Raw genomic sequence first — 115,343 nt, 5'->3', positions numbered from 1 at the left:
AGTGTCACCTTTTGCCAGTGAATTGTATGCGCTCAGCTTCTACAATGAGCGCATAACTTCTGGTAACAAGGTGACATCATGACTTACGCAAACACAGCCCTGATCACAGGCGCATCTTCTGGTATTGGTTTAGAACTGGCGCGCTTACACGCGCAGCAGGGCGGCGATCTTGTTCTGGTTGCCCGCTCCGAAAACAAGCTCAATGCCCTGAAAAAAGAGCTGGAACAATCCCATGGTGTCAACGCCTGTGTGATCACCGCCGATCTCACCGATCCTGCATCGGCGCAGACCATCTACAACGAAACAAAACGCCAGGGCATTGAGATTGATATCCTGATCAATAACGCCGGATTTGGGGGTCATGGCTTTTTTCATGAACGTGAATTGCAGGCCGATCTGGAGATGATACAAGTCAATATCAGCAGTCTTACTGCGCTCACGCACCTCTTCGTACAGGATATGACAACCCGTAAACATGGTAAAATCCTCAATGTCTCGTCCACCGTCTCCTTGCTACCGGGTCCATTGCAGGCAACTTACTACGCGACTAAAGCATTTGTGACTTCTTTTTCTCAGGCACTGGCCGAAGAGCTGCGCGATCACGGGATCAGTGTCACGGCGCTATGTCCGGGCCCGGTTGCCACCGAGTTTGCCAAAACCGGTAACCTGGAAGAACTCGCGGTCTTTAAACAAGGAAAAAGCCCTGAATCCGTCGCCCGATGTGGTTATCAGGCTATGCAAAAAGGTAAACTACTGGCCTTTAACGACCCTATGCTAAACTTTATGCTCAACTGGATAGTGCCTTTGCTACCACGTCGGCTGGTACTTGCACTGTCACGCCGTACGATGGAAAAATAATGAAGCGAACAGCAAAATTTACCTTGTCACCACATTGCCTGATCTTATTTAAAGATCTCGACCTGGATCAGGCGTTGCTGTTAAAACAGGCAAAGCTACCCGCTGATCTGTGGCATAGCCTGCCCACCTCAGTCACGGCGGCCCAGTATTTTGACCTGTGGCATGCAATGGAAGCGCAGCTTGGTGAGACATTACCGCTGAAATTGGCACAACATCTTAATATCGAGGCCTTCGATCCAGCCATTTTTGCCTGCTTGTGCAGCGCCAACCTGAGTGCCGCTATGCGCCGCCTTAGCAGCTACAAACCATTGATCGGTCCGCTGACCCTGGACGTAAGCGAAGATAAGCACGGCCTGTTACTCAGCCTCGACTGCTACGGCTACGATAAACCCCTGCCGAAATCGCTGGGTCTGTGCGAGCTGGCTTTTTTTACTCAGCTTGCTCGCCTGGCAACCCGTGCACAGGTGATACCCAAAACCCTGTATGTGACGCAACTTCCGGACAATATGGCTGATTTTGAAAACTATTTTGGCACCAGTCTGACACTCAGCAATCAGGTGGCGATACGTTTTCATCAAGCAGACACAAAGCGACCCTTTATGACTGAAAACGCCGCCATGTGGTCTTTTTTTGAAAATGACCTGGCCCAGCGTCTGGCTGAACTGGATGCCAGCGCCAGCATGACGCAAAAAGTCAAAGCGCTGCTAATGGAATTACTGCCCTCAGGACAAGTGAGCGCAGAACAAGTAGCGGCCAAGCTGGCGATCAGTAAGCGTACATTACAGCGTAAACTTGATGGGGAATCAGCAAACTTTCAGTCACTGCTGAGCGCGCTGCGATCCGACCTTGCCCGACAGTACCTGCGTCGCTCCAGTATGTCTTTGCAGGAAATCGCCTTTTTGCTCGGCTTTAGTGATGCCAATACTTTTATTCGTGCGTTTAATCAGTGGAATGGCGTCCCTCCGGGCCACTTCCGGAACCAGAATGAGCACGGTGCAAGCAAGGATTATTCAATTTAATAGAAAAGTTGGATAGGCGTTTATTCTCATTGCACATAAAATTTAGTGTCATACTTTTGGACGCTAATTTTGAAAAATTTACTCGCCTTAACCTTTGCAGCCCAACTCTGTGTGCTTTGGCCTTCGCTCTCACACAGCGCAGATTTCGCTACCTATGAGCAACAATTCCCACTGAAAGGGAAAAAATCATTCCGCGCTGCACTGGAAGAAGGGGAGACGTTACTCACGCAATCAACACTTACAGCGCAACAGCGAACCTTTGTGCTGCATCGTACGGCTTTGCATCTGGTACGACTGGGAGAGTATGATCGCGCACAACACAGGCTGGATGCACTCGCGACGCATTTGAGCGCGCACCCTGACGATTCTATGCAAGGCAAATATCACTGGGTAAACGGTGATCTGGCCTTTCGTCTGGGCCACAACCAAAGTGCCCAAAGCCACTTTCTCAAAGCCAGCGAGTTTTTCTCCCGCACTCAGGACTGGCGCATGCTCAGCCATGCCTACCGTATGGCCGCCAATGCCGTCGCAAAAGGCAGCCCGGATCTCAACGCTATTGAGCACATTGCTTTAGCAAAGCACTATGCGGACCTGGACAATAACATCCCATTGCACAACGCGGCCTTTGATACTGAAGCCAGAATATACAAACTCTTTGGCCAGTTAGACAGGGCACTGGAAAGCCGTCAAGCCCAGCTTAACTGGCTTCAACAGCAAAATGTGCCGGACGAGGCCATGTTATCCGCAACTTATTATGGTCTGGCAGACATCTTTGTCGATTTTGGTGACCATCAGGCCGCGCTCGACGCCTTCATGCAATCCTATCGCTATGACGAACAGGTTAATGATCGCCTCTATATGGCCCAAAACCAGATCAGGATCGCCGAGCAACATCTTCAACTCGGAGATTTAGTTGCTGCAGATAAGGCATATGGACAGGCAAAAACCCTCAGTGAATCAATCGACCATAAGCGTAATCTGGGTTGGGCCATTGCCGGGCTGGGCCGTGTTGAGTTGACTAAAGGTAACTACCCTCAGGCCGCGAATCTCATCGGCCAGGGTCTGACTTTAATCAACCCAATCCATAATAAGCTACTCCACAGCCAACACCTTGTCTGGTATGCCAGAGCATTGAGTCACAACAGCCCGAAACTGGCCATCGAACAGTTAATGCCTTTTTTCAAAGCCGAGCCAACCGATACTATGGTGGAAGCCGCCAAAGTGCTCGCATTTGCCTATCAGCAACAACAAGACTTTGCATCAGCACTGCGCTTTCAGACGCAGGCCACTGAATTACTCGAGCAGCAGACAGAGCAGTCGCGACTGACCCGCCTGGAAGCCAAAAAACGTGACGCTGAACTCCATTTAGAAACGCTCAAGGTGAATCAGTTGCAAAGCGGACTGGATGAGCAAAAACGCCAGAACAAACTACAAAGTGTTATCCTGGCAGCTGCGATTATCGTGCTGCTGAACTTTTTCCTGATGTTTTACCTGTACCATCTGAAAAAACGCAAAGTAATGGAAAAAGAGACTGCGGTACTAAACCAGGCGTTAACACTCAAACAGCAGTTATTGGCAGATGTATCCCATGAACTGAGAACGCCTCTGACCGTACTCAAACTGAATATCGAAGCACTGCAGCACAACCTGATCACTGATCCGGATGCCACTTACACGCTGATGCAAAGCCGTTTATCTATGCTGAATACGCTTATTGCTGATATTTATGAGCTGGCGCAGGCAGACACACATAGTCTGCAACTGGACTTACAAACCCGACCAGCCAAAGCACTGTTTGATGAGTTACTCAGTGCAATCCAGCCATTAGTCGCGCAAAACGACCTGACACTCAGTGCACAAAACACACTGTCAAACACGCCGGAGGTTACCTGCGATATTAACCGGATGCATCAGATCTTCAACAACCTGGCACGCAACAGCTGCCATTACAGCAATAAACCCGGTCAGATCAGTATCACCATTACTCAACAAGATGAACAGCTGGTATGTCACTTTGAAGATTCCAGTCCGGGTGTCAGTGACGAGGACTTACCTCGCCTCACCGAGCGACTTTATCGCTGCGATAAATCCCGCAGTCGTGATTTAGGTGGCTCAGGTCTGGGCCTGTCAATCTGTCAGAAACTCACAGAATTACATCAGGGGCAGCTGTCTCTGTCTCACAGTCAGTTAGGCGGTTTACGGGTCACACTGACACTGCCGCTCGCAGCACGCACGCCCTCAGCCGACTAAACCCGGCTGCCTTCCCCCTAACACGGTTTTACTTTAGAGTAATTCGAACTACGCTAAAAACACCGTCGTCTGAGTGCATTGCACTGAGCGAGCGTTCCATTCTATTTTTTCAATTGAACTGATTAATTTAACCCATTATACAAATGAATCGAATCGCCTGATAATGGCTACATCGAAATCAAAGGAGACAAACAGTATGTTAAACAATATCGAAGGTCAGACAATTCCTCAGGTAACTTTCCCAGTGCGTGAAAACGACGAATGGAAAAACATCAGCACAGATGACCTGTTCAAAGGTAAAACAGTGGTGGTTTTCTCGCTACCAGGCGCCTTTACTCCAACCTGTTCATCTACACACCTGCCACGTTACAACGAGCTGGCTGGCGTATTTAAACAAAATGGTGTCGACGACATCGTCTGTATCTCTGTAAATGACACCTTTGTCATGAACGCCTGGGCCAAAGATCAGGAAGCTGAGAATGTCACACTTATCCCGGACGGAAACGGCGAGTTTTCTGAAGGCATGGGCATGTTAGTTGATAAAAAAGACTTAGGCTTTGGCAAACGCAGTTGGCGTTACTCTATGCTGGTTAAAGATGGCGTTATTGAAAAAATGTTCATTGAACCAGACGTACCAGGCGACCCGTTTGAAGTATCAGATGCCGATACTATGCTTGAATACATCAACCCGGAGCAGGTTAAGCCTCAGCCTGTTTCAATCATCACTAAACCTGGTTGTCCTTTCTGCGCTAAAGCGAAAGCACTGCTGAATGAGAAAGGTCTGGTATATGAAGAACTGGTGTTAGGTCAACAAGCCACACTGACCAGCCTTAAAGCGCTGTCTGGTCGTGAAACTGTGCCGCAGGTGTTCATTGGCGGTAAACACATTGGCGGCTCAGACGACCTGGATGCGCACTTCGCATAATGCCCGTAGCGGCCTAATTATTAGGCCAATATCAGTGTAAAGGGGCTTAACAGCCCCACAACTCCCCTTGCTCAGAGGTAAAACATGAAACAACTTGAAACTGACGTCGTCGTCATTGGTGCGGGCACTGCCGGGCTCAGCGCCTATCGAAATGCCAAACAATCTACTGACAAAGTGTTAATGATCGAAGCCGGTGCATATGGCACCACTTGCGCACGGGTCGGCTGCATGCCCAGCAAGTTGTTGATTGCCGCTGCGGAAGCCGCACACAGTGTCACCGAAGCACCCAAGTTCGGGGTCAATACCACAGCACCAGAAATCGATGGTAAAGCCGTGATGGCACGGGTACGTAGCGAACGTGACCGGTTTGTTGGTTTTGTGCTGGAAGCCGTGGATGAGCTGCCTGAGCAAGACCGGATAAAAGGGTATGCGCGCTTTTTAGATGCCAATCGGATTCAAATCGACGACCATACCGTGATCACTGCAAAACGGTTTGTCATCGCTACCGGTTCAAGGCCCAATGTCCCGGGATTCTTTCAGGCATTTGGCGACAAACTGATCATCAATGATGACGTATTCGACTGGCAGGATTTACCTGAATCTGTGGCCGTGTTTGGTCCGGGCGTAATCGGTCTCGAATTAGGACAGGCGCTACACCGTCTGGGCGTCAATGTGAAGCTATTTGGCGTTGGCGGCAATATTGGACCACTGACTGATCCGCAGATCCAGGACTATGCCAATACCGTTTTTGCAGAAGAGTTTTATGTCGACAGCGATGCCAAAGTCTCTGATATTAAGCAGGTTGGCGATAAGGCACAGCTGACTTATATTGACCGCGAGGGTAAACCACAAACGGAGCAGTTTGACTTCGTACTGGCGGCAACGGGCAGGGTACCCAATGTTGATAAACTGGGCCTTGAAAACACCGGCATTGAACTGGACGAGCGCGGCGTACCGCTTGCCGACCCCTATACGATGCAATGTGGCGACAGCCATATTTTTATCGCCGGTGATGCTAGCAATCAGATCCCATTGTTACATGAAGCGGCCGATCAGGGCACCATTGCCGGTCAAAATGCCGGACGGTTCCCGGATGTGCGTAATGGCCTGAGACGTGCGCCCATTGCGGCCGTATTTAGTGATCCGCAAATCGCCATGGTCGGTGAGAGTTTTAAACAACTCAATGAGCGATATGGCAAGTGTGGTTGCTTTGCGATTGGTGAAGTAAGCTTTGAGAATCAAGGTCGTAGCCGAGTGATGCTCAAAAACAAAGGGTATATGCATCTGTATGCAGAGCAGGGCAGTGGCCTGTTCCTGGGTGCAGAGTTCATCGGTCCCTCAGCTGAACATATGGCGCACCTGCTGGCCTGGGCTGTACAAAATAAAATGACGGTACCTCAGATGCTGGATATGCCCTTCTACCACCCGGTAATCGAAGAAGGCCTGCGTACTGCATTGAGAAACCTCAACGCCAAACTCAAATTTGGTCCGGATATCATCCAGCATTGTATGGAATGTGGTCCGGGCGCTTAACAGCTATGCCATAGCCCGGGCGTGTTAATACACTGCCGGGCTAGTCACAGTCGCGCCGCTCAGGCATCGTATCGACCTGCCTGGTGCGTCGCTTCGTTACGCATTTGCTCAAACTTATCAAACGCATCAGACACCACCTCTTTATCCGTCGCAGTCAATGAAATGGTCACCCCACAACTTGGGTTAGAGCAAGAAAATGCTTGTCCAGCCAGCAGCAGGCTGGATTCGAAATGGATAGGCACGCCGCATTCAGGGCAGTCAATTTTAGATTTTATACTCATCGTTTAATCCTCATTTTTACGGGGTAAAGGAGTCAGGTTTTTTGCGAAAATATCCAGTATTGTGGTAATTCCACGTGGCAGAGGTAGTTGCCCCGCTTCGAGCATCACTTCATAATTCGCATGTGCCGAGCCGGATTGTTGCTGGCTCTGATTGCCAGATTTCGCCAAAGCGCCATGTAACTCGGTTTCAAATTCATGCGCGTGCTCGGGCTGTCGAGTCTGAGAGCGACTCTGTTTACTTTCCTGTGATGTCTGCTTTTTTATTTCTCTGGAGCTTTTCACTTCCATACTAAAAGATACTTTTAGTTTTTCTATCGCCAGCGAGTTGATCGGGATAAGCGTCATCAGCGGGATTGAAATCTCCATTTCATAAGGGGTTTTACTGATACTGCCGTCTTTCTCCAGTACTGAACGGGACAGCGTAAATGTCACCATCACCGGCGTCAGGTGACCGTGGTTATGGCTGTCTTTTTCAAAGCAGGTCGATAAAATAAACTGAGTTTGCGCATTTGCTATCATCGCATTGGCATCTGTGGCTGCTTTGAGCGGTGCACCAATCAGTGCTTTCATGGGCAAACCGGCAAATTGCGACGCAATATTGTTGTTCATACTTTAGTCCTCACACTGTGTGGCTTAGCCTGGAATTTGCGCCCTGAGTGCACGTTCATATCCTTCAATCAGCTTTTGCAGACCTTCTGGCGGTTCGTTGCCGGTCAAGGTGATCTCCAGGCTCGCATTCGCTGTGCTCTCAGCAGTATCCTGCTGACCCATCAGCTTATTGCGCAGCCCGCCAGGTTTGGCTGTGCTGCGAGCAAACGCGACCATCAGCTGATCTTGATCATTGTTGCTGATCTCCAGCTCGGCAATAAATTTCACTTCAGAGATACGAGGTGAAGAAATAGGCACCAGCGCCAATAAAGGTACCTCCGCACTTACTGTGTCTATGCCATGCTCCGTGCGGCTGGGAAACTCCATTGCGCAAGTTTTGGGTGAGTAGCTGGGCGCTTTCCCTTTGCCATTATCTTGTTCATCAAAAAAGCGTTTCACAAAATCCAGCGTTTCGCCTTCAACCGATTTAGCAGCATCTTTGACCCCTTTGTGGATCGCTTTCATGAGTGATTGGAATTCGATCATGATATTCTCTTTGTGTTTATCCGGTTAATAAAGGGAAGCACACGGCTTCCCCTGGTTGGGTGCTATTACAGGTGATTACTCTTTTTCGATAATCGGGTCGATATTCTTCGTAAAGGCATTGATGATGGTGGTTACACCAGTTGGCAGCGGTAACTGGCCTGCATGAACGTCCACTTCATACTTGGCTTTATTCGATGCCTCATAGTGCTCACGTTGCTTCGAACTGGATTTGCTGCTGTGTGACACAGAACCATGGACTTCTACCGAGAACAGTCCGGCATTGTATTTTGCCGTGATGTCGGCTTTAGCCGCGGTTTCCTGCTCAGACTGCTTTTCATTGTCCTTGGACATTGAGCTGGACACTTCCATTTCGAAGTGCACTTTCACGTCATCGACCGCCAGAGAGTTCAGCGGGATCAGCGTCAACAGAGGTAACTTCAGTGTGATATTCGCTTCAGACGTCGCCGTGCCTTTGATCACCGGACGACTCAGCGTGAACTCGACCATAATTGGCTTAAGCTGACTTGAACTCCCCTGGGCACCCCCGGTTGATTTATCAAAGCAGGTACTGAGCATAAACTGCGTTTGCGTACGTGCCATCATGCCATTTGCATCTGTTGCAGCTTTCAGTGGGCCACCGATAAGTGACTTCATAGGTAAGCCACTAAATTGCTGCGCCATAGATACCAGTCCAGACATAAAATTCTCCTCAAAAATTACTCTTAAATTCGCGACATCTTGTCGCCTCAGATAACGTTCACTACCAGGTCAACGTTGGATGCCATGTTAGGCGTCAGGCGGAAATAACAATCGGCGCTTTAGGGCAATAATTCGGGGACATCTGGCAAAAACAAGCCGGAGAATAAAGGGACAAAAGCACTTACACAGAGCAACAGGCAGTGATACCATCGAAGCCTGTTATGTGTTCCACTATTTATTCAATAAAGGACCCCCCGTGATACAGAGAATTGATACCAAACAACGCATGAGCCGCATCGTCAAACACAATGGCACCATCTATTTATGCGGTCAGGTGTGTAAAGACGCAGAGCAGGGCATTAAGGAACAAACCGCCACTATGCTTGAGAAAGTCGATGAGCTGTTGCTTCAGGCTGGCAGTGATCGTGAGCATATCTTGTCTGCCACAATCTATATCAAAGACATGCAATATTTTAGTGAAATGAACGAAGTATGGGATGCCTGGGTGCCTGAAGGCCACGCACCAGCCCGCGCTTGTGTAGAAGCAGCCATGGCAAGAGACACCTTACTGGTAGAGATTTCAGTGATTGCAGCTGAGATAAACCCAGCTTAATACAATCAGCCCGGTTTGTTGTGCCGGGCTGCTTTTCCAGCACACCTCAAACTATTCTCGTACTATTTGAAATGCCTGATTTGTTCTCACGTAAAGCAGGGCAGGTGCCTTGGTACTCAACACCAGCTTTACGGCGTCCTGAGCGGCCAGATAACTGCCAGGTCGTAACTCCGGACTTTTCTGAGTGTTTGCCTGCAAGACATTAATGGCCCCCTGGATGACCACCGCTTTAAACTCTGTGCCCGTGCTGGACAAAGTCACCTTTGTGTTTGCCGGTAACTTCACCAACGCACCTGTCAGCTGTGCTTGCTGCCATAAGTTTGCCAGTTGAATACCTGCGCCCCTGAGCTGCGTTGACGTATGCTGATCCAGCCAGGTCAGGTTCGCATAGTGAAGATTGACGGGCCGCTCACCATTATCAAATTGCTGTGCAGAGGGCTTGACCAGATAGGGGCCCTGGTCAATTTCAAGGTAAATCATATTGCCCGGTGCATTGGCGGAGGTAATGTGATCTTCCCCAGCCGGTTGAGTCCAGTAAGATCCCGGTGGCATCCACATCGCTTTGGCCTGAGGGTCGTCGTTATGCAACAAGCCTTCTATCACAATACCGCGATAAGACACATTATGGATATGGGGCGGGGACGAGAAGCCCGGTTCAAACCTCACCAACATGCCAGTCGCGCCAGGTTTTGTTCTGTCTCCCCACAAGTTCGCAGCCCTCGGACTCTTATCACCCCGAGCCGGGTTCAGATGACCCCATTCAATTTGCTCGGTGCTGATAATCGTTACCTCATTACTACCCAGGCTCGTATCCTGAGCCTTTAGAGCGTGAGAGAAAAGGCACGCCGAAATAATTAAAGCACTGAGTAAACTGGATTTTGCCACGAAGATAAGCCCCTTGTGAAAACAACAAAACGAATGTACACAAGTTTAAGCCCATAGACACAAACGATAAATTGGCTACGAGTTGAAAGATTATCAAGGTTTGATTGATAATCATCCTAAAAGCGCACTTTTTCACCCCAATTCCTGCTGGCAGGCGTTATTGGTTTGATCAAGTTGCCAGCTACTCAGAATAAGGAATACACATGTTGCAAAGAAGCGCGCTGCTGTTCATCCAGTTCTTCGCTTTCTTAGCGGACTGAAATGTTCCCCCGCAAGGGCTCAATTGAGATTAGCGGCACGGCTGTAAAGGGGGCTTACAGTACAATATCGAATACCCAACTTACACAAGACATGCTCGCAGGTCATACAAGACTGGCTGTCAAATTGGTGCTCGGGTAACGTCTTACAAACCTGTGCTGCTGAGTGACAAGGCAAAGAGCATGCTCTGGCAAAGCCGTTTTGCCTCATTCGTATATTTCCAGTATTATGGAATTATATGAATGAGGAGCAAGATATGGAACTGGCATCTGCGGCAGATAAACTCGCTGAACTGGGACACACTACCCGCTTAAGTATTTTCCGATATTTAGTGAAAGGGGGCACGCATGGCGTACCCGTTGGCGAAATACAGGCAGCCTTAGATGTGCCGGGTTCGACTTTGTCTCATCATATTAATCGGTTGGTAAAAGTGGGGCTGGTCAAGCAAAGGCGAGAAAGCCGCACACTTTACTGCGTGCCTCAATACGATGCACTAATAGGGCTGATCGGATTCTTGCAAGAAGAGTGTTGTATCAATCAGTCAGACGATCCCGGCTGCAGCAATACATGTAATACCGCTCAGGGCGAACCAAGCTAGCCACAACATGCGCCCTGTTGCGCCTTTGGTGCACCAGGAAATTTCAACTGAGACGAGCGAGCGGCCTCTGCATTACCCGCCAGAGATTCGACAATCGAGCGCACCTGCTCATAGCCGGTGAGCATTAAGAAAGTCGGGGCACGTCCATAGGATTTCATACCCGCAATGTAAAAGTGCGCATCATCATGAGACAACTCGTCGACTCCGTGTGCACGCACTGAACCACAACTATGCAAATTTGGGTCAATCAATGGTGCAAGCCGCGTTGGTGCTTCGACAACATGGTCCAAATCCAGCCTTAATTCTCGCAACATCTCCAGATCGGGCCTGAAGCCGGTCGCAACAATGATGTTGTCGACCTCTATCCCGATATCAGCTCCCCCCGCCAAAGCGCAGATATTCAGCCCATGCCCGGCCCGGACAATCTCTTTTATCTCTAATTGAGAAATCAGCTTTAGCGCTCCACGCTCAATGGCCTCTTTGGCCGCCAGCCCGAGCTGCCGGCGCGCAGGCACTTTGTCGTTGATGCCTTTGCCCAGCAGCTTATCGATGTTGTTTTTACGCATGCCCCAAATCACCTCGGTACCGGGCTCTGCCGCTTGCAGTTTCAGCAAATCCAGTGCGATATTCATTGCCGAGTGGCCGGCACCCACCACCAGGTTGCGTTTTCTTGCAAAATCGCTTCGCTGAGTACCCAGAATGTCCGGAATACCATAATAAACACTCTGCTGATTGGCCAACTCACCTGGCACAGGCAAACCATCAAGCCCCAGCGGATTTGGACTCGACCAGGTGCCGGACGCATCAATCACAGCATCAGTATGCAGCACCTGGATCCCTAACTCATTTCGACAATGCACAACAAAACGTGCACTGTCACGACCTTGCGTTGTATGCTTACTGATCCCCGCTTTAGACACACCAAAGACCTCTGTGCCATAGCGAATATGCTCCGCCAATTCGGGTAATTTGGCCGCAGGTTGCAAATAGTGCTCAACGACTTCCCGACCAGTAGGAGTTACATTGGCGTCTACGCCGGGCCAGCCATGCTCAGTCAGCAGGTTTACCACGGCCTCATCCAGCATATAGGACCAGGGCGTAAACAGGCTAACGTGTCCCCATTGCAACATTGCAGCCCCTGCGGTGTCACCTTTTTCAATAATGGTGGGGCGGATCCCTTTTTCCAGCAGTCTTGCAGCCGCAGCCAGGCCGATGGGTCCGGCACCAATAATAATGACTTCTTTGATTGGTTTCATATCAGGTTACCTCTTGATTAATCGTATCTAACTCAGGCGGTCGGCTTAGCCTGCCAACCTCTAAAAAACAAATAAACGGCTAGAAAATAAGGGTATATAAGTACCCGGCAGTCATCGCCATCCCGAGTACCACACCCAGAAATGCCAGGATCATCTGCGTTCTGAAAATGGATTTAAGCAGAATAACTTCGGTCAGGCTGGCACCTGCACTGCCAATGATCAGCGCCATGACCGACCCCAGTGCCATACCTTTTTGCACTAAACCTGCACTCAGCGGGATCACCGCAGAAGCTCGGATATACAAAGGAATACCAATGACGGCGGCAAGTGGAATGGCATACCATTTGTTTTCACCGGCATAGTCAACAATCAGCTCTGTGGGCACAAAGCCATATATGAAGGACCCTATGGTGATACCAAGCAGTAAATAGGGCAGGGTAGTGAGAAAGTCTTTCCAGGTTGTTCGCCAAATTCGCAACCAGCGATTTTCTGCCTGCTTTGTGCCTGTAGCGGGATTTTTTCTATCTCCACATTGGCTACTTTCCGGGTTAAGCGGCGTCTCTTTGCTCGTCTGGCCAGCCTTACAAGCAGACTGACTGACCGCAGCCTGATAGGCTTCATCCCGAACATAACGCTCAAACCCTAGTCGCTCCAGCAAGTAGCCCGACACGACCGACGTGATCAGAGCAACCGAAAAATAGAACACCGCCACATCCAGGCCGAATGTCACAATCAATAACCCAATAACAATGGGGTTCAACAGTGGACTGGAAAATAAGAAAACGGTAACGGGCCCAAACCCGGCCCGTGCCTGCAATAGCCCTTTTAAAAACGGGATCGTTGAGCAGGAACAAAACGGTGTGATTGCTCCCAGCAACGCCGCAATCATGTAGCCCTTACCTTTGCGGGCACTCAAATTTTCCCTCACCTTTTCAGGTGTAATGTACTCCTGCAGCACACCCACCAAATAGCTTACGACTAGAAATAACACGGTTAACTCCAGCGCAAGGAACACAAACATATCGGCCGCCTCTTTAAGCATGACCTGTATTTCTGGTGACATAGATCTCTCCTAATGTGATTTCATATTTCCAGTATTATGGAAATATGAAATCAGATCAATCTATATTTCCAATATTATGGAAATAACTTTTAGAAACTCTACATGTTTGTCACCCGGAAACGATAGATTAAAGCCAATAAACTTATGAAATTAATATGTATTTGTCATGAAAAAGATAGACGGTGGTCAGTCTTGGACATACGTATGCCACCAAAGCTGGTCGTTGTATAAGAGAATCAAAAAACATACGCGTTAAACCCAAGTCAATCACAGCCGTAGCTTTAATATGCTCAAGCCTGGCTGCAAATGGCCAATTTTTACTTGGGCGAAAGCCCATACAACGCTATATCTCCTGCGCTTTTAACCAGTTCATAAACGTTTGTAAGCGCGCTATCCGGGCGGAGTTAGGGTCGTAAACCAGATAGCGTTTCACCGGGTTGGGGTGGGGCAGTTGAAACGGAATAACGAGTTCACCGTTATCGAGCTGACGGCGAAACAGATATGGCACAGCCAGGGTAACACCATGGCCGTTGGCCACAGCGCTGAGTGCCATATCCGTGCTATTAACATAGGTCCAGTGTGGGTGATCGACATAATCTACTACCTGTTGCGCCTCAAACCAGCTTGGCCAGTCATATGCACCGGGCTGCTCCAACGTTACCAGCCAGGTAGCCAGCAGATCGGCCGGGGTTTTGAGCGGTAAAGATGCAGCCAGCTGCGCGGAGCATACGGGTAACACAGGTGAAGCGCCAAAATACTCACAAGCCAGCGTGGTTGGGGTGTGCTTTTCGACCTGTGTGCCGAAACGAATTGCCAGATCAATACGAGCGTGTCGCAAGTCTTCAAAACTCGCGGAAGAGTGCAGACGAATACGGATCTGCGGATACAAGCTGGCGAACTCCTGCAATCTGGGCATCAGCCACAAGGTATTAAATGCCTGTGTAGAACTAATGCTGAGCTCTCCCGCCAACTCTTCCTGACGCAGGCTATTAATACCGTGACCGATCATAGTTAAAGCCGGTCCGGTATGCTCTGCCAACGTACACCCGGCCTGAGTCAACTGCATTTGGCGGCCGACTCGCACAAATAACCGTTGCCCCAGCTGCCGCTCCAGCATCCGCATCTGCTGACTGACTGCGGCCTGCGAAATACATAATTCAGCGGCGGCCAGACTATAACTCTGATGTCTTGCCGCACACTCAAATGTCACCAGCAAATTGATATTTTTGAACACGATAGGGGGCACTTCCGAATTCTAGGACAAAAAGCATTATAAGCTGAGCTTATAGTATAAGTCGATTTTTATCGTTGGTCTTTGGAACCGGGTAACCGCACTATAGTGACCACAAAACAGTGATAATATCAGCGAGATAATATGCAAGCATTCAAACAATTACACCAACAAACAAGCCCGTTTTTACTGGCCAATGTCTGGGACGCCGCCAGTGCCAAAGCAGCTCAGCAAGCGGGATATCAGGCACTGGGGACTTCCAGCGCAGCCGTTGCCAGCGTACTGGGCTACGACGACGGCGAACAAATGTCTTTCGACGAACTACTTTTTATGGTCACTCGGATCAGCCGTGCCACCGACTTACCTTTAAGTGTTGATATTGAATCCGGTTACAGCCGTGATCCACAGACAATAGCAAAGCACATTCAACAACTTGCGCAACTGGGTGTGGTCGGAGTTAATCTCGAAGACAGCCAGGTAAATACAACCCGCACCTTAATCGATGCTAATGAATTTGCGGCACGGTTAAAGGCCGTACGTCATGAGTTGGCCACTCAGCAGACTAATATCTTTATTAATGTGCGCTGCGATGCCTTCTTACTGGGTCTCGACAACGCGCGCGAGGAAGCCTTGCATCGGGCACATAAGTATCAACAGGCAGGCGCCGATGGTTTGTTCTTACCCTGTATTACCCAACAAGCAGATATTCAGGCCATCACTGAGACTTGTCAGTTACCCCTGAATGTCATGGCAATGCCAGATCTGACCAATTTTGACACGCTTAGTGCACTTGGGGTGAAACGGATCAGTATGGGCAATTTTGCCTTTGAAAGGATGTACACCCACCTAACCCAGCAACTCCAGGAGATCCGCTCACAGGGGAACTGTGCGCCCCTATTCGGCTGATCAATCAAATTGCACATGCGGCGGCCAGTGCTGCGCCCAGGTATGGGTTGGTGTTTCTTGTTGTGCTTCCAAAGCGGTAACCAGGAAATCCAGGAATACCCGTACTCTGGCAGGCAAATAGGCGCGTTTTGGGTAAATCGCAAACACCCCGCTGTCTGGCATAGGTGCTCTGAACGCGGGGTAAAGCGATACCAAAGCCCCGCTTTTGAGTCCTGCTTTGGCGAGAAAATGCGGCAACTGAGCGAACCCGAAGCCATCAGCACACAATTGGGCCATGGCTTCACCATCATCCGTAATATGCGTGCGATGTAGCTCACAGAGTTGATAAACGCCGTCTGCATCTGGCAAAAAAATCGGTTGCAGCTGCTGTGTTTCTTTTATTTTAAAGCCTATCCAAGAATGTCCGTTGAAATCGTCCAGACTAACAGGCATGTCGTGCTGCTTAAGATAGTCCGGTGACGCACAGACCACAAAATCCATCGGACTCAGGCAGCGCGCAACCAGACGGCTGTCTTTGACAAAGCCGGTGCGTAATGCCACATCAATGTCCTGCTCAATAATATCCACATGCATATCATCAAGGGATAGTTCCAGTGTGATTTCCGGGTAACGCTGACAAAACGCTTTGAGCAAAGGACGCAAATACAAATGTCCATAACACACCGCTGAATTGACGCGTAGCCGCCCTCTGGGGGCATCATTGAGCTGCCTGAGTTCATCTTCACAGCTGGACAATGCCAGAATGCTTGAACGCACGGTTTGTGCATAGTGGCGCCCGGCCGCCGTGATCTTCAGTTGCCGGGTGGAGCGCTGGAATAAAGTCACCCCGAGCTCAGCTTCCAGTCGGCTCACGGCTTTACTGATGGTGGAAGGGTCGGTATTGCAAACCCGCGCCGCAGCCGCAAAACTCTGCTCTTCACAAGTTGCCAGGAACAAGGTCAGCGATCTCAGTTTATCCATGATAGTCAGTCCTGTGATTTGGGTAAACACCTTAGATACAGGCACTATATCAGCAATTATTCATGAATAGTATTCACGACTAAATGGCCAGAACTGTGGTTTTTCAACCTCTCGCAGCCACTTAAAGTATCCGCAAAGATACTCAGGAGGCGACAGACTATGTTAAATCGTACTACAAACAGTGCAGCAAACTCATGGGTCAGTTATTTTTGCCTGGCATTCGTTGCCATGGCCGGGCTGGCCTACCTTAACTTTTTACCTGCGGTCGTGGACGCGCTGGCAGGCGGCATTGGTTTTTCCCCACAACAAGCCGGCACACTGGTAGCTAGCAACGGCTATGGTGCATTACTGGGCAGTATCTGCGCCATCTTTGTGGTTCGCCATATTGCTTGGAAGCAAGCTTTACTCATCACCTTCCTCGCATTGTGCATTATGGAACTCTGTACCGCTGCATGGAGCACTTACACTAGTTTATTAGTCTGGCGATTTATCGCCGGTGTACTAGGCGGGTTTAGCGTAGGTGTGTCATTTGCCACACTCGCGCGTTTAAGTAACCCCGACAGAGCGTTCGGCGCATTACTGTTGATTCAGTTTAGTATCGGCTCAATGATTATCTATGCCATACCGCTGCTTGAAGCCTTGCTGGGTGACTACGCGGTGTTTTACACCATGGCGGGTTTGGTGTGCCTGGCCCTGTTATGTTTGCCCTTGTTACCCGCATTACCGGCCCAAACTCACACCAAACAGCAGACAAAACGCTTGCAGCTATCAGCCAAGAGCAGCCAGTTACTGCTGGCGATGCTGCTCTATCTGGTTGCAGCGAGTGGGATCTGGGCCTATGCAGGTCAAATTGGGCTGGCGGCAGGGATGTCACAGCAACAGACCAGTCAGACGATTGCAATGACGGGCTTACTGGGGCTAGGTGGCGCGTTATTACCCATACTCAATCCAAACAGGGCACACCGCGCAGTCTGCTTAAGTGGCGGTATTTCACTTTCAGCCATAGCTGCCTTACTGCTTTGCTTCGCACACTTTGACTTGATCTACGCGCTTGCACTGGCCCTGCTGTTTTTTGCCTGGCCAGCGGTACACGCCTATTTGCTTGCAGTGACGGCAGAGCTGGACAGCTCAGGGCAACTCTCTTCCTTCGCAGCGGTAGTATCCAGTGTAGGAATGGCATCCGGGCCGCTGCTCGGTTCCGCGTTACTCAACAGCGATGTCTTCACCACGATGTTGGGCACCTTTGCTGCACTACTTGCCCTCAGCCTGGGAATGCTGCTCGGGCCACTAAAAACCCCCAGGCTCGCGCAATCTCAACTAGCCACAACGCCTGAACAAGATTACCAAACCACAAGGAGTATCCGATGATCAAATACATACTGAACAAAATGCTCATTTCGATGCAGAAAAAGTACGACTACGACGTCACCTATATGCAGGATGTGCTGTCTGCGGATCTGAGCGCTTTTTTTAAATATCTGAAATTTCAGTCCATGGCAGATTATCGTGGCGGTTTACCTGCCGCCCCCTTGTATGCAGCCAAATTGCGCGCCATTTTGTGGGACGACTGCGGCCCCTGCACTCAACTGCTGGTCAATATGGCACTGGAAGCCGGCGTGCCCGCCACTCAGGTCAGTGCAATTATCAATAAGGACCTTGCAGCACTGCCTGATGAACTGGCGCAAATCGTGGAGTTTACCGACCTGGTTCTGGCCCACAATCCCGGTGCTGATGATATTCGTCCACATATCCGTTCAAAGTGGGGAGATAAGGGGCTGATCGCCATTGCCTTTAGCATCAGCTCATGTCGTGTCTACCCGGCACTAAAATATACTCTTGGGCATGGTAAAGCGTGCAGCCGTGTCGTCGTGAACGAGCAAACACTGACTCCAACAGATAAAAACAGTGCAGTCACAGGGTAATGTTATGCGCAAAAAAATCACCACATCCATTGCTGTTTTGTTGGGGTTGGCGGCGCTGGCAAATGGCATATTTATGCTCTTCTATCCACAGCAGTGGTACTGGAGTGTGCCCGGTGTGCCCGATCGGGGCTTTTATAATCAGCATTTTATTCGCGATATCGGTATGTTGTATATGCTGATTGGCGGGGCATTTAGCTACGGCGCTTTTTATACTCGCTACCGTTTTCAGATATGGCTGTTTCCTACCTTGTGGTTAATCTGTCATGCGTTATTTCACTTTTGGGAAGTGCTGGTCGGGATCTGCGGGCCCATTTTTCTGCTCATTGATTTTACGGGCGTCACTTTGCCCGCTTTGCTGGGACTATGGCTGTGCTGGCAGGTAAGAAAGGAGCAAGTTGATGCATAGCAAGTACGCAGTACTGTCGACGCTGTTGTTCGGCTTAGGGTTGGGTATGCTGCTCCCAGTCGCCCAACCAGCTCAATCTGTCGTCACGCAGCAAATTATGCAAAAAACAAAGCGACACCTGAGCCCTTTTGAGTTACACAGTGTACACGGCACATTTGATCAACACGCACTACTCGGGCAATGGACAATCGTCATCTTCGGGTTCACACATTGTCCGGATATTTGCCCAACGGCACTGTCCCGGCTAGCGTCTCTGGAAACACACTTAACAACACGCTCCACCGAAGGAACATTGGCGTATGTGTTTGTATCCGTCGACCCGAAACGAGATCCTGCACCTGAACTACACAAGTATGTACGCTATTTTAGCGACTCTTTTATAGGGGTTACGGGCCATACAGAACAACTGAAATTGCTGGCTCGCAGTGTCGGTGCGCAATTTCAGGTTACCGCAAATTCGGGCAATTACCAGGTTGCCCATTCCACCATGCTTTATTTAATTGGTCCAGAAGGCAAACTGCGCGGGCGTTTTAATATTGGTACTGATCTGGCTGAACTCGCTTACCAACTTAACAGCTTCATAAACGGAGCTAGGAGGCAAACAACTTAACTTCACAGACGCTCTACTGAGGGCATTCATATCATTGATACGCCGGACTTTCTATTAGGGATCGAGCGGTACCTTAGCAGGAAGGATTCTTTCAAGGAAAATAAAGGACAAAGTTATGAAAAAAGTACTAATACCTCTCGCCATGGTTATTCTATCTGGCACAGTAAGCGCCTCAGATGAATGCGGCTATTGGGAGACCTACTATGTAAAGAACTGTTCGGTTGAACAAACTTACCCCGTGACCATTTGCCATTTTTATACCGATTATCCAAATCAGGGGGCACCGAACAGCGTCACTACCAGCTATGATGGCCATGTCGCTTGCCCCGCATCTTACTTATGGTGGGATCTGGATCGCACCGAGCATACCACTAAAACACGGGTTGTTCAGGATCCTAATCACTGTATCTGGGAAGCAAAGAGAAGGTGGGTATTCCATGACAATGCGCCAGGTTATTGCCGCTTTTAATGTCAGTTTGTAAAGGGGCTTTACAGATTACGAAGTAAGGCCAAACTCTGAAAAGAAAAAGGCAACCTGTGGTTGCCTTTTTTCGCGATTAATTCGCTTTTTTGATCGCTTTTTTCAGCTTTTTGATTTTCGCTTCATGTTTTGCGATTTTACCAGTACGTTTCTGTACTTCTTTCTTTAGCTTTTTAACATCAACTTTCTTAGCCATCCTGATCTCCTTTGACCGGTTTCTCTTGCCCTGGCTTGTGTTTTTTCACAAACCGCTTAATAAACTTTCTAATTTCGCGGGAAGAAGATGTATCGAGCTCATTGCACAGGGCAACAAACTCATCTCTTTGCGCTTTATTAATACGCACAATTAATTGTGCATCTTTATTGTTTGCCATGCTTTGCTTCCTGCAAGAGGGCATTTCTGAAGCCCTTATGTATATACAACGTATATACATTTTAAACACCTGTCAACACTGGACTGTTTTTTTGTTCAGCCCCCAGACCCAACACCCAACTTACTAAAGGCCAGATAGGTCCCATCTATGTCTGTAATTCGTCTCTTTTCCTGCGCGCCAACCCCCTACACTAATCTCAACAAACACACTCAATACACCAACAGGAAAACAACCTATGAATAAAGCACTACTGGTTATCGACACTCAGGATTCCTTCTATCACACACCTTACTGGTCTGTACGTGATATCCCCGATTTTCAGCATAATTTGACCCAGTTGATTGGAGCATTCCAGCGCAACCAGGGGAAAGTAGTAAAAATTCTTCACAGTCGGGAAGACATCGCTGACAGTCCCTTCAATCCGGCGTCGGGGTTTGTTAAACCTATGGCATTTTTGGAAACTCAGTTTGATAAAACTTTTTATAAATCGGTACATAATGCCTTTACCGATACGGGATTGGCTACGTGGCTGAAGCGAGCTAAGATAGATTGCGTTGTAATTTCAGGTATTCGAACGGAACAATGCTGCGAAACGACGGCACGTATAGCCAGCGACCTGGGGTTTGACGTTGAATTTGTGACTGATGCCACTTTAACCTTTGATATGCAACATAAGCCCAGTGGGAAACTTATTAGTTCGGAAGACATAAAAAACCGGACAGAACTGGTGCTGGCAGAGCGGTTTGCAACCGTTCATCGAACACGCGACTATCTGGCATAATACCACCGGGAAAAACACACATGACCATGCCAACACCCAGACAATTTTATTTTGTGCTGCTCAATGACACCTTACCACTTGATCTTGCAGGACCATTACAGGTGTTGCTTGAAGCACAGCGCGCAGGACAGTCCATCGACATACATTATGTCAGTGCCGAAGACGCACAAATTATGGATGGTGGTCTGAGGTTACATCAACTCAGGCCCTTACCTGCCAAGCTGGATGCAACCGACGTGGTCATATTACCAGGCTGCAAGGACGCCTTTGTAACCTACAACAATCCGGCTGGTTTACGCACCCAACAATGGCTAAAAGATCAGGCCAGATATGACCCATATATCTTGTCTATTTGCTCAGGGGCTGTGCTGGCAGCTAAAGCCGGGTTAATGGAGAACAAAGCCTGCACCACACACTTCGCGCTCATTGAGCGTTTTCGTAGTGCATTTCGGGCCTGTAAAGTTGCTGATAATCGCATTTTTGTCCAGGATGGTAAGCTATTCAGCAGTGCAGGCATCAGCTCCGGTATCGATATGACACTGCACTTTGTCTCCGTATTATTCGGAGAACACATTGCAGCACGGGTTGCCAGAGAGATGCTGGTGTACTTTCGTCGCAGTGGACAAGATCCTCAGCTCAGCCCCTGGCTCTGCCATCGTAACCATATGCACCGAGCTTTACATCAGGTACAAGATTTAGTGTGCGGCCAGATAAGCAGCCCACACAGCTTGCAAACACTGGCAAGTGCGGCCCATCTGTCAGTACGCCAGCTAAGCAGGTTGTTCAAGCAAAACCTCGGGATTACCCCCGGTGAATATGTAAGTGGAATTAAAGTTGCCCATGCTAAAGCACTCCTGTCGAGGAGCAATATCCAAATAGAGGCCATCGCTGATGCCTGTGGATACAGCAGTGCACGTCATTTTCGTCGCATCTGGAACCAGTTTGAAACTCTGTCTCCTTCGCAATACCGCCAGGCTCATCAACAGTAAGCGAAACGCATGCGTTTCGCTAGCTTTGCCTTGTATTAAGTATTAAACTTCTATTTTTCATAGAGATATAACAATAACAAGATGGCAATTTTAGAAATTCTAACCACACCTGATCCCAGATTACGCGTAACAGCTAAACCGGTAACCGACATCGCGTCAGTCCAAACCCTGATTGACGACATGCTCGACACCCTGTACGCAACCAGCAACGGTATTGGACTGGCAGCAACTCAGGTTGGCCGCGAAGAAGCGATTGTGATCATTGACATATCAGACGAACGCAACGATCCACTGATCCTCGTCAATCCTGAAGTAGTAAGTGGCAGTAACAAAGCAATGGGGCAGGAGGGCTGTTTATCTGTACCTGATTATTTTGCCAATGTTGAACGCTACACTGACGTCACTGTCTCAGCGCTCGACCGCAATGGAGAGTCTGTTACTGTGCATAGCGATGAGTTTCTGGCCATTGTTATGCAACACGAAATCGATCACTTATCGGGCAACTTGTTTATCGATTACCTGTCGCCACTCAAGCGTCAAATGGCCATGAAAAAAGTAAAAAAATACGTCAAGGCGCAAAACAAACAAAGCGCTTAAAGCGAGCATTGCTCAGATATAAGCCAGCAAGGTTTAATTTAACATAATTATTGCTGGCTTATATAGATTCAGGCGATAGCATTCACCCAGTGGTCCACCTGGACTTTCGCCTGTCTGGTCGCCACCTCACTGCCAATATGCGGCATACTGATCCCATATGCGGTGATCACATCAATGTCTGCTATACCAATAAAACCGAGCACCTGTTTGAGATAGGGTACCTGAAAATCAATGGCATGCATTTCGGGCATCGACATGTCAGCTCCCGCACTGGCAATTATGACGGCCTGTTTACCCTCCAACAAGCCCTTCGGACCCTGCTCTGAATAAGAAAAGGTCAAACCAAAACGACAGATCTGATCGATGTAATTTTTCATCAAACTCGTCACACTGAAATTATGCATGGGAGATGCAAAGACAATGATGTCAGCCTGTTTTAGTTCATCAATATAAAGCAATGATGGCTGTGCAACCGCAGTTTGCTCTGCCGTGAGTGCATCCTGATCACCATAAAAGCTATTGAGGATTTGATTATCATAAACTGGGGCAGGCGTCTGGCTCAGATCGCGCACTGTGAAAGCCAATCTTTCATTCTTATTTTGCAATTGTGATTGCAAATAATCAGCTATCTCACTGGATACAGAAAATTCGTTTGCCGGGCTCGATTTGATAATAAGCACTTGTTTTGTCATTGTAATAACTAAATATCTTTGAAAATTTCAGATATTATTGCGCGAAGATGGCATACGAAAAAGTACATCAGCCACAAATCAGTTTTGTCTTTTTGACAAAAATAAACTAGATTATCAGGGATAAAAGGCATCTTGGATCACAATGGATAAACTCAGAGCACTGCGTTATTTTAAGCGTGTTGTTGAATTGAATAGTTTCAGCGCTGTTGCCGAGGAATTCTCGGTGCCCGCTTCTTCCGTGTCTAGGCGTATTAAAGATCTCGAAGCGTCGCTGGGGATCGAGCTGATCAAACGAACGACTCGCCACGTCAGTATTACTGAATTAGGGCAAATCTACTACCAACATATTGATGAGATCCTCAGTAAGCTGACCTACGCCGATGAGCTGATCTCACAGAGCTTTGATAACCCGAGCGGCACGCTAAAAGTCAGTGCGCCTCCCGGTCTGTCAAAGGCGCTGCTGGTGCCCTTATTTAGGCGTTTTCGCCAGCAATTTCCAAACATTTTGCTCGACCTCGACTATACCAATGAATATGCGCTCTTCGGGAAAGACTCTGTCGACCTGGCAATCAGGGGCGGACCGATCGACGATGCCCGTCTCATCGCCAAACCGCTCATTCGCAGTGGCTTTACACTGTGGGCGCACACCCAACTGGCTGATCGACTAAATACTCAATTTGGCACCACCAATTGGTCTGTTGATCAGCTCTGTCTTTGTCCGACAATCATGTTTCGCAGTAAAACGGCCCTCGTCCCTTGGTGGGTGCACGAGCAAGATGACTGGCAGCCGGTGTCTACTCAACCCGTTCTGATCAGCAATGACAGTACTACCTTACTGGATGCGCTCGCTCAGGGTGAAGGCCTGTTACTAGCCCCCGACTGGCTGCTCCCCGCACACCTAAAAAGCGTAGTAACACCCGTTGCACAGCACCTAAAATTGTCACCCGGTAAGGCACACACAGTAGAAATAAACCTGGTATATCAACACGCCAAATATCAGCTCCCGAATATTAAACTCAGCGTCGACTTTATATGTGACTATATGCGTACTCATGCTGCCGATATGGTAAAATTCTGATCTGGATTAACACTTTGAATTATATAATCTAAATTAGATACCTTAGTGAGCATATCGGTATTCACGACGTCAGCTAACAGATCACTATTTTACTAACTTGGTTTCGTTATGGTCTAGCTTATGAAAGTCACAGAACTGAGTAATAAACCAGCCAATTTTAGGATCGCGCTTGCGCGTGCGGTGCCAGTACAACTTTAACTGGTAGTCAGGCACCGGGAGCGGCGGCGGCTGTAACTGAAGGTTTAATCTGTCACACACCTGCAAGGCATAACGCCTGGGCATAGTCAGCAACATATCACTCTCTGGCAGCAACGTTGGTGCCACCAACACATGTGGGGTTGTCACTGCAATGGTTCTGGATTTCTTAATTTTTGCCAGTGCTCTGTCGACTATCCCCCGACGCTCGTTCCATGGCGCAATCAAAATATGCGGATATGCAATAAAAGTGCTCAGATCTAGTTGTTTTTTGCACGGGTGAGACTGACAACGCGCTGTCACGTAGGCATCCTCAAACCAGCTAAGCTGGGTCAGACTCTCAGAAAACTCCTGCTGATGGGCAAACCCGCATACCAGATCCAGACTTCCGTCTTTCAGAGCTTGCTCTGCAATACGTTCTTCAAGCTGAACAAAACGGATATCCAGATTTTCAAACAGGCTAACTAAATGAGCCACAAAAGGCCGCAGACACCAGGCAGTGTAATCCGTCACCGCGATCGTTAGCGTATGAGGTTCATTTGCATCAAACGGGCTGGCTTCTTGCAGCCCCCCCTCCAACATCTGCAACGCCGGCAACACAGTCTTTGCCAGTCGATGTGCATGCGCGGTTGCCAGCATACGATTATTCACCCGCACAAACAGTTCATCACCCAGGCGCTCCCTAAGCCGGGTCAGTGCGTGACTACACGCAGACTGACTGAGATTCAGCTGCTCGGCAGAGAGTGTAACCGAGCCATTCTGATAAAGAGCAGCAAACAGTTTAAGCAGATTAAGATCCAAATTCGGCAAATGTTTCATTAATAATATGCATCTAGCCTGTGCAATCTATGCACTTTATTCATTTATTAATTGAGCTTACACTGAGTAACCATCATGTCAACTTTGGAAAGAAACAGCCGATGAGTATTACAATCCGCCACGCACAAAAAGACGATGCAGCAACAATATTACATTTTATCAATGAACTAGCCATCTATGAGAAAGAGCCAGACGCAGTACTCAATACAGTCGCGGATATTGAGCAAAAACTATTTGGCGACGATGTACGCGCCCATGCCCTGATCTGCGAGCAAGAGGGCGAGGCCATTGGTTTTGCCGTGTATTTCTTTAATTATTCGACCTGGCTTGGTAAATACGGTCTGTATCTGGAAGATTTGTATGTTGCTCAGGATCAGCGCGGGCAGGGCGCAGGGAAAGCACTGATGAAGTTTCTGGCTCAACTGGCCATCGAAAAAGACTGTGGTCGTTTTGAATGGGTAGTACTCGACTGGAACAAGCCAGCGATCGATTTCTACAACAGCATTGGTGCCAAACCTCAGGACGAGTGGATCATTTATCGCCTGACAGGTGATGAACTCAGAGCATTTGCCGAACAGCCTTAATTCAACGTACAAAAGTGCTCTATATAACTACATCAAATAGTTTTTTCCATCGCTATCACTCATGTGAAAGACAGCGATGGAAACAGCCTTAAAGGAGTGAGTGCTTTTTGAATGACACGCTAGTAATAGCACGAGGGCACAACGTTAAACGTATTTGCCCTGCATTTCCTGTAGCTCACGAGGCAACTCCACGCCTTCACGTTCAGCGATCGCAAACATGGCGCGCTGCGTAAATCCGCCATAAATGTTGCCCTCTTTATCTGTGATCTGCCAGTCCTCTATGTCATCGAAGTGGCAAGTGTAATTATGCGCAAGTTTACCCTGATGCGTGACAGGTGGCGTGACCAGAAAGACACTGATCTCATCGCCTTTTATCCCTTCAACGTGTGCACCAAGGTGTTCAGAAACACCACAATCGCTTTCAAAGTCGAGTTTAACAAAAGCGTCCTTAGGAAACTGACGATACAGGGATTTGAATTCATCTAATGACGCTTTGGCCTCTGCCACAGCCTGGAGCAGCAAAGGATCATTTGGGTCAGTCTCCAGTGCTGGATAATCCTCTGAGCTGGAGCTATAGCGATTGTGAAGCCAAAAAGCCAGCACAATAAAAACAACAATTAAACCCCAATACATAGGCTCAAACTCCTTGTGATTGCGACATCTGTTCATTTGAGCTTAGCAAACTAATCCGCCGGACAAAAGCCGGTATCAGGATTATACCGGCCAGGTTTGATATAGCTTAACTTGATTTAGGCGCGGCACTACTGCCAGCCAGGATCCCACCATCAATATTCAGTTCAATTCCTGTCACATAAGCGGACTCATCTGAGGCCAGATAAAGCACCGCATAGGCCACATCCATAGCACTGCCCATGTGTCCAAGCGGAATATCGGCAGCAATACCAGCAATTGCGGCTTCCCGAGCTTCCCCTTCGCCCAACATGGCATCCCACATAGGTGTTAAAATGGCGCCTGGATGAACAGAGTTACAACGAATAGGGTAGCCTTGTTGAGCACAATACAGGGCTACCGATTTGCTGTGATTACGTACTGCAGCCTTGCTCGCTGCATAAGCTGCTGCGGCCGGGATCCCTACCAAACCGGAACGAGAGGAGATATTGACGATACTCGCAGCCTGAGATGCTTTCATAAGCCGGATCCCATATTTGCAACCAAGCGCAACGCCATCACTGTTGGTGCGTTGCACAGTATGCCAGCTTGCTAAGTCTAAGTGTTCAGGGTCATGAGGTCCCGCGGTTTCCAAAAATCCCGTTATACCTGCATTATTCACCAAAATATCCAGCCGACCGAATTCGGTTTGTACAAAGGCTTCAACGGCTTGCCAATGCGACTCCTCAGATACATCGAGCAGATGGAAATACGCGCGATCGCCGAGTGTGTCGCATAGTTTTTGCGCCTCTTCGGCATTTTTGTCTGTAATGATCACGGTCGCACCTTGCTCAATAAAGCATGTCGCAACCGCAGCGCCAATACCACGTGCAGCACCTGTGATCAGGGCAATTTTATTGTTTAGTCTGGGCATAATATTCTCCGTTTATAGCAATCCGTTAAATTGCAGCAAAGTGGCAGTTGTAAACAGAGTAACCAAAACGCAGTCAAAGTCAGGCTGACATAAAAAGCCGCGGAGATATCATGCAGAGTAGAAAGAATACGTAAGCTTGAATTGATATCAAAGCATCAAAACTGGCGCGTGGTCACTTTGCTATACCACCACAAATGCACATCCTCAATGGACGTTCAGTCATAGTGTGTATTCAGCATTACAATAATGCTGATTCAAAGGGTTAGCAGTTGTGATAAACCACTGGCAGTCTTGCTTACTTCAATTTCTGTGATCTCGTAATTCGCCAGTCCGGCGAGGTAAAAAGGGTCGTTGTGTAGAATTGCTTCTAATTCAGTTTGGTTTTTTGCGGTAGCGAAAATCATTCCCCCAGTTCTGGGAACCTTTTTGCCAGACGCTAAAAACACACCTTGCTGATAATATTGCTGTAAAAACTGTATATGAGCAGGTAAATGCGCATCGACTTCTTCAAGTTCAACGGTGTACGTGATATTTATGACAAACACTCTTCACCGCTCCTTGCGAATTTGTATTATCAGTGCAGCTGTTTTAAAAACCACCACAAGTGTATAAGTCTTCGATCGTTTTGTAAACCAGCGCTGTATTAAGTAATTAGTACATGTGTTATCGCACGCGTTACCGCACGCGCTTGACTTTAGGCGCCATATTCATCAAAAAGCTGTCTTTATTAACCAGAAAACCACATATACTACTTATGACAATAAAGATCCCATACATAGAACCGATATACACCCAGTCATTATTCTCAGCTAATAACATCACACACGTGCCATCATTTACAAAGAAAACATTTAACACAGAAAATACAAATACACTGCGGTAATAAAAGAGGTTTCCGGTGTGACTGGCAAAAGAGGAGAGGATCAGTGCGAATAAACCAAGGTAAAATCCGATAACGGACAGCGCACCTGTTTGATAGCTTGGGTATAATGCCAGCAGGGAGAGAACGATAGCTGACCAACCCGAAATTCGATATAACATGTTCAAATCCTTTGAATGTAATTTGTTAAAATTTGTAATTCTAACTCACCCCAAATTATGAGCGATACAGTACCAAATAGCAACCCATATGAGTTAATTCATTTTCTAATTATTTACATAATGCTGTCTTAGGGCTTATAAACACTGGGGTTCGACGGTTTAAAAAGACAACAACACCTCCCGAACTCGAGTTCTTAATACAGGTAATACTTCAGCCTCAAACCAGGGACGTTTTCGAACCCATAGTTGATTACGTGGGCTGGGATGTGGCAGTGCAATTTGCCCCGGTAAACCAGTCCTCCATTCAGTCACCGCTTGAGACACACTAACAAAATCAGCTATATGATAGCTTTGTGCATATTGGCCAATCAAAATAGTTAACTCAATGTTATTAAATACCTCAAGCAAAGGCGCCCGCCATGTCTGCGCGCAGATTTTGGGTGGCGGTAAGTCGCCAGACTTGCCCTTACCGGGATAACAAAAAGCCATAGGTATAATCGCGAATAAGGTTGGATCATAAAACTGAGCCTCAGTGACCCCTAACCATTCTCTAAGCCGTTTACCACTGGCATCGTTAAACGGTTTGCCGGTTTTTTGCACACTCAAGCTGGGGGCCTGACCGGCAATCAGAATTTTCGCTGCTGGCAACCCCTGGATCACCGGTCTGGGTTCGAAAGGCAACTGTCCCCGACATAGGGTGCATTGCCGGACACGCTCAATGATATTCACGTTTATATTCTCCTCACAACGCAATAAACCCAGGTAAGTATATCAGTCTGTAACCCAATAAAAGAGTGCACAAGTGCGGTCACTAAATATCCAAAGCTTAATCCAACAGGAATTTGATATTCCTTTTGGCATTAATATTTGTACATTTAACGCATTTGCTAATGATAATTACTGTTATTTATAGCGCGATTCAGTGATAATTCGCCTCCCTATTTTTGATCAAAGAACAAGTATGTCGCTATCGCCCTACTTTGCTTACTTTACAGCCTATCGCATAAACGTTGTCACCCGGTTTGCTCTCGCTATTTTCGGAGGGTATGCATGCACCGCGCTTTCTATCAGCCTGATGAGTTTGTTGTTACCGGTCTCCAAAGTGGATGCTGTGCTATTCAGCGTGTGCCTGAGTGTACTCATCCACTGCCTTATTTTTATCGCTGTATTCGCAACAAAATCACTCCGCTTCCTCTGTGGTGGTTTACTGCTGCTTGCAACAGTGCAATGGCTGCTGATCCTGATGTTAAGAGGATAATAATGAAAGACAGTTTTTTTCGTTCTATGACCTGGCTCCATACCTGGGTCGGATTACTTTTTTGCTGGCTGTTGTGGCTGGTGTTTTTTGCAGGCACGTTAAGCTTTTTCCGCCAGGAAATTACATTGTGGAGCAAGCCAGAACTGCACCCCCACAGCATTGAAGTTCAGAGCTCACAACAAGCGCTACTGGATTACGGCTTTGAACGCCTGAACACAGAAGCGCCTGACGCAGCAAGGTGGTGGATTAGTCTACCGTCTGAGCGCAACTCGCTACTGCGCGTCTCGCACCTGCCCTATGCGGAGCCAGGCGAAAAAGCCAGTTGGGTCAACCATAACTTAGCGGCCGATAGCAAAGAACCTGTAACACCGAGAGAATCAAAAGGCGGGAGCTTTTTTTATCGTTTGCATTTTGACTTACATTATATGGACCGTACGACAGCGCGCTGGATAGTGTGTCTGGCGAGCCTGTTTATGCTGGTTGCGCTGGTTTCAGGCATTGTGATCCACAAACGTATTTTCAAGGATATGTTCCAGTTCAGGGCAGGCAAGGGCAGCCGCAGTTGGCTGGATGGACATAACCTAAGCTCAGTGCTGGCTTTGCCATTTCATCTGATGATCACCTACACCGGACTGATCACGCTTATTTTTACGCTTTTCCCGTATCCGGCGCAAACGGTGTATGACGATGGGGTAAAAGAATTCAGAAAAGAGTTCTATCCGGAACGACAGCGTCCTCAGCTCAGCAACCAGACACTGACCGCTCCCGCTTTTGCACAGTCGTTAGATCACTTTTTTACTAACTGGCCAGAACAACCCATTTCGCGCATCATCATAGATCACCCTCGGGATGCAGCGGCAATAATGAAGATTTACGGTGCTAACCGCAGTGAAATAAAAGACGAGCAAGCAGTCTGGCTGTATTCAGGCCAAACAGGTGAACTACTGAACACTGTGCACCTCGAAGACAGCACTGCAGCGCAATTATATGGCGGTATGATTGCCATGCATACCGGACGTCTGGCCTCTCCTGGCTTGCGATGGTTGTACTTTCTGTGTGGCCTGGCAGGCTGCGCTATGATTGCCAGTGGTTGCGTTATGTGGGCTAAACGGATCCGAGAACGTCAAAAACCCACTCAGCCAGCCAGCTTTGGCCTTAAACTGGTCGAATCGCTTAACCTGGCAGCCATCATGGGTCTGCCACTAGCTACAGCGGCATTCTTCTACGCCAATCGACTACTGCCTGTCAGCAATAGTGGCCGTGCCGATCAGGAAGTGCTTGCATTTTTCCTGACCTGGGCTGCGACAATGCTGTTTGCCGCTAAGTGGCGAAATGCCCAAGGCTGGCGTACCCTGGCACTCGCCAATGCCTTTGTCTGGCTCATGCTGCCGCTGTGCAATGCACTTACAACACAGGGGAATTTAGCCCGTTACATTAGCAGTGGTCAGTGGTCACTGGCCATGTTCGATATACTGGCTCTGTTAGCCGCAGCGGTGTTCTTCTGGCAAAGTAAAAAACTTCAGTTTGCCCGACAGGCTCGGCCGCAACGTGCCCGCAGGGAGCGTGCTGCATGATGTACCTGATTGCAACCTTACTGTGCCTGTCCAGCTTTACGGCCTTTGCGCTGGCTAAAACACCGCACTATAAAGCGGTATTTGGGACAAGACCCGACCAGATTCAGAGTAAACGATATCTGCTTGCAGCCTGGATCATGCTTTTACTAACTCTGGCTGTCGATATTAGCCAGGCCGTTGGTTACGGCAGTCTGATGTTCTGCGGCCAGATGGCCCTCGCCGTTTTACTGCTGGCAGTCGTACTGTCCTTCCGGCCTAGCTGGGTGAGATCATTATTTTACCTACTCCCTGCAACCACACTCATCGCGGTTGTGCTTGCCTCTATATAAGAGTCAGGGGCTGAGCCAGATTCAGCCCCTTTTAAATCTATAGATCAAACACATAGATTCGACAACTCGGTATATTTCCCAACCTATTGGAGCAAAAATTTACCAACTTGCTTAAAAATCCCACTCGTATTTCTCTCACCCACTTCAGATTCACCCGGCTCTTAGTAAAAAACCTGCTCTGTGTGACGCTGTGTACTTCAAGCGTTAGTAAAATGATGATCTCTGACCCAAAATAGCGCTTCTCAGTTGGTAAAATTACGATCTGAAGACAAAATCACTTAGTAAATTACTGATCTCAAGACGGTTCACTTTATCAAGTAGTTAGTAAAATGATGATCTATGACTACCATAAACTTGATTTACTCGCCAATTGAGCACCTAAATATAGCCACAACTGCCAACAATACCGACCCTGTGGTCAGAAACCTGCCAAAATGCCTTTACTGTTAGTAAATTCGTGATCTGAGCAGGGGTAAGTTAGTAATACTTTGATCTGGATGACGATAACGTTAGTTAATGCGTGATCCAGTAGAATACTCCAGTTAGTAAAATAACGATCTGAAGACTGACAGGCATAACAGATACCAGCCATACTGGCTGAGTTAGTAAAAACCGGATCTCATTGTACAGATCCAATTCTCGGGAATGTCCGTTTAATAAAGGCAATAAATTAGAGTAATCAGCGCAGGGGAAAGCAAATGATCATACTGATTGTAGGCGGATCAGGCGGCATAGGGCGTGCACTGGTTAATCGCTATGCCAGTGAGCAACCCGAAGCCCAGATATACGCGACCTACCGAACCTCCAGACCCGATACAACACCGCAAAACGTCCAATGGTTCCACCTCGATGTAAGCCAGGAAGATAACGTCAGAGCATTGGCTGCGCAACTGCCTAAGGTCGATGTGCTCATTAATGCCACCGGACTGCTGCACACGCCCGACAAGCTCCCAGAGAAGTCTATTCAGGAGTTTGACCCTGACTTTTTTAACGACAATCTCAAAGCCAATACGCTACCAACGCTGTTATTGGCCAAGCACTTTGCAAAAGCACTGAAAGCAAAACGCCCGACTTACTTCGTTGCTCTGTCAGCCCGGATCGGAAGCATTTCAGATAATCAGCTGGGTGGATGGATCAGTTACCGCAGTGCCAAAGCGGCGCTGAACATGGCGCTCAAAACCATCAGTATTGAATGGCGTTATAAACTACCTAATTGCTGCGTACTGGCTTTCCACCCCGGTACAACCGATACCGCTTTATCAGTGCCTTTTCAGAAAAATGTGCCGCCCGGAAAGCTTTTTTCTGCCGATTTCGTGGCACAGAGCCTGACTGATCTAATACAGAGCAAACAGGCATCAGACAGCGGAGGGTTTTATAGCTATGATGGTTCTGCGATTACCTGGTAACAGATCACTCAGGTTTAAACGGGCCGTGCATCTGCACGTATCCGCTCAGCCCGATATGTACAGCGATATAACGATCGAAGGGTCCAATCTTATACAAATAATAACGCATGCCGTCAGGCGCCAATGCATTGCCCACAACACACACTTGTTCGTGCTTCACTTTATACATTTTGTTTGTTTTTGTTCCTTCAAATGTAGGGCTACCGACCTGCTCATGGACAAATCGCTTTTCAGCGCCGGAGCAGTCTGCAAAATCAGCCGAGCCCTCAAAGGAGGCAAGTAACCCATAAATAGCAAAAATCTCATGTTTAATCGCAAATCACATGCTTGTTGGTTAAAAGACCCATAGAATTAAATGAAAACTATTATCATTAGAGGCTTATATGCATATTTCCGCACGCGTTATCGCAAGCGTTATACTGCTCACCACCGTGTTGTTATACAGCCACACGGGCGCAGCGCAAACCACACAAGTTGAGGTTTATACACCCAGTGCAACAAAGCAACCCAGGGTGATGACCCTCAGCGGCTCTGTAGAAGCCAGACACCATGCACAACTGGCCAGCCAGGAGTCTGGGCTGGTGCAAACTTTGCTCGTTGACGTGGGTGACAACGTCACTCAGGGCGAGCCACTGTTAAAACTGGATGCCACACTGGCCGAACTGAACCTGGCGCAGGCACGAGCTGGGGCACAGGCGGCAAAAATATCGGTTCAGGAAGCACAGCGATTACTCGATGAAGTGGAAGCCCTTTCCAAAAAGCAAAGTGTCGCACAAACGCTGATTGGCGAGCGCACCGCCACACTGGCCAATGCCAAAGCAGAACAAATCAAGCAACAGGCTCTGGTGGCGCTGGCCCAGGAAAGACTCAATCGTCACACCCTGTATGCCCCCTTTACAGGCGTGATTGGACAACGCTCTGTGGACATGGGCGAATGGGTCACTCCGGGCAATCAGCTGTTTACTCTGGTCGCAGAATCGGACTTACGAATTGTGGTTAATGTGCCACAGGAGTACTTCCCGCTGTTGCGCTCAACGCCTAACCTTCCGGTTATGGTCACGCCCGATATTAACGCAGCTAAGCCCATCAAGGCAGAGGTAAGCCGCATTGTAGCCGTCACGGATCCGTCCAGCAGAACCTTTACGGCACATATAGATTTGACCGATACCATGGCGGTCCATGCTCAATTTACCCCAGGCATGTCGGCCCAGGCAGATCTGTTGCTAAACGCACAAGACGGTGCGGTCTGGATCCCTAAAAAGGCCGTAAAGCAACATCCGGATGGCGGCAGCAGCGTGTTTATTGCCGACAACAACACAGCCAAACGAAAAATGGTCACTATCACGGATTCACGACCAGACTATGTTGCAGTAACCGGCCTGACAGGTAATGAGTCAGTAATCACCACAGGCATTGAGCTGTTAAAAGAAGGCACACAACTGCAAATCAGCGCCAGGGCAGGTAACCTACAATGATAGAATCAGCGGTAAAACGCGGCACTTTGGTGGCCGTGGTGGTGCTGATCACCACCATTTTGGGCCTGGTTTCAGCGCTCAACATTCCCGTGCAGATGATCCCGGACCTGGAAGTCAGAACGATTACAGTACAAACGGGCTGGCCTGGTGCAACACCACAAGATGTGGAAAAAGAGATCCTGATAGAGCAGGAGCGCTATCTGCGCAGTTTACCGAACCTGCAACGCATGATCTCGTTTGCCGAAATGGGCGAAGCCACCATAGAGCTGGAGTTCCCCTTTGGTGTTGAGGTTAACGACGCCCTTATTCGGGTAAACAATGCGCTCAGCCAGGTACCCGCCTATCCGGAAAACGTCGACCAGCCTAGGCTATTTTCCAGCTCCTTTTCCAGCAATGCCTTTATGTTCTTCCTGCTCAAGCCACAACCAGGTAACCCATTACAGTTAGACATGGACCTACTGCGGGACTACGCAGAGGACTATATTCGGCCTCGAATGGAAAGTGTCACAGGCGTCTCCGAAGTGCGCATTGGTGGCGGTGCACAACGGCAGATCCAGATTAAGGTTGATGCGGCACGTCTTGCACAGCGTGGTATAAGCCTGAGCGATGTCAGAACCGTGATCCGCGACCGTAACCGGGATACCTCAGGCGGTGACATAGAAAGTGGTGAAAGCCGCTATCTGCTGCGAGTAATTGGCCGTTTTGAGCAACTCAGTGAACTGGAAAACCTCATCATTAAACGCGACGGCAACGCCAATGTATTGCTTAAAGATGTTGCCAATGTAACGCTGGATCACTTCGAAACCCGAGGTGTGTCTTATTCAAATGGCGAGCGTACTTTACGCTTGTCGGTACGTCGCGAAAGCGGCTCAAATGTGCTCGACATCAAAGAGCAGATGCTCCCGGTGGTTGAAGAAATTAACCAACAATTACTGGCACAAAACGGGCTGGAGCTGACCTTGCTTAGCGACGATGTACGCTACGTGAAAAGCTCACTTGAAAACGTCTGGACCAACCTGGCGTTAGGTGCACTGCTGGCTACTCTGGTCATGTACTTCTTCCTGCGCTCAGGACGGGCAACCCTGGTTGGTGTAATGGGGATCCCACTGTGTACCATCGCCGCGTTTTTTGCCCTGATGAGCTTTGGCCGAACCATTAATGTAATCTCTCTGGCTGGGGTTGCCTTTGCCATCGGGATGACAGTAGACAACACCATTGTAGTGTTAGAGTCTATCGTTCAGGCCAAACGTGAAGGGATCAGCCGACGCGTAGCCGCCATTAATGGCGTAAAAGAAGTCTGGCCTGCGGTATTGGCATCAACCGCAACCACAGTGCTGGTATTCGCGCCTATTTTATTTGTGCAACAAGAAGCCGGTCAGCTCTACTCTGACATTGCGATTGCCATTTCAGGTGCCATCATAGCTTCCATGCTTGTCGCTATTTTTGTGGTGCCGGTCGCGCTGGCGAATTTTGGCAAAAAGCAAGACCTGGAAGAAAAACGTCAGGTTGAACTGGGCAGCTACTGGTTGAAATTGTCGCAGCTGTTTACCCGCAGCACCACCCAGGCACGCATTGCCAGTGCCGCTTTCATTATCGTGATCATGGGCCTGGCAACCACGTTAATGCCTGCCGCCGAATACTTGCCAGAAGGAGAGGAGCCTAAAGCCTTCTCTATGATGATAGCGCCGCCCAATTATAACCTGACCGAAATGGAAAAAATTGGTACTGAACTGCGCGCCTATTTTGATGACTATGTGCAGGCAGACAGCAGTGATTTTCTGGCGGGTAATACAGACATGCCACCGCTTGAATACTACGCCATGTCAGTATCGGTTGGACGGATCTGGTTCTTAAGTGCACCGGTAGAGCCGGAACACATTAATCAGATGATGAGTGCCATCACAGACAAGTTCAGAAGCTACGAGGGCATGCGCGCTTTCTCGGCCAGAGGGTCTATCATTTCCAGCAATGACGGCGGTACACGGGCCGTGGCTGTGGATATTGCCGGTGCAAATATCACAGACTTGTACAGCGCCGCAGAAGCAGTATATGCAGAAGCAGACAAGCTGTTCGACAAGCCACAAATTAACTCAGACCCCAGATCACTGACGCTCGACCAGCCGCTGATAGAGATCCAGCCGCGCTGGGCACGCCTGGCAGAACTGGAGCTCGATAACCGCGACTTTGGTTATGCGGTAGCCGCAATGAGTGATGGTGCGTATGTTGATGAGTTCATCCTCAATGATGACAAAGTTGACATGTTCCTGTTCAGTGGCGCTGGCAATCGCCAAACCATAGAGCAACTATCGACAACACCGATCATCACGCCTAACGGACAAGTACTGCCGCTTAACGCGCTGGCCGATCTGGTAGAAAGTAAAAACAGTAATTCGGTGCGTCGCGTTGATGGCAACCGAACCGTCACTGTTTACATCATTCCACCGAGAGACGTCGCGCTGGAAACAGCCGAGCAAATAGTGCGTCAGCAACTGTTACCTAACCTCTGGCAACAGGGCAAGATTGCTCAGGGCATTAAGGTTAACATCAGTGGCGCAGCGGACCAGCTGGAAGCAACCAAGACGTCGCTCTCTGGCAACTTTGTCATTGCGCTGGTGCTGAGCTACCTGCTGCTTGTGGCTATTTTCACACACTGGCGCTATCCACTGTTTATTCTGGCCACTGTGCCTCTGGGTATGGCCGGGGGATTGTTAGGGTTAGTGACCGTTAACGGCATCAATAGCACCTTGTCGGCAATGGGCCTCAGTGCCTTCCACCAGCCATTTGACATGATCACTATGCTGGGCTTTTTGATCTTACTGGGTACTGTGGTGAACAACCCAATCCTGATTGTCGATCAGACCCGACGCTACGTCATGGAACAGGGACTGAAGGTCAAAGAAGCAGTTCAGCAGGCTGTTGCAAAACGTCTGAGGCCGATACTGATGTCAACCACCACCACCATCTTTGGTCTTGCGCCTCTGGTGCTTATACCGGGTGAGGGTACCGAGCTGTATCGTGGCGTAGGTATTATCGTACTCAGTGGTATTCTGGTTTCAACGCTACTCAGCCTGACCTTTTTGCCGGCACTTCTGGTGGCGGTGATGAAGGATGAAAAGCCAGCCTAAAAACATCTTAGCCCGAAGCGCAATGCTTCGGGCTTTGTTTAATCAGCAACAAAAATAGTCCCCTGCAAATACAACACCCCAAACCCGGATACCAAAACTCGCTCGCCTGCTACCTGACAATGTAATACTCCTCCACGCTGCGAGGCCTGATAGGCCACCAATTCATCACGACCCAATATCGCTGCCCAGTAAGGAGCCAGCCCTGCATGAATGGAACCGGTAACGGGATCTTCATCGCCGCCATTGGCAGGCCAAAAATAGCGAGAAATGAAGTCATAATTGTCAGCTCGTGCCGTTGCTACCACGTCCAGCGGAGCCAGCTGTTTGAGTAAATCACTATGGTATGTCAATTGCGCTACCGAAGCGGCTTTGTCGAACACAGCAAAGTACGCCTGACGATTTTTAAGCACCTGTGCAGGCTGCTCAGACAAACCTTCCAGCAACGCAGCTGGCACTTGATCGACTGGCTCAGGCTGCTGGTTCGGAAAGCTCATTTCTATTCGCTGATCCGGCAACTGATTAACAGTTAAAGGGCCCACCTCGCGGGTCAGGAAGGTGATCTCACCCTGGGCACCTAAATGATTAAAAATCACAAACGACGCAGCGAGTGTTGCATGACCACAAAAAGCGATTTCTGTCAGCGGAGAAAACCATCGGATCTCAAAGTGATGACCTGATTCGGTCTCAACAGAGCGAATGAAAGCGGTTTCAGAGAGGTTATTTTCAGCAGCGATCTGCTGCATTGTGCTGTCTTCCGGCCATAGGTTAACAGGGACTACGGCGGCCGAATTGCCCTTGAATTGAGCCTGGGTAAAGGCATCTACTATGTATATGTCATACTTCATCATGCTTCCTTAACAAGGAGCATACTGACACTCAAATGGCCGCGCCAGCACACTCAATTAAATCACTTCACTGTGACTCATAGTAAACACAATGGAGTAGGAAACAATCACTTTTGTTGTCGGGTTACCAACCAAACCAGGCCGATGATTGCCGTCATTGCGAAGCCCGACAGCAAGAAGGGATCAATAATAAGGGTATCATTGAACTCAAACTTACCTGATGAAATCGATTTCCAGCCCATAAAATGCTGATTCGCAGCAACAACAGCGCCAAAAAAGCCCATGACCATAGCCGCATACTTACCCATCCAATGACGCCCGGCACCGGTGAACAACATCAAACCAAGCAGACCAATCACGGTACGTTGCACACGGCAATAAGGGCAGACATAAACCATGCCCATTAGCTCAACTGTCCAGGCAAGGATAGAGACTCCAATCGCAGCGAGGCCCAGCCACTTGGCATGGCGAGTATAGGTTTCTAACTCAAATAACATACATTTACCTTTCTTAATCAACGAGCTATTTGGATTATAGCCAACAGCTCATACTGCACAATTAAGATATAATATCACATATTCATTAAAGGTATAAATAAGATGATTAGGGAATAAGAAGGGTAACATACAATAGATAAGTGGCCTGAACAGCCACTTCAGGGCTGACTTATTGCTGACGAGACCGCAGAGTAAGCAGCGCAATCATCAATACCAGCGCGAACACGTCTATCTGAACTGCATTCAAAGAAAACGCGCCGGAGTGTCCAGTCAGGCGGACAGTGGAAGAAAATAAAATACCAAAAGACAGTTCAAAGTCTTTCAACCAGGTAAAACCAATTTGAATTCCCCCAAGCCCCGTGTACTTGTAATTAAGTACGCCAAAAGAGAAACTGACAATCTGTAGCCCCTGATTCAGTATCGATAACCAATACCACTTTGCCTGCTCTTTAACCGCCGTATAACCCGCAGCAGCACTGAGCAAAATAAAAGGCACACTAATAAGAGACAGCCATGAACTAAGGGGTCCGAATATCAGCCCGACGGTCATCACAAATGCGGCCAGCAGCTGTATATATCCTATGACTTTCACACGCCTTTCAGTAGTGTGGGGTGATTTTTTTGCTTGCTGTTGCTCGTGCAATTCTGCTTCCCCCCGACGAGTATCTATCTCGGCGAGCAGGGCTGAATAGCGCTCTGAGTCAGGCGTGATTTGTTGCAGCGCTTCGTGAAGTTCAGCCTGAGTATACTGAGAGTAATCCACTTTTATCATTGTTATATAACCCAAAAAGATACGACATTGGATGATTGCGCGAGTGTACGCTATTTACTCGGGTTCAGCAGCAAGTATTGTTCACCACTCCAGCAGCAACTAGCGGCACCGGGTCGACATAGGATGACCATCGACATATTGGATCAAATCCCATAAATTGCCATAGAGATCTTCAAACACAGCGACGATGCCATAGTCCTGCGTAGCGGGCTCACGCACAAAGTGTATCCCTTTGGCTTTCATCCATTCATAATCCCGCCAAAAGTCATCGGTACTTAAAAACAAAAACACTCGACCGCCAGCCTGATCACCGATAAAGGGTTTTTGTCGGGGCTTAGAAGCTTTTGCCAACAATAAAGCCACCCCACGAGAATTCGGGGGAGCCACTACGACCCAGCGTTTATCCTGCTCTGCCTGATAGGTATCTTCTATCAACTCAAACCCAAGTTTACCCACATAAAAGTCGAGCGCTTCGTCGTAGTCGTTAACCACCAGCGCAACGTGCGCAATGTTCTGTTTCATAGTGACCCTTAAGCTTATTGGTGGGGCTGAAACTTCTTGGTCATTCCCTGGCTCTTTGGTGCAACCAGTCTGTACCCCAGTTTTTCATAAAATACCGGTTCATCGGCAATCATAGACACATAAGACCCGGGCAATGCCACAGACGACAAATACGCATCGATCGATTCCATCACACGACGACCCAGCCCTTGCCCCTGATAAGCAGGATCCACGGCAACATCAACCACCTCAAAATTACAGGCACCATCACCGACTACCCGGCCCATCGCAATCAACTTTTCACCCTCGCGGATCGACACCCCATACAGTGTATTAGGTAAGCCAATTTCAGCTGCTTCCAGAGACTTTGGCGAGAGCCCGGCTTTAACGCGCATATCGCAATATTCCTGGGCAGAGGGTACTTGTTTTATTAATTCTAGCATCGTATTAGTCTCCTATTTAGATACATAGTAAACCACAGAACACTGTACATAAAAACAGTTAAACGAAAATAAATGTTACAATATAGCAAAAACAAAGTCGGTCATACTGAACGTGCGCCAGCACCTTCTTAGATTGCGTCAACCCCCTTTACATTAGGTAATTCAGAATATTTAACGTTGCACACTATCTGTTACATCGGCACACTATGGTGTTGGATATAACACTAATAAAAAAACAATTTTCTGCTCAAGGATCCTGATAATGAAAACAATAATTCCAAAACTCACAGGCTTACTCGGTGGCGCCATCAGCATGTGCTTAAGTGCACAATTCAGCTATGCAGCTGAAACACAGGTCATGTCATCCGATGCATTACTACTTACTCAGGTTCAGGTTGTCGATGTCGAACAACAAGAGATCCGCCGCAGTGCTTTGCTGATTGAACAAGGTAAAATAGCCGCTGAATACCCAGCGCCTCCGGCCAATTTTAAAGGGCGGACACTCAATCTGAATAACCGCTGGCTTATCCCGGGGCTGGTCGATATGCATGTTCATGCGTTTGGCAACCGAGCTCCTCACGCCAAATCAGACTTTGCAGGAACTGAAAAAATCTCCCAGCGCGCGCTGTATGCAGGTGTAACCGGGTTTGTAGACTTGTTTGGCGATGAGCAAGATCTGATAGCCGTACGAGAAAAGCAAAGAGCAGGCACCTTTTTTGGTGCTGACATCTACAGCAGTTTATCTTGTCTGACTGCACCAAAAGGTCATTGCACAGAATACGGTCTGGAAACGCGCACTATGTCGACCCCAGAAGAGGCAGTCGCTCAGGTGCAAGATCTGGCCAAAGCCAAACCCGACGTGATTAAAGTCGTTTACCAACCCAGTGACGATCAGCCCTCGATTGATAAAGCCACTTTTGCTGCCATCGTCCAGCAAAGCAACAAACTCGGGATCAAAACCATCGTCCACCTTAAAACCTGGCAGGAAGTTCTCGATGCCATCGACGTAGGCGCCACAGCGTTCACACACATGCCCGGCACGCCGATCCCGGCAGGACTGGCAGATAAAATTGCCGCGGCAAAAATGGTGGTGATCCCAACCATGACAGTGCATACCGATCTAACAGACTTTCTGTTCGACAAGGCAGTGATCGCCTCTGAGCTGCTTCAGGCTATGACCACCCCAGCCATCATTGCAGGCTACCAGAGCGAAGAAACAATGAAGAGGTGGGGAGACAGAGAAGCAAAGTGGCGTAAGCAGGATGCGCAAAGAACCGCCAACCTGGCCGAACTAATTAAAGCTGGCGTCACTATTTTAAACGGAACAGATGCTGGTAATTACGGCACCATTCAGGGTTATTCAGTGCACAGAGAAATGCTTAAACTGACCCAGGCGGGCATGTCGAACTGGCAAACGCTGGCAGCGACAACCACACAGGCAGGTACCTTTTTGGGAATAGACAACAGTCTAAAACCAGGGGCTCAGGCAAGCTTTGTGATACTGGATGCCTCACCGATTGAAAATATTCAGAACACCCAAAAAATACATGCGGTGATCCATCAGGGCAAAGTCGTAGACCGAGTTCAGGCACTTAAAAACGGATTTTAATCCCAGGTGCCGCTTCAATGATGCGGCGCCTTTCATCAACAGGTAATCTTTTAATGCGTCGTACACATATTGGCCTGCTTGCAGGCCTTTGCCTTTCTATTTGTACTGTGGTGTTTTACCCAAAAGAGCACAATAGCGCCGAAAACATCAAGATTTCAGAGCCCATTGTCGAACAGGTTCAGCCCCCGGACCTGACGAATACAATTGTCAGCACAACACGCCACCAACCTGAGCAGCAACAGGTGCCGGCCGAGTCGGCTGAAGCACTGTTTAAACAAGCCATGCAAATACGCCTGTGTCGCAACGTACCGCGTACCGACAAAGCGTTCAACCAATGGCTCGAACAGGCGTTATCTCGCGACGAAGTACACGAGATAATCGAAACCATGAAAGCCAGATATCAGCGCTGTCTGAGCAACACCAACCGTGATGAGAACTATGTAGAGAAGTTGATTCACGCAGCCCAAATGGGCTCAGATAAAGCGGCCGACACACTCTGGCTACTTGCACCGGCCGAAGTACATCAGGCACTGAATTTCAGTACACTCACCAGAGACGAACAAGTCGCTCAGATGAAAGCATTCACCGCGCAAAAATATCAGGTGACTGAGCAAGTCGCTTTGCTAGGCGGGGAGAAAGCCACCTTACAGTTGATCCGAGGCTATCAACATCTGGACCCTGACACAGGCGGACAAAACTATATTCAGGCGCTGGCATACAGTCATTACTTTTTGCAAACCCGCCAGGATAGCGAGGTATATAGTCGCGTTGAGTGGACAAGGCGACATCTGGAACAGCGTATGACACTCGATGAAATTACACAGGCACAACAACTGGCCAGTGAGTTACAGCATCGCGAATGAGATCATTGAGCCATTAGGTTTGTCTATCACACACATTGATGACTTCTATTTTATTAATTTAGCTGGCTTTTTTAAAGTTGGGAAAACTAACAAAACAGGAGTTCACACAATGAAGCAGACAATCAAATACACCTTGCGCACGCTGACATTAACCGCCTTGACCTTAGTATCTTATGCGCATGCAGATGCGGGCGACTGGATAAAACGCAGTGGCGATTTTGCAACTTTACAAAAAGACACCAATACAGCCGAACTATTTGTTGTCTACCCACAACTACATGATCGCAACTGCGGGATTGGTATCGCACTAAACAGTCGTAACAGCTACACCAGCAATTATCAGATTTTGGCCGATAACCTGATAATAGATAATTACTTTCCTGACAGTAATGGCTCCACAGAACTTGCTTTGGGCACGCAAACACGCGCCGGGATGACTTACACATTTGATCTGACAACATACTATTACGGCACCGTTGTCACAATACGTACGAAAGGGGGCGAGACCTTTGGCGAACTGTTTGAAAAGCTGTCAAATAACCCGGACGTACACGCCATCGTGAGCGCCATTGATTGCGATCAATTATAAAAAACCCGCACAGCAACAATCAGCTTTCTAACAGCCGTTTTATTTCACGATGCAACTGCACGCTCACAGCATGGTTTTGCTTATCTGCCCGGTAGATAAAACACAGTTCATCCTGAACAGGCTTGATCTTTGAATTGTAAGTTGCCAGAGGCGCAGGTGCGCGTCTGGCAACTCGCTCAGGTAAGATACCTAAACCCAACCCGTTAGCCACTAACGTAGAGATCACTTCAAGGTTATTCGATGCAATCATTTGCTGGGAAAAGTCACTAGTAGACGACAACAATTGCTGTGTTTGCTTCAGGTTAGGATCGCAATACAAAGGTAACGTCTGTTGCTCAGTGCAATCAACGGATTCAGCGCACCAAATGGTGACGTTATCAAACAACAAGCTTTGAATCACCAGCTCTGGGTGTCTGACTGGGTTAATCACCAGTGCAAAGTCAATTTCATTACTGATCACTTGTTCTGTGACTTTTCTCGACAAGTCATGAACCAGATTGAATACCATACAGGGAAACTTCGTTTTCAAAGGTCCCAGTATATGGGGCAAAGTATATAATGCGACCGAAGGGTGGCACCCCAATGTGAATGTGCCTGCCATTTCACTGTTTGCCTGGCAGACATTCGACTTCAATTTTGCCCAATCCGTCATGAAGCGCAGCCCCTGTGCTTGTAACACTTCACCCGCTTTGGTCAGAACCACACCATTTTTATGCCGAACCAGCAAATCGGTGCCAAAACTCTGCTCAAGCCGTTTCATCGCAGCACTCACGCTGGGCTGGGTGATCCCCAGGCGCTCAGACGCACGAGACAAGTTTCTCGTACTGGCAACTTCAATAAAGTAGCGTATATCCTCAAAATTCGGCGTATGGGGCATAGCTCATAGTCAACAAGTCATCATTCACAGATAAAAGTTAACACATTTTTTACCAATGTACCCAACTTGGTTTGCTCCGTCAGACAAAGATCGACAATAAAGACACCACCGTATACTGACCGCATAATTTGTACATTTTTGCATGGCAGGATTATTATCCAGCTCCTTCAACGAATAAAGAGGTGTTCATGAAACCCGGTTTGACTGTTTCTGCATTAACGTTAGCCTTGCTACAGGCCTATTCAGCACAGGTTGCTGCTGACACAGCAGGTGCCGACCAGATTGAAAAAATCACGGTCACATCAACCCGTACAGCCAGAGCAAATACCGATCTAGCGCTGAGTGTGGGTCAGGTATCCGAACAAACCATTGCTGACGATAATGCACAACATATCTCAGAGTCATTGCAAACCATACCGGGCGTTTTGATCAATCAGTTATCAGGCGGACAAGGACACAACGCAGCCGTGCGTATGCCGATAAACTTTGACGGCTATACCTTGTATTTGCAGGATAATATTCCGCTGCAATCTGCAGCCTTTTATACCCATAATGCATTATGGTGGACCACCAGTAACATTGGTCTGTCACGCCTCGAAGTACTACGAGGTGCAGGTACCAGTTTGCATGGCGCAGGTGCCGTTGCTGCAACCGTCAACGTATTATCTAAGCCTGTAACAGCTAACAAAAATTCACTCGGCCTCACACTGGGTGAGCATGGCTATTCACGCATTAACGGCAGCACCACCTGGCTGGACGACAACCAGGGTGGATTGCGCGTATCGGCGGCCTATCTGGATAATGACGGTTGGCGAGACCACAACGCTGTTGAAAAAGCCGAGCTGGACGTACGCCATGAATATCAGCTGGACGACAAGCAAAGCCTGACCACCTCATTGATTGCCTCATCACTTGATCAGCAGATCCTGACCACACTGAGCATTGAGCAATTTGAACAGGATCCATCTCAGTCTGGTCTGCCTGACGAGGTGATCGCTTTAGATCCCCGCAGAACCACAGATTATGTGCGCCTCAGCACTGAATATCTGTATGAGGACAGAAACCTGAGCGTGTCCCTTATCCCTTACGCGCGTCACCGCACATTGGAACACCTTGCCACCTGGCAACCCAATATGCCGGTAGAAGAAACAGAAGTCACTACATTCGGCTTGCTGGCTCTGGCCAGCTGGTCTCACCAAAACAGTGCTCAGACAACCGTAGGCGTTGATTTGGAGCATACTTCCGGAGACACCTATTCATTTCAGCCCACCACCCGGATCACTACCGGGCGTGGTGCCGCAACTTACCCACAAGGGCATGTGTTCTACGACGACACCACCACCTTCAAAAGCGTGTCACCTTACATCCAGCACCTGGGCTATATTACTGACGCACTTAGCTATACCCTGGGCGCACGTTTTGACCACAGTGAATACGAGTTTGACAATGCACTGCCAAAATACAAAGACGATGGCTTTGGCAATCGCTCCATTGCCTCACGTAAAGATACCTTTAGTCACCTCAGCCCTAAGCTGAGCCTGAATTACTTGCTAAACGATCAGTCCAGTGTCTACGCGCGCTTCGCCAATGCAATTCGATTACCTACCGCACCTGAAATGTACCATCTCAAAAGTCGCCAAAGCAGTGCGCAACTGGGAAGTTTGAAAGAAGAAACATCCGATACCTATGAACTAGGCTACAAGGCGAATCTGGATGCTCTGTCGATTGAACTTGCGTATTACCTGATGGATGTAGACGACGCCATTGTCACAGCATTCAGCGATCTGGGCGCCTCATACCGGGTCAACGCATCCAGTGTCAGACATCAGGGCTTTGAGCTTGGGCTGAACTACCAGTTTAACCGCGCATTTTCTGCTGCGTTGGCCTACAGCCAGTCCGACCATGAGTTCCGTCACTACATTCGCGATGAAGGACGAGTTCACCGCGAAACAGGCGAATCAATGGAGCAAGATTTGTCGGGTAACAGCCTGCACATGGCGCCGGAATATGTTGCCAACTTCAGGCTCAACTACACCAGCCAGGCCATCAAGGGACTCAGGCTCACCGCTGAAGCCAAAAGTATCGGCGACTATTACCTGAGCGTAGAAAACACCGATACTTACTCGGGCTATACCGTGTTTAACCTCAAAGCCAACTACCGGCTCAACAAGCGCGTGAAACTCCACGCCCGGATAGCAAACCTCACCGACAAAACCTATGCGCTGCAAAACGAAGAGCGCTTTGGCAGAACCCGTATCCAACCCGGCATGCCACGTACGGCGTACGTCGGCATCAGCTATGACTTCTAGCTACAGGTACACGGCACCCGCCTGCACCCTGATGTTACTCACATCAGGGCCGCTCGCGGCAGAGCACGTTAAATTTGAGGCAGGTTCATACAGAAATAAATTAGCATTGTATTACGATCACCAAACGTTGAGCCTGAGTAAAATCGACTCAGGCAAAACCACACCGGTGTGTGAAAAACGCATTTCCGCTGAAACACTCAGCCACACATTGGCCTTTTTCAAATCGCTGGATGTTCAGAGCTGGCAGCCCCGTTACTTTAGCGAGGGGCTCATGGATGGCAGTACATTCACCCTTGATATTCAGATCGCCAACATCAGTGTCAAAAGTGCGGGTCATAGTCACCTTGCACCAGCCGGGTATAACAAAATCACCCGATATTTTAATCAAGTGCTCATCGTCAATAGTTGCCCGGCAATCCAGTAAATCCGCAGCCTTGCTACCACAGCTCCCTGATCAGGCTGATTTTACCTTCTTTAAAACCAAATACGGCCAGCCTAGGTTCTTGCCGTTGCCAGCTGCCATCAGCCTGGTTGAAACCATAAGCATACTCTACAGCAACGTGATTTTTACCCGGAATAGTTCGTAGTACCCGGATCTCACGGTTGGTTGCACTATCGTACCGGCCACTTTCATGGTTACGTAAGAATGCGCGTCGCCAGGCGGGTTTATCAAAATTAGCCAGATATTCCACATGCTCGTATTTAACCTCGTCGTGCATCAGACCAATCAGAGCATCAATATCCGCAACCGTTGAACCTTTATAAGAAACAGTATCCAGCGCATCAAAGTACTGGTTTACTTTGCTCAGCTGGCAATCGGCTGTGCAGTCTGCTTTCGCCATTACTCCCACTGAAAGCAAACTTAAAAAGGCACTGGCCATTATTGTTCTTGTTGTTTTCATTCTATTTCCTTCATTTTACAGGGACAACTATCACACATAATTCAGTTAACCGAGTCAGGAGGTCATTGGCTTCTGGTCTAAATGTTCAAATCAAAGCTAATCCCCCTCACTCGATTGTTCATAGCCGTCAGTTACCGATAGAGGTTTACCCAGCTGTTCATTGTATACTTGCTTAGCAACACTTAGTCCCGCCAGATATCCTATGCTGGCAGACAGTAACAAGTGATACGTTGCTACACACAGCAGGCCGATAGCCAGCGCCAAAATAAGCGGGAGTCGTTCAGCCATAATAAACATCATAATTTTTGTGTTTTTCTTTCCATAGACACTCTCCTTTAACTACATATCATGCTTATTGCCACAATTACCTTAGCATATGTGCACCAGCCTCTTTATCGGCTTGTCGTTTGTATTGTACTTACTTGTGACATTTCAACGTACTAGACTGGATATACGCCTGGGCTTAAACACTTTAAAATTAGATAGTTACCATATGCCAATCAAGGTTTATACAATTTCAGCCATTCATCATTGATTACATTTTTTTATTGTAATTGAGCTATGCTTGTGCGAATTTGAAGCTTAAATAGATGCACTACTATATTCAAATTGACTTCTGTAAAGGCAGCGAAAATGGCTAAATACTCAAAAGAAAAAAGACACAATTCGGGCAATGGCGAAGCCCTTGGTGCAGGCATTGCAATCGGCGTCGCGCTGGGTGTCGCGTTTGATAATATAGGTCTGGGGCTGGCTTTTGGCGTCTTGTTTGGTGCCATACTTAAACAACAACGCCAAAAGCAGAAAGACTAACTCAATTATCTGTTATTGATGTTAATTGGTGCTACACACCTCCAATACCGCAAGAAATATCAAAAAACACCGCATTCAACCCTATACACTGGCTTCAATATCAATTCCTGGAGCTAATCATGAAGATCACCAAATCAATCATCATTAATAAATCGGCTGAGCAAGTTTGGGAGTTAGTCGCCCATCAATTTGACAAAGCACATCTATGGATGGGCCCAATACCCCACTCTGAGGCGCTCGGTAAAGGCAGCAGCCGCTTAGGCGCCCCAATGGAAGGGCGCGTTTGCAATTTAAGTGACAATCCAAATGGTGCGAAAGTCAAAGAGGTCATTACCGAATTCAGTGAAACAGACAAGATTATCGCTTTTGATGTGCTGCCCGTTAATAACCCAGCCATTGTGCCTATCCGGCAGAACCACGTTATGATGTCAGTGCAGCCGGTTGGTAAAAACCAAAGCAAGGTGATCTGGACTGCCTCGCCACAGCTTAAATGGTTTGCCTATCTGTTTTACCCGCTACTTCGGCTGGTGTTTCCCGTCGCCTTTGGCAAACTATTAACAGGGTTAAAACGGTACGCGGAAAATAACCTTGTTCAATCAGCACCGGTCAGCGTGTGAATACACCCATTAAGATAAAAGAGGACTATGGGATGGATCGTTTTTTTAAAAGTATCGACTACATTGAAGCGCATTTGCATGACAAAATCAGTGTGCATGAAATCGCAGCGGCATCCCACTATTCAACATATCACTACAGTAGGATTTTCAAAGCATTGGTAGGCGACACCCCAAAAGAGTATCTTCGCAAACGCAGGTTAACCTTAGCTGCAAAACGACTATTAACTGAGGATGTGAGCATATTAACCCTGGCCATGGACTGTCAGTTTGATTCTCAAGAAGCATTTACTCGGGCATTTAAGGCACTTTTTGATATGACACCCGCACAATATCGAAAAATAAACGAGCCATTTCGTTTGTTGTATAAAAAGCCATTTAGCCCTGACGATCTGGCATTTTTGCAAAACAACATCAGTATGGAACCCGAGATCATTGAACAACCTGCGATGAAAATCGTGGGGATTGCCAATGTATACGAAGATGGAGATCTCAGCTTGCCTAAGCTTTGGTCAGGTTTTCGCCCCTATCGTGACAAAATCCCCAATCGGATAGGCGATCACTTTTTCGGTATCTATGAAAACTATCAGGAAGACGGTGACGTCACTCGATTTGTTTATATTTGCTCAGCCCAGGTTGAAAATTTTGATGACGTGCCGGATGGCCTGATCACACGAGAACTGGCAGCACAAACTTATGCCAGATTTACACATACAGGACCCATTTCAAATTTAGAAGAAACCCTAAGGTATATTTGGGGAAGCTGGCTGCCAAAAAGCCGCTATGAGTACGCTGACAAGCCTGATTTCGAGTTATTACCAGGCGGCTTTAATGACGCGGACCCCAACAATAAAGTGTACCTAAATATCCCTGTAACACTAAAAGCCTGAACTATCAGGCTTTTTTTATGAGCCGATAACGCACATTCAATACCGCAAGAAATATCAAAAGCAGCCAGCCGCTATACGCTAATCTGACCTCATAAACTCAATACCCGAATTTAGAAAGAGGCACATTATGATCACCCGCGTATTAATCACTGGCGCAAATGCAGGCTTAGGTAAAGAAGCAGCAAAGCAGATTGCTGCGTATCCGGACATTGAAAAGATCTACCTGGGATGTCGCAACCGTGACAAAGCTGAAGCAGCTAAGATGGCACTGGAACAACAGACGGGCAAGCATATATTTGAGATTATCCAACTCGATGTCAGCGATTTAAGTTCGGTGCGTTCCGCCGTGCAACAGCTACCAGAAAGTATTGATGCACTGATCATGAATGCCGGAGGCACGGGCGGTAAACAGTTTAACAAACTGAATAAACAGGGCGTCACCGAGATATTTGCTGTTAACCTGCTGGGGCACAGTGTACTGACAGAAGAGCTAATTAAGGCGCAGAAGCTTACTCAGGTTGCGCTCTATGCAGGCTCAGAAGCCGCCCGGGGCGTGAAGGAAATGGGCATGAAACGTCCAGAGCTAAACACCTCATCAGTCGAGGAGTTTGCCGCTATCTGTGACGGGTCGTTCTATGGCTCCACCACAGATGCGACCATACCTTACGGACCAATCAAATATATGGGGGCATTATGGATGTCGGCAATGGCCAGACGCCATCCACAGCTGAAATTCATCACCATGAGCCCAGGAGCAACAACGGGCACTGACGGCTTTAACTCTCTTTCATTTATAAAACAATATGTTATGAAGAGTATGATGCAGGTTATGCTGTGGCTTGGCAAAGTCCATAAAGTTGAAGAGGGTGCGAAGCGCTATCTGACCGGGTTGTTTGATGAAGAGTTAAAAAGTGGCACATTTTACGCCAGTCAGAAAGGGTTAACGGGCCCTATCGGGGATCAGGCGGAGCTATTTAAAGACCTGAACAATCAGCAGTATCAGGACAACGCCTACCAGGCAATTCAACGCTTTGTATAGCACCAGGTACACAGCGGCGCTCTGAACAAGTGATTTGCTTCAGCCACGGGGATGAAGCAATTTTGCCCAGAGCAAAGACTCACCTCAAGATGAGTATGGATTAGTAACTATTGGCTACCAACGAGTGTCTACACTCACCCAGGCAATAGTGCAACCCTGAGAGTTTTCGTGAACACGAGCCTGCACTTTCTTATTGGCTGCCAGCGCGTAAATCAGAGTTGAGTACATTTGGTTTTTGTTTTTTGCGTCAGGTCTTAAAGTAAAGTAAACACCACTTTGCGGTGTACATTTTGCCAACTTTTCATCTGCCGGAAATCCCACGTAGATGTTGCCATTTTCACTGGTATAAAGTGTTTCAATGACACTTGTACAGCCTATACTGCTACAGGTATTAGCCTGTGCGCCTAAAGAAGCCAGAGCTAAAGCGGCTGATAAAGCGAGCTTTTTCATTATAATAATCCTTATTTAATACGTGCTAAATAAATAGTAAAACCCTGTACGGGCATAATTTTTAGTTATTGCTATTCAAAGTAATATTGTAACAACATTATCGGTACAATGTGACCATGCAGGGCAGTTTATTCAGAGTTTTCCCACAGGCATACCACGGAGCGGCTTATTAACGACTCTGTCTCTCAGATCTTAATAAGTAGTAAAAGTTTCGCTAAAACGACCCATTTATCTTGCGCAAAGACCGCGCTAAGCACGACTTTGCACGACATACCCATGAAAAGCGCTAAGTGAGCGGGGACGATTAAGGTACGAGTGGCAATACTTCCCTGTAGGGGGCTCCCGGCTTTTCATCCATGAAAAGCGTTCGCAGCGCGGGGGCGCCGAGCCTGCGATGATAATTAATCATCGGTCGCATAAGGTACGAGTTGAAATACGTCCCTGTAGGGGGCTTCCGGCTTTTCATCCATGAAAAGCGCTAAGTGAGCTGCGACGATTATCAATCGTCGTTCTCACTTAGCCCAATCAAGTTGCATGTCCCATTGGTGTTGGTTTTCCTTTTTCAACGGGGCCTGGGAGTCATCTACTTGCTGCAGTACATTACTTGCTTCAACCAGCGTTGCATCGCGGCCGAACAGGTAGCTTTGCTCTTCCACTATGGTTTTGTAGGCTTTGTTGAGTGCCAGTGCGCGCTCTTTTGACGGGGTGATCAACTCGTACAGATTATCTGTCGACTCCACTTTTTCTTTGTCGACCGTGCCATCTGCTTTGAACCACTTTTGCAGCATTTCGCTGTTCTGGCGGAATTCGTCGCCACCACCAACGCGATTCATATAAGTCAGGAACTCGCCGAGTGTTTCGCCTTTGTTGGGGACATCTTTCATTTCTTTGAGGTTGATATAGCCCCAACCACGTGCGCCTTCTACTTTGCGTGCAAACGAGAAGGTCTGGTCGTAAGTTGAGCCGATGGTTTTGTGACAGCCATTACAAAATGCCAGTTCCTGCTTATGCTGTGGTCTCAGATTACCTTGCTTGTCCTCTATATAGCCATTAATAGTCCAGCCAAAGGTATTATTAATTCCTCTATCACCCAGGTACAAGGTTTGTGGCAGGTTCTCAAACTCTTTTTCTTTTGCTTCGCGATAATATGAAGAGTTCAGTGATTGCCGGGTCTTAAATTTGTGCTTTTTCATATAACGTAGTTCTTTCATACGTGGCGCATTGTAAATACCGCCATGTTCGTCCACACCAATATAACGAACGGTATGCAAAAACTCGGTCTCCTGAGGGTAAAGCATATACGCCAGCTCATCTGTGGCATCCCCTACATAATGTGTTTGCTTGGTAATTTCATTGATTTCAGTGAGCTGATTGTCACCATTTAAATCCTTACCAATACGCTGCTCTGAGATTGTGGGTGTTGATATCTTATCCAGACCTTTAAGCGTCAGCTCAACCAGGCTCAAATTAGCCAGATACACATCTTGATTATAGACACCGGCTTTTGAGCGAAACGCTTCGGGCAAACGGATCATCACATCGCCCGTGGAGCCGTTGGTGGGCCAAAACGTCGATGGGAAGGGCTTGTAGTTAAACGCCACCCAGCCGCTGCCATCTCTGGCAAAGCCCATCTCATCAAAGGCTTTTTCCGGATAGGCCAGATTTTCTAGCGGGGTTATCTCACCATGCCATTGTTCATCTTTTTTCAGCTTTTCGATAAGCGGGGTATAATTATCCTGATTGATCCACGCCATGATCTCTTTATCTGGCACATCTGCAATCAAGTCAGTCCTGTCAACAAAAAGATTTTTCCAGTGGTTTTTCAGGCCCAGATCAGAGAATTCATAGACCCCCTGCAAATGGCCATCGCGCATCGCATTCGGTCTTTCTGGCTCTTCTTTATAAGATTGATGGCAGGCATAACAGGGATTATTTACACCATCGGTTTTAGTGTAACACTGAGGAGGGATCACCGACTCCGGGTTATAGACCTCATCGTGTTCCATGTAAGCGGTTGCCGGTATGTCTTCGCCTGGCTTGTAAGGTGCCGTCGAGCCGTCTGCCTGCGCAACGATCAATTCAGCGGCTTGATTATATTGTTTTGATTCTTCGCAGCCGGTTAGGGCCAGGCCAGTGAGTACCGCCAGGCCGATTACGTGGTATTTCATTTTTATGACGCCCATTTTTAGATAAAAAAATGCGGTGCCACAAACGGGCACCGCAGAGTTAGTTATTACTTAGATTTTGGATCGTACAACCACAAGGTGTTGTTTTCCTGAATACCATCTTCACCGATGATAATGCGGCCATCCTGCATAACAATCACGTTATCAGGCTGAGATAGCTGATTCACATCACACTTTTCTGCACCTGTCAGGCTTGAACGATATGTACCACCCATTACAACAGGCTCAATGCGAGTCAGGTTGTAGTTATTATCGATGTGTGCACGGTAAACACCACCACAGTCTTTAACACGGGCAGAAAGCTGAATATCGCCCTCACCATCGATCATGGTCTTGTCAATGTCGGCAACACCGATATACATATAGGCTTGCTCTACAACTTCGCCAGGCACTTTGTCTTGGCCAGTGACCGCTTCTACTACCCGGTCGTAGTTGATGCTGATCCCTTCCAGTTTGCGCCACTCGGCTGTTGCGCCTAGCTGTCTGGCCGCCTGGCGAGATTCTAGGAATGCAGCACGATTATCCATTGGCTTGCCCGCCGTAACCAGACCACCACCTTGCTCCAGTGTTGGATAAGTTTCAGCACCTTCTGCCCAGGCTTTTACGTCAGCAACAGATAGGTAGCTTGTCTGGTCTTTAACAAAGTCTTCAGTGTTGATTTCATCATACTCAGCAACCCAGGCTTCAATTTCTGCGTTGGTACCAGATGCAATTTCAACCCATGTAACATCAAAACCAGTCACAGCTGGATCATTCAGGCCTTTGTCCTGCGTCAGCTTAGCGCCGTAAAGCGTACCAGAACTTAGATCTCGAGGCTGGTCAGCAACAAATTTGAACAACACACCACCGGTGTCGTCCTGAGAGGAATAAACTGTACGTTCATCCGGCATAACCACTGAATTTTCATGCTCATAACGACCAATAGTGAAGTGCTTCACCACATCTGGCTTATCAGATAGCGGGTTTTGAACTTCAGCAATATAACCGTAGCGATAAGGGTTAGGAAACTCAGGCGCAAGCAACTCTTTTAAGTTATCGACACTTGTGAAATCAGGGTCATTCCACTCGGCATGCTGAGTCGTATCAACATCTGATCTTACGATCCACTCTTCAGACGTCAACGGAGTGCCCCAAGGAGAAACAGATCCAAAGCAGTTTGCAGCAGTGCCTTTCACCGCATCAAAGTCAAGCATCATAGCTTCCTTAATGCTCCAGACACCTGCATCACTCTTGCTCATTTTAAGACGGCTCATACCACCCGGGTATGATTCCCAGTTGGTAAACAAGTAACCTGTATTTTCTTCGTCAGCACTAGGAATAAAACCATTGAAGTCTGGGTTATCATTTTCAATGATCTTATCGCCAGAAGTAATGCCGTAGTGCACGCCTAAGCCGCCTGCCAGGCCTTTTTCACCCAAATCCGCATACACATCTCCCGTCTGGCCCAGGATCTGATACTGACCAACCGCTGTCATAACCGTTTGCATTTCAAAATCTGTTGCAGGGACCGGCGAACTAACGATATTGCTAGGTAATTCGTTAAAGTTAATACCTGTCAATACACCCACAGTACCGGCAGCAAATGGACGCTTATTGCTTTCATCAAAAAGCGTATTTGAATCATCCGGATGCTGTACGTTGAAGAACAAATCACCTTGTTCTGTCAGAAACAAGCCTGTTACTTCAGCGCCTGCTGGTACAGTGGCAATTCGGATAAGACCTTTTGTACCAGCGCTTCCATGAAGGCCATCACTACCTGCAGCACCTTCCGTGCCATCAGCACCATCAGCACCATCTGTACCATCTTTACCGCTCGTACCGTTAGTACCATCTTTACCGTTAGTGCCATCTGTACCGTTAGTACCGTTAGTACCGTTAGTACCATCTTTACCGTTAGTACCGCTAGTGCCTTGCTCACCCTGAACACCTTGCTCGCCCTGAGGGCCTTGTTTACCATCATCACCATCACAGGCAGTCAATGCCACTGTGACGGCAGCGGCGATCAACGAATATGCTATGCGCTTCATTAGTTACTCCGAGTTAGTTGCTACGATTGCTACAGTTATTGTTATAAAGCGCACAATAGGTTGGGGTGAACCGGTTACAGATACATTGCTTAAATATTAAGGTTTTCAGTCAGTTATAAGTCAAACTAAAGACAGGGGGAATAATTTATTGCTCACCCCCGATGTAAAGGGGGTTTACACAGAATTGAATAACAAAAACAGGTATAATGTGTTTAGCAATTGCATACACCTTTTCAGAGATCATGAATTTACCAACTTACGGATTTGGCGCAGAGCAAGGTTTACTGGCCATTTATGTCGAGCACCCGCCAAAACTCTCAGAATTTCAAAAGTTAAATAAAGTCATAACCTTACAGACTGGAGAAATTGATTACATCAACCAACAATGCGGCAATGGGTGGCGCAAAGTGTTTAATGTGTATGCCAAGTTTATAGCAGAGCTCAGTCACCCGGATCACAATTTTACTAACCATCCCGAACATTATCCAAGCTGGCAAAAATACCGGGATAAGCGACTGTTACAGCAGGGTTGCCAGGAGGCATTGCTGTTTTCTGTGCCAGATTTGGCAGCAAAGCGCTATCACTGGCACATCATCGCGGGTCGCACCTATGCAAAGACATTGCTCCGGGATCATATTTTTACTAACTCTTTGCATTGGCTGGATGAGGAGTTTGCCATTGATCCCGTCAATAAGTTACTGATCTGTCCGTATTTGGATTATCGCCAGCTTAGTAATATTAAGATCTCAAAATTAGTTGAGTTGCTCAATACAGGCCATGCCTGACTTATTGCCTGACGCAAGTTAAGCCACTGAATCCAAGCGCTTTAAAGAACATGTGCGCGGACGAAAAGCCACTTTCATCCAACAGCTCTGCCAGCCGGATCCTGTCGAGTGGGTAAAATTCGTGCTCCAGATTGTATCGCATACGTTCTTCACCAACCTCAGTAAGCCCTATAGCACGACAGTGCTTAAGCTGAGACTCGCGCTCAAACAGGGTTTCAGGCTTCATCAGATCTGCCATCAACAGTGATTTACCGGGTTTGAGATTGCTATGAATTGACTCCAGCAGTTCCAGCTTAGCGCCATTATCCGGTACAAAATGCATCACCAGCAGGCACAGTGCAACATCAGCTTGATACTGTCCGGGCTCCAGTGGCCCTGAGTGTATGGTCACGCGCTCCGAGAGCCCTAAGTTAGTAAAATTTTGATCTGCGATGGCCAACATGTCATCAGACACATCCTGTACGATGAAGGTCCAGTGCGGATTGCTGTGGGCCAGCTGCAATACTTCTTTGCCCGTGCCGGCTCCCACGATCAAAATTTGCGCCTCCGCTGGGAGCACAGTCTGTAATTGTGCCTGCACCAATTCATGAAGCAGCTGATAACCGGGCACCAGGCGCTCAATACGGCTGTCGTAATGGGTTGCTTCATCCTGTGTAAAACTGGGCATGATGTCTCCTTATCGTTCGCTGATGGTAACCGACGAAAAGCCGCCAGCCTGTTTCTGTACTTTAATTTGCGTGGCTACCCGCTCTGTCATTTCGGCCACATGAGAGATCACGCCCACTTTGCGCCCTTGTGACTGCAATGCATCGAGTGCGTCCAGTGCCACGCTGAGCGTTTGTGGATCCAAAGTGCCGAACCCTTCATCGATAAACAACGAATTGATCTGCACCTGATTTGAAGACAGAGACGCCAGGCCCAATGCCAGCGCCAAAGAAACCAGGAAGGACTCACCACCAGACAAAGTGTTTACACTGCGCTGCTCATCGGCCATATCACGGTCAATAATGGCGATCTCCAGCGACTGCCCGATGACGGTCAGGCGGTAACGATGACTCAGACTGCCAAGGTGATGATTGGCATATTGCAACAAGATCCTGAGCGTCTGTGCTTGAGCCAGGTTACGCATGGTTTTGCCCGTGGCGTCACCCAATAAGCGATTTAACAGGTGCCAGTGCTCGTATTCGGCCTGCTGCGCCTGAAGTGCCTCATATTGCTCGGCCAGATAAGCCTGGTTATCTTCATGCTGTTTCAGTACTGCATTTACACTGATCAACTGCGCCTGATTGGCATCGCGCGCTTGTTGCAACTGAACCAGTCGCTCAGTAAGATGTGCCTGGGCTTGCTCGGTCACAGGCTTAGCACGTAAAGATGCCAGTTCTTCTTGCAGGTGAGCGTGTTTATTCTGTGCACTATGTAATGCTTTATTCACAGCCTCATATTCGGCCAGCAAAGCTTGCCACTGCGATTTATCCCACTGTAACAGCGCCTCAACATCCGCTTCTGTGAGTGTGTCGAACTGAGTTTGCAGCTCCGCCAGCCAACTCTGGTAACGAGTTTGAACTTTTGTCAGCGACGCTTGCAGCTGCTGCTGTGATTGCTGCTTGTGTGCCAGCGTCAGTGCCTGTGATTCCTGCGCCTGACGCAGATCTGAGACTCGTTGTGTTGCCTGAGCCAGCAAACTCTCAGCATGCTGTTGTTCATCCAGTAAAGACTGATGCCAGTTGTCTGCACTGATCTCAAGTGGCTGGATCGCTGTTCGTTCACGGGTCAGTACGTCCCCTTTTTCAGCCAGAGCGTGGCGGGCTTGCGCCGTTTTATTAAGCTGTGCCTGTTTATCCTGACTTTGCTGGCGTAGCAGTTTAGCCTGCTGTTCACCTTCATCAATCTTTTGCTGTAATTCACTGAGCTGTTGCAGCTGCTGCTGCCTGACATGCACTTGCTCGCCCAATTGAGTGATAGCTTGATCCGGTGATTGCTGAAACACCTGCCACCATGCAGAGGTTGAATATATCTGCCGGATCTGCGACAGGGTTTCTTGCTGCTCTGTCGCAAGCTCTGTTTGCCTGGTTTGGGCATAAGCCATTGCCTGTGCGGCACGTTCGAGCTGACTTTGTAACTGTTGGTTTTGTTGTTCCAGTTGCTGTATATCACGCTGAGCAGCCTGCTGTTGCTGCCAAAGCTGTTGCTGTGTTTTACTCAGCTGGCTGTAGGTTTGCAGCTTGTGATCCAACTGAGCCAGTAACGCCTGAGGGTCCGCAGTATCGCGTAACTCAACAGGCAGCTGCGCCAGTAATTCGGTAATTTGCGCAAGCTTGCTATTGAGTTGTGCTTCATGTTGCAGTGCCGCTTGTAACTGACCATTGCATTGCTCAGCCTGACCAACCAGGTCATGGTAACGTTGCTGCGTCTGCGCGCGGGCTTGTTCAGCAGCCTGATATTGCGATTCAAAATCAGCAATCAGGGTTTGCCAGTGACTGTCGATGTGATCTACACCATAAGGGTGCTCCGTCGAGCCACACACCATGCACTCCTGGCCCGCAACCAGCTGCGTTCTCAGTTTACTAACACTGTCACTGGCCCGAAAACGTACTTGCTGTAAATTTTCCTGAGTCAGCAACACCCGCTGTCTGGTCAGTTCATCTTGCTGCTCAGTGTCTTTAAGTTGTTGTTGCAGGCTGTGATGTTGATGCCGCAGGCGATCAATATGAAGTCGGTGCTCGCCCTGCTCCTGTTGCAGCTGGGCATGCTGTGACTGATTTTGCTGCGCCTGAATTAACTGGGTACGCTGACATTGTAAAGTCTCATAGTCCAGCTCACTCAGCTGCGACTGAGTCGCGCTCAGGTTTTGCTCAATACCGGCCAACTGTTGATGTAATTCTGTCAGCCTGGGCTGCAGCGCCTGTTGTGTTTGTGTGTCTTTGTCTGCACTGGCTTGTGTGTGCTGTTGCTCTTGAGCCAGTTTACCGAGCTGTGCCTGACATGCCTGCCAGTGCTTTAATGCACCGCTTACCTGTGACCACTGCTCACTCACACGCGTCAGATCCGGATCTGCCTGGCACTCTTGCTGCAACCGGACAACCTGCTGACCATCCTTTTGTAGCTGAGCCCCCAGCGTTTCACTGCGCTGTTGCAATGCTTCATGCTGCTCACGCTGCTCGTTATGTTCTGCACTGTTTTGTGCCAGCAGCTGTTTGTTGGCTTCGCGCTGCTGGTCCAGCTCACGTAATGATTGCAGGGCAGGGGTACTGATCTGCAACTGGCTTTTTGCCTCACTGAGTCGTGTCTGAGCGGCTTGTAGTTGATCTTGTGCAATGCGGATCTGCGGCGCGTAATCCTGCTGTTGCAACTGGCTGATATCAAGCTCTAGTTGCTTAAGCTGGGCAGTCATATCCCGAGCCTGAGCCCGGTTATCTGCGATCACCTCGACAGCTTTGGCGCGCCTCGCTTTATCAAAGTCATGGGCATGCATAGTCAGTCGCTGCTGGCAATCGGCCTGTTCCTGCTCAGCCTGATGACATTGCTCGGCCAGCTTGTCACAAGCCTGATACCATTGAATGCCTTGCTCCAGGTGCTTTTCTTCATCACGAGCCGTGGCAATGGCTGCCGTCAAATCCGCTGCGTTTTGCTGATTTTCGGCCAGTGCTTCATCGCTGAGTAAAGTGACATGGTTAAGTGATTGCTTACGCTGTTCCAGCGCATCTTGCTTTGCTTTGTGATGTTCAAATATGGCTTTACCTATCACGCTGAACTTAGCCGTGCCGGTAAGGGTTTCGAGCAATTGCGCCCGCTCATCACTGTTGGCTTTCAAAAATGCAGCAAATTCATGCTGTGCGAGAAGAACCGCACGAGAAAACTGTTCAAAGTTCAGACCCAGTAACTGTTCCAGTAGCTGTTTGGCCTCGGTGGTTTTGGTGGCCAATACCGTATCATCAGCAAGGCGTACCACCTGATGCTCAGCTTCTTTAATACGGCCATCCAGCTTGTTACGGGCGCGACCGACGCGCCAGCTGGCACGGTATTGCTCGCCATCCTGACCACAAAATATTACTTCGGCGCGGGCGCTGACACAGCCACGACGCAGCAGGTTTCGGGGATCATTAAGTTTCAGCTCATCGCCGTTGAGCATCACTTTGTTTTTTGCGTCAGCCTTGAGTCGTGCGGTTTTACCGTAAAGGGCAAGGCAGATTGCATCCAGCAAGGTGCTTTTGCCCGCGCCAGTATCGCCAGTGATGGCAAACAGGCCGGTGTCTTTTAACGGTGGCTGTGTAAAATCAATGTCGGCATCGGCCAGTGACGCCAGATTCTGCACCTGGATCCCTAGTAGTTTCATGCTTCCTGCTCCTGTACACCGGCCAGTACCTGCATCAGGCAATCCTGCAAAGCTTGTGGCACAGCTTGTTCACTGTCTATCTGTGCCCGATACGCCAGCTCTAATAAACTCATGGGTTCCAGTTTCTCAACCTGTCCCAGGTCTTCAAAATGCGGCATGTCTGTGCTCTGTTGTGTAGTATTCACACGCTCAATACCACAGAAGTGCACTTGTTTATCCGCCAGTGCCTGTTCAATCTTAGTGCGAAACTGACTGTCAGTATCACTGGCGTTGAGCCGCAGCCTCAAGTAAGGTGTTGCTTTACCTTGATTCTGGTATTGCGATAAGTCGAGTTCATTGAGCAAAGCAATGAGCTCATCCAACGTCGCCCCACCGCGCTCGGGCAGTAAAATCACAGGTTTAAGGCGCGGCACGTCAAGGGGCTTTACACTACTAAAATCATTGTCGGTAAATTCCACCAGCAGTACCTGGTGACGGTAATTACGCTCAGAAAACGACATCGGTAAGGGGGTTCCGCAATAGCGAATAGCGTCGCTACCAGCAACTTTTTGCGCTTTATGTAAGTGCCCCAGCGCAACATAATCGGGACGTTCCCCAAACACATCCGCAGTAATAGCGTCAAAACCGCCAATGGTAATATTGCGCTCTGAATCGCCGGAAATACTGCCACCTTTGGCATGTAAATGACCCATAGCCAGCACCGGAAGTTGAGCATCTACTCCCTGATAAGCAGCCTGGTATGCGCGTTCAACGCCACGTTGATAGGCCAAAGGATCATCGGCTTGGGTATCCAGATCTGCACTGCGTAAAAACGGCATGGCCACAACTTGTAAAGTGCCAAGGCCAGTATTCAGGGTTTTCACCACATCCTGGGGATTATGCTTATCAAACCGGCCGACAACATGGGTGTCGAATTGACTCAACAGCGGTTTAGCCGTTTCTATTCGATTCGCTGAATCATGATTGCCCGCGGTGATAACAATGTGTAAGTCTGGATTATCAGCTTTTGCACGCCTGATAAAGGCATACAGCTGCTGCTCAGCCATCGCCGAAGGCGTGGCACTGTGATAAATGTCGCCACTGACTATCAGTACATTAATTTGATGAGAAGTGAGTGTGTCGCACAGCCAGTCCAGAAAATGCTGATGTTCAGCATGACGGCTGTGCTCGTAAAACTGTTGACCCAGATGCCAGTCGGATGTGTGTAAAACCTTCATGCAGCGTTCCTTAACCTTAATGCCGGTTAATATACACTGCTTAGCTGAATAGGTTAATGGCTGAGTTGACGCCAGGCGAAAATCATCACGGGGATCACCAGCAACCACAGCGCGCGGAGATAACGGTTCTGTCTGCCATTAAGGCGTTTCAGTGCCGATTTCTCGTTACACGCAGCCACTTTATCAACATAAAAGTAGCCGTTATCCAGATACTCTTTACAGTTCTGTTCGTCCGCCGGTATGGCAACGAGTTTCTCTTGTTTTTTTAGTATGTAGAAATCCATACTGCTCACCACATTTTTTGCTAAACGGGTACTTTGTACAGAGCAAAACCAACGCCAGTTTTACTCGCCGATTGAAAAGTCCGCGATTTTACTGGGAATTTAGTTCCGATTTCAACCATTGAATTTGGCTTTTTTAATTTATTTGTAAAATAGAGACAATAAATTTGCAAAATGGGAACTTGGCACGGAAATTTATTGTTATTTTGACATCATCACTATACTCACTTCGTTACGTCCAAAACACGGGGCTAGTTACGTTTCGTGACAATATAGACGAATGAGGCAAAATGACCATATATGCAAATCACTCAAAAACAAAACGTACTCACTGCGCACCGATTATTTTAATCCAGATAACAAGCTCAGCAGTAAAATAACAATAATTGTGCTCAATTCGCGGTATGATAAGACCCGAACATAACCAAGGGGTACGACATGAGGGATCGGCTGATTGCCGCACTGGCACTAATGTGGGTAAACACAGCAACGGCACACCAAATCAAGGCAGCAATGACAACGGTACTGGTTGACCCAAGTAACGAGCAGATCGAATTAATGCACCGATTTTATCTGCACGACACCGAGCATGCAGTAGAAGAGCTATTTGGCGAAGACACCGACCTGTTTAAAAACGAGTCAGACAGAAACCGCTTTGCAAAATATGTGCACAACACAGTGGAGCTAAAGGATGAAACAGGTCAAGCCATCCCATTGACGCTATATAGTGGCAATATTGATGGGCAGTTTTTCTGGGTTATCCAGCGCACGCCTATGCCAGCGACATTAAGCCACTTGCAGATGCGTCATGATGCACTTAGAGATATCTGGCCAACTCAGGTTAATATGGTCAACTTTAAAACTCAGCAATCCGTTCAGACGCTGCACTTTAATGGCGACGATAGCTGGCTGTGGGTGAAGTTTGCAGATTAAAATTCAACAAAAGACAACAAAAATTATATTTAAAATTTCATTTACAAAAAATTAAAGCCATAAAAATCAATATGGTAACTAAAATGTCATAATGATTGTTGATAAATCAGCTCATCCGATTACAATACCACCCGCAATAATCAAAACAACATAGCAAATACTGCATCAGGATGAAGTAGGTACATATCAAGGATATGGCGTTCCAAGCTAACCCATAACATTTTTATCCCTTCTCCCAATACAACCACGGGCCGGACCCGTGCAGTACGCTGCGACCTAAAAATGGTGAATCAATATGGAATTTAAAAAAACTCTACTCGCGTTAGGCGTTTTATCCGTTCTCAGTGGCTGTGGCTCTGATAGCAATGACAACCAGACCAATACAAAGCAAGACCCCACACCCGAAACACAGGTTACGACCAATGAAATTAAGGGCGTAGCGGCAAAAGGTACGCTGATCAACGCACCGGTTACTTTCTTTAAATATGAAAACGGTGAACCAGTTCAACTCGATAGCCAGACCACCGTTGTAACGGATGAAAAAGGCCTGTTTAACGCCTCAGTTAACAATGCTCAGGGCATAGTCAAAGCACAGATCAGTGTCAGCCAGGATGCAAAAAATCCCACATATATGATTTGTGATGCGCCAGCTGGATGCGGCCAAAATGATACCAATAATAAAATTGCATTCGGTGAACGCGTTAATCTGACCGAGGTTGCGCCAGATCTGGTACTAAGCACATTTGTTAACGTCACTGAGCAGCCAAGCACCGCGAATATCACCCCGTTGACACACTTTGCCGCAGCAATTGCGCAGCAGCGTGGCGAAGTAACCTCTGATTCAATTGCCACTGCACACTCTGAGATTGCCGATCTATTTGGCCTGGTAGGTGCATTGCACCAGATGAAACCAGCAATGATCGAAGACAGTGCGTCGCTGGTTGATGGCAACAACAGTGAAGACCTCCGTTATGCCCTAATCAACGCAGGGATTGCACACGCCTTGTTCTCGGACCTGAGTGATGAGAACAACGCATTGAGCACACGCCTGGCCGAAGCTATAACCGATATTCAAGCCACAGACGGCGCGTTTTTGGCCAACTCAGCGCATGATGATGATGCCAGCTTTGAGTTTAACCTCAGCGACATTCTTGCGGGTGCAGAGCTTGCCAGCCAGCAGCTCATCACACTTATCAAGGCCGATCCTGCACTGGCTGACAAACTCGATAACCTCAGTGAGTTGGAAAAGCTATCGACTAGCCTGCATAATGAAATGCTCAGTGCTGATACACAAAGCACAGATCGCGTAAAAGGGCAGGCACAGCAGCAAAGCGGTGATGATGCCGTCGCTAAAGCCGCAGCAATGGTGCAGGATATTCGCGTATTTGCGAACCTGTTTGATGTTGCAGACACACACGGTAAAGAAGTCCGCACACAAGGTGATGAGTTTGTTGCCCTGATCGACGATGCCACAGACATGGTGCGTGATCAGGCTAACTCTTATAAGCTGCTCGCAGACGTCTCTGAAGCACTGGCTTTAATCGACAGCGCGCGTCGTGCCGGTCAGCTGCCTAATAACAATCAGCCGATTAAACTCGACGACTATCTGGAACTAGCTGGCGCAACCGGTGTAGCCGTGATTGACGAAACGGGTTTAGTGTTCTCTGTGACCGCGTCTGCGGGCGAGGAGCAACTGGAGGCTAACGCTAAGCTCACCGTCGCTGAAGACAATAAAACCTATACGCTGAATGTGTCTGGTAAAGTGGAGAATAATGCCGCCGCATTGACGCTTCATCCGAATAGCCAGGTTCAGGTAGTACTGAATCAGCCTGTCACCACAGAGCAACTTAAAGAAGGGACGGCTCCTGCGTTTGATGGCCGCCACGGTAGCCTGACACTGGATGTGACCATAGCACAGAAAGCGACAGACACGGTTCAAAACCCGGTCAGCTTTAAAGGCATGCTCAGCGCTGAACTAACTGCAAAACATATTGAAAAATTAGAACATGTTTCAAGGTTTGAGGGCGCTGCAGGTTGGCAAGAGTACTCAATACGCCCCGATACGATATTTGTACCAGGTATGCTATCGCTTAGCGGCGCATTTAATGCGGCTCAGGGCAATCAGTTCGGTGCAAGTTTGACGGTAAAACTGGATAACCTCAGTGAGTTTAACCCTGCCGGATTTGAACATTTTGGCCGCCTTATTCCTGATGCAGGCACGCTAGCCATTGAGTCTGACTCAAAGGCCAAAATCACCAGCAAAAACGGCGAGTCACTGCTGATTGAATTCCAACCGGTTAATCAGCAGGGCATTGCGACTGTTATCACTCAATATATAGACGATGAAAACACCACTCCTATTCATACAAGAAAGATCAGCACCTATCAGGGCGTAGACTATGTTGAAGTGACCAGTGACTATGGAGACAACTTTGTCACTAAAAGACTCGAACGGATCGTGCCAGAAGGTACTGATGAATTTAAATTACAGTATTTTCGTTATCCGCAAGACAGCACCACTCATTATGCTAATGGACTGGTGACATTTGAGTCTGGTGAACAGGTGCCTGTTGATCAACTGAACTGGGGAACATGGCTCTATGCAGACAACAAAGTAGACGTGCAAAAATTGCGCCGCTTCCCGGTTGACTATGCCAGCATCAAAGATGTCCAAACCTTATTGACTCCAGCTCATTCGGGCACCTTTTACATTGCGGTTGTAGATGATATTTACGTCAACTTTCAGTTTTTAGAACAGGATTATCAGGTCGGTCAAAGCTATGACCTATCGGCACGGTATATGTTTCCAAACATTGACAATACCCCCGAGATCAAAACATCCGCAGACGGAGATATCATCGTTTCAACAATAGGAGAGCTTCAACAATCCTGGAGTTCGTCTGGTGACGATAGCACCACAGCAAGCTACCAATATATAGTGTCAAATAACGGGGTGGCCCTTGAATATAGTTCAGTATTCATCAATGCGCTGACACAACAAGACGATCAGAATGCGCTGATGATCAGCACTAGCTCTTTTGATCAGTTCCATGCCATTGACAACAGCGTTGCTGCGTATCTTCAGCCTGACACTTCAAAAAAGGGATATACCGCCTACTTTATTCAGCCACATGATCTGGATGAAAAAGGTATGCCAGTAGACGAAAGTGGGAATTACCTCGACCCAGTCAAGCATGCAGAATGGACTATGAATTATGACAGCTATCTGTCGGCGGTACGGGATATTAGCGGTACCGAGCTGATGATAGGCAGCCAGGGCTACGCACGACAAGCATTTGAAAAGAAGCTATACCAGGGATACACACTGAATTATCCGGGCTATGGCCAGGTCGAAGTTGTCTATTACATGTCCATGAACGAGCAAGGTTATGAAGGCCATCGCACTTTTGGTAAGCCCAATGACACCTACCAAATTGAGACCGAATCTAACTATCTGGACATCAGTGCTGCTATGAATGTCAATGTTAAGCTGGGTGAGTACCATGTTGACCTGTCTCTGGTAGGCCAGCGTACCGACTTTAAAGCGGGCGAGCTGGAGCTGGAGGTTGACTACCAGGTACCGGGTTCAGAGCTAAAGCGTAGTTTCACTGTCTTCTACAACACAGAAACAGAGCAACTTTCAGCTAATAATGCCGAAGGTGTCACTTTGGAGTTGGCCGAGACAAACTCCGATGACAGTGAAGGTGAGCAAACGCTGGGCACCATTATGGTGGGTGAAGAGCAAGCCGCAAAAATCGTGAAACGAGATGCGGGTGTATTCATCATTTATGCCAACGAGCAAATCGAAACTCTCTAATATCCGTGTAAAACAGGCCAGGCTGAGACCTGGCCTGGCGGGTAACACCTCATTCGGGGTCAGCTAGCGCTGGCCCTTTTTCTGGAAAGCTATGAACAAACAATGGTTTTTAGGTTTGTCTGCCAGTCTGTTGGTGTCAACAGGCACGATGGCAAACACCCATGAAGTAACAGTTTATCTCGACAGCAACAGTCAGACGAATATTGCACCAGTATTAAAAATAGCCCGCGACAAATGGGACCAGCGCCCTGAGTCGGATGCCTCATTTGGCTTTTCTCAGTCACGTTTTGGCGTGGCCTATCGCCATACTGCACTGGCAAACTGGCAACTACATACAATGCAGCGTGTTGATTATCTGATTGAGACCAATGCTCATACGGCGCTGGGTTACTATCAGGAGCAAAATGATCAGCCTCTGACCAGCTATGACAGCTACGACACCAGGCTAACGCTGACCGGGGCACGCAGCAAAGGCCTTGGGCTGGCTTATCAGCACCACTTTGATGCATTAACAGTCACCGTGCAGGCCAATTACTGGCAACTCAACTACCTCAGAGACTCGCAGCTAAGCGGCGCACTCTCAGGCAGCAACAATGCACAATTACGCGGCGCGCTGCAATTTAGCGAGTTTTACAGCGATAACAACTTTTTAAAGCGTCCTAACACGGACAACGCCTGGCGCACTCGCGGAGAGGGTTTATCACTGGATGTGCACTTCGACTGGCAAGTGACAGAACACTTTGCGCTTTCAGGCAAGGTGATCGATCTGTACAACCAATTTGAATTTGACCAGGCAGGCTTTACCGAAGCGGACATCAACACCAAAGGCAGTTTTGTCGACAACGCGGGATTTAGTAGCTTTCGGCCCCTGTTAAAAGGCCGAGAAACCGTTCAAAATCATGATTTTGATTTATCCAGCCAGGTTTACCTGCAAGGACAATATCAATACCAGGGTTACCGCTACCTGGCCAGTGTGCGTCGTCAGGGCGACCAGCACTTTGCACAGCTGGGCATGCAACTGGGAGACTGGCGTTTAATGCTGGACCCGCTCAACCTGGCACCCGAACTGGCTTATCAGGGTGAAACCTGGTCAGTCACCACCGCACTGGATCACATCAATCCCAACAAGGCGCTGACACTCAGGCTGAATTTCAGCTTGCAGCTGGCCTGGTAAACAGGGTGATTGTCGCCACCTATACTCAGGTGGTGACTTGTCCGCTCATCGCGCTATCTGGCACAGAGCTTTACCTTGCTCAGCCTGCTTGCTACCACAATCGAGGAACACCTGGCCCTGGGTGTTGTAAAACTGCCCCTGCCATTGGTGGTCTTTCTCCAGCTTAATGGAGATATAACCAAATTCTCCCTGAGTATTACCCTGCGCACGCTTGCCATCAATTTGAGTACTGAATCCGCTGTTTGCACCGGTTTGACTCAGGCTGACACCACTGTTGCCAACCACCAGTTGAGGCGGACGATCACTGCCCTTACCAAAAGTCAGCGACTGGTAAATATGCATATGACCAGATAAGGACAAACTGACCTCAGACGGTAACTGTTGCGACAGAGTCGTCTTCAGCGCTGTTTGCAGCATATCTGTGATTGAAGGTGTGCCAACCGGTCCGCTTTGTCCCCACAGAGGTCTGTGGGTCATCATCCATAGCGGGGTTTTTACCCGAGAAGCGAGCCGCTGCAACTGAGCATACTGGTCGCGATACTGGCGCGTGAGTGTTTGTGGCGAGCGTGAATCGCAGGCATTGGCCGAATCCATTACCCACAATGCCAGAGACTCCAGTTCAAGCAAATAGGGATCTAGCATCACAATGTGGTCGCTTGCTTCGCTGGGAGGCTGGCTGAATTCGCCCTGATAAGGGCATGACTGCTGTGCAACGCCCCCCGGTAAGTCAGAGCCGGGTCCCAGGAAATAAAACCAGCCCGGACCCGCACGGCTGCACAACTCATGATTACCGCGGGCAAATACCCAAGGTGCACTAGCCAGCAAAGACTTAGCCGGTGCAAACAAATCAGCCTGCCAGCTCTGCCAGGTATCGGGTTTTGGACTCCCGCTGGCATTTTGCGAGTAATAGGTCTCTGTTAGACCACATGACGGACCACCGTAACCACCATCGCCCGCATCATAAGCGTAAATATCTTTACTGATGCTGCCCGACGTACCGCGATAATTAAAATCACCCATATGCAGGATCAGCTGCTTGCTTTGTTTGGCACCCAGGTCCGCCAGCTGAGCAAACGGTTGCGCAGCACTTGCCCCTTCACATACTGAACTCTTACATCCGGAGTCTCCAAAGACCTGAATTTGCTCAGGTGCCAGGGTAACGGGTGCCAGTTCAATCCCGCCATAAGAAAGACGATAATGAGTATCTGGACGGATCACGGCTTCACACACTGTGACCGGAAAATTATCAGGATCCGGATTTAATCGTCTGGCCCGGGTTTTTATCGCCTGTTCACCCGCGTGTATTAGCTTTGGACATTGCTGATCATTGATATGTGCGCCGTCGACAATAGCTCTGGCATAGACTTGCACGCCCCCATCCTGTGTGGGGGCCAGCATGGTATAAGCGGCATGGACGAGTGGATCGTTCGCTGCACTATCGGCAGTACCCGTGCAACCTGAAAGTATAACAACGAGAGGAAGCATGTATTTGCGCATGGTTATTCCTTGTTTGCGGCTCCATTAGCTTCCTTAGTGTAGTCCACAATAAAGCGGTGTTGATATTACCCCGCATTTCACACAGCTCAGCGTGGCACGCTGTGATGGGTATAGCGCTCAACCAACTCATCAATATCTGGACGAAGGCGCTCTATTGTGTCATTAAAACGCGCCAGTTGTGCAGCATCGAACAGCCCTTTACGCAATAAAAAGTGCACCTGGTTGTTGTGGACCGGATAGTCCCAAATATAAAAGTTTTTAATGCCCAGCTTACGCGCCATGAAACGCCCGAGGATCTCGTCTTCGATGATAAAATCGACCCGTTTTTTTGCCAACATCTCAATGCGCTGAGGGCTGCCGGAAATGCCCACCAATAGATGGCCAAAATTGGGGTTTTCGGCAAGGTTTTTGAGTTCCTCACCATAATAAGAACCTATGCTCAGGCCGATACGATAGCCCAACCGCAACAAGGCTTTTAAGTCTATGGCCATGCGCGGTTGACGCAATGAAAAAAGTCGCATTTTTTCCCAGCGATAGGGCGCTGAAAACACCCCCAACTTTGCACGTTCCCGTACGTAACTGACCATCAATAATACATCGACCGTTCCTTTACCCAGCTGATCTAAACTTCGGGCAGAAGTCGGCAGGCGCAAAAATCGCGGACACATGTTCAACTGTGCGAACACCTTACGGGCTATTTCTACATCTAGCCCGTACGCCCCGCGCTCATCAACGGCTGTCAGCGGCGGCCAGTCAGCGACAACGCCAATTTTAACTTCGCCGGTACACGATTGCTGTGCACTGACTTGTGAACCATAAAAAAAAGCACCGGCAATAAAAAAACACCACATTCTGAGATACAACCTGATACCAACCACTCTCACCTGCTTATTCTCTGACCTGTATCTTTTAGTTATAGCCATTATCGCGTCAGTTTTAAATCAAAGATGTCAGATTGGCCATCTCACTGGTTAAATGTAATATTTTTGTTATATAAAATTAACATACACACGTTTAAATACGGCCCAAAAATGATAATTAGAGTATTTACTTATGAGTCTTTCCCGTCGCGATTTCTTTAAAACCAGCCTGATGCTGTCAACCGTTCCCCTTACTTTAGGACTGAGTGGCTGTACTTTTTCTCAGAGCCCGTTCAGCCATGGCGTTGCCAGTGGCGACCCACTGGATGATCGGGTGATCTTATGGACCCGAATTACCATTCCACCTGAAGTGCAACAGCGGGTCGATATAAATACACTCAGTGTCAAAGTACTCTGGCAGGTTTCTACAGATCCACAATTTTCAGCTCTGGTTGCTGAGGGCTATGAGATCACCGACGGACAACGCGACTTTACTGTTAAGGTCGATGCAACCGGGCTTGCACCTGATACCCGGTATTTTTATCGCTTTATCATTGATGAGCTGAATGAGCCAATTATCTCGCCAACAGGCCGGACTAAGACGCTGCCAGCCTACGATGTAAGCCGGGTAAAACTAGCCATGACCTCCTGCTCGCATTTTAGCTATGGCTACTTTAATGTGTATGCGCGTATCGCCGAAATTGATGATCTGGATGCGGTGCTGCACCTTGGTGATTACCTGTACGAATACGGTAACAAAGATGTATACCGCAACCCGTTCTTATGGAATCGTAAAGTTCAGCCAGCCCACGAAATGGTGACCCTGGACGACTACCGGATCCGTCATGCCTGTTATAAAACCGACGAAGATTTGCAAACCCTGCACCAGACGCACCCAATGATCTGTATCTGGGATGACCACGAATTCACCAACGATACCTGGTCGGGTGGGGCAGAGAACCACAATGACGGTGAGGGCGACTGGCATACCCGTAAAGCGGCTGCAATTAAAGCCTATTATGAGTGGATGCCGATCCGTGAACCCAGCGATAACAACCGGGAACGATCTTATCGCCGCTTCCAGTTTGGATCTTTGCTAGATCTGAATATGCTCGACACCCGTCTGATCGGACGCGATCAGCAAGTTGAGATCAAAGATCCGGCTCGCCTGGATGAATCGCGAACTTTACTGGGTTATGCGCAGGAGCAATGGTTATACGACAACCTATTTGAGGCTAAGCAAAATGGCGTGCAGTGGAAGTTACTGGGCCAGCAAGTGCAGATGATGCAAATTCAGATGCTGGGTAACCCCATCAATGGCGATGCCTGGGACGGCTACCCGGCAGCACGTCATCGCCTGCTTGATTTTATTGAACAAAACCAGATAGATAACGTGGTGTTCTTAACTGGTGATGTGCACTCTTCCTGGGCCGCAAACATCTGTAAAAACCCTTATGACTGGCACGAATACAACCGCTTCACTCATGAAGGGGCCATCGCAGTAGAAATCGTGACTTCTTCGGTAACATCGCCGTCGATCCCGGTACCGGGCTTGCAACAGTTGGTAGGCGATGTTGGTAAAATTCTGATCCCGGAAAATCCTCATATACGTTATATCGACCTCGCCAATCGCGGTTTTGTGATCCTGGACATCACTCAGGATGAACTAAATGCCAGCTGGCATCATGTGCCATTCGTCGGCTTTAAGAATGACCAGTCGCACATTGGAAAACGTTTTACCGTTAAGGCAGGCAAAGCCAAACTGGTTTAATAACAAACACACGTGGCACTTTTGCATCACCAGGTCGCATCAGCGCCACGGTTTAGCCTTATCCGGCTCTGCGCCTGAGTCATATACTACCAAGCGACGTATACATCATCGCCCATCTGCTGAAATGGCAGTGTATTTAAGTAGTTCCCGCATCAAGTGCGGGATGACTGATTGTGTTTGCTAGTTTGTGCGTCACTCGCTTAATTCCGCCCGTTTGCTAAATGGCAACTATGTCTTTAATTAGACTTTATTAAACCTCTGGCAAGTTCATATTTTCACTCCACTTTACCCATCACATCCATCATTCCCGCTTCGCCTCCGTCATCCCGGCCTTGAGCCGGGAACCACTGGCAGCAAAACGGTGGCTAACCTGAGCAAAGCTCCATAGCAAACAACCAAAAATAAAAGCCATTAAAATCAATAAAATAAAAACAAACTCACACTTTTTTCAAAAAACTTGCTTGAAAAGCGTTTGCCCCGGCCATAGATAGATTTGTGAGGACGCCGACAGGGTCCAAAAACAACCTAAGACTTTGTTTTAAAAGTTTTTATTTGAATATTTTTAGAGTTAAAAACCGCTATTTACTGGTTTATTGCAAAGAGTAAATGGCCTAATTATCGCTTTATGAGGATACGATTATGCGTACAGTAGATTTATCACCCCTTTACCGTTCATTTATCGGCTTTGACCACCTTGCATCTATGATGGATGCGGCGCAACGCAGCAGCGAAAAACAGCCCAGCTATCCGCCTTACAACATCGAAGCGCTAGCTGAAGACAAATACCAAATTACCATGGCGGTGGCCGGCTTTACGGAGCAAGAATTATCGCTGGAGTCGGAAAACAACACGCTGAGCGTCAAAGGCGAGAAGCAAAATAAAGAAGACAAATCCGACCGAAAATTTATTCATCAGGGCATTGCCGAGCGCAACTTTGAGCGCAAATTCCAGCTGGGCGACCACGTAAAAGTGATTGGTGCTTCGCTTGAGAACGGCCTGTTATTGATTGACCTGGAGCGCGAAGTACCGGAAGCGTTAAAGCCAAGAAAAATTGAAATTGGCACCGGTAAGCTTATAGAAGGTTAGCACCTTAAGAGTAGTAATTACTCACTCCCTTTTCCTTGTATTACATTGTTGAATTCCCACCAGCCGCCCGAAAGGGCGGCTTTTTTGTGTACTGTAAGTGATTATCTAAATTGCCATGCCCAGTGCCTCGGCCACCCGGGTGGCATGTGGACCTAACCAGCCCAGTACCGGAGTAAAACGCTCGACCAACTTTTCACTATGGCTGGCAAAGCTTTCAGCCTCTTTGGCTATTTTAGCCGCACGGGCCAGCGACTCCGCTACCTCAACCTTATCAGGCTGCGCCTGTTCGATTTCTTCTTGTGCCTCCTCCAGCGCATTATTCAGCTTGCGCGGCTGAGCAATGCTAAGCTCACCCAATGCGGTGATTAACTCACCCAGTGCCCGCTGAATATCCACCGCATGGGGCTCAGGCATGGTGATTTTTGGAACGGCATAAATCTTGTTATGATCACCTGTGGTTATCACCGCGCCATTGGCATCGCCACCCACCTGTACTGTCCTGTCTGTCATGGGATATTACTCCTGTTCTAATTCATTGAATGTTTCTATGATTGGATGGATCAGTTCAATATCTGGCAACTGGCCTGCTGTCTCGCAATAATAAAGATAGTTGCTTAACACCCTTTTCATCCTCGCTTCGTAAGTGTCAGGCCATTTTGTAAAGTAGGGAGACAATCGTTGTACAACCTCCTGCGAAGTGGCCACCGCAGCTTCGCGCTGGCCTAAATCGCTTTGCATAATAGCAAGATTATTCAGTGAGCCAGCCAGGTCAGATAAAAAGGCATCTGGGCGGGTTTTTGCAAGCGCTCTGAAGTAATCAACGGCTTCCTTAGCGGTGATCAGAGCAGCCTCATGCTGACCCAGATCGCTTTGCAGGGTAGCAAATGTATTCAGTGACCCGGCCAGCTCAGGCAAAAAGACATCGGGACGTGCCTGAGCCAGCTTTCTTCTTAGTGCTACGGCTTCCAGTGCAGTTGTATGGGCAGCTTCGCGCTGGCCTAAATCGCTTTGTAGGATAGCAAGATTATTCAGTGACTCAGCCAGATTAGGTAAAAAGGCATCAGGGCGGGCCTGCGCCAGCTTTTTTCTTAGTTCAACGGCTTCCAACGCCGTGGTCAGAGCAACTTCACGCAGGCCCAGCTCGCTTTGTCGGTTAGCAAGAGTACTCAGTGATGTAGCCAGGTCTGGTAAAAAGGCATCGGGGCGGGCTTGTGCCAGCTTTCTTCTTAAAACTACGGCTTCCAGCGCCGTAGTCATGGCGGCTTCGCGCTGGCCCAAATCGCTTTGTAGGCTAGCAAGATTACTCAGTGACATGCCCAAATCAGGCAAAAAGGCATCAGGGTACGCCTGAGCCAAAGCTCTGTAACGTTCAACGGCTTCATGTACAGCTGCATGAGCAGCCTCGCGCTGACCCAAATCGCTTTGTAACTTAGCAAGATTATTCAGAGACTTGGCCAGCTCGGGCAAAAAGGCATCGGGGTGTGCCTGAACCAGTAGCCTGTAATGGTCAACGGTTTCCAATGCGGATGTACAGGCAGCTTCGCGCTGGCCCAAATAGCTTTGTTGGTTAGCAAGGTTGTTCAGTGACATGGCCAGATTAGGTAAAAAGGCATCAGGACTGGCCTGTGCGAGCATTCTGAAGTATTCAACGGCTTCCTGAGCGGCGCTCAGGGCAACTTCATACTGGCCCAACTTACTTTGAAAGATTGCCATATTATTCAGTGACATGGCCAGGTCAGGTAAAAAATCATCGGGATATTCCTTAACCAATAGCCTGTAATGCTCAACGGCTTCCTGTGCAGCGGAATCGGCGGCTTCGTGTTGACCCAAATTGCTTTGACAACCCGCCAGACTGTTCAATGATATAGCCAGGTTAGCTAAAAAGGCATCAGGGTGGGCCTGCGCAAGTACCCTTAGCAGTTCAACGGCTTCTAGCACACTGCTCAGTGCAGCATCGTGCTGGCCCAGCGCACTTTGCTGATTAGCAAGGTTATTTAATGACACGGCCAAACCAGGTAAAAAAGCATTGGAACGGGCCAGACTAAGTGATCTGTAATGGTCAACCGCTTCCAGCCCACTGGTCAGAGCGGCTTCACGCTGGCCCAGCTTGCTTTGTCGGTTAGCAAGATTGTGAAGCGATCTGGCCAAACGCGCCCGGCTAGCTTCATTGACCTGCTGCTCAGTCTGAGCCAGGCTTTGCTGGTATAAAATCGTTGCCAATTTGCAGGCTAATTCGGCCAGCGCAACAGAACTAAGTGGCATAGCGTTGTTAAGTAACGCTAACAGCGCTGGTTTATGCAGATTATCCTCAACCAGTCGCTCTGCCCACTGTAACAACTGAGCCTGCTGGGCGCTTGGTTGGCTGACCGGGCAAGCAAAGTCCTGTAGCAGACGAACCAGTGCTGCTACTGCCTGCTCCTGACCATATTCGAGGGTACGAGCTAAGATGTCGGGCGCTTTTAAGCTTCGCTCCCTGTCACTCTGTAGCAACTTTATACACATGGCCTCAGCAATTAGGTCGGGCTGAGTGGTTGGTAGCCTGATTGATTCCCCTCCGTCGTCCGCTGGCGGAAACGCCAGCTGTAATGCCAACAGCTCTTTATCCAGGCTTGGGTTATGCCAGCCCATGGCGATCAACTCAGCGCTAAGCGTCTGGCGCATATCGGCAACACGGAGCCCACCACTTAATAAATGAAAACACAAACAATGGGCGAGCTTGGTGGTTTCAGCCCCCTCACCAAAACACTTATTAAAGCGATCGATTTCTCGCTGCGCTAGTTTTTCGGCCGCGGCCAGATAATGCAATGATAAAGCCGCGCGCGGCAACATGTCCCGACACAGAATACCGGCCATGACCAGTGCCAGCGGGTTACCAAACTGTGGGTCAGCCAGGTCGGAATCAAAGTCGGGTTGTTCATCAGCCTCTGGTACTTTACTGACATTTGGATGCGGCACCAGCGCTTGCGCTGCATTCAATGCAGCACACAAAACCGCTCTCCTGACTGTGATATCGCCTAGCCCGGCCAGCACATAGGGCTCAAACTGGGTAAACAAGTCAAGCCGTGTCTGGTCACTGTCTAACGCGGAACCTGTCAGCGTGTGCCACCAGCCAGCCTCTTTACAGGCTTCACGCTCCAGAAGCAAGATACGCACCCGAATACCGTCGGTCAGCTCATCGAGCTGAGACAGGGCATCCAGCCATTGCGCCAGTGCCTGAGCATTGGCGCTGGCGTAATCAACCACCAGTAACAAAGAATGGGACCAGTTAGCGTGGCCAAATTTAAAGGCACGTGCCAGCTCTGCCAGATCGTCACTACGTATAAAGCCAGCTGCCCAGCCCGTTTGCAGCTCGACTTGCTCGCACAACTCAATGGCCAGACGCGTTTTGCCACTACCTGCGGGAGCGGTGATGGCAAAGACGGAGATATCCGCATCGTCACTTAACCACTCATTGAGTAACGTCAGCTCGCGCTCACGGCCCTGTAAGCTCAATGCTTTGTTGTGCGCACTGAGAATATCCAGCACACTAGCTGGAGTTTGCCGGCCCCGACGGCGCCGGGCAGGGGCATGATAGCGCACCAGCGGAATGCGGAATTCCACAGACCCGCCAACCTGATTATGATCGCCGCTAATAATAATGCTCTGATTGGCACTGCCCTGAACCGAGATGCTGCGCTCAGCCATACCTATTCTCCCTGGTTTGTGCTTATTTTTTATCCTAATGCAGGAGTGCAGGTCAGGCAAGGGAGAACTGTTACCCAGCTCTGTAAGCTCGTGTAACTGGCACACCACAAATTGTGTTCCATACTTGCTCTCGGAAACCACAATCCGGGAGGATAATTATGCTGGACTCAACCCCACAGACCACTAAACAAGACACCACCTTTGTACAAAGTTATGGCATACATACGGGCTTTATACCCCGCTCACAACTGGTGAAGAAACACTGGATGCTGGCAGGCGATGACTATGCAAAATTGCAGGGACACTGGCACGATAATGCGCTCACTGCCATTTACGGCAACTATTTTGTGGTAGATAAAATCAATGGCGTTGAGGTCAGCGATGCCCAGGCACAGGCAACCCTTGAGGAATTAAGCCGGGTCACTCTCGCGCAGCAATTTGGTCCTCAGTACAGTAATAACATCAGCTTTTTTGCCTCAGACCGCAGTGTCGGCTGGGAATACCCCGTGCTCACGCCTTCACAGGCCAAGGAAATCAGCACCAGCCCGGATGTGATAGCCTACAACAAGGTGTTGCGGTATGCGTTTGCCTCAGCCTATGCCTACAGCCTGGAACCCGGTGGCTCATTTGCCTATCATGATGACCCTTTGTATCAAAAGTTAATGCTAACAAACGGTAAGCTGGAGATTATTGATTCACTGCTAAATGTAGACGGCGTTTATGCCTTCGCTGTCAAAGTGCCCGCCATTGCATCTGAAAATCTGGAAGAAGAAGTCATCATTGCCTACAAGGGTACCAATCCGTTTAACACCGGTGACCTGTACGAAGACTTTAAACTATTTTTTGCTAACCTGGCCGAAACCGACATCGCCTGGCAACGCACAGCGTATGAGTTTTGCCAGCGCATTTTGGATCAGTATCCACCCAATCAGGCATCTATTGCCACCGGCTATCAAATACCCGAAACGACAAACAGCCATAATGTAGTGCTAACCGGCCATAGCCTCGGCGGCTATACCGCAGTCGACTCAGGCGTACGCACTGGCATTCAAACCCGGGTTTTTGCCTCACCTGGTACAAAGATAATCGACACTTATGCCCGTTATTTCGCTAACACCATGCGCCTCCGTAATGTGATCAACTTCCGCACTGACTATGATCCTATTTCCTCTTCGGCTTTGCGCCACGATGAAAACGAAGTCGAATTCCCGGCTTTTCCGGGTAAAAACCTCTTTGTGAATCATTTACTTGAAAATATGATCAAGGAACGCCTTATCCCGCTCTACCACAACTGGCAAGACCCAACAGCCCGCCCGAGCCAACTGTTCATCACCCCGGATGCCAGCATAGGCGCAGGCCTAAAATTCCGCACAAATTTTTGGGGGTCCACTACAAAAGGCGATTAAGTATCGCCTTTTGTCAGTGGACGCGAGCCCTGGACGGGCGAGCCGGACCTTCACTACAGGGACGTACTTTACTCCGCACTTAACACGACCGGTGATTAATAATCACCGCAGCGTGGCTTGGCGCGAGACATGGATGTCGAGCCGGACCTTCACTACAAGGACGTACTTTACTCACAACTCACCATAGACCAACGATTAAGTATCGTCGCAGGCTCGGCACCCCCGCATGAGGAGATGAGCGCATGGACCTACATGGATGTAGGGAAGTAGAACAATGCAGGAGCACATTGTCGAGATGCGCGATGGACGTAACTACAGGGACGTAATTTACTCACAACTCACCATAGACCGACGATTAAGTATCGTCGCAGGCTCGGCACCCCCGCATGAGGAGATGAGCGCATGGACCTATATGGATGTAGGGAAGTAGAACAATGCAGGAGCACATTGTCGAGATGCGCGATGGACGTAACTACAGGGACGTACTTTACTCACAACTCACCATAGACCAACGATTAAGTATCGTCGCAGGCTCGGCGCCCCCGCATGAGGAGATGAGCGCATGGACCTACATGGATGTAGGGAAGTAGAACAATTCTCTCCCTGTCATCCCAGCCTCTCCTCCGTCATCCTGGCCTTGAGCCGGGAACCACTGGCAGCAAAAAGATGGCTGATCTGAGCAAAGATCCATAGCAAACAACCAAAAATAAAATCCATTAAAATCAACCACATAAAAAATCTTCAAACTTTTTTCAAAAAACTTGCTTGAAAAGCGTTTGCCCCGGCCATAGATAGATTTGTGAGGACGCCGACAGGGTCCAGAACCAAAGTAAGACTTTGTTTTAAAAGTCTTTATTTAAGTAATTTTAGAATTAAAAACCGCTATTTACTGGTTTATTGCAAAGAGTAAATGGCTTAATTATCGCTTTATGAGGATACGATTATGCGTACAGTAGATTTATCACCCCTTTACCGTTCATTCATCGGCTTTGACCACCTTGCATCTATGATGGATGCGGCGCAGCGTAGCAGCGAAAAACAGCCCAGCTACCCGCCATACAACATCGAAGCCTTAGCTGAAGACAAGTACCAAATTACCATGGCGGTGGCCGGCTTTACAGAGCAGGAGTTGTCGCTGGAGTCGGAGAACAACACGCTGAGCGTTAAAGGCGAGAAGCAAAATAAAGAAGACAAAACCGACCGAAAATTTATTCACCAGGGCATTGCCGAGCGCAACTTTGAGCGTAAATTCCAGCTGGGCGACCACGTAAAAGTGATTGGCGCTTCGCTTGAGAACGGCCTGTTATTGATTGACCTGGAGCGCGAAGTACCGGAAGCGTTAAAGCCAAGAAAAATTGAAATTGGCACCGGTAAGCTTATAGAAGGCTAGCACCTTAAGAGTAGTAATTACTCACTCCCTTTTCCTTGTATTACATTGTTGAATTCCCACCAGCCGCCCGAAAGGGCGGCTTTTTTATGCTTGGTACGCCTCTTGACGCCAATTCAAATCAGAAATAACCAATCCGACATGCGACTTTTTCAATTCTAAATACTGAGACAGCCATAGGTTATCCAATCAAATTAGATTAAAGTAATTATAATTTTTTGTTAAATTTATTTTCTCTACACCCGATATGGTTAAGAGAGAACCGTGTAATAAGGATAATGACATGAAGATTGACGCAAATGCCGGGCAGCTCCTGCATGCAAAAAACAACCAGGTTAGTGATGAAATGAGAAACATCGCCGCAAGCAGTAATGAGGCACTCACAGTAGATCCAACCAAACAATTCATCAATTCAGAACCAACACATCCAGCTGAACAATTGCGAGCTATATCTGACAACGGTAAACTGACCGTGATCACCTATAAGCCTAACGGTAAGCTCGATCTACCCGCCAGATATGAAGAACACAGGGAACTACTTGAACGTACCATCAACTCCACCAGCAAGCTATATTTACACGACACCCCGGCAGCCGCAGATAAAATTGCCGAGGAATATGAAAAAGTGTCTGCAGATTTGTATGAACAACATCCGCAACTAAAAAATAAAAGCTGGGGCTTTTCAGTTGACGACTCGGGCAAACTGGTTGCAACAGGCCACCTGAGTCAGGCTGATAAGCAACTTGTTGAAGAAGCCTTAAATAGCAATGACAAACTCGTCAGCGCGGCTCAGGAATTTAAAGCGAGCTTTTTAGAAGGACTGGAAATAGAGCGCGGCAGTTCCGGTAAAAGTCAGTACTGGGGCAAATATGATGTCAACGAAAGCAACTTTGCAGAGATTATCGATTTTAAAGAGATGATCACACAAAGCCGCAATAGCGATATCCAAAGAGAACAAACAGGCTATTTGCTCAATAAGTGGGAATGGACGATTAATATAGCTGACCAGTTACAAGCAAAAGCTGATCCGTCGTTTGCTAAATAACAGTGGTAACCGGAAGACTGTTGCCTTCCGGTACGTCTAAATTACTGACGAGTGCTTGATAACAAGTGTTGATCACAAATATGGCCGAGTGTAACCACAGGATAGCGATCGCCGCCAATGCCTATGTTACCGTCTAGTCCACTTGGGATCTGCACCCGCCAGGCACCAATGTTGTATCTGGAACGCCAACGGTTGACATAACCCAGGCTATATTCAGTATGAGTTGCTTCGTCACGCCCCCAAGTACAGCGGCCCAGATCTATCACTTCTGATATCCGACCTTGTGCATCCGATACCGCGGACGTCACCTCAGCATTTTCTACCGTTCTGTTATCGTAGTCGCGCCACATGACAAAAAATGCCTGCCCACCTGCAACTGGATGGCCTGTCGAATCTTGCAAAATCAGGCTCCATGTCAGCTTTTGATATGTTTGTGTTGTCATGTACGGCGACCCCTGGGCTGAGTAAGGAACGCGTAACACATTTGCATCTGGTTCAAGCGCATGTTGTGCGTATGACGCAACATTAGACCCTAACGTAAGTTGATATGCGCTCGCCGGGTTATTAGGTAAGTTATAGTTTGGTCTGACCCTTACAATTTGATACTCACCAGCTTGTGATGGGGTGATCAACTTACCTTTTGCAAGTGGCACTTCTACCCAGGCCCCGGCCTCAAGGTGTTCAAGTACAAACTCACCGGTATTGCCTGGATCAAAGAACTTTAATAAAACCTCTTGCCCTCTTTTCGCTTCGAACGCATAGTGGTCAATATCAAGTATGCTATCCAGATTGCCCACCGCTTTGTTAAGCTGATCCGGTAAAATCGTTGACTGTAAGATCGTATCGTTTATTTCAAAGCTATCAACGAGCTCGCTCGCCATAACACCAAAATTAAACGCACCACCATCCGCCTGAGCGTATTCTAACAGCCAATAGTAATCACCTGCTTGTGAGACAGTCGTGACCAGCTCATCCAACCCGGCTTCGTTTGACGAAGCCCCTATCTCAGTCAGGGTATCATCTGGATTATGGCGGATCAGCTTCAAATTCACATTCGTTTGTGCATTTTGAGCCGTTACAAACGCATAGAGCTTACTTTGTTTGTCGAGTTTAAAGTGGAAGCAATCAGCCCCGCCAGTCTGCGCCCCTCCAAGTGTGTAACTGGTGTTGATATTGAGTGTATCAGGGCAGCGTTGCGTGAAAGCCGATGTCTGTTGATCGGCTTCGTTAAGAGTAGCGGACGAGGAAACATGCATTGCGCTTTTTGTAGTCAAGCGCTGATTGCTGTGAACAACGGTCTTGCCTACTTCCAGTGAATCCGAAAAACCACTTGGCAGGGCAACTTCTGAACTCGCAACACTCAACATGGGTAACAAGGCAAGGGCAATGCCTGTCATTGTAAACTTTTTCATAAAATCTCCTTTTATAATATTGAAAAGCCAGCAACATAAAGTCACAAAAACTTAATAAACTCAATCGCAAAAAAGTAATACGCCTGATTGTGCAGTTTTCAAATACACACAAAACAGCCCTCCCAAATCTAAATAACCAAAACCATAAAAATAAACGCAACCATTGATGTGGCTCTTTTTGCGGGCCATTCAGATCCATAACACTTCGAGTATAACTGCCTATAAATACGGTAAATTCATACTATAAATCCCATGCCACGGCGCCTTTCTGTTGCTATTTTGATGTAGGACATAGTCAGCGTAGATACCCGGAACTTAGATTGATTTTTGCGTGGGGAGTTGTGAAGCTGACGACCACTAAGATCACGCTTGTAAGCCATTGGACGTGAAAAAAGGAGGTGCAATGCCAGATCTGAGTTTTATCCACCTGTCTGCTTTTTATGAACTTACTGCACTGGTGGTATTAGCCGCAGCACTGGGTTTTGTCGGCGTGTTGCTGCGCCAGCCTATGATTGTCAGCTTTATTGCCGTGGGGGTGATCGCCGGGCCTTCGGCGTTGAATATTGTTCAATCCCATGCGCACATAGAACTACTTGCCGAACTGGGCATTGCTGTACTGCTATTTCTGGTTGGCCTTAAGCTCGACCTTAAACTCATTCGCACACTCGGGCCCGTCGCACTGGCCACCGGACTGGGACAGGTTGCATTTACCTCAGCCATTGGCTTTGTACTCGGCAAAATGCTGGGGCTGGATACTGTTACCGCTGTGTATGTGGCTGTCGCGCTGACCTTCTCCAGTACCATTATCATAGTTAAACTACTGTCCGATAAACGCGAAGTCGACTCCCTACATGGACGCATAGCTGTGGGCTTTTTGATAGTTCAAGATTTAGTAGTGGTACTGGCCATGATGGTGCTCTCGGCCATGGGTATAGGGACACAATCGGGCGGCACGCAATCAGCCCTGGCTCAGGTTGGCAGTGTACTGCTTTATGGGTTGATCATGCTGGCATTTGTCCTAGTGTTTATTCGCTATCTGGCAACGCCACTGGTCAGTCGAATAGCACGCTCTCAGGAGCTACTCATCACCTTTGCTATCGGCTGGGCCACCTTACTGGCCGCGATAGGCAGCCAACTGGGCTTTAGTAAAGAGCTAGGCGGCCTGCTGGCAGGTATCTCTTTGGCATCTACCCCATTCAGAGAAGCCATTGTTGCCCGCTTAGCCTCATTACGCGACTTTCTGTTACTGTTTTTCTTTATCGCCCTGGGCACCCAACTGGATCTCAGTTTACTTGGCTCACAGGTTTTCCCAGCGCTGATACTCTCTTTGTTTGTGTTAATTGGCAACCCGATTATTGTGATGGTGATCATGGGGCTGATGGGCTATCGCAAACGCACCGGCTTTCTGGCGGGACTAACCGTCGCACAGATCAGTGAATTCTCCCTGATCTTCATGGCCATGGGGCTCACCATAGGTCATGTCACAGCCGACTCTTTAGGACTGGTCACGCTGGTGGGCCTGATCACTATCGCGATGTCGGTATATATGATCACCTATTCTCATGGTTTGTATAACAAGCTGGAACGCTGGTTAAGTGTGTTTGAACGCGACAAGCCATTCAGAGAAGCTGCGCTGGAAAACCAGCCCTCGTCTGAGCAGGCTTATGATGTCATTCTGTTTGGTCTTGGCCGTTACGGTAAGGCACTGGCTCACTACCTGCAAAAAGAAGGATTCAGTCTGCTGGCCGTGGACTTTAACCCCGACGAAGTCAGACGCTGGCGTAACGATGGCCACCTGGTGATGTATGGCGATGCCAGTGATCCGGCTTTTGTGAACGACCTGCCGCTACAGGGCGTTAAGTGGGTAGTATCAGCCATGCCACAACATGATTTGGGGGTAACGCATGAAGACCCCCGTCTGGCGCTGCTGGGTGGACTGAAACAACAACACTATAGCGGCGGTATTGCCATTTCAACCCAGCATCAGCACGACCAACCCCTGTTAGAAGAAAGAGGCGCAACCCTGGTACTGATGCCATTTCATGACGCCGCTGAACGGGCGGTAGAGCGGGTAAGAGCAGCGACCCCAGCCAGCACTCATACAGAGGTGACTAATGACACGATTTAACAGAATTCTATGTGTGTTAGACCCAGAAGCTACGATGGACACCGCCGTTGTGCAGGCGCTCCGCCTCGCACAAGATAATCAGGCAGACATCACTTTTATTTCAGTACTGAAAGAGGTCAAACACTGGCGCACCTTCTTTACCAGTAAAGCGGAGTATGCCAGCAAGCTTACTGAGCTGCTTGCCAATAAGCGAGCCGCCATCGAAGCGAAAATCAAAACACTGGATAACAACCTGGATCCCAATATCATCATTTGCACCGGGATTGGCTTTATCGAGATCATCAGACGCGCGATCGATGAGCAATGCGATCTGGTGGTAAAATGCGCCGAAGACGCAGACTGGATGGATCGCATGCTTGGCAGTGAAGACATGCACTTACTGCGCAAATGCCCCTGTCCCGTATTGATGTTAAAACCCGGTCAGCTTGATGCCTTTAATAAGATCCTGGCCACGGTCGACGTGAACGACAGCTTCAGAGAATTAGATGATGAACAAGTACAGGACAAGCTCAATCAAGCCGTGATGAAGTGCAGTGTGGCGCTGAGCCTGCCGAAGCCGTCTGAACTACATGTGGGCAGTGCTTGGGATGCCTACGCCGAAGACTGGCTGCGTTACGGCACCTTTGCGCATCAGTCGGACGAACAGGTGGATGACTATGTAGAGCAGGGGCGCAGAGACTGTGCCACTAAGCTGGCCCGGCTGGTGACAACAATGGGCCGTTCAGTATCTGCAACCCAGACTGCACCAGGTTAAAGGCAAAGCCAGCAAAGAGATCCCCCTGCTGGCACAAAAACACCAGATTGACTTAATCGTGATGGGCACAGTCGGACGTGTCGGCATTCCGGGTTTGATCATAGGCAACACCGCCGAGTCTATACTGGAACAAACCCAATGCTCCATACTGGCCATAAAGCCTAAAGGCTTTCAGACGCCAATCAAGTAACCAGGTTAACTCTGTGGTCCACCGGCTGACGAGTCGTGGGCCACTTTTCTGGCTTTTCTCACTTCGCCGCCGCCAATACTGCTATAGGGCTTTCATCCTCGTACAGTCAAACTGTATGTACCCAATGGGTAAAATCTATCCCATTGTCAGATATCACAAAATACCGTTTAATAAGGGTATAAAACCCCATTGATGATACTTTCGGGGTTAAGCAGTTTAAAAGGAATATTGATGTCAGAACACAACCCCGAACTATCCCCAGAGATCCAAGCACTGATTGAGAAAGCCCAAAATGGCGATGCCGAAGCACAAAATGAGTTGGGCGATGCCTATTATTTCGGTGAGGGAGTCGAGCAAAATTATGAGAGGGCTGTTTATTGGTTTGGAAAAGCTGCAGAACAAGGAGAAGCCCATGCACAATATAGTCTCGGCTATATGTACAGAATGGGACAATACTTCGAGCAAAACGATGAAGCAGCCGTAAAACTGTACCAACAGGCCGCAGAGCAAGGACATGCTAGTGCTCAATATAACCTGGGCGTATTGTGCGTACGAGGAGAAGGTATAACGCAAAGCGATACAAAAGCCGTAAAATTGTACCGAAAGGCAGCACAACAAGGAAATGCTCTCGCTCAATATGAGCTAGGCTTCATGTACGCACGAGGTAACGGCATAAAGAAAAACGATACTGAGGCCGTAAAATGGTATCGATTGGCTTCAGATCAAGGCAATACTAGAGCTCTGTGTAATTTAGGTTACATGTACGATTTTGGCAGAGGAGTAAAACAGAGCAGTAAAGAAGCTAATAAATATTATCGCCTCGCCGCAAAGAAAGGAAATAACCGTGCCCAGCTCAATCTGGCCTTCAGTTATTTTCAAGGTGATGGTGTAAAACAAAGTTACGTTCGGACAAAAGCACTGTGTGAGCGGATTCTCAAAGACCCGGAACTAAGCTTTGAAGCTTATGAGCTAGTTGATAGAGCGGGACGTTTTGAAAAATCTAAGTCAATCAGCACGTTAAGAGAACTGATACTCTTTCACCTTCAAGTAAGAAAAAACCTTACAATGACTCACTACACCTCCTTCGACGTGGGCCAAGCAATCTTACTGGAAAAAAGCCCTTTCAGACTGGGGCATATTAACGCGGTGAATGACCCCAATGAAGGCAAATTGCTATGGCAAGAGCTGGGCTATGAGCCGGAAGAGGGTAATCCGGTATTTATCGGCTGCTTTTTACCGGACAGTGACAGCCTGAATATGTGGCGCTTTTACAGTAAAAACCATTTAAATGACGATGCCTGTGGCTGCGCCATAACTTTTAATACAGAGCGCTTTTTTGACTATCGTTTAATGGCAGAGCAGGGTAGCCACACAGAACAAGAAGAACAAATGCCCTCATTTGCCAATACCGGCCAGTCGCCACAGGAAAGCGCAGCATTCTATCGGGTTGTGTATCTAAAAGATAATTTCAAACTACTGGGTCAGGGTGCAACCAAATTGCAATCTTACTTCAAAGATCTCAAAAAAGAAGTCGATAAGTTTGTTGGTAAGAACCCGACGCCCGAAAAACTGCAAACACTTGCCTGGCTGCTAGGCCCGCTACCCTACCTGCTTAAAGATGCCAACTATAAAGATGAGCAGGAACACAGGGTGATAGTGACTCATCTTGACTATGGTGCAAAAGAAATTAAAAGCGAGGACCCGGACTTTGCCAAAGGCACTGCCCCGCGTTTATATCTGGAGCTACACAGAGACGATCATCTGGCCCCGATTGAGTATGTCACGCTCGGCCCTAAAGCCCCCAACAAAGAGATGATGGCACCGTACTGGCGCCACCAATTAGCCAGCAAATTTTCTGCAAAGCTGGATATTCGTCCCTCGCGCTGCGCTTATAAGTAGTAAAAAAACGCCTAAGTGGTTGCTGCCGGACATTTTGCCGTTTCAACCACCAACAGGCCACTGTCCACGGCAGCTGGCAGCCACATGGCCAGACGCGCCCTGTGTACCGCAGGCTCCACTCCCTGACGACGAGCGCTGTTTGCCAGTGCCTGTTCAAACGAGGTCGCCTGATTGCAGTGACTTAACAGATCTGCCTGCCAGTGAGTTAATGGTTGAGTGATCAGCTGGCCGTTTTGCTGGGTCAGAGCTATGTAACGGGTTTCTCTGGCTGGCATAGCAGGCGATTCAACGCCTTTCGTTTGGCGATTTTCCAGCTGAGACAGCAGCGGGAATATGTCGTATTCACTCATCAGCAAACGTACACAATCAGGTACCATTATGTTCAGTGATGCACCGCCGCCCAGCAGTTCGAACTCGTTTAATGCGAACTCAGCTGGTGGCATTTGCTCTGACCCTTTGGAGGCCAGCACTTCGGCTTTGGCACGTTCAAAACGGGCCAGCTCCACGTACACCTCAAACAGCGCACTTTGGCTGGCGTTGAATTTGCTTTGCGGCCAGGAATTAGCCAAAAATCGCACAAACGCTTTGCCCAAAGTATGAAAGGTCACTGACTGAGAAGGTAAAGCCATCACGCAAGCCTGAACGAGCACGTCGAAAACATCTTCGCCCATCAAAGCGCAGAGCAAACTAAACTCGCCTTTCAGACACGCCTTCATCCGTTTTACATGTGCGGCGGAATACGTTTCCAGCTGATCCTCTGCGACAAAATGAGATGCTGCTTTAGCACTTTGCTTTAAAGACAGGCCTGATATGAGCCACTTTTGTGACACATCACCATGAGAATTTGAAACATGAGACAACCAGTACTGCAACTGGCTGAGCTCCGGGGTTGAGTACGTCATTTTGCTACCGGTTTTAAACTGTGTGCTAGGTCTGAGTGTTGATGCATTTCCCGTACCATCAGCGTATAGAATAACACCAATATTCACTAACCTATAACTATCAAAGGGTTCTGGTCTTTGCGTCTCTTTTTCTTAGAGTACAAACCAGTCAAACGGCGGGTTATTGGCGCTTAATATCAGACACACCAATACGCCAGACGTCAAAATTTTTACCTGGACACAGGCTATCGTCATCCGTCAAAATAAGCTGGTGGCGCTAAAGAAGAATCGGAAAGAAAAAGTCACAGCAATGACTTTGACAGTCGACAATAAAAAACCGGATCAGCGACGTCGTTCAATCTCACATAAATCAGACGCGTGCTCGTCGCATTCATGCTGCTGCTTTGATTGAGACGCAGAGGTATCAGCACTCAGCTTGCGCTCGGCGTCTATATCAATGCCATTTGCCAGACAGGCCTCTTTATAAGCCTGATGTTCTTGTGCTTTAACCACACCGTTGGACAAAGCCAGTGCCAGACCACCTGCCAGTTCGAGTTCGTGAGCGACCAGGTTACTGGAAGCACGCGGCGCCATTTTGATACTGGTAGATTCTTTGTAAACGCCACAATACTCATCAAAACTCACCTCGGTATGTGGCACAAAAACACAGCCCGACAAAAACACGGCACTGATACCTGCTAAGGTGTATTTCCCTGATAACATAGTCATTATCATCCATATTTATCACTTTCAGATAAGAGTATGCTGAGCACTAAACAAACACAACGGATTACAACATAAATCTGACGCAATCTTACATCTGCTGACATTTTATCGGGCAACAGAGCGTAAAGCCCCTTTACACTCTATTACCCAAACCAGCCATAGATCTTACTGAGCAAGTTGCTTATATTGACGTCGGTACGAATGTAACAGAGGTTCAGTGTAACCATTCGGTTGTGCCTTGCCGTCAAGCACTAACGCCAGAGCAGCCGAAAACGCCAGATTGTCCGCCATATTTTCGCCACTCATAGGCACATAGTGAGGATCATGACTATTTTGCTCGTCAACAATTGTCGCCATACGGACAAACGTGCGCTTAACCTGTTCTTCGGTGCAAATACCATGGTGTAACCAGTTAGCAATGTGCTGACTGGAAATACGCAGAGTCGCTCTGTCTTCCATCAGGCCGATGTGATTAATGTCAGGGACTTTAGAACAGCCAATGCCCTGATCAATCCAGCGCACCACATAACCCAGAATGCCCTGCGCATTGTTGTCCAGCTCAGTCTGAATATCCTCTTCGCTTAACTGGCGATCACCCAGCAATGGCGGTGTCAGCAAATCATCCAGGCTTGCCATCTGGCGCTGTGCAATTTGCTGTTGTAATGTGGCCACTTTTACATCGTGATAGTGCATCGCATGCAAAGTGGCAGCTGTGGGTGAGGGCACCCAGGCTGTATTCGCACCGGACTTAGGATGAGCCAGCTTTTGCTCCATCATCAGCGCCATTTTGTCAGGCATCGGCCACATACCTTTTCCTATTTGCGCCTTACCGGCAAACCCTGATGCAAGGCCTATATCTACGTTGCGATCTTCATAGGCAGCTATCCAGGGTTGGGCTTTTATTTCGCCTTTAGGCAATACCGGACCTGCGAGCATAGAAGTGTGAATTTCGTCGCCGGTTCTGTCTAAAAACCCGGTATTGATAAACACCACACGGGATTGAGCTGCATTGATGCAGGCCTGCAAATTAATCGAAGTACGGCGCTCTTCATCCATGATCCCCATTTTCAGGGTATTAGCAGGCAAACCCAGCAACTCTTCAACGGCATCGAACAACTCACCGGTAAAGGCAACTTCTTCGGGGCCATGCATTTTGGGTTTAACGATATTAACGCTTTGCGCACTGGAGTTTTTCAGTGCGCCATCACCGTACAGATCATGCAGTGCCGCTGTTGCGGTGATCACCGCGTCGACAATGCCCTCAAAGACTTCTTCGCCTTGCTCATCTAAAATCGCAGGCGTGGTCATCAGGTGACCCACGTTACGCACAAACATCATCGCCCGGCCTTTGAGTGTAAGCGATCCTCCATCAGGCGTCAGATATGTTTTATCTGCGTTTAGCGAGCGCACAACGGATTGACCGCCTTTTTCAAATTCCTCTTTGAGCGTGCCCTGCATCAGGCCCAGCCAGTTGCGGTAAACCTGCACTTTATCTTCGGCGTCTACCGCGGCCACGGAATCTTCACAATCCATAATGGTAGTCAGAGCCGATTCCAGAATAATGTCTTTGATCCCAGCCTTGTCAGCCTGCCCGATCGGATCCTGAGGATCGATCAGGATCTCAAAATGCAGATCATTATGCTTAAACAACAGTGCAGTCGGATTCTGTGGCTGTCCGTTATATCCGACAAACTGTGCGGGCTCCGTCAAATTAACCTGACTGGAGTCATTGAGCGTGATGATCAGCTCACCCTGGACCACTGCGTAGTTGGTACTTTCAATATGAGAGCCATGCGCAAGCGGCAACATACGATCCAGTAACTGGCGGCCATAAGCCATTACTTTAAAACCGCGTACCGGGTTGTAAGAACTGGCACGCTCCGCGCCATCTTCTTCGGATAGCACGTCGGTACCGTAAAGCGCATCGTATAGAGAGCCCCAGCGGGCATTTGCCGCATTCAATGCAAAGCGCGCATTACTCACAGGCACAACCAGCTGCGGACCGGCGATACGGGCAATTTCGGGTTCAATCTGCTCAGTGGTAATGCTTTGTGCTTCAACCGCAGGCACCAGATAACCTATGTCGGTCAGAAATGTCCGATATTTTTCAGCATCCCAGCCTGGATTGGCTATATGGTAGTCATCAATTTGCTTTTGCAAGCTATCGCGCTTTTCCAGCAGTGCACGGTTTTTAGGGGTGAGCGTACGAATAATATTGGCAAAGCCAGACCAGAAGTCGTCTGCGTTAATCCGGGTGCCAGGCAACAGCGCCTGATCGACAAAGTCAAACAGGCGCGTATCGATACGTAAACCAGCCTGTAAAATATGAGAGCTCATGTGAGTGATCCTTGATCGGGGTTGAACGGGTCACTTTAAAATAAGCCAAATTCGGTAAAAACAAACCCCTTTTGCCATTCACAGTAAATATACTGGCAATAACAACTATAAATTTAAAAAATTTCACTGGTCGGTCTAGTGTTTATTTAAACGCCAGCAAGCACTCTCACACTCGCAACCTGGCGAACATACATAAACCAGTTAGCTTAAACCCGTTCGAAGGAATTTTGTTATGAGCAGTTATACCTCTCAAATTGATCGTCTTACTACACTGTGCCAGTCTCAGGGCAATGCATGGCAGGGCATTAACCCTGAATTTGCAACCCGCATGCATTTACAAAACCGCTTTAAAACGGGTCTGGATATCGCCAAATATACCGCAAAAATCATGCGCGAAGACATGGCAGCTTATGATGCTGACAGCAGTCAATATACGCAGTCTCTGGGCTGCTGGCATGGCTTTACTGCTCAACAAATGATGATGGCCATCAAACGTCACAATAAAACCACTAAGCGTTCCTATGTATATCTGAGTGGCTGGATGGTCGCTGCGCTTCGCTCTGAGTTCGGCCCGCTGCCTGATCAGAGTATGCACGAAAAAACCGCTGTGCCTAAGCTGATTGAAGAGATCTACACCTTCTTAAAACAAGCCGATGCACGTGAACTCGACCACCTCTACAAAGCACTGGATGAAGCCAAGGCACAGGGCGGTGATGTACAAGCAATCACAGCACAAATCGATAACTTTGAAACCCATGTGGTGCCTATCATTGCAGATATCGATGCCGGTTTTGGTAACGAAGAAGCCACTTACCTGCTGGCCAAGCAAATGATTGAAGCGGGTGCCTGTGCCATCCAGATTGAGAACCAGGTATCAGATGCCAAACAATGTGGCCACCAGGCAGGTAAAGTCACAGTACCTCATGAAGACTTCCTGGCAAAAATCAATGCGGTACGTTACGCCTTCCTCGAGCTGGGCGTAGAAGAGGGCATTATTGTTGCGCGCACTGACTCTTTAGGTGCCAGCCTGACTCAAAAAATTCCGGTCTCGAAAACGCCTGGCGATCTGGCCAGCCAGTACAATGCGTTCCTGGATACCACAGTGATCTCAAGTGCTGCCGATCTGGAAGAGGGGGATATGGTGATTAAGCAGGAAGGTGAACTGCGCAAGCCGGTGCGTCTCGACAATGGCCTGTACCAATTCAAAGAAGGTACCGAAAAAGACCGCGTGGTGCTCGATTGCGTTACGAGCTTACAATCAGGCGCCGATCTGTTGTGGATTGAAACCGAAAAGCCCAATGTAGAGCAAATTGCTGAGCTGGTTAACCGCGTACGGGAGCAAGTACCGAACGCCAAACTGGTTTATAACAATTCACCGTCATTCAACTGGACCCTGAAATTCCGTGAACAGGTTTATGCAGAATGGCAGGCACAGGGTAAAGACTTATCTGCTTATCCGGATCCCAACCAAGATCCTAAAGCGTTAATGGCACCAGAGCTGGATCAGTCAGAACTGGCAGCTGAAGCAGATACAAAAGTACGTACCTTCCAGCGTGATGGGGCTGCTCAGGCCGGTATTTTCCACCACCTGATCACTTTACCTACGTATCACACAGCGGCACTGAGTACCGATATTCTTGCAGAAGGCTATTTTGGCGACCTGGGTATGCTTGCATACGTCCGCGATGTTCAAAGACAAGAGATCCGCCGCGAACAGGCGTCAGTGAAGCATCAGGATCTGGCAGGCTCTAATATAGGTGACACGCATAAAGAGTACTTCAGCGGTGAGAATGCGCTGAAAGCCGGTGGCGAAGCCAACACCATGAACCAGTTTTAATTGTCATAAAGTTCCTTAATCAAGCAAGGGCCTTCGGGCCCTTTTTTAGATCACGTTTTTACCAGCTTTGGGGCGTCATGGTTGCCTATGCTCCCAACTCCCCACACCGAGTGCCAATGCTCAGCGAGCTGACTTCTATTATTATCAGCCAGGTAAATAACGGATCAACATTTTACCTGCGCGGGCAATCGAGATCAGAATTTTATCAGCAGGGTGATATTTAGAAGTTTTACCGAACGGGAATAACAAAGAAGCAGGCTTTGCGCCCTGTTTCAGCCTAAAAATAGGAAAAAACCGTAAATTTTTAGCTGAAAAATTCGACTAGGCGCAATAATAAATACGTCTCAGGCCACATTTTTACTAACTCCTATATCCATAAATCAAATTTTTACTAAGTCAGACTTTAGATAGAACAAAATTTTACTAACTAGACAAGCAACAAATCATCTTTTTACCAACTCAGCAAACTGTAAACCCCCTTTACAACTCCATAATTGCCCCACAATTATTTCATACTCTGAAAAAAGTCTTATGTGCCACTTAAAAATTATGAAAAAAATACTGCTTCAATCAGCCTTTGCGTTACTCAGTATAGTCTCTGTAAATGCTCAGGCTACTAGCTCGACAATCACTTTGCCGGAAATCAAAAAGCTTGAGTTATCGGGCAATTACGAGCAGGCACTGAGCAGTCTGACCCCATTTTATAACCACTCGGATCACCTGAAGCAATTAAATGCACGCTTTGTTGAAGCGAAAATCTATCGCAAACAGGGTAAACACCAGCAAGCCATTGATGCGCTGGGCAGGCTATCAGAAAAGTTTCCGCTGGATATCGATAATCAGTTTCAGCTTTATAAAGAGCTGGGGATCAATTACCGACGCATGGGTAAGCTGGATGAAGCTGAAACTAACTACAAACAGGCATTAAATACAGCTAAAGCCATGAATAATAGTGACTTAATAGGTCAAAGTTATTCAAACTTAGGCACCTTGTATGACTATAAGAACGAATTGGCAAAGGCCATGCAGTTCCAGCTCAAGGCCAGAGATGCACTTAAAGGCAGCCAGCTCCACGGGGTAGTCGCAAACAACTTTTATAACCTGGGTGATATGGCAATGCGCTTTAACGACCTGGAGCAGGCTGAATTCTTTTTTACCAAGGCCCTGATAGCAGATAAGAAAGCAGGTGAGTTGAGCCACATTGCCGGTACAGCACTGAGACTGGCTCAGGTTACATCGAAACGAAAAAACTACTTACAGGCAGTTGAAAAAGCCACCGAAGCAATTGAACTATTGGAACAAATCCCGGCCAATGTCAGCCTGGCTCGTGCCCATCAGCTGATCAGTGGCGCTTATCTGAAGCTGGAAAAAGGCGATAAAGCCGAAGAGCACGCTAAGTTATCAATGCACTACGCCTCGCAAAGTGATGATCAGAGCCAGAATTTTCACGCACATGTGACTATGGCCAGAGCCTACTTATACCTGCAAAAATCTGAGCTCGCACGCCCACACTACGAGTGGCTGACACGTTTTATGGACGAAGAAGAAGAGAATTCCTACACATCTCAGCTTTACTATAACCTGAAAGCCAAGTTTGACTTTCAACAAGGTCGCCACCAGGAAGCGTATGAAGCCCTGATTCAGGCAAATACTTTTTTTGCTCAAACGATTGAAAAAGCCAACTCAGAGCAGGCACTTACCCACAAGCGCACCATAGATACGGTGATGCAGCAGCAACGTCTGGATGACTCAGAACATCACCGCAAGCTGACGGAAAGTCAATTGCGCAATGCGCAGCTCATGCAGCGTATGTGGCTATTTGTTGCCTTGACCTGCTTATTGTTGGGTATTTTAATCAGTTATATTTTGTACAGTAAAAATAAAACCGCACGCCTGAAAGCAAACCTGTATCAGCAAAACCTCAAACAAAAAGATCAAATGCTGGCCGACATTTCTCACGAACTCAGAACCCCGTTGAGTGTACTCAAACTGCATATTGAGGCTTTGGAATATAACCTGCTTGATGACGATACCCTAGCATATAGTAAAATCAATGAGAAAATATCCCAGCTTAATCACCTGATCTCAGACGTTTATCAACTTTCTCAGGCTGATAACCAGGCCATGGTTGTTAACAACCAACCTTATTGCACCCGAACACTTGCCGACAGTTACTGTTATGACATTAAGCGACTGGTGAAAAGCAATGGGCTGCATTTTAGTGCTGATATTTCGATCCCCACAGATGCCAGTGTATTAATAGACAAACCCAAACTGGACAGAGTCATAGATAACCTGGCAAAAAATGCCTGCCTGTACACAGACAAGCCAGGCCAGGTACGAGTAAAAATCCGACAAAACTGCGAAGGATTGATCATTCAGCTGGAAGACTCATCTCCGGGTGTTTCAGACAATGAGAAACCACGCTTATTCGAACGCTTATACCGGGTAGAAAGCTCGCGAAGTCGCGCGACAGGAGGGTCAGGTCTGGGGCTATCCTTATGTAAAAGCCTGGTGGAATCCATGGCAGGTGAAATTGAGCTCAGGGATAGCAGACTAGGGGGCCTGTCTGTTCGGGTGACATTGCGTCAAGTTGCGTCCGAGTTACCTGCTAAAAAGCACAGTAACAGTCAGGTAAGTGCTTGATCTCGTGATAATTCAGGTCGTTAGATAACTGACGACCTGACCTTATAGGGATCAGTAAGACATGCAGTTAATTTAACTGACCGACAGCAACAAGCCTCAGCTTGCCATTCACTTTGACAAATGTCGCACCAGAGTAGTAACCCTGTCCATTACCGATATTGAGTGGTTTGTTAAGGTACATATGCTGACCACCAACAAACTGACATCCCCAGGTAGAACCTTCTACATATAAAATACTGCCATCTGAGAACTCACTGGCATCCAGCTCACACCCGATACGATTAGCACCATTCCCATTGATGCTGACCGTATGACTGGACAGAGGAACTGTGATCACCTGCTCGTCACCGTGTAATACACAATCAAACACGCCGATGTTGTCTAGTTGATTGCCACCCAAAGAGGTGTCTATGCTGGAACCCGAATACAGCTTTACGGGCGCAACAGCGCTCTGGTTCACGGTTGATTTTGCGGTCAACATACTGGTGTGTAATTGCCAGGGCTCGACAAAGGTCACGGTATCACTTCGTACCGAAGAAGAGTGGGAAACTAGCTTACCTTCAGATGAAAAACTCGCATAAGTCATTGTTGCTGATGCAGATTGTAGTTCAATGGTATTCTTAATATCCACAGCCTGTGTGCTACTCTGTCCGACTATATTCAAAACAGAGTTGTAAACAACCACAGGAGAAAGTAGCGTGCCAGAATCAACAAAAGCCAGGTAACTGTTGCCACTACAACTATGGCGGAAAGTACCGTCGTCATATTGCGTGTCAGTGGAGAGCAAAATCGCTGAATCAACCATGGCATTTGCGCCATATGATGATCCATTTCCGTTCAGAAGCCTGGCATACTTGAGCTCGACTTCAGAACCCATAGACTCAGCCAGAATACAGGTGGCAGCATTACCGTTGGAAGCATCAAATGTAATATTAACGCCATGCACTTTTGCCCCCCGATGCGCCGCTATTAGCTCAGAGACTGGCTGTGAACTGGCTCTCAGGGTTAAATCCTGAAAGGCCACCTGTGCAGACTGACCCGTTACATAAACAACCGCGGTTGAATAACCAACAGCAGAATCCAACACCACTTGTGCATTTAATGCAGCACGGATCACTACGCCACCAGACATAGTGTTGCCAGTACGAGTAGTGCGGCTTACGATCGTTTTTCCGTTACACATCAGTAGTGCAGGTCGGCCAAATTGACTGGCAGCGTTAGATGGACGTGATGATGTATTGTATATACCTTCGGCAAGTTCTATCGTTTGCTGATGCAGAATGACATCAGGCAGATTGTCCCAGGCAGCTTGCGGAGTCGCAAAGGGTGCGTCCATTGAGCCATCATTGTTATCACTGCCCGTGAGTGCGTTCACATACCAAACTTTCTCACCTTCCGTTACCGAAGGCGAACTTTTGCTAGGTACAACAACCTCCCCAGTGCTTGCAGACACAGCACCAGAGGCTCCAGCCAGCCCTACCAATCCAGCCGACGCGATGAAGCGACGACGACTAAAATCATTATTATCGTTCATTAGTTCCCTCAATTACATTATGTAGAGTCGTACAGAATATAGCCTGACGTTTAAGGGAAAGGTACACCATCCGCATACAAGTGTTTGTTTTAATTTGTTACCAGGTGGCAATAGTGCCTGTATTATTTAAGAGCAAACAACACATGGTCGATAATCCTCATCAAAAAAGCTGATGCTAATTTCTTACCCACCACATAAACCAATTAATTTAATCTTTTCTTAACTGCTCCGATCAGAGAGAACAAAAGGTGGCCTCCATTTTCTTTCCACAATGATTGGTTTTAATAAGCAATATACACGGGAGGAATAGTCTATGACACAGCGTACTATGAAACACAATGAATGGGTAAAAATTGTTGAATCCAGACATCGTCAAAAAAAGCAAAACACGACAGTAAAAACCACATTACCGATCTGGTCTATGTTACTGGGTGGCTTTATCATTCTTTCTGCTGCATGGTCTTATTTTGTTGATAGCTCATCTGAAGAAGTTCAGATCGCAGCGATTGATTCAAGCGCCCAAAAACGTATTACGCGCTACTTTTCTAAGCAGTTCATGATGGGCAGCTGGAAATTCAATAATATTGATTTTAAAAGTGGCGAGCTAAATGTATTTATTCAGATCCCAACCAAATTGGCGATGTCTGAAAATGAAGTTAAAGAATATATCCGCAACTCGTTATGTCCTGCAGCCAACAGTAGAGTGTGGCAAGATGTACAAAATAACGACATGTATATTTACTTATATACAGATATGCCTCGCAGGGGCAAGTACGCTTTGTGTAATAGCTGATCATACGTAAATAAAAAGGGGCCATCAGGCCCCTTTTTTATTGTCTTACATATCAGGTTAACGTCGATTATCTACTCAAAAATAAAGCCATATATTAATAACTGCATTGCAAGCCACTTTATATCAGCAGAACATGTGCCCAGATTAGAGCAAAGACAACAAGTGGAAAGGTTGAACAGCAATAGCGCTTAAGACCGGACACATTACACTGCTTATTAAATTACCTGATACTGAAAATGCTTCCTGCTTATCTAATGGTAAACGTTGATAGCCTGAACTTTCGGGTAACTAGTTCCCCAATTTGAAAAGCAACCATTTCCGTAAATCGCAACATTCTTACCGGCCATAAACGCGGCAAGCAACGTTGAATAATGCCTCTTTCCACCTTCTGTACTGGTATCTATCCAGACAATTTGCTTTTGAGCACAGCCAATATTGTTAGCATCGTTTGCTGAAAAATAAACCCTCACTCCCATGGGCTCTGAATTTATAAAGTCGACACGTGCACTTCTATCTTTTGTTACCCATCCCGATGCTGACAGCGCGCTAAAACTGGTCGCAGCCAATAAAGCGCCAAAAATTACTTTTTTCAAATTTGTCCCTTATTTAAATTATCAATAAAAATTAGCAAAAATAATACCGTAACCATATGAGGTACGCAAAATTAAAAGCAGTTGTTGTTACTTTATTGTCTATTACTCCAACTCAAGCTTTGCTTTTTCAGTTAACTCGCTCGGTAGCTCGCGAGACACTGAGACACCCAGTTCTTTAAACTCCGAAGCCTGTTTAATCAAATTCCCTTTTCCGCTGTAGAGCTGAGCCATTGCTTTATCGTACCCTTCACGAGCCTTATCAAGCTGTTTTCCAACCCCTTCTAAACTATGCAAAAACGCATTCAGCTTGCCATAAAATTTTTCTGCACGCAGTGCCAGCTCTTTACTGTGTTTACTCTGTTCTTCAAAACGCCATAACTGTTTGACGATATTCAGACTCGTCAGTAATGTCGTAGGGGTAGCAATCAGCACTTTATTCTCTAGCGCATACTGATATAAATCGGGCGCATACTTGATAGCCTCAACAAAAGCAGATTCAACCGGAATAAACATAATGACCACTTCTGGCGAGTTCAAACCCGGCAATCGCTCATAAGATTTATCCCCAAGCTCTTTGACCCGGGCTTTCACCGCTTCAACATGTGCCACAATGGCCTGATTAGCGTCGCTATCTCGCTCCGCGTTTACATAACGGGTATAAGCATTCAAAGACGTTTTAGCGTCGACAACCAAATGACGCTGTTGTGGAAGGTAAACGATCACATCGGGACGATATTTACCTTCTTCGGTAGAAAAGCTGACTTCGCGCTGATAATCGTTGCCCGGGCGCAAACCTGCGCTGTCCAGTACGTTCTCTAACATCAGTTCGCCCCAGTTACCCTGAGTTTTCTTTTGTCCCTGTAGCGCATTAGTGAGTTTACTGGCCTGCTCGGTAATGGCCTGATTGTTTGCCTGCAAGTGCAATAACTCGGTACGTAGCGCCGCTCTTTGTTTCAGCTCTTCGCTATGAATAGCCTCCATTTTATCCCGAAAGCCTTTGAGCTCTCCCTGAACGGGTTGTAATAACTGAGAAATTTTGTCCTGACTGTGGCGAGCAAACTTTTCACTTTTATCTTCAAAAATCTGTGTGGCCAGGTTTTCGAACTCCTGCTTAAGAACTAACTTAGACTGCTCCAGCTGTGTCAGCTGCGCATCAAAAGACTGCTGTTTCTGTACCAGCGTGGTTTTGACATCAGTTAGTTCAAGTTCAAGGCGATGCGCATATGCTTGAGTATCCTGCGCCATGTCTTCGGCTTTTTGCCAGCGCGTCTGTAATTCGTTGGCCTGGCTTTGTTTTTCAGCCAGTCTTGCTTGAAGCTGCTGGCAATCACCGTGTAGTTGCCAGTGTTGAGTCTGTGCCTGTTTTAGTTCATCACTGCGCTGTGCGAGCTGCGCCTGTAACTGCTCGTTTTGCATCTCGAGCTGTTGCCGGCATGTCGCACTTCTTTGCCGAATCAAAAAATAAAGCGGAGCAAAAATACATGAAGCAAGTACAGTGCCTGTACCAAGTAAAGTAAAAATATGAGCGGGAGAGAGGGAGACTAAACTAGACCAAAACATAGGCATTCTCTTGATGTGACTATGTTTAGATAATATCAATTACACAGCCTAAATGCCTATTATATTGTGCTTTTCCAGAAATTAGTTTTAACAAGATGCGGCGCATGCGCGCCGTCTTTTATGCGTCGAGCTGTTGCTCATTGAAGCGATAACCTGCGCCATACACTGACTCGACTATCTTGGGCGAACAATCGATTTGCTTTATCTTTTTACGAATATTTTTGATGTGGCTGTCAATCACGCGATCGGAGATATCAAAGTTATCAGGCTGAATATGGTCCAGGATCTGCTGACGCGAAAACACGCGGTTCGGAGACTGATACAACATGGCAAACACATCAAACTCAACTTTTGTCAGAGACAATGTGTTGCCTTTGATAGCGACAATGAGCTGATCAACATCGACGACGACTGCGGCTTCCTGAGCGGCGCTAGGAGCGCCCTGACAGCGACGTAGTATCGCTTTGATGCGCATGACCAGCTCAGCGGCACTGAATGGCTTACAGACGTAATCATCGGCACCAAACTCCAACCCCTTCAAACGGTCAGCCTCAGATACCTTAGCTGTGAGCATGACGATAGGAACCATAGAAAACTCGCGGATCTGTCGCATGCATTCAACACCATCCTGATTTGGCAGCATGATATCCATTAGAATGGCTTCAGGGTTATTTGCTCTCACCCAGTCGACCACCAGAGCACCATCAGCAATATGAGAAATTTCGAATCCAGAAGCTTTAAAAAACAGCATTACCTGCTCTGCAATATCGTAATCATCCTCAACGATAAGAATATGGTGCTTTGAAGTCATTTAGCCTCTCGATTTAGCCTTAAGTTGTGAAAGCTGCCTTTTAACCTGACCTTTTAATTTATCTGACAGTGTTTCGTCAAACAGCAGCATGGTCAAAATACTCGCCAGATCTTCTGAACTGGCTACCTCATTCAGTAGATCATAATCACACTGTGACTGAGGTTCAATAAAGTTTAACTGTGAAATTGTATTTTCGTAGCACAACATAGCTCGCCCCTTGAGTCCATCACGTCCTAATTCGCCAATATGGTCATTAAAGTAAAACAATGTGGATCAAATATGGAACAGCTAAAAAATGCACAAAAAAAAGCCGGTTAACTGTTAACCGGCTCGATACAATACTTGTATTTAATAGGGGGAAATCAACAATATGCTTACTACACACTAGGCGTTAACAACAAGCATAATGATAGACCTCACCGGGTTCTAAAAAGTTCAGAAAAAAATTAGTTTTTTATCATTTCGAGCATTTGCGCTTCATTGAACTGGGTCAAATTCACTCCTGCATCGGCAAATAATGCATCGACCAACGCCTGCTTGTCTTTTTGCATTTGATAGACTTTTTGCTCAATCGAGTTAGCAATGATCAGCTTGTAGACGAATACAGGCTTATCCTGGCCAATTCGATAGGCTCTGTCGGTTGCCTGATTCTCAACGGCGGGGTTCCACCAGGGATCAAAATGGATCACTGTGTCAGCCTGGGTCAGATTCAGACCCGTCCCACCCGCTTTAAGGCTGATCAGAAAAACATCGACCTCTCCTTCAGTGAACTTTGCAATCACCTTGTCCCGCTGGCGCGTTTGCCCCGTGAGCATGGTGAAAGGAATGTTTAACCCGTCGCAATGGCTGGCTATCATATCGAGTACACTGGTGAACTGGCTGAAAATAATCACCTTACGACCCTCTTCGAGGAAGATCGGTAAGTGACTAGACAACCAATCAAACTTAGCGCTGTTAAATGGCTGCGTTTTGTCTACCAGACTAGGATGGCAACAAATCTGACGTAGCTTTAACAAGGCATCTAAAAAGGCCAGCTTGCTGCGCTCAACACCCTGCTCTTTGAATAAATCAAGCAGGCTTGATTCAACCTTAGCCTGAACCTGGTTGTACATGTCTGCCTGATCACCACTGAATTCAAGCTTCTTAACCAACTCAGTTTTCGCTGGTAGCTCCCGCACAACCTCTGACTTTGTTCGACGCAGAATAAAAGGCGCAATCAGAGACTGTAACTCTTTAGCGCGCCGGGTATCGTTTTCTTTCTCAATGGGATGTTGAAAGTAATGCTTAAATTGTTGTTTTGTACCCAGTACATCAGGCATCACAAAATCGAGCAGCGATTTAAGTTCGAGCAAATTATTCTCAACAGGAGTACCACTTAGGCACAACTTAAATTCCGCTGATAGCTGTTTAACACACTTGGAAATTTGCGCCGTCTCATTTTTGATGTACTGCGCTTCGTCGAGCACAATAGAGTCAAACTCCAGCTCGGAATAGTGCGCCAGGTCGCGTTTTAATAAAGGATAAGTGGTAATGATAAACCGTGCGTTAGCCACCTGATTGAGTTGCTTGTCACGCTGAGCACCATGGACCGTCAACAAGGGAAGATGTGGCGCAAAGCGGCGGAATTCGTTTTGCCAGTTCCCAACCAGACTGGTTGGGCACACTATCAAAGACGGCTTTGTCACCAGAGTGTTATGCTGGGAAATGAAATAAGCGATCACCTGAAGGGTTTTACCCAGGCCCATGTCGTCGGCGAGGATCCCGCCCAGCTGATGACGGTTCAGAAATCTTAGCCAATCCACCCCCTGAACCTGATAATCACGCAGCGTGAAATGTTCACCCGTGCTGGATACACCCATAGCACCCGAGGCGTCCGGTTTACTTAGCTCTTCCAGATAATCTAGCAGGCGAGGGTCGTCCGACACACTTTCAACTGCTCCAAGATCAAATAACTTACTGGCATAGGAGAGCGGGAACTTGAACTGCGAGCTTGATAGATAATAACTAAACCGGGATTTAAGCTGCAATAACTCATCATACACCGCCTTAGGGATAGCGTAGAATTGCTCTGCGATGTTTATGTACTGGTAAACATTGGCCAGAGAATTCACTTCATGAGACGGTACTTTATCCCAATCAAGCGTAACCAGCTTATCATCAAACAGCACACGACCAATGACATGATGTTTCTTATCCCGTTTAAGTACCAGGGTAACTTTAGGGGTCAATACCGGACGACCACCTTGTAGCTCGTCAACCTGCCATAGCTTGCTTTGCAAGTAAGGGCGGACTTCGCTATTGAACCAATGATATGTCACATCATCATCATGCGGCAGTACAAAGTGATTTTGCTGTGCGGAAAACCCAAGCCCATTTAGCATTTTTTCACAACGATTAAGTTGCTTAGCTTTTGAGTGACGGCCTTCTTTATCGAGTAGGGACAATGCCAGTTTCAAAGGGGCGCCAGGCTCTATGCTTAACTTGGCCACCAGCTTATCTTTGTTGACCAAATGCTCGTGTCCCTGAGGCGGTGGAACTATGTTATCGGCAAAAACATCCTGAAAGCGTTTTATCACCGCTTCAATCTTCGTCGCGTTGATAAGTGGCATGGTATGCAGGTGCGCAATCTCCTGGGCACTTAACTCAGACTCAATACGGCCTAACACCATATTCTCAGTGTCCAGATAAACTGGGGGATCTGTTTTAATCAGTTGCCATTGCTCCACTCCGGTTAAATAACTGGTGAGCCGATATTCATCTCGCTCCTTTTCCCAGCCAAACTCCAGATGCTGCTTATGACCAAATGCGAGAGGCTTGCGACTGCTCTGATAAAAACAACGCTTGCTCTGCACCAACTGTTGTAAGGCAGAAAAGCCCCAACTCCCGGAAAGTTCAAAGTGGCCTGGTGTATTTTGCGAACGGATCCAGGAAAATAACCTGAAATCGCTCTCTAATATATCTTTTGGCGGCACTTGGCTATTAAGTTGATGCTCAGTCAATGCACGACCCAACGGATATATTCCGTCTGGCTTTTGTGGTGTGGTTTTAGGATTAACCAGTAACTCATTACCACGTGATTCAAGCACGAATAGCAATACATTGGTCACGTCCAGATCATTGACCTGCTGCAATTGAGCCAGCTCATTAAACCAATCATTGACCAGGTAGGACTCACCAAAGCCACCGGAATGATCGATTTTTAGTTTAAGCAACACCGCTGCGATATGACGGCACTTTGGATTATTTGAACAAGTACATTGTGCCTCAACGGATGGGGTGCCTTTTACCTGTTCAATCTTGATATGCTGAGTAAAGGTGTTACCAAAGTTGCCCATGACCTGGGCGTCTATTTTAGTAAAATCTTCAGAGTGCTCCAAAAAGCAGATCTGCTCATCGTGCAAATACTGTTTAGCCTTGCTTAACAAGGCAGCATTAAAATACTGTTTGAGAAATCGCTCTGACAATGGAAACTGAGTCGACTGTTCCTGCTTAATTTCCTCAAATAGTGCTAGAAGTTGCTCTTTAGATAACTGCGAAGACATTCGTTTACAATAAAAAAGACGTAAAAGAGCAGTATATGAAATTACGTATTTGAGCTAAAGGGCAAAATGGCGATAAATTGGGAAAAAATGACTGGTTGGATGACAACTGACGCGGGAAAGTACGAAAAACGGCCGATAAATCCGGCCGTTAGTGATTAATTAAAACTTGCGAGTAATTTCTCTAATTGCTCCAGACGTTTTTCTGTCATAACGCGATCATCTATTTTTACCGTAATGGCGCCACTTTTAATGTTCTTTTGCACTTTGACATAGTCATTTTCGAGTAATGCGATATTTCTGGCTTCAGCCTTAGAAAAGGTCGTCAGATAGTTGGTGAGCAATACCGCACGCTTCTCGTCACTTACCGGATCTGTGGTGAGTTGCTCAGGATTGTATTCAGCCACTTTCTGTTTAAACGCGTCGTTATGATCCTGGATCGCAGCAATTAGCTTTTTAGCGGCTTCCCGACCTAAATGGTTTGCAGTCGGATACAGGCCCACTACGTCAACAGGGATCTGCTCAAAAGCTTTTAAAGAATCTGCGATGGCTGTGTGTGATAAGCCTTCGATTGCCGCAATTTCACGATATGAGCCTTTCTTTCCTTGCTGGATAAGTGCCTGCTTTGTCTGAGAAAAAGCTTTGCCCTGCTCCCATAAGCTAGGCGCAATATACTGGTCCGAAGACACAGACAATACTTTTGCGTCTTCATCAGTGAAATCTGCAGAAGTCAAAATTACATAATCAGCGCCACCCAATAAACAGGCTTTTCTACGTCTGGAGCCCGATAAAACCTCATGCACAGGACCCTTTTCCCAACACAAAGCGGGATGCAAATTTCGCTTATCAGATTCGATCGCAGGTAAAATATCAGCAACTGAACGTTCATTCAGCAGTGTTTGGTCACGTCGGTTATCACCATAAACCCGGGTGCTCTGAGTAATCTCATTATGTTTGATCACCTTACAGATCAAAGTGATCGTTCTATTTGGATCGCTAGGAGCCGGCATAGTGATCACATCGCCTACTTTGGCCTGATCTAAAAGATCATCCAGGCTACTTCCTTCAACGGGTGTTGCAAATGGGTCGATGCGAGTGTCGTTTTTACGTTTTCTAGCCATGAAATAGTTTACCTGCTTACTGATCGAGTGATGACTGAGTTGAAGGCCAATTTGAACGGATCAACATTTCGAGTTCATCAACCACGTCTTTAATGTTTTCTTGAGATTTGATCAACGACTCACGACTTGCCAGTGAATCTGACGTTTTCTGATCGAATATTGTATTGAACGAAGAAGAGCTCGCCGTAATCGCAGAGCTATGGTTAATAGGATAACTCATTACCTGGCGGCCAAAGGCGCTACGAACATCTTTAACTATGTCCCGCTGAGAATGGTTACCTTTCACATAGTTAGTTACCAGGAACTGCATAAAGTCCCAACCTTCATGTCCAAGTGCAGCCACCGTATGGTAAATTTCACCCAATCGCTTTAGATATTTATTATTCGCATCGAAGTCGACCGCTTCTGGGTGCACAGGTATTAGCATCGCCGTAGACGCCATCAATGCATTGTAGAACATGAAATTAAGAGAAGGGGCTGTATCTATCAGGATAATATCAAATTGCTCTGAAACTGGCTCTATGACCTTCTCTTTTAACTTATGGTAGTGACGGGTTTGAGTGTAGCTTGAGGACTCTTTTAGTTCTGTGGCTGTCTCATGCTCAAAATAAAAATCGTCCATTCCTGATGGTAATACACGAATATTTGGAATATGTGTTTCTCTGAAAGCATCGGACACTAATTGATCCCATGTTTCACCTTCGTCGAGCTCAATACAATCCCGCATTAGATCGCCGACAGTAATGGGTTCTGGATCTTGTGAAGGAAAAAAGCTTGATGATGATCCTTGAGGATCCAAATCAATGATCCCGATGCGATAACGTTTAATATTTGTTGTTGCGAGCGCTGCTGCAATATTCACCAAGCTAGTTGTTTTACCACACCCACCTTTTAAACTATTGATTACGATAACCTGAAGTTTATCCTCAGATTTTCTATGATCAGCCTGGATCCCCAGAATTTCAGCCATCGAAAAGATATTAGCGAGTGTATAAGCATAATGACCATTTGCGCCTTTCTGAATTGCCAGGTGGTCAAAATCACCTTGATCATGACGCCTTTTTAGTGTTCTGTTATTTACACCGAGTAAATCAGCCGCTGCTTTTTGTGTATAGGTGCGAAGTTCTTTATCTTCACTTTTTAGGTGCGCACGATAATGCTGAATCCGGCCTTCAAGGGATTTTTCAGCGACTTCAGCGGTTGCTTTCAGCAGCCGGTACGTAGAGAGCGCGTTGCTATTGATAGACATACGTTATTTCCTTCAAATGATGGCTATTATTATAATGTCCATTACTTTTGCAGTAAACATAAAAAAACAAAGACATCCATATTGATTGCTTGCTTAAAGAATAAATAAATAAGATTAGAATTGGTTAGATCTATAGGTATTAAAGGCTAAGGGGTCTATAAACAAACTTATCCTATTGTTTTTATTGAATATATATATTAATAGTTGGATCAAGATAATACTTGGTTAAGATCAGATCTTTGCGTACTTATAGATCGTGTTTTTACCAACCTGCTTCCAAAAAACAACGGTTATCACAGCTTATGCACAACGTTATCCACTTTTTGAGGTGCTTAGATCCATATTTTACTAAGTTATTTCATAGAGTTATACACTTTTATAAGATCCTTAAGGTGTTTCAATCGGTATAGATCTGATCTCTACTTAGAATAGATCGGATCCTTACTAGCTGGATCGTGTTTTATCCACAATGACTCAAAGATGAGGCTACATTTGGCTGACCTGAACATGAAACTAAGGGGTTTTAAGGGGATTTCGAGCAGCAGTTGGTATAATATGGATCCTGAATTATGCATCAGTTAGTAAAAAATTGATCTCATCTTGGTTTTTTTGCCTAGATCACTTTTTTACTAACTTAAACAATTAACTTTTGATCGTGAATGTGTTGTCATTAACCGTCACAGAATTCTGGAAGTAATAAAATGAGCCGCAAGGTAAACATCTCCGTTGATAATTTACCTGATTCCCTTAGAGGTCAGATCCATGGTGTTGAAAGTGCAACTGATAACGAGAGTTTAGCGTTGTTCACTGATAACAAAGATGTACGCGTTTCGCTGGAAAGTCCTAACCATGGTTTGCGAGCTTACTCTAACACCTTTAATCACTATGATCTTTGGGGTCGCTTTGTTCGCTCTGGTTACAAAAAATTACCTCTAGAAGAGGCTCCAAAGAAAACAATTATTTCCAGGCGTATTTCTGAAAAGGTCGATGGCATACTGTATGACGGTGAATTAAAAATCACTCCTGCGGTTGTGAGTAGTAAAAAAGATGGCGAAGAAGCTGAGTTCTTAGTCTGGCCATCGGACAGAGAAGAGAAGGTTGAACGGGCACTAATTCGTCTTGCTTCGAAAGGTAAGATAGTCAAAATAAATTTTAAGTCCGGTATTCAATATGCGGTAATTTTTTCTATGAATGAGTTGGCCCAAGAGCTAAAAGCTGTAGGTCAATCAATGCCTTACCCACAGATTAAGGAGTCTTTAGAGGCGCTTCAAGGGTCTAAACTTTCGTTCAAATATCGGGCTACGGACACTAAAAGTACAGATATTGATGACTCTTTTTACGAGTCAAATATGAACTTTTTGTCTTCTTTGCATTTTAGTGGAAAGAAAGGTCAGGGCGGAAACGTAAAATGTGTAGCCTGTCTAAATGCTTTCGTTCATAACATGATCGATAATTTAGAATATAAAGGCTACTACTTCAACAGCGCACAAGAGCTTAAACGTGGTTTATCACGTTGGATGATGCTACGTCTATATCATTTGTGGAGATATGCCGCGCCTGGTAAAACGTACCATTTTCGACTTTTATCCATTATGGAAAAGTATGGTTCTATCTATCCAGACGATGAAATAACCGACAATAAATTGAAAGCGTTACGCAGAGATATGACTACAACTATGAAAGACCTGATCGAAAAAGGGGCGATATCTGAGTACCATATTTCAAATGTAAAAGATGATAAAAGTGGCAAAATCATCGATTATGTGTACGAAATGCACCCATCTGCACAGTTCTGTGACGAAATATTAGCATTAAACAAACATAATAAGCGTATTGAAATTCAAGGTGGTAAGCGCATTGTTGAAAATGCTGAAATCATCGATGAAGATACCCTTGAAGAAATAGTTAAAAAATAGCCTGTAGATAAAGTAAGCTTTTAGCTTGGTTTGATCTATAAAGAACGCTTGATTATGTTAAATAGTGATATTTTGTTTTATATTTATACAATCCCCTTAAAAGATTGTACACAATGTACCGTTTTTCTGCTTATCTAAAGGTTCTTTTGATTAAATATGTATAAATGTGTTTGTTTTTTAGACCAATCAATATAAAAGCTTATAAGTAGTAGCATATATTCATTCATTTATGATGTGTTCTTTCGTGATTGCTGGTTATTCTTTGCCAGGCCGCAGGGGACTGAATCTGGTGGAAATGACTATCACTATTTTGGCTTTTCTGACAGGATCAACAGCTCTTAAATCTTGGGTAACTGTTAGGAGGGAGCAAGGTGTAGTGGTGTGCGTTGAAAATGTTCTTATTACTTACACCAATGATGTGTTCTTTTGTGGTTGCTGGACATCCCTTTACATTTGGTAGTATGGGACTGAATTCTGTGAAAATAGACATCACGGCTTTGGGTTTTGTGACAGGATAAACAACCTTTGTATCTTGGGTAACTGTTAGGAGGGAGCAAGGTGTAGTGGTATACGTTAAAAATGTACTTATTATATATTTCAATGATGTGTTCTTTCGTGATTGCTGGTTATTCTTTGCCAGGCCGCAGGGGACTGAACCCGGCGAAAATGGACATCACGGCTTTGGGTTTTGTGGCAGGATAAACAGCCCTTGTATCTTGGGTAACTGTTAGGAGGGAGCAAGGTGGAGGGGTGTGCGTTGAAAATCTCCTAATTATACAATTCAATGATGTGTTCTTTCTGGGTTGCTGGATATTTTTTGCTAAGCCGTAAGGAACGGAAACTGGCGACAATGACCATCATTGCTTTGGCTTTTCTGACAGGATCAACAGCTCTTAAATCTTGGGTAACTGTTAGGAGGGAGCAAGGTGGAGGGGTGTGCGTTGAAAATCTTCTTAATACTTATATCAATGATGTGTTCTTTTGTGGTTGCTGGACATCCCTTTGCATTTGGTGGCATGGGACTGAACCCGGCGAAAATGGACATCACGGCTTTGGGTTTTGTGGCAGGATAAACAGCCCTTGTATCTTGGGTAACTGTTAGGAGGGAGTAAGGTGGAGGGGTGTGTGTTGAAAATGTTCTTATTACTTATATCAATGATGTGTTCTTTTGTGGTTGCTGGATATCTTTTGCTAAGCCGTAAGGAACGGAACTTGGCGACAATGACCATCATTGCTTTGGCTTTTCTGACAGGATCAACAGCCCTTGTATCTTGGGCAACTGTTAGGCGGGAGCAAGGTGGAGGGGGGGTGTTGAAAATGTTCTTATTACTTATATCAATGATGTGTTCTTTTGCGGTTGCTGGACATCCCTTTGTATTTGGTGGCATGGGACTGAACCCGGCGAAAATGGACATCACGGCTTTGGGTTTTGTGGCAGGATAAACAGCCCCTGTATCTTGGGTAACTCTTAGGCGGGAGCAAGGTTGAGGGGTGTGCGTTGAAAATCTCCTTATTATATAATTCAATGATGTGTTCTTTTTGGTTGTTGGATATCCTTTGCTTTTGGCAGCATGGGACTGAACCCGGCGAAAATGGACATCACGGCTTTGGGTTTTGTGGCAGGATCAACAGCCCTTGTATCTTGGGTAACTTTCAGGAGTGAGAAGGGGGCTGTGGTGTCTGTTGAATATATTTTCGTTATTTAATTTTCATGATGTGTTCTCTTTTGGTTGCTGGACATCCTTTTGCATTTGGTGGTATGGGACTGAACCCGGCGAAAATGGACATCACGGCTTTGGGTTTTGTGGCAGGATAAACAGCCCTTGTATCTTGGGTAACTGTTAGGAGGGAGCAAGGTGGAGGGGTGCGCGTTGAAAATGTTTCTATTACATATTTTTATGATGTGTTCTTAATGGTTACTGAATATCCTTTGCTAGGCCGTAAGGGACAGAACCTAGCGAAAATGGACATCATTGCTTTGGCTTTTTTTATAGGATCAACAGCCCTTGTATCTTGGGTAACTGTTAGGAGGGAGCAAGGTGGAGGGGTGAGCGTTGAAAATGTTCTTGTTACAAATTTATATGATGTGTTCTTCATGGTTGCTGAATATCCTTTGCTAGGCCGTAAGGGACGGAACCTGTGGAGATTGGCTGTCACTATTTTGGCTTTTTGACAGGATCAACAGCGCTTGTATCTTGGAAAACTTATAGAAGGGAGAAACGTGTAGAGTTATGTGCTGTGAAAACAGGTATGTTACTTCCAATAATGATGTGTTTTATGTGGTGACTACTTATCTATGTGCGGAATCGCTGTGGCATTTGTAACCATGAAATGTCATTCGGTGTGAGATATTTGTGTATTGAGAAATTGTCACTTCAAAGCTTTATTTGTAAGTGCTCACTTCATAATTTGAAGCCATTTGTTCGACTTCTAAAGTTAAATAGTAATCTTGTACGGATCAAACGAGTCTATGCAAGGCCAAGATATTGTTGTTAACGTAGTAAAGAACGAGCACATTTCAAACGAAATGTCATATGTAAGTATGTATTTACTTACATAAATGGGAGATATGTGTTTGCCTACAAGCGTGTTGGATTTGATTTAAAAAAGAATCTTATTCGATTAAACTAATCCAATAGCAACTTTCATCTAGAGCCTAAAGGTATCTAAGCATATAGAAAAGGTCGAGATAACATGGAGTATCTGATATTTTTATTACGTAATTAAATTATACTTTTATCTTACTGTAAAGATCTAATCAAAAGGTATTAATTTTTCTGAGCTTATCTATAAAAATCACATCAGGCCAATACAGTTAACCAAAGCGATCTTTATAGAACTGAGATAAATTTTTCTTTTTCCAAAACACTCTAACTGCTTATTACGTTTTCCAGATGACCACAATGAAATGTTTAGCTTTTATACAGAACTTAAATAAGGTTAACTATTAATCGTTTCCAAATAGATTCTTTCTATCAGGTAATTGTATTCCTTTTTTCTGGGGTCGTTGCTGTCACGACTATAATTTTTTAATTCGCCAATCTTAGTTTCTTTTTGAGGGTTTAGCAAAACAAAAGGTAATGCGCCGCTAACGTGATATCTATTTTTGGCGCTAAAACGGACATTTACTTCCGGGCTAACTCTTGTAGGACGTCTGATCCTCAACTTTGCAGAATCAGGGAGGCTGGAAACTCTAACACGTTCTTGCTCTACAATTGACTGCCAATTATTTTGATCAATTGCTCTTGGGTTCGTGTACTGGGAAGACCTTTGAAGTATATCTAGAGCAGCTTTTTTTGAAAGTGTTTTGGTAGAATGTTTGGTCATCCAGGTGAATCGAACTGAATAGGGAACAGCTTCCTCGAAATGTATTTTTCTATATGCAGCGAGCGTGACTAAACTGGGAACGGCACTGTGCACAGCTTCAAATCTTGCATCGTTATTTGTAATTTCAAGAATCAGTTCTTTGAAGGCATCCTTTGCTAAATTTATTTCAACCAATCTATTCCGTATCTCATTTTTGGGATCATTAACCAGAAGTATCCCGGGATGTCTTGTGAGAACTTTGCCACTTTCTTTTTTATCAAGAAAAAGATCTTTATAAGAAGAGATGCTATGGTTGGATGCATCCTGGCCTGTTAATTTTTCCACATGGATACTATCAGGTGCCGAGAGCTCGTCTTTTTTTTGTACTGGAGGCAATTTGAAATAGTAAGCTTGTGTCACGTCTGCTTGTTTAATTTCTTCACAAAATAAAGAGATTTGCTCAAAAAGGTAATCAAAATGAGAGCGTATAGAAAGCTTGCTTTTCATAATTTAGAGCCTGATTTTTAGGATAGATAAGCATTATACACTTTGTTAGTAGAAAACTTAATGAACATGTGATTTTGATAAACGTTTTTCTAGTTTTACTAATTTGCTGAAATAGTAATGTATGATGTGTTCCTTTTTATAATAAACATAATTGGTCACTTAAGCAATATTAGTCCATCTTTATTACCTCTCATCTATGTCCATCATTTAACACTAATTCGACTAGCTAAATTTTGTCCCAGTAGTGCAGGAAGTAAGGTTAATATATGAATTGGCAGATACTTAGCTTGAGATATATATCTGGTTTTATAGTAAGGGGACATATAGATACATAAAAATATGATTGTGATGTATCTAAGTAGAAACTTTATTGAGATATTGTAATGAGCAAAGCACTGTATTTTAAGTTTAGTTATTCTTAACGATATAGAAATTACTGAGTTTACGGGTTCTCTATATTTTTCAACAGTTTCAATAATAATCAAAATACTGATAAAAGGCTTTCTCATTAAATGTTACGTAGGTACAAATTTAAGCAAAGCTAAAATTTTTAACGTTGTACCGTATTCGTCGTTGTTGTTTAACTTTATATGGTGTTTTTTCTTAGAACATCAGACTAACTTAACCTTAAACGATCAGATCTCAAATGCATAAGCCGAGGTTGAACTTTTAAAACAAGCGTACCACCAACTAGCGCTATTATAACAAAGCTCTCATCGCGATAAGCAACACCGAACTTTTTCTGAGACGCAATTGAACAGTGCAAAACACACGGCACCACTCCTGTAAAGGGCGAAAAAATTAATTCTCTAAGCTCTGGCAGTTCCCTTCTGACCTTCGTCCTGTGAATTACAGGTATTGAATTATAGTTGATAGTAACGGTTAAGAGCCTTCGAAAACGGCGCGTGCTATGTAAGCACGAATAAATGCCGTAACTGAGGAAGGGAATATCTGGTCGACAACGTAAACTCGTAGCAAATCGTAGGCGCTGAGTTGCCCAAAATTTCTGTCGCGGATTCAGGAGTTCCGGGTGGCTTAACGATTGAATCAATGTTTAGCGAGATTAGCTCCATTAAAGCTGATGGTTTTACTGGAGTAAGCAGCCAAGAATCGATAAAAACAGCTGCTTGGTTTTCGAAGTATGTTGAAGCGAAGCTACTAAATTGTATGTCTGAATACCAGGTAAAAAGCTGACAATAACAGTGTCATCAGTAGCTATCTGGATTTGACCAGTAAGGCCTCTAATTTCGGTCACTTGTCTGATGTCTATGCTTCTAGCATTGATCATATAGCACTACTTTTTTAAAGCTTACTAATCTTGGAGACCTATCAGAAAGTAATGCATATTTAACATAATTCCAATGTTCTATTTTTGGTATCGGATATTTCCGAGGTTAAGAACAAAGGAGAGGAAAACTGAGCTTTCCGGAGACTTGTTTTTTAAATATGCAGTTGCTGAGTATCTTTTTTTTTTGTTTATAGTATGATGTGTTCTTTGTTTTTTGAATTATCCTTTAAATTCTTCGAAAGATCCTTGAAGCATCAGCGTCTATAAGGTACCTTGCCTTTGAGGTAACTAATGAGGAATGAGGAAAAAATATGAAGCCTTGGAGTCCAGATAGCTGGAGAGATCACCCGATAGTTCAGCAGCCTGAATACCCAGATAAAATTGAGCTAGAGTCAGTAGAGAAACAAATTAATGCTGCTCCACCTTTGGTGTTTGCTGAGGAAACACGTAGCCTTTATAAAAGCCTGGCAGACGTATGTGAAGGTAAAGCATTCTTACTACAAGGAGGCGATTGTGCGGAATCCTTTGCAGACTTTAGCGCCACTAATATCAGAGACACATTTAAAACACTCTTGCAGATGGCGGTCGTTCTTACATATGGCGGAAAATGCCCGGTTGTCAAAATAGCAAGAATGGCTGGGCAATATGCTAAGCCAAGGTCTTCAGATTTTGAGACTATCAATGGCGTTGCTTTACCGTCATACCGGGGTGATATCGTCAATAGCTTCGAATTTACAGAAGAGGCGCGTATACCAGATCCCAAGAGATTGCTGACTGCATACCATCACAGCGCGTCTACACTGAACCTGTTGCGAGCGTTTGCACAAGGTGGTCTTGCGGACCTGCATCAAGTTAGCCGTTGGAATATGAGCTTCGTTGCAGCGAATCCAATGAAAGAAAAGTTTCAACAGCTTGCGAACCGGATCCAGGAAGCTTTAGAGTTTATGGAAGTATGTGGCATCGACGCCACCGTTGCGCCAAGCCTCAAAGAAACACATCTATATACGTCTCATGAAGCGCTGCTGTTAGGATATGAACAGGCACTTACTCGCCGTGATCACCTCAGTGG

The 115,343-nt window shown here is 47.1% G+C and carries 103 protein-coding genes (1 of these 103 cut by a window edge); 53 read left to right on the top strand and 50 right to left on the bottom strand.

The genetic code is table 11. The annotated features are described in order from the left end of the window. The first annotated feature begins 78 nt into the window (after positions 1-78). From QNM19_RS02455 to QNM19_RS02435, 5 genes are all read left to right on the top strand, one after another. Positions 79-858, top strand: a complete 780-nt coding sequence (locus QNM19_RS02455; RefSeq protein ID WP_284026272.1) for an SDR family NAD(P)-dependent oxidoreductase — start codon at positions 79-81, stop codon at positions 856-858. Beyond that, complete coding sequence (locus QNM19_RS02450) at positions 858-1,877, top strand: AraC family transcriptional regulator (protein WP_284026271.1); 1,020 nt, start codon at positions 858-860, stop codon at positions 1,875-1,877. The genes QNM19_RS02455 and QNM19_RS02450 overlap by 1 nt, the downstream gene beginning before the upstream one ends. A gap of 69 nt (positions 1,878-1,946) precedes the next feature. Further along, the gene (locus tag QNM19_RS02445; RefSeq protein WP_049866423.1) at positions 1,947-4,127 is read left to right on the top strand and encodes an ATP-binding protein; all 2,181 of its coding nucleotides are present in this window, start codon (positions 1,947-1,949) and stop codon (positions 4,125-4,127) included. Positions 4,128-4,323: 196 nt separating this feature from the next. Then, the gene (locus tag QNM19_RS02440; protein WP_049866424.1) at positions 4,324-5,052 is read left to right on the top strand and encodes a glutathione peroxidase; all 729 of its coding nucleotides are present in this window, start codon (positions 4,324-4,326) and stop codon (positions 5,050-5,052) included. Positions 5,053-5,136: 84 nt separating this feature from the next. Next, positions 5,137-6,585, top strand: a complete 1,449-nt coding sequence (locus QNM19_RS02435) for a dihydrolipoyl dehydrogenase (protein ID WP_284026270.1) — start codon at positions 5,137-5,139, stop codon at positions 6,583-6,585. 59 nt (positions 6,586-6,644) lie between these two features. Here the strand turns inward: QNM19_RS02435 and QNM19_RS02430 are convergent, their stop codons facing one another. The 4 genes from QNM19_RS02430 to QNM19_RS02415 form a co-directional block, all read right to left on the bottom strand. Then, positions 6,645-6,866 (bottom strand): hypothetical protein, encoded by a 222-nt coding sequence (locus tag QNM19_RS02430; protein ID WP_058798604.1) that lies wholly within the window; start codon positions 6,864-6,866, stop codon positions 6,645-6,647. 3 nt (positions 6,867-6,869) lie between these two features. Continuing rightward, positions 6,870-7,475 carry a DUF2589 domain-containing protein gene (locus QNM19_RS02425; protein WP_284026269.1) on the bottom strand — a complete coding sequence of 202 codons (606 nt, stop codon included), beginning with the start codon at positions 7,473-7,475 and terminating at the stop codon, positions 6,870-6,872. Between the two features lie 24 nt (positions 7,476-7,499). Continuing rightward, positions 7,500-8,000 (bottom strand): DUF2589 domain-containing protein, encoded by a 501-nt coding sequence (locus tag QNM19_RS02420; RefSeq protein ID WP_284026268.1) that lies wholly within the window; start codon positions 7,998-8,000, stop codon positions 7,500-7,502. Positions 8,001-8,075: 75 nt separating this feature from the next. Beyond that, complete coding sequence (locus QNM19_RS02415; protein WP_049866568.1) at positions 8,076-8,699, bottom strand: DUF2589 domain-containing protein; 624 nt, start codon at positions 8,697-8,699, stop codon at positions 8,076-8,078. A 256-nt stretch (positions 8,700-8,955) separates the two neighbouring features. On the opposite strand from QNM19_RS02415, the gene QNM19_RS02410 reads away from it, so the two are divergent. After that, a complete protein-coding gene (locus QNM19_RS02410) occupies positions 8,956-9,312 on the top strand; it encodes a RidA family protein (RefSeq protein WP_010384425.1) in 357 nt (118 codons plus the stop codon). 51 nt (positions 9,313-9,363) lie between these two features. Here the strand turns inward: QNM19_RS02410 and QNM19_RS02405 are convergent, their stop codons facing one another. Then, the gene (locus tag QNM19_RS02405) at positions 9,364-10,197 is read right to left on the bottom strand and encodes a DUF4437 domain-containing protein (protein ID WP_284026267.1); all 834 of its coding nucleotides are present in this window, start codon (positions 10,195-10,197) and stop codon (positions 9,364-9,366) included. A 496-nt stretch (positions 10,198-10,693) separates the two neighbouring features. On the opposite strand from QNM19_RS02405, the gene QNM19_RS02400 reads away from it, so the two are divergent. Continuing rightward, the gene (locus QNM19_RS02400) at positions 10,694-11,053 is read left to right on the top strand and encodes an ArsR/SmtB family transcription factor (RefSeq protein ID WP_349654722.1); all 360 of its coding nucleotides are present in this window, start codon (positions 10,694-10,696) and stop codon (positions 11,051-11,053) included. On the opposite strand, the gene QNM19_RS02395 is transcribed toward QNM19_RS02400, so the two are convergent. From QNM19_RS02395 to QNM19_RS02385, 3 genes are all read right to left on the bottom strand, one after another. Then, on the bottom strand, positions 11,050-12,309 hold the full coding sequence (locus QNM19_RS02395) for an NAD(P)-binding domain-containing protein (RefSeq protein WP_284026266.1): 1,260 nt from the start codon (positions 12,307-12,309) through the stop codon (positions 11,050-11,052). The two genes, QNM19_RS02400 and QNM19_RS02395, sit on opposite strands and share 4 nt — an antisense overlap. 79 nt (positions 12,310-12,388) lie before the next feature. After that, positions 12,389-13,372, bottom strand: coding sequence for a permease (locus QNM19_RS02390; RefSeq protein ID WP_284026265.1), 984 nt, complete (start codon positions 13,370-13,372; stop codon positions 12,389-12,391). Positions 13,373-13,715: 343 nt separating this feature from the next. Beyond that, positions 13,716-14,606 carry a LysR substrate-binding domain-containing protein gene (locus QNM19_RS02385; protein WP_049865327.1) on the bottom strand — a complete coding sequence of 297 codons (891 nt, stop codon included), beginning with the start codon at positions 14,604-14,606 and terminating at the stop codon, positions 13,716-13,718. Positions 14,607-14,747: 141 nt separating this feature from the next. Here QNM19_RS02385 and QNM19_RS02380 point away from each other — a divergent pair, with 141 nt between their 5' ends. Continuing rightward, positions 14,748-15,509: an isocitrate lyase/PEP mutase family protein gene (locus QNM19_RS02380; protein ID WP_049865328.1), complete on the top strand. Its 762-nt coding sequence runs from the start codon at positions 14,748-14,750 to the stop codon at positions 15,507-15,509. Here QNM19_RS02380 and QNM19_RS02375 read toward each other — a convergent pair whose 3' ends face one another. Further along, positions 15,510-16,469 carry a LysR family transcriptional regulator gene (locus QNM19_RS02375; protein WP_284026264.1) on the bottom strand — a complete coding sequence of 320 codons (960 nt, stop codon included), beginning with the start codon at positions 16,467-16,469 and terminating at the stop codon, positions 15,510-15,512. Between the two features lie 159 nt (positions 16,470-16,628). Between QNM19_RS02375 and QNM19_RS02370 the strand changes: the two genes are divergently transcribed. The 5 genes from QNM19_RS02370 to QNM19_RS02350 all read left to right on the top strand — a co-directional run bounded on the left by QNM19_RS02370 (position 16,629) and on the right by QNM19_RS02350 (position 19,876). Continuing rightward, on the top strand, positions 16,629-17,837 hold the full coding sequence (locus tag QNM19_RS02370) for an MFS transporter (RefSeq protein ID WP_049865329.1): 1,209 nt from the start codon (positions 16,629-16,631) through the stop codon (positions 17,835-17,837). After that, a complete protein-coding gene (locus QNM19_RS02365) occupies positions 17,834-18,391 on the top strand; it encodes a hypothetical protein (RefSeq protein ID WP_049865330.1) in 558 nt (185 codons plus the stop codon). Before QNM19_RS02370 ends, QNM19_RS02365 begins: the two co-directional genes overlap by 4 nt. A gap of 4 nt (positions 18,392-18,395) precedes the next feature. Continuing rightward, positions 18,396-18,797: a hypothetical protein gene (locus tag QNM19_RS02360; protein WP_049865331.1), complete on the top strand. Its 402-nt coding sequence runs from the start codon at positions 18,396-18,398 to the stop codon at positions 18,795-18,797. Further along, positions 18,790-19,407, top strand: a complete 618-nt coding sequence (locus QNM19_RS02355; RefSeq protein ID WP_049865332.1) for an SCO family protein — start codon at positions 18,790-18,792, stop codon at positions 19,405-19,407. The genes QNM19_RS02360 and QNM19_RS02355 overlap by 8 nt, the downstream gene beginning before the upstream one ends. A gap of 115 nt (positions 19,408-19,522) precedes the next feature. After that, a complete protein-coding gene (locus QNM19_RS02350; RefSeq protein ID WP_156202357.1) occupies positions 19,523-19,876 on the top strand; it encodes a hypothetical protein in 354 nt (117 codons plus the stop codon). A 200-nt stretch (positions 19,877-20,076) separates the two neighbouring features. Here QNM19_RS02350 and QNM19_RS02345 read toward each other — a convergent pair whose 3' ends face one another. Further along, positions 20,077-20,262 (bottom strand): hypothetical protein, encoded by a 186-nt coding sequence (locus QNM19_RS02345; protein WP_197094340.1) that lies wholly within the window; start codon positions 20,260-20,262, stop codon positions 20,077-20,079. A gap of 235 nt (positions 20,263-20,497) precedes the next feature. Between QNM19_RS02345 and QNM19_RS02340 the strand changes: the two genes are divergently transcribed. From QNM19_RS02340 to def, 3 genes are all read left to right on the top strand, one after another. Further along, entirely contained in the window at positions 20,498-21,043 is a 546-nt protein-coding gene (locus tag QNM19_RS02340) for an isochorismatase family protein (protein WP_049865334.1), read from the top strand. A gap of 20 nt (positions 21,044-21,063) precedes the next feature. After that, on the top strand, positions 21,064-22,032 hold the full coding sequence (locus QNM19_RS02335) for a GlxA family transcriptional regulator (RefSeq protein ID WP_049865335.1): 969 nt from the start codon (positions 21,064-21,066) through the stop codon (positions 22,030-22,032). Positions 22,033-22,113: 81 nt separating this feature from the next. Next, positions 22,114-22,629 (top strand): peptide deformylase, encoded by a 516-nt coding sequence (def, locus tag QNM19_RS02330; protein ID WP_049865336.1) that lies wholly within the window; start codon positions 22,114-22,116, stop codon positions 22,627-22,629. A 68-nt stretch (positions 22,630-22,697) separates the two neighbouring features. Here the strand turns inward: def and QNM19_RS02325 are convergent, their stop codons facing one another. Beyond that, positions 22,698-23,321 carry an FMN-dependent NADH-azoreductase gene (locus QNM19_RS02325; RefSeq protein ID WP_284026263.1) on the bottom strand — a complete coding sequence of 208 codons (624 nt, stop codon included), beginning with the start codon at positions 23,319-23,321 and terminating at the stop codon, positions 22,698-22,700. Between the two features lie 142 nt (positions 23,322-23,463). Between QNM19_RS02325 and QNM19_RS02320 the strand changes: the two genes are divergently transcribed. Continuing rightward, positions 23,464-24,399 (top strand): LysR family transcriptional regulator, encoded by a 936-nt coding sequence (locus QNM19_RS02320; RefSeq protein ID WP_049865600.1) that lies wholly within the window; start codon positions 23,464-23,466, stop codon positions 24,397-24,399. Between the two features lie 84 nt (positions 24,400-24,483). Here the strand turns inward: QNM19_RS02320 and QNM19_RS02315 are convergent, their stop codons facing one another. Next, positions 24,484-25,413 (bottom strand): LysR family transcriptional regulator, encoded by a 930-nt coding sequence (locus QNM19_RS02315; RefSeq protein ID WP_049865599.1) that lies wholly within the window; start codon positions 25,411-25,413, stop codon positions 24,484-24,486. Between the two features lie 101 nt (positions 25,414-25,514). Here QNM19_RS02315 and QNM19_RS02310 point away from each other — a divergent pair, with 101 nt between their 5' ends. After that, on the top strand, positions 25,515-25,997 hold the full coding sequence (locus tag QNM19_RS02310; RefSeq protein WP_049865601.1) for a GNAT family N-acetyltransferase: 483 nt from the start codon (positions 25,515-25,517) through the stop codon (positions 25,995-25,997). 144 nt (positions 25,998-26,141) lie between these two features. Here QNM19_RS02310 and QNM19_RS02305 read toward each other — a convergent pair whose 3' ends face one another. From QNM19_RS02305 to QNM19_RS02285, 5 genes are all read right to left on the bottom strand, one after another. Beyond that, the gene (locus QNM19_RS02305; protein ID WP_049865598.1) at positions 26,142-26,630 is read right to left on the bottom strand and encodes a DUF2314 domain-containing protein; all 489 of its coding nucleotides are present in this window, start codon (positions 26,628-26,630) and stop codon (positions 26,142-26,144) included. Positions 26,631-26,736: 106 nt separating this feature from the next. Next, a complete protein-coding gene (locus tag QNM19_RS02300) occupies positions 26,737-27,540 on the bottom strand; it encodes an SDR family oxidoreductase (RefSeq protein ID WP_049865597.1) in 804 nt (267 codons plus the stop codon). Between the two features lie 254 nt (positions 27,541-27,794). Then, positions 27,795-28,085, bottom strand: coding sequence for a YciI family protein (locus tag QNM19_RS02295; protein WP_049865596.1), 291 nt, complete (start codon positions 28,083-28,085; stop codon positions 27,795-27,797). A gap of 130 nt (positions 28,086-28,215) precedes the next feature. Continuing rightward, the gene (locus QNM19_RS02290; protein WP_049865595.1) at positions 28,216-28,581 is read right to left on the bottom strand and encodes a hypothetical protein; all 366 of its coding nucleotides are present in this window, start codon (positions 28,579-28,581) and stop codon (positions 28,216-28,218) included. Between the two features lie 159 nt (positions 28,582-28,740). After that, complete coding sequence (locus tag QNM19_RS02285; RefSeq protein WP_284026262.1) at positions 28,741-29,310, bottom strand: uracil-DNA glycosylase family protein; 570 nt, start codon at positions 29,308-29,310, stop codon at positions 28,741-28,743. A 232-nt stretch (positions 29,311-29,542) separates the two neighbouring features. Between QNM19_RS02285 and QNM19_RS02280 the strand changes: the two genes are divergently transcribed. From QNM19_RS02280 to QNM19_RS02265, 4 genes are all read left to right on the top strand, one after another. After that, positions 29,543-29,839 (top strand): hypothetical protein, encoded by a 297-nt coding sequence (locus tag QNM19_RS02280; protein ID WP_010384457.1) that lies wholly within the window; start codon positions 29,543-29,545, stop codon positions 29,837-29,839. A 2-nt stretch (positions 29,840-29,841) separates the two neighbouring features. Continuing rightward, complete coding sequence (locus QNM19_RS02275) at positions 29,842-31,413, top strand: PepSY-associated TM helix domain-containing protein (RefSeq protein ID WP_049865594.1); 1,572 nt, start codon at positions 29,842-29,844, stop codon at positions 31,411-31,413. Further along, complete coding sequence (locus QNM19_RS02270) at positions 31,410-31,742, top strand: DUF3325 domain-containing protein (protein WP_049865593.1); 333 nt, start codon at positions 31,410-31,412, stop codon at positions 31,740-31,742. Before QNM19_RS02275 ends, QNM19_RS02270 begins: the two co-directional genes overlap by 4 nt. Positions 31,743-32,440: 698 nt before the next feature. Continuing rightward, positions 32,441-33,148 carry an SDR family NAD(P)-dependent oxidoreductase gene (locus tag QNM19_RS02265; protein WP_049865592.1) on the top strand — a complete coding sequence of 236 codons (708 nt, stop codon included), beginning with the start codon at positions 32,441-32,443 and terminating at the stop codon, positions 33,146-33,148. Between the two features lie 4 nt (positions 33,149-33,152). Here QNM19_RS02265 and QNM19_RS02260 read toward each other — a convergent pair whose 3' ends face one another. Beyond that, a complete protein-coding gene (locus QNM19_RS02260; protein WP_156202387.1) occupies positions 33,153-33,317 on the bottom strand; it encodes a hypothetical protein in 165 nt (54 codons plus the stop codon). Between the two features lie 214 nt (positions 33,318-33,531). Between QNM19_RS02260 and QNM19_RS02255 the strand changes: the two genes are divergently transcribed. Both QNM19_RS02255 and QNM19_RS02250 read left to right on the top strand, forming a co-directional pair. Continuing rightward, complete coding sequence (locus QNM19_RS02255) at positions 33,532-34,623, top strand: efflux RND transporter periplasmic adaptor subunit (RefSeq protein WP_049865591.1); 1,092 nt, start codon at positions 33,532-33,534, stop codon at positions 34,621-34,623. Then, positions 34,620-37,748 carry an efflux RND transporter permease subunit gene (locus QNM19_RS02250; protein WP_284026261.1) on the top strand — a complete coding sequence of 1,043 codons (3,129 nt, stop codon included), beginning with the start codon at positions 34,620-34,622 and terminating at the stop codon, positions 37,746-37,748. The genes QNM19_RS02255 and QNM19_RS02250 overlap by 4 nt, the downstream gene beginning before the upstream one ends. Positions 37,749-37,786: 38 nt before the next feature. On the opposite strand, the gene QNM19_RS02245 is transcribed toward QNM19_RS02250, so the two are convergent. From QNM19_RS02245 to QNM19_RS02225, 5 genes are all read right to left on the bottom strand, one after another. Then, positions 37,787-38,593 (bottom strand): PhzF family phenazine biosynthesis protein, encoded by an 807-nt coding sequence (locus QNM19_RS02245; protein WP_284026260.1) that lies wholly within the window; start codon positions 38,591-38,593, stop codon positions 37,787-37,789. Positions 38,594-38,700: 107 nt separating this feature from the next. Next, entirely contained in the window at positions 38,701-39,090 is a 390-nt protein-coding gene (locus QNM19_RS02240) for a disulfide bond formation protein B (RefSeq protein ID WP_049866433.1), read from the bottom strand. 169 nt (positions 39,091-39,259) lie between these two features. Beyond that, a complete protein-coding gene (locus QNM19_RS02235) occupies positions 39,260-39,862 on the bottom strand; it encodes a hypothetical protein (protein ID WP_049866434.1) in 603 nt (200 codons plus the stop codon). A 99-nt stretch (positions 39,863-39,961) separates the two neighbouring features. Further along, positions 39,962-40,384 carry a VOC family protein gene (locus tag QNM19_RS02230; protein WP_049866435.1) on the bottom strand — a complete coding sequence of 141 codons (423 nt, stop codon included), beginning with the start codon at positions 40,382-40,384 and terminating at the stop codon, positions 39,962-39,964. A gap of 14 nt (positions 40,385-40,398) precedes the next feature. Further along, complete coding sequence (locus QNM19_RS02225; RefSeq protein ID WP_049866436.1) at positions 40,399-40,806, bottom strand: GNAT family N-acetyltransferase; 408 nt, start codon at positions 40,804-40,806, stop codon at positions 40,399-40,401. A 262-nt stretch (positions 40,807-41,068) separates the two neighbouring features. On the opposite strand from QNM19_RS02225, the gene QNM19_RS02220 reads away from it, so the two are divergent. The 3 genes from QNM19_RS02220 (at position 41,069) to QNM19_RS02210 (ending at position 43,867) form a co-directional block, all read left to right on the top strand. Further along, the gene (locus QNM19_RS02220) at positions 41,069-42,415 is read left to right on the top strand and encodes an amidohydrolase family protein (RefSeq protein ID WP_284026259.1); all 1,347 of its coding nucleotides are present in this window, start codon (positions 41,069-41,071) and stop codon (positions 42,413-42,415) included. A gap of 53 nt (positions 42,416-42,468) precedes the next feature. Further along, positions 42,469-43,278 carry a hypothetical protein gene (locus QNM19_RS02215; protein WP_049866030.1) on the top strand — a complete coding sequence of 270 codons (810 nt, stop codon included), beginning with the start codon at positions 42,469-42,471 and terminating at the stop codon, positions 43,276-43,278. Between the two features lie 109 nt (positions 43,279-43,387). After that, a complete protein-coding gene (locus QNM19_RS02210; protein ID WP_156202443.1) occupies positions 43,388-43,867 on the top strand; it encodes a hypothetical protein in 480 nt (159 codons plus the stop codon). Between the two features lie 19 nt (positions 43,868-43,886). On the opposite strand, the gene QNM19_RS02205 is transcribed toward QNM19_RS02210, so the two are convergent. Beyond that, the gene (locus QNM19_RS02205) at positions 43,887-44,744 is read right to left on the bottom strand and encodes a LysR family transcriptional regulator (RefSeq protein ID WP_049866032.1); all 858 of its coding nucleotides are present in this window, start codon (positions 44,742-44,744) and stop codon (positions 43,887-43,889) included. 188 nt (positions 44,745-44,932) lie between these two features. On the opposite strand from QNM19_RS02205, the gene QNM19_RS02200 reads away from it, so the two are divergent. Both QNM19_RS02200 and QNM19_RS02195 read left to right on the top strand, forming a co-directional pair. Then, positions 44,933-47,053 (top strand): TonB-dependent receptor, encoded by a 2,121-nt coding sequence (locus QNM19_RS02200; protein ID WP_049866033.1) that lies wholly within the window; start codon positions 44,933-44,935, stop codon positions 47,051-47,053. Continuing rightward, positions 47,043-47,477 carry a hypothetical protein gene (locus QNM19_RS02195; RefSeq protein ID WP_156202444.1) on the top strand — a complete coding sequence of 145 codons (435 nt, stop codon included), beginning with the start codon at positions 47,043-47,045 and terminating at the stop codon, positions 47,475-47,477. The genes QNM19_RS02200 and QNM19_RS02195 overlap by 11 nt, the downstream gene beginning before the upstream one ends. A gap of 13 nt (positions 47,478-47,490) precedes the next feature. On the opposite strand, the gene QNM19_RS02190 is transcribed toward QNM19_RS02195, so the two are convergent. Beyond that, the gene (locus QNM19_RS02190) at positions 47,491-47,955 is read right to left on the bottom strand and encodes a nuclear transport factor 2-like protein (RefSeq protein WP_049866035.1); all 465 of its coding nucleotides are present in this window, start codon (positions 47,953-47,955) and stop codon (positions 47,491-47,493) included. 96 nt (positions 47,956-48,051) lie between these two features. After that, positions 48,052-48,243, bottom strand: a complete 192-nt coding sequence (locus QNM19_RS02185; protein ID WP_284026258.1) for a hypothetical protein — start codon at positions 48,241-48,243, stop codon at positions 48,052-48,054. A 345-nt stretch (positions 48,244-48,588) separates the two neighbouring features. Between QNM19_RS02185 and QNM19_RS02180 the strand changes: the two genes are divergently transcribed. The 4 genes from QNM19_RS02180 (at position 48,589) to QNM19_RS02165 (ending at position 51,308) form a co-directional block, all read left to right on the top strand. Next, positions 48,589-48,765, top strand: coding sequence for a glycine zipper domain-containing protein (locus tag QNM19_RS02180; protein WP_284026257.1), 177 nt, complete (start codon positions 48,589-48,591; stop codon positions 48,763-48,765). Between the two features lie 119 nt (positions 48,766-48,884). Beyond that, positions 48,885-49,382 carry an SRPBCC family protein gene (locus tag QNM19_RS02175; protein WP_049866038.1) on the top strand — a complete coding sequence of 166 codons (498 nt, stop codon included), beginning with the start codon at positions 48,885-48,887 and terminating at the stop codon, positions 49,380-49,382. A 32-nt stretch (positions 49,383-49,414) separates the two neighbouring features. Beyond that, a complete protein-coding gene (locus QNM19_RS02170; protein ID WP_049866039.1) occupies positions 49,415-50,269 on the top strand; it encodes an AraC family transcriptional regulator in 855 nt (284 codons plus the stop codon). 127 nt (positions 50,270-50,396) lie between these two features. Further along, positions 50,397-51,308: an SDR family NAD(P)-dependent oxidoreductase gene (locus tag QNM19_RS02165; RefSeq protein ID WP_049866040.1), complete on the top strand. Its 912-nt coding sequence runs from the start codon at positions 50,397-50,399 to the stop codon at positions 51,306-51,308. Positions 51,309-51,422: 114 nt separating this feature from the next. Here the strand turns inward: QNM19_RS02165 and QNM19_RS02160 are convergent, their stop codons facing one another. The 3 genes from QNM19_RS02160 to QNM19_RS02150 all read right to left on the bottom strand — a co-directional run bounded on the left by QNM19_RS02160 (position 51,423) and on the right by QNM19_RS02150 (position 55,971). Next, positions 51,423-51,758: a hypothetical protein gene (locus tag QNM19_RS02160; protein ID WP_284026256.1), complete on the bottom strand. Its 336-nt coding sequence runs from the start codon at positions 51,756-51,758 to the stop codon at positions 51,423-51,425. Positions 51,759-52,270: 512 nt separating this feature from the next. Beyond that, complete coding sequence (locus tag QNM19_RS02155; RefSeq protein WP_284026255.1) at positions 52,271-53,926, bottom strand: hypothetical protein; 1,656 nt, start codon at positions 53,924-53,926, stop codon at positions 52,271-52,273. A gap of 65 nt (positions 53,927-53,991) precedes the next feature. After that, positions 53,992-55,971, bottom strand: coding sequence for an alkaline phosphatase PhoX (locus tag QNM19_RS02150; protein ID WP_049866501.1), 1,980 nt, complete (start codon positions 55,969-55,971; stop codon positions 53,992-53,994). A gap of 206 nt (positions 55,972-56,177) precedes the next feature. Between QNM19_RS02150 and QNM19_RS02145 the strand changes: the two genes are divergently transcribed. Beyond that, the gene (locus QNM19_RS02145; protein ID WP_284026254.1) at positions 56,178-56,756 is read left to right on the top strand and encodes a DUF6942 family protein; all 579 of its coding nucleotides are present in this window, start codon (positions 56,178-56,180) and stop codon (positions 56,754-56,756) included. A gap of 1 nt (position 56,757) precedes the next feature. On the opposite strand, the gene QNM19_RS02140 is transcribed toward QNM19_RS02145, so the two are convergent. Genes QNM19_RS02140 through QNM19_RS02125 form a run of 4 tightly spaced genes read right to left on the bottom strand, consistent with a single transcriptional unit; the run spans position 56,758 to position 62,590 of the window. Then, positions 56,758-57,423: a class I SAM-dependent methyltransferase gene (locus QNM19_RS02140; protein WP_049866502.1), complete on the bottom strand. Its 666-nt coding sequence runs from the start codon at positions 57,421-57,423 to the stop codon at positions 56,758-56,760. 9 nt (positions 57,424-57,432) lie between these two features. After that, positions 57,433-61,089, bottom strand: a complete 3,657-nt coding sequence (locus QNM19_RS02135; RefSeq protein WP_284026253.1) for an AAA family ATPase — start codon at positions 61,087-61,089, stop codon at positions 57,433-57,435. Continuing rightward, positions 61,086-62,306: an exonuclease SbcCD subunit D C-terminal domain-containing protein gene (locus tag QNM19_RS02130; protein WP_284026252.1), complete on the bottom strand. Its 1,221-nt coding sequence runs from the start codon at positions 62,304-62,306 to the stop codon at positions 61,086-61,088. Before QNM19_RS02130 ends, QNM19_RS02135 begins: the two co-directional genes overlap by 4 nt. A gap of 53 nt (positions 62,307-62,359) precedes the next feature. After that, a complete protein-coding gene (locus QNM19_RS02125; RefSeq protein WP_010381399.1) occupies positions 62,360-62,590 on the bottom strand; it encodes a hypothetical protein in 231 nt (76 codons plus the stop codon). 435 nt (positions 62,591-63,025) lie between these two features. Between QNM19_RS02125 and QNM19_RS02120 the strand changes: the two genes are divergently transcribed. The 3 genes from QNM19_RS02120 to QNM19_RS02110 all read left to right on the top strand — a co-directional run bounded on the left by QNM19_RS02120 (position 63,026) and on the right by QNM19_RS02110 (position 68,511). Further along, positions 63,026-63,520 carry a DUF6702 family protein gene (locus QNM19_RS02120; protein WP_284026251.1) on the top strand — a complete coding sequence of 165 codons (495 nt, stop codon included), beginning with the start codon at positions 63,026-63,028 and terminating at the stop codon, positions 63,518-63,520. A 295-nt stretch (positions 63,521-63,815) separates the two neighbouring features. After that, positions 63,816-67,337 (top strand): hypothetical protein, encoded by a 3,522-nt coding sequence (locus QNM19_RS02115; protein WP_284026250.1) that lies wholly within the window; start codon positions 63,816-63,818, stop codon positions 67,335-67,337. Positions 67,338-67,428: 91 nt separating this feature from the next. Then, positions 67,429-68,511: a hypothetical protein gene (locus QNM19_RS02110; RefSeq protein WP_049864535.1), complete on the top strand. Its 1,083-nt coding sequence runs from the start codon at positions 67,429-67,431 to the stop codon at positions 68,509-68,511. A 45-nt stretch (positions 68,512-68,556) separates the two neighbouring features. On the opposite strand, the gene QNM19_RS02105 is transcribed toward QNM19_RS02110, so the two are convergent. Both QNM19_RS02105 and QNM19_RS02100 read right to left on the bottom strand, forming a co-directional pair. Further along, positions 68,557-70,008 carry a metallophosphoesterase gene (locus QNM19_RS02105; RefSeq protein ID WP_049864534.1) on the bottom strand — a complete coding sequence of 484 codons (1,452 nt, stop codon included), beginning with the start codon at positions 70,006-70,008 and terminating at the stop codon, positions 68,557-68,559. Between the two features lie 86 nt (positions 70,009-70,094). After that, positions 70,095-70,859 carry a substrate-binding periplasmic protein gene (locus tag QNM19_RS02100; protein ID WP_049864533.1) on the bottom strand — a complete coding sequence of 255 codons (765 nt, stop codon included), beginning with the start codon at positions 70,857-70,859 and terminating at the stop codon, positions 70,095-70,097. Between the two features lie 202 nt (positions 70,860-71,061). Here QNM19_RS02100 and QNM19_RS02095 point away from each other — a divergent pair, with 202 nt between their 5' ends. Then, entirely contained in the window at positions 71,062-72,639 is a 1,578-nt protein-coding gene (locus QNM19_RS02095; RefSeq protein ID WP_284026249.1) for an alkaline phosphatase D family protein, read from the top strand. Between the two features lie 639 nt (positions 72,640-73,278). Continuing rightward, entirely contained in the window at positions 73,279-73,725 is a 447-nt protein-coding gene (locus tag QNM19_RS02090; RefSeq protein ID WP_049864530.1) for an Hsp20 family protein, read from the top strand. Positions 73,726-73,830: 105 nt separating this feature from the next. Here the strand turns inward: QNM19_RS02090 and QNM19_RS02085 are convergent, their stop codons facing one another. Then, a complete protein-coding gene (locus QNM19_RS02085; RefSeq protein WP_049864529.1) occupies positions 73,831-74,235 on the bottom strand; it encodes a hypothetical protein in 405 nt (134 codons plus the stop codon). Between the two features lie 6 nt (positions 74,236-74,241). Continuing rightward, positions 74,242-77,409 (bottom strand): tetratricopeptide repeat protein, encoded by a 3,168-nt coding sequence (locus tag QNM19_RS02080; protein ID WP_049864528.1) that lies wholly within the window; start codon positions 77,407-77,409, stop codon positions 74,242-74,244. A gap of 158 nt (positions 77,410-77,567) precedes the next feature. Here QNM19_RS02080 and QNM19_RS02075 point away from each other — a divergent pair, with 158 nt between their 5' ends. From QNM19_RS02075 to QNM19_RS02065, 3 genes are all read left to right on the top strand, one after another. Continuing rightward, on the top strand, positions 77,568-78,815 hold the full coding sequence (locus QNM19_RS02075; protein WP_049864527.1) for a Tle-like phospholipase domain-containing protein: 1,248 nt from the start codon (positions 77,568-77,570) through the stop codon (positions 78,813-78,815). A 943-nt stretch (positions 78,816-79,758) separates the two neighbouring features. After that, entirely contained in the window at positions 79,759-80,205 is a 447-nt protein-coding gene (locus QNM19_RS02070) for an Hsp20 family protein (RefSeq protein ID WP_010381388.1), read from the top strand. Between the two features lie 280 nt (positions 80,206-80,485). Beyond that, complete coding sequence (locus QNM19_RS02065; protein WP_049864526.1) at positions 80,486-81,247, top strand: hypothetical protein; 762 nt, start codon at positions 80,486-80,488, stop codon at positions 81,245-81,247. 41 nt (positions 81,248-81,288) lie between these two features. On the opposite strand, the gene QNM19_RS02060 is transcribed toward QNM19_RS02065, so the two are convergent. Continuing rightward, positions 81,289-82,659 (bottom strand): hypothetical protein, encoded by a 1,371-nt coding sequence (locus QNM19_RS02060; protein WP_049864525.1) that lies wholly within the window; start codon positions 82,657-82,659, stop codon positions 81,289-81,291. Positions 82,660-83,062: 403 nt separating this feature from the next. Here QNM19_RS02060 and QNM19_RS02055 point away from each other — a divergent pair, with 403 nt between their 5' ends. The 4 genes from QNM19_RS02055 (at position 83,063) to QNM19_RS02040 (ending at position 87,630) form a co-directional block, all read left to right on the top strand. Further along, positions 83,063-84,787 carry a cation:proton antiporter gene (locus tag QNM19_RS02055; RefSeq protein WP_284026248.1) on the top strand — a complete coding sequence of 575 codons (1,725 nt, stop codon included), beginning with the start codon at positions 83,063-83,065 and terminating at the stop codon, positions 84,785-84,787. Continuing rightward, positions 84,774-85,541 carry a universal stress protein gene (locus QNM19_RS02050; RefSeq protein ID WP_082225626.1) on the top strand — a complete coding sequence of 256 codons (768 nt, stop codon included), beginning with the start codon at positions 84,774-84,776 and terminating at the stop codon, positions 85,539-85,541. The genes QNM19_RS02055 and QNM19_RS02050 overlap by 14 nt, the downstream gene beginning before the upstream one ends. Continuing rightward, complete coding sequence (locus QNM19_RS02045) at positions 85,516-85,731, top strand: universal stress protein (protein WP_349654723.1); 216 nt, start codon at positions 85,516-85,518, stop codon at positions 85,729-85,731. The genes QNM19_RS02050 and QNM19_RS02045 overlap by 26 nt, the downstream gene beginning before the upstream one ends. Before the next feature lie 231 nt (positions 85,732-85,962). Beyond that, positions 85,963-87,630, top strand: coding sequence for a tetratricopeptide repeat protein (locus tag QNM19_RS02040; protein ID WP_284026247.1), 1,668 nt, complete (start codon positions 85,963-85,965; stop codon positions 87,628-87,630). A gap of 11 nt (positions 87,631-87,641) precedes the next feature. Here QNM19_RS02040 and QNM19_RS02035 read toward each other — a convergent pair whose 3' ends face one another. The 3 genes from QNM19_RS02035 to QNM19_RS02025 all read right to left on the bottom strand — a co-directional run bounded on the left by QNM19_RS02035 (position 87,642) and on the right by QNM19_RS02025 (position 91,574). Further along, positions 87,642-88,532 carry an HvfC/BufC family peptide modification chaperone gene (locus QNM19_RS02035; protein ID WP_049863261.1) on the bottom strand — a complete coding sequence of 297 codons (891 nt, stop codon included), beginning with the start codon at positions 88,530-88,532 and terminating at the stop codon, positions 87,642-87,644. Between the two features lie 321 nt (positions 88,533-88,853). After that, positions 88,854-89,240, bottom strand: a complete 387-nt coding sequence (locus QNM19_RS02030) for a hypothetical protein (protein WP_049863262.1) — start codon at positions 89,238-89,240, stop codon at positions 88,854-88,856. A gap of 162 nt (positions 89,241-89,402) precedes the next feature. Continuing rightward, positions 89,403-91,574 carry a malate synthase G gene (locus QNM19_RS02025; RefSeq protein WP_049863263.1) on the bottom strand — a complete coding sequence of 724 codons (2,172 nt, stop codon included), beginning with the start codon at positions 91,572-91,574 and terminating at the stop codon, positions 89,403-89,405. Positions 91,575-91,806: 232 nt separating this feature from the next. On the opposite strand from QNM19_RS02025, the gene QNM19_RS02020 reads away from it, so the two are divergent. Together QNM19_RS02020 and QNM19_RS02015 are read left to right on the top strand one after the other, a co-directional pair. After that, entirely contained in the window at positions 91,807-93,411 is a 1,605-nt protein-coding gene (locus QNM19_RS02020) for an isocitrate lyase (protein ID WP_049863264.1), read from the top strand. A 549-nt stretch (positions 93,412-93,960) separates the two neighbouring features. Further along, entirely contained in the window at positions 93,961-96,057 is a 2,097-nt protein-coding gene (locus QNM19_RS02015; protein ID WP_049863265.1) for a tetratricopeptide repeat protein, read from the top strand. Between the two features lie 67 nt (positions 96,058-96,124). Here the strand turns inward: QNM19_RS02015 and QNM19_RS02010 are convergent, their stop codons facing one another. Then, complete coding sequence (locus QNM19_RS02010) at positions 96,125-97,591, bottom strand: hypothetical protein (protein ID WP_049863266.1); 1,467 nt, start codon at positions 97,589-97,591, stop codon at positions 96,125-96,127. A 313-nt stretch (positions 97,592-97,904) separates the two neighbouring features. On the opposite strand from QNM19_RS02010, the gene QNM19_RS02005 reads away from it, so the two are divergent. After that, positions 97,905-98,384: a hypothetical protein gene (locus QNM19_RS02005; protein WP_010381364.1), complete on the top strand. Its 480-nt coding sequence runs from the start codon at positions 97,905-97,907 to the stop codon at positions 98,382-98,384. 251 nt (positions 98,385-98,635) lie between these two features. Here the strand turns inward: QNM19_RS02005 and QNM19_RS02000 are convergent, their stop codons facing one another. The 7 genes from QNM19_RS02000 to QNM19_RS01970 all read right to left on the bottom strand — a co-directional run bounded on the left by QNM19_RS02000 (position 98,636) and on the right by QNM19_RS01970 (position 107,257). After that, the gene (locus tag QNM19_RS02000) at positions 98,636-98,977 is read right to left on the bottom strand and encodes a hypothetical protein (RefSeq protein ID WP_049863267.1); all 342 of its coding nucleotides are present in this window, start codon (positions 98,975-98,977) and stop codon (positions 98,636-98,638) included. Positions 98,978-99,079: 102 nt separating this feature from the next. Then, a complete protein-coding gene (locus QNM19_RS01995; RefSeq protein WP_284026246.1) occupies positions 99,080-100,537 on the bottom strand; it encodes a DNA recombination protein RmuC in 1,458 nt (485 codons plus the stop codon). Between the two features lie 118 nt (positions 100,538-100,655). Further along, positions 100,656-101,348 carry a response regulator gene (locus tag QNM19_RS01990; RefSeq protein ID WP_284026245.1) on the bottom strand — a complete coding sequence of 231 codons (693 nt, stop codon included), beginning with the start codon at positions 101,346-101,348 and terminating at the stop codon, positions 100,656-100,658. Beyond that, the gene (locus tag QNM19_RS01985) at positions 101,349-101,555 is read right to left on the bottom strand and encodes a hypothetical protein (protein WP_049863268.1); all 207 of its coding nucleotides are present in this window, start codon (positions 101,553-101,555) and stop codon (positions 101,349-101,351) included. A 239-nt stretch (positions 101,556-101,794) separates the two neighbouring features. Further along, complete coding sequence (locus QNM19_RS01980) at positions 101,795-104,890, bottom strand: DEAD/DEAH box helicase (protein WP_049863269.1); 3,096 nt, start codon at positions 104,888-104,890, stop codon at positions 101,795-101,797. Positions 104,891-105,045: 155 nt separating this feature from the next. Then, a complete protein-coding gene (locus QNM19_RS01975) occupies positions 105,046-106,008 on the bottom strand; it encodes a transcriptional regulator (RefSeq protein ID WP_049863270.1) in 963 nt (320 codons plus the stop codon). A gap of 16 nt (positions 106,009-106,024) precedes the next feature. Then, positions 106,025-107,257 (bottom strand): AAA family ATPase, encoded by a 1,233-nt coding sequence (locus tag QNM19_RS01970; protein WP_049863271.1) that lies wholly within the window; start codon positions 107,255-107,257, stop codon positions 106,025-106,027. Positions 107,258-107,958: 701 nt separating this feature from the next. Between QNM19_RS01970 and QNM19_RS01965 the strand changes: the two genes are divergently transcribed. From QNM19_RS01965 to QNM19_RS01955, 3 genes are all read left to right on the top strand, one after another. Then, positions 107,959-109,173, top strand: coding sequence for a hypothetical protein (locus QNM19_RS01965; RefSeq protein WP_049863272.1), 1,215 nt, complete (start codon positions 107,959-107,961; stop codon positions 109,171-109,173). A 1,125-nt stretch (positions 109,174-110,298) separates the two neighbouring features. Further along, positions 110,299-110,616, top strand: a complete 318-nt coding sequence (locus tag QNM19_RS01960; protein WP_156202162.1) for a hypothetical protein — start codon at positions 110,299-110,301, stop codon at positions 110,614-110,616. Between the two features lie 421 nt (positions 110,617-111,037). Further along, entirely contained in the window at positions 111,038-111,346 is a 309-nt protein-coding gene (locus QNM19_RS01955) for a hypothetical protein (protein ID WP_049863274.1), read from the top strand. A 767-nt stretch (positions 111,347-112,113) separates the two neighbouring features. Here QNM19_RS01955 and QNM19_RS01950 read toward each other — a convergent pair. Continuing rightward, a complete protein-coding gene (locus tag QNM19_RS01950) occupies positions 112,114-112,986 on the bottom strand; it encodes a DNA replication terminus site-binding protein (protein ID WP_284026244.1) in 873 nt (290 codons plus the stop codon). Positions 112,987-114,585: 1,599 nt separating this feature from the next. Here QNM19_RS01950 and QNM19_RS01945 point away from each other — a divergent pair. Next, positions 114,586-115,343, top strand: partial view of a class II 3-deoxy-7-phosphoheptulonate synthase gene (locus QNM19_RS01945; RefSeq protein WP_010381338.1) — the 5' portion only. Its footprint extends 598 nt past the window's final position; 758 of the gene's 1,356 nt are visible here — the first part of the coding sequence; its start codon is at positions 114,586-114,588; its stop codon lies off the right edge, out of view.

Origin of the sequence: Pseudoalteromonas ardens (genome assembly GCF_030125445.1) — a bacterium.
Lineage (GTDB): Bacteria > Pseudomonadota > Gammaproteobacteria > Enterobacterales > Alteromonadaceae > Pseudoalteromonas > Pseudoalteromonas ardens.
This window is presented reverse-complemented; position numbering and strand designations above follow the sequence as displayed.

What these genes read in the sequence shown, in the direction of transcription:
- QNM19_RS02145 (WP_284026254.1), top strand. Translation starts at nt 56,178, where the DNA reads ATGTGTTTAGCAATTGCATACACCTTTTCAGAGATCATGAATTTACCA.
- QNM19_RS02400 (WP_349654722.1), top strand. Translation starts at nt 10,694, where the DNA reads ATGAATGAGGAGCAAGATATGGAACTGGCATCTGCGGCAGATAAACTC.
- QNM19_RS01995 (WP_284026246.1), bottom strand. Translation starts at nt 100,537, where the DNA reads ATGTTTTGGTCTAGTTTAGTCTCCCTCTCTCCCGCTCATATTTTTACT.
- QNM19_RS02195 (WP_156202444.1), top strand. Translation starts at nt 47,043, where the DNA reads ATGACTTCTAGCTACAGGTACACGGCACCCGCCTGCACCCTGATGTTA.
- QNM19_RS02230 (WP_049866435.1), bottom strand. Translation starts at nt 40,384, where the DNA reads ATGAAACAGAACATTGCGCACGTTGCGCTGGTGGTTAACGACTACGAC.
- QNM19_RS02345 (WP_197094340.1), bottom strand. Translation starts at nt 20,262, where the DNA reads ATGGCAAACAATAAAGATGCACAATTAATTGTGCGTATTAATAAAGCG.
- QNM19_RS02325 (WP_284026263.1), bottom strand. Translation starts at nt 23,321, where the DNA reads ATGACAAAACAAGTGCTTATTATCAAATCGAGCCCGGCAAACGAATTT.
- QNM19_RS02200 (WP_049866033.1), top strand. Translation starts at nt 44,933, where the DNA reads ATGAAACCCGGTTTGACTGTTTCTGCATTAACGTTAGCCTTGCTACAG.
- QNM19_RS02250 (WP_284026261.1), top strand. Translation starts at nt 34,620, where the DNA reads ATGATAGAATCAGCGGTAAAACGCGGCACTTTGGTGGCCGTGGTGGTG.
- QNM19_RS02160 (WP_284026256.1), bottom strand. Translation starts at nt 51,758, where the DNA reads ATGAAAAAGCTCGCTTTATCAGCCGCTTTAGCTCTGGCTTCTTTAGGC.
- QNM19_RS02340 (WP_049865334.1), top strand. Translation starts at nt 20,498, where the DNA reads ATGAATAAAGCACTACTGGTTATCGACACTCAGGATTCCTTCTATCAC.
- def (WP_049865336.1), top strand. Translation starts at nt 22,114, where the DNA reads ATGGCAATTTTAGAAATTCTAACCACACCTGATCCCAGATTACGCGTA.
- QNM19_RS02205 (WP_049866032.1), bottom strand. Translation starts at nt 44,744, where the DNA reads ATGCCCCATACGCCGAATTTTGAGGATATACGCTACTTTATTGAAGTT.
- QNM19_RS01985 (WP_049863268.1), bottom strand. Translation starts at nt 101,555, where the DNA reads ATGTTGTGCTACGAAAATACAATTTCACAGTTAAACTTTATTGAACCT.
- QNM19_RS02260 (WP_156202387.1), bottom strand. Translation starts at nt 33,317, where the DNA reads ATGTATAAAGTGAAGCACGAACAAGTGTGTGTTGTGGGCAATGCATTG.
- QNM19_RS02040 (WP_284026247.1), top strand. Translation starts at nt 85,963, where the DNA reads ATGTCAGAACACAACCCCGAACTATCCCCAGAGATCCAAGCACTGATT.
- QNM19_RS02425 (WP_284026269.1), bottom strand. Translation starts at nt 7,475, where the DNA reads ATGAACAACAATATTGCGTCGCAATTTGCCGGTTTGCCCATGAAAGCA.
- QNM19_RS02365 (WP_049865330.1), top strand. Translation starts at nt 17,834, where the DNA reads ATGATCAAATACATACTGAACAAAATGCTCATTTCGATGCAGAAAAAG.
- QNM19_RS02440 (WP_049866424.1), top strand. Translation starts at nt 4,324, where the DNA reads ATGTTAAACAATATCGAAGGTCAGACAATTCCTCAGGTAACTTTCCCA.
- QNM19_RS02065 (WP_049864526.1), top strand. Translation starts at nt 80,486, where the DNA reads ATGAAGATTGACGCAAATGCCGGGCAGCTCCTGCATGCAAAAAACAAC.
- QNM19_RS02255 (WP_049865591.1), top strand. Translation starts at nt 33,532, where the DNA reads ATGCATATTTCCGCACGCGTTATCGCAAGCGTTATACTGCTCACCACC.
- QNM19_RS02430 (WP_058798604.1), bottom strand. Translation starts at nt 6,866, where the DNA reads ATGAGTATAAAATCTAAAATTGACTGCCCTGAATGCGGCGTGCCTATC.
- QNM19_RS02310 (WP_049865601.1), top strand. Translation starts at nt 25,515, where the DNA reads ATGAGTATTACAATCCGCCACGCACAAAAAGACGATGCAGCAACAATA.
- QNM19_RS02050 (WP_082225626.1), top strand. Translation starts at nt 84,774, where the DNA reads ATGACACGATTTAACAGAATTCTATGTGTGTTAGACCCAGAAGCTACG.
- QNM19_RS02080 (WP_049864528.1), bottom strand. Translation starts at nt 77,409, where the DNA reads ATGGCTGAGCGCAGCATCTCGGTTCAGGGCAGTGCCAATCAGAGCATT.
- QNM19_RS02275 (WP_049865594.1), top strand. Translation starts at nt 29,842, where the DNA reads ATGAAAGACAGTTTTTTTCGTTCTATGACCTGGCTCCATACCTGGGTC.
- QNM19_RS02140 (WP_049866502.1), bottom strand. Translation starts at nt 57,423, where the DNA reads ATGCCCAGTTTTACACAGGATGAAGCAACCCATTACGACAGCCGTATT.
- QNM19_RS02240 (WP_049866433.1), bottom strand. Translation starts at nt 39,090, where the DNA reads ATGTTATTTGAGTTAGAAACCTATACTCGCCATGCCAAGTGGCTGGGC.
- QNM19_RS01980 (WP_049863269.1), bottom strand. Translation starts at nt 104,890, where the DNA reads ATGTCTTCGCAGTTATCTAAAGAGCAACTTCTAGCACTATTTGAGGAA.
- QNM19_RS02100 (WP_049864533.1), bottom strand. Translation starts at nt 70,859, where the DNA reads ATGTGGTGTTTTTTTATTGCCGGTGCTTTTTTTTATGGTTCACAAGTC.
- QNM19_RS02185 (WP_284026258.1), bottom strand. Translation starts at nt 48,243, where the DNA reads ATGGCTGAACGACTCCCGCTTATTTTGGCGCTGGCTATCGGCCTGCTG.
- QNM19_RS02235 (WP_049866434.1), bottom strand. Translation starts at nt 39,862, where the DNA reads ATGATAAAAGTGGATTACTCTCAGTATACTCAGGCTGAACTTCACGAA.
- QNM19_RS02055 (WP_284026248.1), top strand. Translation starts at nt 83,063, where the DNA reads ATGCCAGATCTGAGTTTTATCCACCTGTCTGCTTTTTATGAACTTACT.
- QNM19_RS02305 (WP_049865598.1), bottom strand. Translation starts at nt 26,630, where the DNA reads ATGTATTGGGGTTTAATTGTTGTTTTTATTGTGCTGGCTTTTTGGCTT.
- QNM19_RS02165 (WP_049866040.1), top strand. Translation starts at nt 50,397, where the DNA reads ATGATCACCCGCGTATTAATCACTGGCGCAAATGCAGGCTTAGGTAAA.
- QNM19_RS02360 (WP_049865331.1), top strand. Translation starts at nt 18,396, where the DNA reads ATGCGCAAAAAAATCACCACATCCATTGCTGTTTTGTTGGGGTTGGCG.
- QNM19_RS02025 (WP_049863263.1), bottom strand. Translation starts at nt 91,574, where the DNA reads ATGAGCTCTCATATTTTACAGGCTGGTTTACGTATCGATACGCGCCTG.
- QNM19_RS02155 (WP_284026255.1), bottom strand. Translation starts at nt 53,926, where the DNA reads ATGAAATACCACGTAATCGGCCTGGCGGTACTCACTGGCCTGGCCCTA.
- QNM19_RS02370 (WP_049865329.1), top strand. Translation starts at nt 16,629, where the DNA reads ATGTTAAATCGTACTACAAACAGTGCAGCAAACTCATGGGTCAGTTAT.
- QNM19_RS02270 (WP_049865593.1), top strand. Translation starts at nt 31,410, where the DNA reads ATGATGTACCTGATTGCAACCTTACTGTGCCTGTCCAGCTTTACGGCC.
- QNM19_RS02075 (WP_049864527.1), top strand. Translation starts at nt 77,568, where the DNA reads ATGCTGGACTCAACCCCACAGACCACTAAACAAGACACCACCTTTGTA.
- QNM19_RS02060 (WP_049864525.1), bottom strand. Translation starts at nt 82,659, where the DNA reads ATGAAAAAGTTTACAATGACAGGCATTGCCCTTGCCTTGTTACCCATG.
- QNM19_RS02190 (WP_049866035.1), bottom strand. Translation starts at nt 47,955, where the DNA reads ATGAAAACAACAAGAACAATAATGGCCAGTGCCTTTTTAAGTTTGCTT.
- QNM19_RS02265 (WP_049865592.1), top strand. Translation starts at nt 32,441, where the DNA reads ATGATCATACTGATTGTAGGCGGATCAGGCGGCATAGGGCGTGCACTG.
- QNM19_RS02335 (WP_049865335.1), top strand. Translation starts at nt 21,064, where the DNA reads ATGACCATGCCAACACCCAGACAATTTTATTTTGTGCTGCTCAATGAC.
- QNM19_RS01975 (WP_049863270.1), bottom strand. Translation starts at nt 106,008, where the DNA reads ATGGCTAGAAAACGTAAAAACGACACTCGCATCGACCCATTTGCAACA.
- QNM19_RS02320 (WP_049865600.1), top strand. Translation starts at nt 23,464, where the DNA reads ATGGATAAACTCAGAGCACTGCGTTATTTTAAGCGTGTTGTTGAATTG.
- QNM19_RS02120 (WP_284026251.1), top strand. Translation starts at nt 63,026, where the DNA reads ATGAGGGATCGGCTGATTGCCGCACTGGCACTAATGTGGGTAAACACA.
- QNM19_RS02070 (WP_010381388.1), top strand. Translation starts at nt 79,759, where the DNA reads ATGCGTACAGTAGATTTATCACCCCTTTACCGTTCATTCATCGGCTTT.
- QNM19_RS02395 (WP_284026266.1), bottom strand. Translation starts at nt 12,309, where the DNA reads ATGAAACCAATCAAAGAAGTCATTATTATTGGTGCCGGACCCATCGGC.
- QNM19_RS02015 (WP_049863265.1), top strand. Translation starts at nt 93,961, where the DNA reads ATGAAAAAAATACTGCTTCAATCAGCCTTTGCGTTACTCAGTATAGTC.
- QNM19_RS02350 (WP_156202357.1), top strand. Translation starts at nt 19,523, where the DNA reads ATGAAAAAAGTACTAATACCTCTCGCCATGGTTATTCTATCTGGCACA.
- QNM19_RS02130 (WP_284026252.1), bottom strand. Translation starts at nt 62,306, where the DNA reads ATGAAGGTTTTACACACATCCGACTGGCATCTGGGTCAACAGTTTTAC.
- QNM19_RS02450 (WP_284026271.1), top strand. Translation starts at nt 858, where the DNA reads ATGAAGCGAACAGCAAAATTTACCTTGTCACCACATTGCCTGATCTTA.
- QNM19_RS02300 (WP_049865597.1), bottom strand. Translation starts at nt 27,540, where the DNA reads ATGCCCAGACTAAACAATAAAATTGCCCTGATCACAGGTGCTGCACGT.
- QNM19_RS01950 (WP_284026244.1), bottom strand. Translation starts at nt 112,986, where the DNA reads ATGAAAAGCAAGCTTTCTATACGCTCTCATTTTGATTACCTTTTTGAG.
- QNM19_RS02245 (WP_284026260.1), bottom strand. Translation starts at nt 38,593, where the DNA reads ATGAAGTATGACATATACATAGTAGATGCCTTTACCCAGGCTCAATTC.
- QNM19_RS02290 (WP_049865595.1), bottom strand. Translation starts at nt 28,581, where the DNA reads ATGTTATATCGAATTTCGGGTTGGTCAGCTATCGTTCTCTCCCTGCTG.
- QNM19_RS01990 (WP_284026245.1), bottom strand. Translation starts at nt 101,348, where the DNA reads ATGACTTCAAAGCACCATATTCTTATCGTTGAGGATGATTACGATATT.
- QNM19_RS02210 (WP_156202443.1), top strand. Translation starts at nt 43,388, where the DNA reads ATGAAGCAGACAATCAAATACACCTTGCGCACGCTGACATTAACCGCC.
- QNM19_RS02435 (WP_284026270.1), top strand. Translation starts at nt 5,137, where the DNA reads ATGAAACAACTTGAAACTGACGTCGTCGTCATTGGTGCGGGCACTGCC.
- QNM19_RS02085 (WP_049864529.1), bottom strand. Translation starts at nt 74,235, where the DNA reads ATGACAGACAGGACAGTACAGGTGGGTGGCGATGCCAATGGCGCGGTG.
- QNM19_RS02375 (WP_284026264.1), bottom strand. Translation starts at nt 16,469, where the DNA reads ATGGATAAACTGAGATCGCTGACCTTGTTCCTGGCAACTTGTGAAGAG.
- QNM19_RS01970 (WP_049863271.1), bottom strand. Translation starts at nt 107,257, where the DNA reads ATGTCTATCAATAGCAACGCGCTCTCTACGTACCGGCTGCTGAAAGCA.
- QNM19_RS02455 (WP_284026272.1), top strand. Translation starts at nt 79, where the DNA reads ATGACTTACGCAAACACAGCCCTGATCACAGGCGCATCTTCTGGTATT.
- QNM19_RS02105 (WP_049864534.1), bottom strand. Translation starts at nt 70,008, where the DNA reads ATGCGCAAATACATGCTTCCTCTCGTTGTTATACTTTCAGGTTGCACG.
- QNM19_RS02415 (WP_049866568.1), bottom strand. Translation starts at nt 8,699, where the DNA reads ATGTCTGGACTGGTATCTATGGCGCAGCAATTTAGTGGCTTACCTATG.
- QNM19_RS02170 (WP_049866039.1), top strand. Translation starts at nt 49,415, where the DNA reads ATGGATCGTTTTTTTAAAAGTATCGACTACATTGAAGCGCATTTGCAT.
- QNM19_RS02095 (WP_284026249.1), top strand. Translation starts at nt 71,062, where the DNA reads ATGAGTCTTTCCCGTCGCGATTTCTTTAAAACCAGCCTGATGCTGTCA.
- QNM19_RS02150 (WP_049866501.1), bottom strand. Translation starts at nt 55,971, where the DNA reads ATGAAGCGCATAGCATATTCGTTGATCGCCGCTGCCGTCACAGTGGCA.
- QNM19_RS02110 (WP_049864535.1), top strand. Translation starts at nt 67,429, where the DNA reads ATGAACAAACAATGGTTTTTAGGTTTGTCTGCCAGTCTGTTGGTGTCA.
- QNM19_RS02035 (WP_049863261.1), bottom strand. Translation starts at nt 88,532, where the DNA reads ATGACGTACTCAACCCCGGAGCTCAGCCAGTTGCAGTACTGGTTGTCT.
- QNM19_RS02115 (WP_284026250.1), top strand. Translation starts at nt 63,816, where the DNA reads ATGGAATTTAAAAAAACTCTACTCGCGTTAGGCGTTTTATCCGTTCTC.
- QNM19_RS02390 (WP_284026265.1), bottom strand. Translation starts at nt 13,372, where the DNA reads ATGTCACCAGAAATACAGGTCATGCTTAAAGAGGCGGCCGATATGTTT.
- QNM19_RS02135 (WP_284026253.1), bottom strand. Translation starts at nt 61,089, where the DNA reads ATGAAACTACTAGGGATCCAGGTGCAGAATCTGGCGTCACTGGCCGAT.
- QNM19_RS02355 (WP_049865332.1), top strand. Translation starts at nt 18,790, where the DNA reads ATGCATAGCAAGTACGCAGTACTGTCGACGCTGTTGTTCGGCTTAGGG.
- QNM19_RS01965 (WP_049863272.1), top strand. Translation starts at nt 107,959, where the DNA reads ATGAGCCGCAAGGTAAACATCTCCGTTGATAATTTACCTGATTCCCTT.
- QNM19_RS02030 (WP_049863262.1), bottom strand. Translation starts at nt 89,240, where the DNA reads ATGACTATGTTATCAGGGAAATACACCTTAGCAGGTATCAGTGCCGTG.
- QNM19_RS02005 (WP_010381364.1), top strand. Translation starts at nt 97,905, where the DNA reads ATGACACAGCGTACTATGAAACACAATGAATGGGTAAAAATTGTTGAA.
- QNM19_RS02125 (WP_010381399.1), bottom strand. Translation starts at nt 62,590, where the DNA reads ATGGATTTCTACATACTAAAAAAACAAGAGAAACTCGTTGCCATACCG.
- QNM19_RS02220 (WP_284026259.1), top strand. Translation starts at nt 41,069, where the DNA reads ATGAAAACAATAATTCCAAAACTCACAGGCTTACTCGGTGGCGCCATC.
- QNM19_RS02380 (WP_049865328.1), top strand. Translation starts at nt 14,748, where the DNA reads ATGCAAGCATTCAAACAATTACACCAACAAACAAGCCCGTTTTTACTG.
- QNM19_RS02280 (WP_010384457.1), top strand. Translation starts at nt 29,543, where the DNA reads ATGTCGCTATCGCCCTACTTTGCTTACTTTACAGCCTATCGCATAAAC.
- QNM19_RS02180 (WP_284026257.1), top strand. Translation starts at nt 48,589, where the DNA reads ATGGCTAAATACTCAAAAGAAAAAAGACACAATTCGGGCAATGGCGAA.
- QNM19_RS02315 (WP_049865599.1), bottom strand. Translation starts at nt 25,413, where the DNA reads ATGAAACATTTGCCGAATTTGGATCTTAATCTGCTTAAACTGTTTGCT.
- QNM19_RS02215 (WP_049866030.1), top strand. Translation starts at nt 42,469, where the DNA reads ATGCGTCGTACACATATTGGCCTGCTTGCAGGCCTTTGCCTTTCTATT.
- QNM19_RS02090 (WP_049864530.1), top strand. Translation starts at nt 73,279, where the DNA reads ATGCGTACAGTAGATTTATCACCCCTTTACCGTTCATTTATCGGCTTT.
- QNM19_RS02010 (WP_049863266.1), bottom strand. Translation starts at nt 97,591, where the DNA reads ATGAACGATAATAATGATTTTAGTCGTCGTCGCTTCATCGCGTCGGCT.
- QNM19_RS02225 (WP_049866436.1), bottom strand. Translation starts at nt 40,806, where the DNA reads ATGCTAGAATTAATAAAACAAGTACCCTCTGCCCAGGAATATTGCGAT.
- QNM19_RS02420 (WP_284026268.1), bottom strand. Translation starts at nt 8,000, where the DNA reads ATGATCGAATTCCAATCACTCATGAAAGCGATCCACAAAGGGGTCAAA.
- QNM19_RS02020 (WP_049863264.1), top strand. Translation starts at nt 91,807, where the DNA reads ATGAGCAGTTATACCTCTCAAATTGATCGTCTTACTACACTGTGCCAG.
- QNM19_RS02175 (WP_049866038.1), top strand. Translation starts at nt 48,885, where the DNA reads ATGAAGATCACCAAATCAATCATCATTAATAAATCGGCTGAGCAAGTT.